Raw genomic sequence first — 114,014 nt, forward strand, 5'->3', positions numbered from 1 at the left:
GGAACTTCAATGCCGGCATCCGGCACGACCGTGCCAGAAGCGACAGCCTCAGCAGCGGGACGATCGCCGGATACGACGCCAGCCACAACAGCGTGAACGTCGGCGCCATGTACATCAGCGACTACGGCGTCTCGCCTTACGTCAGCTATTCTGAATCCTTCAAACCCATCGCAGGCGCGGACGGCCACGGCAATGGCTATCAACCCTACGAGGGGAGACAGAAGGAAGTCGGTATCAAGTTCGAACCCGACTGGCTGGACGGCACCCTGACCCTGGCCTATTTCGACATTGAAGAAAAGAACGCCCTCGTCACTGACGCATCCAACATCCAGTCACAGAGCGGCAAACGCACCAACAAGGGCCTGGAACTGCAGGGGGATTTCAGGATCACGCCACGCACCGGACTGAAAGCCACCTATACCTACAACCATTCCCGCCAGGACATCGATGGTGGACGCACTATCCGCACACCGATGATCCCTCGTCATCAGGCCAGCCTATGGGTCGACCACCGTTTCGACATGCCTCGCGGCGGCACGCTGACGGTCGCGGCCGGCGCGCGCCACAACGGCGCGACGGACGATCAGAAAACCTATCCCGGCGAAACCGTCCCCGGCTACACGCTGTTCGACCTGATGGCGCGCTACCGGATCGACCGCAACTGGGCCGTGCAGCTGAACGCGCGCAATCTGACGGACAAAACCTACATCAGCGGCTGCGACTTCTACTGCTACTACGGCGGCGAACGCACCATCGATCTGCAGTTGCAGTATCAATGGCACTGAGCGTGGCCCCCGCGTGGGGCCATCCCAAGCCCGCGGAGTCCGTTGCATGGACTCCGCGCAGCTTGTTCACGGTCGCCTTCCTGGGCATCGCCGCCGGCCTGCAAATGGCCGACATGGGGGTTCAGGCGGTCTCTCTGTCCGCCATCCAGAACAGCTTCGGCGTCAGCGATGCCGCACTGGGTGCGCTGCAAGGGCTGGCCGGCATCCTGATCGCCAGCGCGCTGGCGATCCCGCTGTCGCGCTTCGCGGACCGCTACTCGCGCAAGCGGGTGCTGCTGTGGCTGATCGCCGCCTCGTCCGCCCTGATGGCGCTCAGTGGGATTGCGCACGAATTTCCGCTCTTTTTCATCGGCCGGTCGGCGGCGGGCATCACCGAATTCGCCATGGTGCCGCTGGTCTACTCCATGATTCCCGACTTGGCGCCGGAACGGCACCGTGTCGCCGCCAACCTGAGCTTCGCAGCCCTGATGGCAGCCGGGGCGAGCAGCGGCTTCTATTTCAGCGGCGCCATCCTGTCCACCGCACAGGGCCTGTTTCCCTTGGGCGCAGAACCCTGGCGCAAGGCCTTCCTGCTGCTCGGCATGGCCGGCCTGCCCCTGCTGGCGCTTGGCGCTCTGACGGCGGATCCTATCCGGCGCATCACAGCCGTCGACGCCGCAGCGCCGCCCTCGCTACGCGCCTTCTTGTGGCGCCGCTGGCGAGCCATCGGCCTGTTCGTCGGCGTGGCCGGCTGCCTGATCGTCGCCGTGCAAGCCCTGAACCAACTGATCGCCCTGGCGCTGGAACGCAGATTCAACGCCACGCCTGGCGAGATCGGTCACGCCACGGGGCTGATCATCCTGCTGTCCAGCATCGGATGCCTGCCCGTCGCGGGGGTGCTGGATCGCGTCATCGCCCAGCGAATCGGCCAGGCGGCCCGGCCCTTGATCATGGGCCTATCGGTGCTCATGACGATTCCGGCGCTCCTGCTGCTGAGCACCGCGCAGACACTTGACCACGCCTTCATCACTGTCGGCATCTTTCTGTTCATGACCTGCACGGCCAACGCCCTGGTGCCCACCATGCTGCAGGATCTGGCGCCCGCCCCCTTGAGGGCGCGCTGCTTCGCCATCTGGAGCTTCGTCGTCTCGATGTTCGGCGCATCCGGCCCGCTGCTGGCGGGCACGCTGTCGGACTGGCTGCTTCAGAGGCACATGCTGCACGCCATCGCCGCCGTCGCCGCCCCGGCGCTGACGATCTCGGCCATTTGCGCCCTACGGTCCTTTCTGCAGACACTGAAGGAACACAGGCTGGCGACGGCGCGCCCCGCCTAGGAACCGTCGCTGCCGTCCCGAGGCACCGGCAGCCCCACGCAATGGCAGGCAAAGGCCCAGAACAGCGCCGCCTGCGCGAACGCACTGTCGCGGTCGTCGCTTTGCTGGTGGCCGCTGTCCGGATCCAGCAGCAGCACCGCCGGCTTGCCGCCGATGCCGCGATACCGGATGTTCGCCAGCAACTTGGCCGGCTCCCAATAAGGCACGCGATCATCCTTCAGCCCCGCTGTACACAGGACAGGCGGATAAGCAGCCTGGGCGACGTTTTCGTACGGCGAGATCCCGGCGATATAGTCGTAGGCCTGGGGGTCCGACAGCGGATCACCCCAATCGGGGCGCAACAAGGGCACCAGCGGGTGATCCGCATCGCTCATGGTATTGAGCATGTCGACAAACGGCACCTGGGCGATCACGCCCGCCCAGAGCGACGGCTCGATGTTCATGGCGCCGCACACCAGCAGCCCGCCGGCGGACACGCCCTGGGCGACGATTTTGCCCGGCGCGGCATAGCCGATGTCCAGCAGATGGCGGGCGCACGCGATGAAATCGATCATGGAATTGCGCTTCTTGTCGCGACAGCCGTCCCGATACCAGCGCCCGCCCTTCTCCGACCCGCCGCGCACGTGCGCAATCGCGTAGCGGAACCCGGCATCGACCAGCACGGTCGCGGGCAGGGAAAAGCTCGGTTCGCTGGCAATGCCGTAGGCACCATAGCCCGTCAACAGCAAAGGCGTCGGCCCGACCGCACGTTTGTCCCGACGGGACAGCACGGTGATGGGGACGGTTTCCCCGTCGGGCGCCCGCGCCTGAAGGCGCTCGACGCCGTACACGGTCGGGTCGAAGCCACCCAGCTCAAGCGGCCCTATGGCATTGCGCCGCCCGCTTGCAAAATCGATGTCCATCCAGCGCGGCGGCTGCGCAGGCGTCTGATGCACAAAGCGCACTTGAGGGGCGTCATATGGCTGAGATGGCGCCAGATCGATGGTGTATGCGGGATCATCGAAACCAAGCGTCGTCTCCCGCCCGTCCGGATACGTCAGCACGAGGCGGCGCAGTCCCTGTTCACGTTCCATCCGCACCAGCGCTTCGGCAAAGGGCCGCACGGCAAGGATGGGAATCCCGGCGCGATGCGGCACCAGTTCACCCCGGACTGCGAACGTCTCCGGGTCCAGGTGCTGCAGCTTGCGGTCGACGGCGCCATCCGCATCGCTCAGCATCAGCAGTTCGCCATTCCATTCGTCCACCTCGTAGCGAACGCCGCGCTGACGCGGACGCACCACCTTGGGCGGATCGGTGTCGGCTCCGGCAGCAATCAGCCGGACCTCGCCGATATCCGGGCCGGCCAACGTCAGCGCGACAAAGCCGCCTGCCGCTGTGCGCGCGACCTGCATGAAGATCGAGGGATCGTGCTCTTCATGAACCAGCACCGCCTCGCCACCCTCGACCGCCGAGCGGTACAAGCGCGTCGGTCGGCTGTGCGCATCGCGCCAGATCCAGAACAGGTGACGGGACGACGGCGAGAACACCAGGCCGCCATACCCGAAGGCATCCGATTGGACTAGGACGCGGACGACGCCGGTGTCCATGTCCAACAGGCAAATCCGGTGGCGATCATCCCCGATCACGTCTTCCGCCCAGGCAAAGTAGCGGTCATCGGGACTGTGTTGATGAGCCGTGGCGCGGTAGTAGGCTTGCCCCACGGCGCGCTCGGACTCGTCCAGCAGCACCTGTGCCTGCCCATCCGCCCCCGTGCGAGAAAAGATGCGCCACGCACCGCCCGCCGGCACCCTGGATTCGTAACGCCATCCCGTGGACGCCGCCGGTCCCGGTTCGTACCGTTCGGGCGTGCGCGCCGACATCCGGGCGCGAAACCAGGCTGCATCATCAGTCAGAGGCTGCAGGATGGCATCTGCATATCGCCTTTCGGCTTCCAGATGCTCTCGCAACGGCGATGGCAGTCCATCCAGCGCTCGCACACCCTGTGACGGTATGAACTTCATCCAGGCATAGGGATCATTACGCTGACGTCCAAGCTGCTGAACGACATGCTCTTCTCGCGGCGCCACAGGGGGAGGCACGTCAGGCCAGGATCCCAGGGGGATGGACGCCCGTATCGGGGTCAATGCTGCCGCCGGAACCAGTTCAACACCGCATCCAGGGGGCTGACGTTCAGGGCAAAACGCGCCTGGGCGCGCACCACGGGTTTGGCGCGATACGCGACGGAATAATGCGCCAGCGCCATCATCGGCAGGTCGTTGGAGCCGTCGCCCATCACGATGATTTGTTCGGGCGTCGCGCCCAGCGACTGCGCCAGGGCTTGCAAGTGGCGGGCCTTGGCCGCGCCATCCACGATGTCGCCCAGCACGCGCCCGGTCAGCACGCCATCGACGACCTCCAGGGTGTTGGCGTGGGTCTGATCCAGCAGCAAGCCCTTGCGCAGGCGTTCCGTGAAAAACGTGAACCCGCCCGAGACCAGCAGGGTTTTCAGCCCATGCGAACGGGCGGCGTCGATCAGCGCCTCGGCGCCTGGATTCAAACGCAGACGCTGGGTAAAGACGTCTTCCAGCGCCGATTCCGGCACGCCTTTCAGCAAGGCGACCCGGCGCTGCAGGCTTTCGGAGAAATCCTTGATTTCGCCCCGCATGCTGGCTTCGGTGATGGCGGCGACCTCGGCCTTACGGCCTACGGCATCGGCGATCTCGTCGATACATTCGATGTTGATCAGCGTGGAATCCATGTCCATCGCCAGGATCTTGCAGTCGGCCAGCCGGTGAATCGCATCCAGCCAAGCGGCATCCATACGAGCCGTCTGCGCCAGGGGCATGATCTCGTCGCGGGTGGACGGGTCCACGTTCAACAGACGGATTGCAGTGGGACTCAGTTCCTGCACGCCTTCGGCGCAGGCGACCGCCGCCAACCGTTCAACGTCCGCCGCCAGCAGATGAGGCGCCTGCAAGATAATGTGTGCCATGAATCCAGTCTCCGCAACAATGCGCGGCCATTTTACCCGGCCAGCACAGCAGCGCGTGAACGGCTGGATCCCGCCCGCCTGGGCAGCGCTGGAAAATGGCGCCTAGCGCCGCCGCTTCATCATGTAGCGCCAGACAAAGCCCGGGTACGCCAGCACCAGAAACAGCGCCAGCGTGACGGCATAGAATTCCCAGCGCTGGGCAAAGGCATTGCCCATGTCCAATTCCATCGTGAATCCCAGCGTGCCGATCAGCACGTAGCCGACCATGACTTCCAGGAAACGATCGATGAAGGGTTTGCCCGAGGCCGATCCGGATTTCCCGGCTGCTTTGGGACCGGTTGCCGCATCGGGCGCCGATGCGACCGGATGCGTCTTGTGCGCCATCTGCCCTGGCAAATACAAGAGCAGCGCCGCCAAGGCGATGCTGACGAACAGCTTCATCGCAAAAAACGCGCTGCCGACCCCGATGAAGGCGCCACCGGCCAGCCGGACCGTACCCCAGGACCACAAGGCCAGCAGCCCCACGAATCCCAGGCCGATCACCCAGCGCAGCAGACCGCCAAAAGACCGGGACGCCCGCCCCCAAGGCCAGGGGGCCAGAGGGCGTTCGATCAGAAACGGCAGATTCGCCAGCACCAGAGCGCCCAGAATCACCAACCAGACCGCAAGTGTCAGGGTCATGCCACCCAGGCCTTTAGAAGCTCAGGGACTGCTGAATGACGCTGATGCACAGCGTCATCAGACCGCCGGGCAGAATGCCAAGGCCGATCACCAACAGACCGTTCAGCGACATCACCCCGCGGGTGACCGCCGAGCCGGAACTGAGCGTGACACCGTCTTCCGGTTCGTCGAAATAGGCCATCTTGACGACACGCAGATAGTAAAAAGCACCGATCACCGACATCAGCACGGCAAACACCGCCAGCGGCACATGACCGGCGCCGATCAGGGCCTGCAACACCACGAGCTTGGCATAGAAGCCCGACAGCGGCGGAATCCCGGCCAGCGAGAACATGGACAGCAACAGCACGCCGGCCAGCAGCGGATTGCGGCGGTTCAGGCCCTTCAGGTCGGAGATTTCCTCGCACTCGAAGCCCTGGCGCGACATCAGCATGATCAGGCCAAAGGTGGACAGCGTCGTCAGCACATAGATGACGATGTAGAACAGGGACGAACCGTAGGCTGCCGCGCTGGCGCCCGCCTGGCCTTCGAACACGCCCGACAGCAGACCCAGAAAGACAAAACCCATGTGCGAGATGGTCGAATAGGCCAGCATGCGCTTGAAGTTCGTCTGCGCGATAGCGACGATATTACCGATAGCCAGCGACAGCGCCGCCATGATCAGCAGCATGGGCTGCCAGTCGATGGCGATCCCGTGCAAGGCCTCGATCAGCAGGCGCAGGGTGATGGCGAAAGCGGCGAATTTCGGCGCAGCCCCCACCAGCAGCGTGACCGTGGTCGGCGCGCCCTGGTAGACGTCGGGCGTCCACATATGGAAAGGCGCAGCGGTCAGTTTGAACGCCAGGCCGGACACGATGAACACCACGCCGAACACCAGCGGCAGACGCTGCGCGCCGCCGTCGCGGATCACCTGGGCGATTTCCGCCAGGCCCAGCTGACCGGTGGCGCCATAGATCATGGACATACCGTACAGCAAGATGCCGGAAGCCAGGCAACCCAGCACGTAGTACTTCATGGCGGCTTCGGTCGCCGGCAGGTGATCACGGCGCAGCGCCACCAGCGCGTACAGAGCGAAGGACATCAATTCCACACCCAGATACACGGTCAGCATGCTGCCAGCCGAGATCATGATGAATTCGCCCAACAGCATCAGCAGCGTCAGGGAATAGAGTTCCCCGCCCCTGGCCAGCATATCGCGTTTTTCGGCGTAGGCGCGACCGTAGATCAGCGTGACGGCCACCGCGATGGCCGACAGGATCTTCAGGAAGTGAGCCAGGGAATCGGTGACGTACAGACCGCTGAAGGTGCGGCCCTGTACGCCCTCGCCCCACTGCCCCCAGGACACCAGGACGGCCACCAGCAAGGTGCCCATCGTCAGCATGAAGGTCATGCGCCGCTGGGGTTCTTTGCCGAAAGCGTCGATCAGCAGCACCGCCCCGGTCAGCACCAGCAGAACAATCTCGGGGGTCGCCAGCGCGAAGTCGAAAAGATTTTGCATCGTGATTCCGGTCTACAGTTTCGTTTGAGCAACGTGATCCATCAGCGCCTGCACTGAGGGGTGCATCAGATCGGTGAAGAAGCTGGGGTAGATCCCCATGAACAGCGTGAAGATCGCCAGCAGGCCCAGGATCAGGAATTCCCGGCGGTTGATGTCCTGCATGCCGTCCACCTGCTTATTGGTCACCGGCCCGAAGGCCACGCGCTTGAGCATCCACAGGGAATAGCCTGCCCCCCAGATCAGGGCGGACGCCGCCAGCAAGCCGATCCAGAAGTTGTACTGCACGGCGCCCAGGATGACGGTGAATTCGCCCACGAACCCGCTGGTGCCCGGCAGGCCGGCATTGGCCATGGAAAACAGCACGAAGAAGGTCACGAAACGCGGCATGCGATTGACGATGCCGCCATAGGCGTCGATGCGGCGCGTGTGCAGCCGGTCGTACATGACGCCGATACACATGAACATGGCGCCCGACACGAAGCCGTGCGAGATCATCTGGATGATGGCGCCTTCCAGGCCGGTGACGTTGAAGACGAAAAAGCCCAGAGTGACGAAGCCCATGTGCGCCACGGACGAATACGCCACCAGCTTTTTCATGTCGTCCTGGACGATGGCGACCAGGCCGATATAGATCACGGCCACCAGCGACAGGGCGATCATCATCCCCGCCAGGCTATGAGAAGCATCCGGTGCGATCGGCAGCGAGAAGCGCAGGAAGGCATAAGCCCCCAGCTTCAGCATGATGGCGGCCAGTACGATGGACCCGCCCGTGGGGGCTTCCACGTGGGCGTCCGGCAGCCAGGTGTGGATCGGCCACATCGGGATCTTGACGGCGAACGCAGCGAACAGGGCCAGGAAGATCAGGATCTGTTGCGTGTAATCCAGCGGCAGTTTGTGCCAGGTGGCGATATCAAACGAGCCACCCGACGCATTCCACAGGTAGATGAAGGCGATCAGGGTCAGCAGCGAACCCAGCAGCGTATACAGGAAGAACTTGAACGCGGCATACACCCGGTTCGGACCGCCCCAAGCGCCGATGATGATGTACATCGGGATCAGGGTGGCTTCGAAGAACACATAGAACAGCATGCCGTCCAGCGCGCTGAAGACACCGATCATCAGCCCCGACAGGATCAGGAACGCAGCGTTGTATTGCGCGACGCGGGATTTGATGACTTCCCAGCCGGCCAGGATCACGATGATGGTGATGAAGGCCGTCAGCAGCACGAACCAGATCGCGATCCCGTCGATGCCCAGGTGGTAGTTCAGATTGAAGGCTTCGATCCAGGGGGTGTTCTCGACGAACTGCATGTCCGCCGTCTTGGAATTGAAGCCCGTGTACAAGGGAATCGTCACCAGCAGGCCGACGATGGACCCGATCAGGGAGAGCACCCGGGCCGGACCCGGATTATCGTCCCGACCGACCAGCAGCACCAGCAGCCCGAAGATGATCGGGACGAAGATCGACAGAGTCAGCCAGGGGAGTGTAGAAGACGCCATTTCGCTAGCCATCAATGAACCATCAGGACGAAGAATGTGAGAAACACCATGATGCCGATGATCATGGCGAAGGCGTAGTGGTAGATGTAGCCGGACTGCAGCAAGCGCGTGGTGGCTGCAGCCGCCCCCACCAGGCGCGCGCTGCCGTTGACGACCAGACCGTCGATGATGCCGCGGTCGCCACCCTGCCACAGGCCGTGGCCCAGGCCTCGGATGAAGCGAGCGAGAACCTGCTCATTGAACCAGTCGAAGTAGTACTTGTTGTCCAGCAGACGGTAGATCGGGGCGAACGCGCGGGCAAACGCCGCCGGCACCGCCGGATTGATCAGCCAGCAATACCACGCCACCACCAGGCCGGCCAGCAGCAGCAGGAACGGCAGCGCCGTCAGGCCATGCAGGCCGAAGCCCACCCAACCGTGCCATTCCTCGGCCAGGGCCGCCATCGCCGGGTGCTGTGCCAGCACGGTGATGGATTCGCCGAAATAGCCGTTGAACAGCAAGGGATCGACGAACCAGACGCCCGCCACGACCGACATGATGGCCAGGAGAGACAGCGGCAGCGTGACCACCCAGGGCGATTCCTTGGGCTTGTTGCCATGCAGGGAATGGATGGCCGGACCATCGCCGTGGTTTTCCCAGTGGCCTTCGCCGTGGGCGTGGTCATGGCCGTGATCGTCATGATCCGGGTAGCGTTCCTTGCCGTGGAAGACCAGGAAGTACAACCGGAAGGAATACAGCGAGGTGACGAACACGCCGGACAGCGTCAGCGCATAGGCGAAGCCGGCGCCGGGGATGTTCGCTGCGGCAACCGCCGAAATGATGCTTTCCTTGGAATAGAAGCCCGAAAAAAACGGCGTGCCCACCAGCGCCAGCGTGCCGATCAGCATGGTGATCCAGGTGATCGGCATGCGCTTCCACAGGCCGCCCATGTGGCGCATGTCCTGATCGTGCATCATGCCCATGATGACCGAGCCGGCCCCCAGGAACAGCAGGGCCTTGAAGAAAGCGTGCGTCATCAGGTGGAAGATCGCCACCGAATAGGCGGATGCGCCCAGCGCCACCACCATGTAGCCCAACTGCGACAGCGTGGAATAAGCCACGACGCGCTTGATGTCGTTCTGCACCACGCCCAGGACACCCAGGAACAGGGCGCCGAAAGCACCGATCACCAGAATCACCGACAGCGCGGTTTCGCTCAGTTCGTACACCGGCGAAAACCGGGCCACCATGAAAATCCCGGCCGTCACCATGGTGGCGGCGTGGATCAGGGCGGAAATCGGGGTCGGGCCTTCCATGGAATCCGGCAGCCAGACGTGCAGAGGGGCCTGGGCCGATTTACCCATGGCGCCCACGAACAAGCACAAGCAGGCGACCGTCAGCATCTGCCAGTCTGTACCTGGAAAGACGACGGAACCCAGCTGGTCGGCCTGGGCGAAGACCTCGCCGTAGTTCAGGCTGCCGGCGTAGGTGTACAGCAGGCCGATCCCCAGGATGAAACCGAAATCCCCCACCCGGTTGACCATGAAGGCCTTCAGGTTGGCGAACACGGCAGACGGCTTGGAGTAATAGAAACCGATCAGCAGGTAAGACACCAGGCCGACCGCTTCCCAGCCGAAGAACAACTGCAGCATGTTGTTCGCCATCACCAGCATCAGCATGGAAAACGTGAACAGGGAAATATAGGAGAAGAACCGGTTGTAGCCGGGGTCTTCCGCCATGTAGCCGATGGTGTAGATGTGCACCATCAGCGACACGCTGGTGACGACCACCATCATCAAGGCCGACAGGGGATCGATCAGGAAACCGATCTCGTATTTGATCGAGCCGATCATGGACCAGGTGTAGATCGTGCCGTCGAAGGTCTGGCCGTCCAGCACTTGCTGCAACACGACCAGCGAGCCGACGAAGGACACCGCCACCCCCAGGACAGCCAGGGTATGCGTCGCCCGGCGGCCCAACCACGAACCCATGAAGCCCGTGGCGAAAAATCCGATCAGCACAGCCGTCGCCAGAGGCGCCAGGGCGATCAACAGATAGAGACTTTGCGCAGTCATGACGCCCTTACCCCTTCAGCTGGTCCAGCTTGTCAACATTGAGAGTGCTGAGATTGCGGAACAGCAGCACCAGAATGGCCAGCCCGATGGCGGCCTCGGCGGCAGCCACCGTCAGCACGAAGAACACGAAGACCTGCCCGGCGGGATTGCCCGACCAGACGGAAAAGGCCACGAAGTTCATGTTGGCCGACAGCAGAATCAGTTCGATCGACATCAGCAGCACAATCAGGTTGCGCCGATTCAGAAAAAACCCGAACACGCCGATGGCGAACAGGATCGCCCCTACGATCAGGTAATGGCTCAGTCCGATTTGCATCATTTTTCGGCTCCTTCGGATTCGGCGGCAGGCGTATCGACCACGGCAGGCATTTTCACGACCCGGATGCGGTCGGCAGCCGTCACGCGCACCTGCTTGTTGGGATGGGTGCGTTTGAAGTCGCTACGCGTGCGCATGGTCAGCGCGATGGCGGCGATCATCCCCACCAGCAGGATCAGGCCGCCGATCTGCACGGCATAGGCGAAATCCGTGTACATGGCGGTACCCAACACCAGGGTGTTGTCGATATTGTCGGCAGGCTGGGGCAAGGCCGGGGCGTCGCCCCAGGAACGCAGCACCACAAAGGCCATTTCCAGCACCATGACGCCGCCGATGATCAGCCCCAGCGGCAGGTAGATCTTCAGGCCGCTTTTCAGGCCTTCCAGGCGCATGTCCAGCATCATGACCACGAACAGGAACAGCACCATGACCGCGCCGACATAGACGATGACCAGCGCCAAGGCCAGGAATTCGGCCTGGATCAGCATCCACATCATGGACGCCGTGAAAAAGGTCAGGATCAGGTGCAGCACCCCGGTGACGGGACTGGTGGCCGTGATCACGCGAAACGCGGCCACGACCAGCACGATGGCCAGCAGATAGAACAAGATTGCATCAAAACTCATGTCGGTCTTCCGGCATCAACGATAAGGCGCGTCGGCGGCGCGACGGGCAGCGATTTCCGATTCGTAGCGATCACCCACGGCCAGCAACATGTCCTTGGTGAAATACAGATCGCCGCGCTTCTCGCCGTGGTATTCGTGCAAGTGCGTTTCCACGATGGCATCGGTCGGACAGGCTTCTTCGCAGAAGCCGCAGAAAATGCATTTCGCCAGATCGATGTCGTAGCGCGTGGTGCGGCGACTGCCGTCCTCGCGCTGTTCGGATTCGATGGTGATGGCCAAGGCCGGACAAACGGCTTCGCACAGTTTGCACGCAATGCAGCGTTCTTCGCCGTTTTCATAACGACGTTGCGCGTGCAGTCCGCGGAACCGGGGCGACGTCGGCGTCTTTTCCACCGGGTAGCGCAGCGTGATCTTGCGCTTGAAGAAGTATTTGCCCGTCAGGCGCATGCCTTCGAGCATTTCCTTCAGCATCAGGCTGCCAAAGAAGTCCTTGATTGCTTCCATGATGTACCCCTTACTGCCAAATGTTCCACGGCGTCTGCATCCAGATCGCCACGACCACCAGCCAGATCCCCGTCAGAGGGATGAAGACCTTCCAGCCCAGACGCATGATCTGGTCATAGCGGTAGCGCGGGAAGGTGGCGCGGAACCAGATGAACATGGACACGACGACGAAGGTCTTGAGACCCAGCCAGAGCCAGCCCGGCACCCAGGTGAAGGGCGCGATGTCCAGCGGCGGCAACCAGCCGCCCAGGAACATGACCGCCGCCATCGCCGACAGCAGGATCATGTTGGCGTATTCACCCAGGAAAAACAGGGCAAAACCCATGCCGGAATATTCCACCATGTGACCGGCGACGATCTCGGATTCGCATTCCGCCATATCGAAAGGATGGCGGTTGGTTTCCGCGACCGAGGCGATCACGTAGATGATGAACAACGGCAACAGCGGCAGCCAGTTCCAAGACAGAATACCGACGCCACGGTCGGCGAACCAACCCATGCTCTGCCCCTGCACGATGCCGGACAAGTTCAGCGTGCCCGACACCAGCAGCACCGTGACCAGCACGAAACCGACGGCCAGTTCGTAGGACACCATCTGGGCGGATGCCCGCAGCGCCGACAGCAGCGCGTATTTGGAGTTCGACGCCCAGCCCGCCATGATCACGCCATAAACGCCCACGGACGTAATGGCCAGAACGAACAGCAGCCCGGCGTTGATGTTGGCCAGCACGACGTCGGGCTGGAACGGGATCACCGCCCAGGCCGCCAAGGCCGGCGTCAACGTGACCACCGGAGCCAGAATGTACAGCACCGGATTGGCCTTGGACGGCACGATCAGTTCTTTGGTCAGCAGCTTGAAGACGTCGGCAAAAGGCTGCAGCAGGCCGCGGTAGCCCACGCGATTGGGCCCCAGGCGCACGTGCATGAAGCCGATCATCTTGCGTTCCCAGTACGTCAGGTAGGCCACGCACAGAATGATGGGCACCGCGATGACGACGATCTTGACCAGGGTCCAGACGACCAGCCAGGGCGTTTCGCCGATCAGGCCGGCGCCATAGGCGTTCAGGATATTCAACCAGTCCATTAGCGTCGCTCCAGCTGGATGGCGCCCGAGCCCATGCCCAGGGCGGCGGTCTGTTCAAAGGCGCCGGCGATCCGCACGGCGCCGTCGGCCACGGTATCGTCCAGGGCGGCGGTCAGATCTGCTGCGCCGTGGGCGGTCGACGCCCGCACGGCATCGCCCGCCGACAGGCCCAGGGCCTGCAGCGTGGCGGCATTGGCAGCGGCCTGCGGCGGCGCGGAATTGACGTGTTCCTGCAGCGGTTGAGACCGGCGCACCAGTGCATCGGTGCGATAGATGGGCAGTTCTGCGACCCGTTCGATCTCGGCGCCCGGCGTCACCGTACCCGGCGTTTTGCGGATCACGTTGGACAGGCGGCCATCGACGCCGCCCACCATCACCGTGTCGCGCACGGATTCGGACGTTTCGTCGTCAAAACCCTGCAGGCTGAGCAGATTGCCCAGCACGCGCAGCACCTTCCAGGCCGGACGCGTATCGCCCACCGGAGCGGACACGCCCTTGAAGCTCTGGACGCGGCCTTCGGCATTGACGAAGGAACCGGAGGTTTCCGTGAACGGCGCGATGGGCAGCATCACATCGGCCCAGTCTTCGGCGGCGGATTTGAAGGCGGTGAAAGCCACGGCCATGGCCGACCCCTGCAGGGCGCGCACAGCGCGTTCGCCCAGGTCGCTGTCCAGGCGCGGTTCGGCATGCAGCACCAGATAGGCCTTCAGGGGATCGCCACTGAGCATGCCCCGGGCATCCAGGCCGCCGTCGGCAGGTACGGCGCCGGCCAGATAGCCGCCCACCGTATTGCCGCCCGAGGTGAGGAAGCCGAATCGCCCCCCGCACAGGCGGGCGATTTCTTGCGCATTGGCGGCCAGATGCCCCACCTGATCGTCACTGACGGCCAGGTTGCCCAGGAAGATCCCCACATTCTGGCCCGATGCGAGGCTCTCGGCGATCTGCTGGGCCGCAGCGCCAGCCTGCACGGCGGCCAGGCCTTCGGGCACCGGCTGCGATTTCAGACCTGCCAGAGCGACGACGACTTCGCCCAGCGCCTGGACCAGGCCGGACGGTTTGACCGTCATGCGGCCCGTGACCGGCACCAGCGGATCGGCGGCCACGCTGTCCACCAGGGACAGTTGCATGCCGTGTTTGGCGGCCTGGCGCAGACGCTGCGCCATCAGGGGATGATCTTTGCGCAGGAAGGAACCCACAACCAGCGTGCGGTCCAGGGTGTTCAAGTCGGCGATCGGCATGCCCAACCAGGGCGCGCCGCTGCGCACCGCATCCAGGGCCGCGCCGTCACCGCGCAGGCGGAAGTCGATATTGTCCGACCCCAGGGCGCGCGTCAGACGCGCCAGCAGGGCCAGTTCTTCCAGGGTGGCGGTCTCGGCGCCCAGCGCGCCGATCTGCGCGCCGTTGCCGTCTTCACGCACCTGATTCAGACCGGTCACGACGGATTGCAGGGCATCCGTCCAGGAAGCCTCGTGCCACTGACCGTCGCAACCGCGCACCATGGGGTGCTGCAGGCGGTCTTCAGAGTACAGGCCGGCGTAAGAGAAACGGTCTCGGTCGCTGATCCAGCATTCGTTGACGGCTTCGTTTTCGAACGGCACCACGCGCAACACGCGGTCCATCTTGGACTGCACCACCAGATTGGCGCCCACGCTGTCGTGCGGGCTGACCGAGCGGCGGCGGGCCAGTTCCCAGGTACGCGCGCTCATCATGAAGGGCTTGGACAGCAGCGCCCCCACCGGACAGACGTCGATCATGTTGCCGGACAGTTCGGATTCGACGGCCTCGCCCACGAAGGTGGTGATTTCCGAGAATTCACCCCGGTTGAGCATGCCGATTTCCATGATGCCGCCGATTTCCTGGCCGACCCGCACACAGCGGGTGCAGTGGATGCAGCGCTGCATCTGTTCGGCGGAAATCAAGGGGCCCATGGGCTTGTGGAAGACCACGCGCTTGGTTTCCTTATAGCGCGAGGCGGATTCGCCATAGCCCATGGCCAGATCCTGCAGCTGGCATTCGCCGCCCTGATCGCACACCGGGCAATCCAGGGGGTGGTTGATCAGCAGGAATTCCATCACGGCGCGCTGGGCTTCGACGGCCTTGGGTGAATGGGTGTGCACCACCATGCCCTCGGTCACGGGGGTAGCGCAGGCCGGCAGCTGTTTCGGGGCCTTTTCGACCTCGACCAGGCACATGCGGCAGTTGGCGGCAATGCTGAGTTTCTTGTGATAGCAGAAATGCGGGATGTACAGCCCCGCCGAGTGCGCAGCCTGGATGACCATGCTGCCTGCTTCGGCTTGAACCTTCAGCCCGTCGATGGTGAGTTCTACCATGGCGTGTCCTGACCCTACAGATACTTGGCGACCACACAATCCTTGTGGTCAACGTGGTGGACGAATTCGTCGCGGAAATGCTTGATGAAGCTGCGTACCGGCATGGCGGCGGCGTCGGCCAGGGCGCAAATCGTGCGGCCCATCATGTTGTGCGCCACCGAATCGAGTGTGTCGATGTCTTCCATCGTGCCCTGACCGTTTTCCATGCGCTGCATCATGCGGTACAACCAGCCCGTGCCTTCGCGGCAGGGCGTGCACTGGCCGCAGGATTCTTCCATGTAGAAGTAGGACAAGCGCATCAGCGATTTCACCATGCAGCGGGTTTCGTCCATGACGATGACCGCGCCCGACCCCAGCATGGAACCGGCCTTGGCGATCGAGTCGTAATCCATATTGGTGTTCATCATGATGTCGGCAGGCAGCACCGGAGCGGACGAACCGCCGGGAATGACGGCTTTCAGCTTGCGCCCGCCCTTCATGCCGCCGGCCAATTCCAATAATTTGGAGAACGGCGTGCCCAGCGGAATTTCGTAGTTGCCGGGCAATTCGACGTCGCCGGACACGGAAAAGATTTTCGTCCCGCCGGCCTTGTCGACGCCCTGTTCCAGGTAGGCCTGAGCCCCCATCTGGAAGACAAAGGGCACGGCGGCAAAGGTTTCCGTGTTGTTGACGGTGGTGGGCTTGCCGTACAGGCCGAAGCTGGCCGGGAACGGCGGTTTGAAGCGCGGCTGGCCCTTTTTGCCTTCCAGGGATTCCAGCAAGGCGGTTTCTTCGCCGCAAATGTAGGCGCCAAAACCATGATGCGCGTGCAACTGGAAGGAAAAACCCGAACCCAGGATGTCATCGCCCAGAAAACCGGCCTGGCGGGCCTGTTCCAGGGCCTCTTCGAAGCGGTTGTAGACCTGGAAGATTTCGCCGTGAATGTAGTTGTAGCCCACGGACGAACCCATGGCGAAACCGCCGATGATCATGCCTTCGATCACGGCATGCGGGTTGTAGCGCAGCAGGTCGCGGTCTTTGAACGTGCCTGGCTCGCCCTCGTCGGAATTGCAGACCACATATTTCTGGCCCGGCAGATTGCGCGGCATGAAGGACCATTTCAGGCCCGTCGGAAAGCCGGCGCCGCCCCGGCCACGCAGGCTGGACGCCTTCAGTTCGGCGATCACGTCGTCCGGCGTCATGCCGGTGGTCAGGATTTTCTTCAGGGATTCATAGCCGCCGCGGGCGATGTAGTCCTGGATGCCCCAGTTGTTGCCGTCCAGCCCCGCCAACAGGTGCGGCTGGATATGACGACCGTGAAAAATCATGCTGCGGGCGGTATCGTCGCCCAGCGCCGGATTCAGCGCATCCGAGCCGTACTTCTGCAAAACATCCAGGGCGCTCATGCCGACTCCTTCAAATCACGGATCAGGGCGTCGATCTTTTCTGGCTGCATGCGGCAGCACATGTGCTTGGCGTTGGCGATCATCACCGGCGCATCGCCGCAGGCACCCATGCATTCGCCTTCCAGCAGGGTAAACAGGCCATCCGGCGTGGTTTCGTGAAAGCCGATGCCCAGCTTTTCCTTGAGGTATTCAGCCGACTGCGTCCCGCCCTGCAGAGCACAGGGCAGATTGGTGCAGATGGTCAGGGTGAAGCGCCCCACCGGCTGGGTGTTGTACGAGGAATAAAAGGTCGCGATTTCCTGGACCGCAATCGGCGGCATGTCCAGATAGGCGGCCACGTCGCGGATGACTTCGGGCGACGTCCAGCCCTTTTCGGTCTGGGCGATGGTCAAGGCGGCCATCACGGCGGATCGTTTCTGGTCCGCCGGGTATTTGGAGATTTCCCGGTCAATGTCCCGGTAGGCTTGTTCGGAAAGCAGCATCGTCATAGTCCTGTGGTGTCCGGGCGGTTAGCGGTCGATCTCGCCAAACACGATGTCCTGGGTGCCGATGATGGTCACCACGTCGGAAATCATGTGGCCCTTGGACATTTCTTCCAGTGCATGCAGGTGGGCGAAACCCGGCGCGCGGATCTTCATGCGGTAGGGCTTGTTGGCCCCGTCCGACACCAGATAAATCCCGAATTCGCCCTTGGGGTGTTCCACGGCGGCGTAGGCCTCGCCTTCGGGCACGTGCATGCCTTCGGTGAAGAGCTTGAAGTGGTGGATCATGTCTTCCATGCCGGTCTTCATGTCTTCGCGTTTGGGCGGCGCGACCTTGTGGTTGCCGGTGATCACGGGGCCGGGATTATTGCGCAGCCATTCGACGCACTGTTTGATGATGCGGTTGGATTGGCGCATTTCCTCGATGCGGCACAGATAGCGGTCGTAGCAATCGCCGTTTTTGCCCACGGGGATGTCGAAATCCATCTTGTCGTAGACCTCGTAGGGCTGCTTTTTACGCAGATCCCATTCGATGCCGGAACCGCGCAGCATGGGGCCGGTGAAGCCCAGCGCCAGCGCGCGTTCGGGCGACACGACGCCGATGTCCACCAAACGCTGCTTCCAGATGCGGTTTTCCGTCAGCAGGACTTCGTATTCGTCCACACAGGCGGGGAAGCGGTTGGTGAAGTCCTCGATGAAGTCCAGCATCGACCCGGAACGCGATTCGTTCATGGCCCGCAGTTCTTTATCGGAACGGTATTTCGAGCCTTTATACAGCGGCATGGTATCGGGCAGATCGCGGTACACGCCGCCGGGCCGGTAGTAAGCCGCGTGCATGCGGGCACCGGAGACGGCTTCGTAGCAGTCCATCAGGTCTTCGCGTTCGCGGAAGGCATACAGGAACACCGCCATGGCGCCCACGTCCAGCGCATGCGAACCCAGCGACATCAAGTGGTTCAGGATGCGGGTGATCTCGTCGAACATCACGCGGATGTACTGCCCGCGTTCCGGCACCTGGATGCCCAGCAGCCGTTCGACCGCCAGGCAATAGGCGTGTTCGTTGCACATCATGGACACGTAGTCCAGACGGTCCATATAGGGCAAGGTCTGCAGGAAGGTGCGGTGTTCCGCCAGTTTTTCGGTGGCGCGGTGCAGCAGGCCAATGTGCGGGTCGGCGCGCTGGACGACTTCGCCGTCCAGTTCGAGCACCAGGCGCAACACCCCGTGCGCTGCCGGGTGCTGCGGGCCGAAGTTCAGGTTGTAGTTCTGGATTTCTGCCATGTCAGTACCGTTCTATGCCGTAGTGGTCTTCCCGCACCACGCGGGGGGTGATTTCGCGGGGTTCGATCGTGACGGGCTGATATACGACGCGTTTCTGTTCGGCGTCGTAACGCATTTCCACGTGCCCGGAAATCGGGAAGTCCTTGCGGAAGGGGTGGCCGATGAAGCCGTAATCCGTCAGGATGCGACGCAAGTCGGGGTGGCCTTCGAAGACGATGCCGTACAGATCGAAGGCTTCGCGCTCGAACCAGTTGACGGCGGGCCAGACGTCCACCAGCGACGCCACCACCGGGAATTCGTCATGTTCGGCGTACAACCGCACCCGCAGGCGCCAGTTGTGCGTGACCGACAGCAGATGGATGACCACCGCGAAACGGTGCGGATGGGCGTGGCTGTAGCCGGCTGAATAGGTGGGGGCCTTCCAGGCGGAATAGTCCACCCCGCACAAGTCCATACAGGATTCGAAGCGCAGGCTGGTATGGTCGCGCAACGTGCGGCAGGTATCCGCCCAGGCGGACTGGGGCAATTGCAGCGTCAGTTCGCCCAGGGATTCGGTCAGGTCGACGGAATCCCCCAGGACAGTGCGCAAATTGGTTTCTAAGGTCTGTAGCCGTGTCATATGCAGATCGTCAGAGTCGGATCGGGTTGGATGTGCGCCGGGCGGACGGGCGCCGGCTTGCCGGCGGGCCCTGTCCGGCGCCCCACGCTATCGCGCAATGGTGTTGGTCAGGCGGATCTTGTTTTGCATCTGCAGCAGACCGTAGACCAGGGCTTCCGCTGTGGGCGGACAGCCCGGCACGTAGACATCCACAGGCACGATGCGGTCGCAACCGCGCACGACGGAATAGGAATAGTGGTAGTAACCACCGCCATTGGCACAGGACCCCATCGACACGACCCAGCGCGGTTCCGGCATCTGATCGTAGACCTTGCGCAGGGCCGGTGCCATCTTGTTGCACAGCGTGCCGGCCACGATCATCAGATCGGACTGACGCGGGCTGGGGCGAAAGATGATACCGAACTGATCCAGGTCGTAGCGCGCTGCGCCCGCATGCATCATTTCGACCGCGCAACAGGCCAGACCGAAAGTCATCGGCCATAGCGAACCCGTCTTTGCCCAGTTGAGGAATTTATCCGCACTGGTGGTCATGAAGCCTTTTTCCATGACGCCTTCAACAGCCATTTTGCTCACCCCCAATTATTCCCAGTCCAGGGCGCCGCGGCGCCATTCGTAGATGAAGCCCACCGTCAGGATGCCCAGGAAGATCGCTACTGCCCAGAACCCCACCATGCCGACGGCGCCGTTGGCCATGGCCCAGGGGAATAAAAAGGCGATTTCCAGATCGAACATGATGAACAGGATCGCCACCAGGTAATAGCGCACGTCGAATTTCATGCGTGAATCACCAAAGGATTCGAAGCCGCATTCGTAGACGGACAGCTTTTCAGCGTCGGGCACGTTGCGGCCCAACAGGCGCCCCGCTGCCAGCAGAGCCGCGCCAATCAATGTGGCGACGATGATGAAAAGCAGCACAGGAAAGTACTGTTCCAGGTTCATGGATGGCCCTGCCTCAGAAGATCAAACTACGGGATTGTAGCATTTCGACAAGCGCCGGCGCCGGGAAAACCCGGAGCGGAAACACATTTGACCCGCATCAATTCAGCTAAGCACGGAAAGGCTGTCAGACGCCTGAAAAGGCGCAGGAAAATGCCCGGACGCTAGGAATGCCTGCGGTGTGCCACATCGGCTTCCAGCAGCATGCGCACGTAACGGGTGTAGGGGATGCCCCTGGCCTTGGCGCGCGCTTTGACCGCGTCCAGCAATGCCGCCGGCAGACGCATGTTCAGGGATGCGGATTTGGGTTCCAGTTCGAAGTGCATGGGCTTGAAGCCAGACAGGTCGTATTCCGACAAGTCGGCGTTGGCAACGAAGTCCTCTGCGTCTTCATCACTGCGCAGGACGGGTATCGGTTTGAGTCTGGTGCTCATAATACGCAACCTCTTTTGCATGCATGTAGCGGGCACTGATGGGACGGATCTTCAGCCGCCCACCCACGACCCGCAGCATGAACACCAAAAACACATACCGCCCGGCCCATGTTCTTCCGATGGCTCGCTGGCGCGGCTCGCCAGGATAGGGGTCCGGCTGGCATGCGGGCGCTCCCAGCATCACTTGCTCCATTTCCACTCGGGAAACGCCGTGCTTGCCGCATTTAGGCCAATTGCCAGCATCCCAATCGAAGCCTGTGATCTTCATTCAGCTTACGTCTTTGTGTAGACAAAAGCAAAACAAACCCGTTCACGGGACGAAAGGCCCCATGATGATCGAGCCACCTGTCGGGGACCAGACCGCAGAACTACGAAGGGATGGAAATGTCAGCCTGAAAGGATGAGCAAGAGCCGATCTTGCCTGACGCAGATGTAAAAAAGCCCGCCGCGCAAAATGCGGGGCGGGCTGAGCGGACGGGATTGTCCGGCTCGAGCTGCTGTTACAGCACGTTGGGATACTGATTATCTTCACCGGCTGACAACAGACCGGCGTGCTTGGCTTCCTTCAACTCGTTCAGGACCTGGGCGCGGGTCAGGGACGGGTCTTCGGACTGAAGCTGCGGATAATCGTTTTGCTCACCTGCGTAAACCAGACCCTGGGACTGCGCCACACGCAGTTCCTGGACGACTTCAGTACGCGTCTGGGTGCTGGGCGTCACGATTTCGGGGTAGGAGTTGTCTTCGGCTTGCGCGATGCCTGCGGAGGCAAGGCCCAGAGACAGGATGGCAACGGAGGCGGCGGTAGCGACTTTCATGATGGTTTCCTTCACGTTCAAGTGTGTGTCAGAGCTGGACTTCACGGGCTTTCCGCTGAGTGATTCGTGTCCCGCCCTGTTGGAAACAGTGTGCGCTTTTGCTGCGCCGCGATAAACCAGGCTACGGCGAATTCATCTTTCCATTTTTGGCGCTAATCGGAGACGCGCCACGGTAGGCGCACACGCCAGAAAGCCACCCGAGGGTGGCTTTCTGGTTGCCGGTGACCGAAGCCCCCGGCGAAGTTCGCAACAGCCCAGCAAGCTGGGCTGCATCGCGGCGTGGACAAGCCACGCGTGGCGATTAGAACTTGTGGTTCAGGCCGATACCGGCTTCCTTGCCTTTCTGACCGTCCAGATAGGCAATACCAGTGCCGTAGGCGCCGTAGGCGTAGACAGCCGTGCGCTTGGACAGCGGGTAGCTGTACTTGGCAGCGTAGATGTTCTGCGTCTTGTAGGTGTTGTCCTGATCGTTGTACACGTCATCCAGGTTGGACGACGAACGGGTCCAGGTCACCGCAGCCGTACCGCCACCCAGAGGAGCGGACAGACCAACGTAGTAGTTGTGCGACTTGAAGCCGTCAACGTTGAAGCCACGAGCGGCCGGATTGTTGGTAACGCTACCCAGCATGCCGTTCAGCTTGCCGTTGCGGTCCTGACCATAGCCCAGACCCAGCTTCACGACTTCGAAGTCATAGCCGCCGCTGATCATCCAGTTGGTGACGTTGTATTGAGCGTCCTGAGGAGCGTTGGTCGTGGTATTCCAGCCATTTTGAACCTGGCCGCTGGAACCCACGCGGTCATAGGTCGCACCGGCGAAGATCGGGCCGTTGGCGTACTTCAAACCGACGGTCAGGTAGTTGGAACGATCATCCGTAGCAGCTGCGGTAGCCGCCACACCGTTCACGCTTTCACGATCCACCGACTGACCAGCGGCATAGCCGATACCAGCCTTGAAGCCCGCGAAATCAGGGGTTTCGTATTTGAACATCTTGTCGACGCGGACAGACTTGGCGCCGAAGGCCTTGTCCGTATCGCCGAAGCTGCTACCAAAGCTGGCATCGTGATAGCCGTCGCCGAAGTTGTACTGGCGACCCATCGTGAAGGTACCCCAGTTGTCGCTGGCCAGACCCACGTAGGCTTGGCGGTGGAACTGGCGGGTGCCGGCGGCAAACGTACCATCACCGATGTTGAAGCCTTGTTCCAGTTGGAAGATGGCGCGCAGGCCGTCGCCCAGGTCTTCGGAGCCCTTCAGGCCGAAGCGGTTACCGTTCAGGAAACCATCTTTCAGACCCGACGAGGTCGTCTTGGCGTCATAAGCAACACCAGCCGCATTGGTGTGGCTGTATTTCATTTGGCTGTAGCCGTAGCCGGTGTCCAGGATACCGTACAACGTCACGGACGTTTCTGCTTGAGCAACGCCAGCGGTAGCGAAACCGGCCAGCAGAGCAGCAGCGAGCAGAGTCTTTTTCATGTAAGAAATCTCCGTAGATTTGTGTGAATCAGAGCAGGCCAACAACATCCTTTGCTGCTGCTCTTTCTAACTCCGCGAAGGGAAGTTGTTGGTATTGCATCAAAATTTCCGGATGAATGCCATGCCCAGCAGGGGAAAGGCCCCAGTTTCCCGGGAAAGGCGTTGCAGATCCACAACAAGCACCCAGAAGAGCTGCACCCTACAATGCACCCCACACCCGCTGCGGCATCCTGCCGGCAGCCTGCGCCGTACCCCCGACTTCAGGTATCCCCAGCCATGTCCGTGATTCTGCTGATCCTGCCCGACTTCCTGCTGATCGCGCTGGGATGGCTGCTGCTGCATCGCTTCAAGTTCGACCGCACGTTTTTCGCCCAAGCGGAAAAGCTGGTGTATTTCGTGCTGTTTCCGGCGCTGCTGTTCCATTCGATCACGCAGGCGCCGATGGCTCTGGGCAGCACGACCGTGCTGCTGGCGGCCACCCTGGGGGTGATGCTGGGCGGCATCGCGCTGGCCTGGCTGGGGCGGCTGGCGGTGCGCCCAGACCCGGCGGCGCACGCAGCGACCGCTCAGTGCGCGTTTCGCTTCAATAGCTATCTGGCGCTGTCGCTGGCTGCCGGCCTGGGCTGGGACCAGGCCCAGGCGACGATGGCGGTGATCCTGGGATTTGCCGTGCCGATCAGCAATGTGGGGGCGGTGCATGCCCTGGCGAGCCGCCACGGCGGACGGGCGCTGAGCGAAATGGCGCGCAATCCCTTCATTCTGGCGACGCTGGCGGCCCTGGCCTGCAATTTCCTGCAGGTGCCGATTCCGCACATCGCCGACGTCGCCTTGAGCAGGCTGGGATCCTGCGCGATCGCCCTGGGGCTGCTGTGCGTGGGAGCGACGTTGTCGCTAGAGGGCGGACGCCAACACGCGCCGCTGATGGCATGGATGATCGCAGCCAAGCTGCTTCTGCTGCCGCTCTGGACCTTGGCGGTCGCCTGGATGCTGGGCCTGCCGGATCAAGAGCGCCAGGTACTGCTGCTGTTTTCCGCCGTCCCGACCTCGTCGGCTGCACACGTGCTGGCCGCCCGCATGGGCGGCGACGGGCGGCTGGTGGCGGTCACGATGTCGCTGGGGACGCTGCTGTCGGCGATGACGCTGCCAATATGGCTGGGACTGGCGGGGTAAACAGAGATTCACGCCCAGCAGACACGTCGCCCCATGATGGCAGCGCTGCCGACATACAATGCCCCACGGATCGAAACGCCTGAACATCATGACATTTCCTCTGCCCCCCATCGAATGGCCCCTGCCGGACGAAAACGCGACCGTGGCCCTGGCGCAACGCCTGGCGGCCCTGGTCTGCGGACATGCCCCTGAATCGCTGCCCGCCGGCGGGCGCATCCACCTGCGCGGGGAACTGGGCGCGGGCAAAACCAGCCTGGCACGGGCGTTTCTGCGAGCGGGCGGCGTGACGGGGCGCATCAAAAGCCCCAGCTACGCCTTGCTTGAAAGCTATAACGTTTCTAACTTATACTTCTATCACTTTGATTTCTATAGATTTAGCGATGCGCACGAATGGCGGGACGCGGGGTTCGGCGAATTGCTGGGCGAACAGGCTGTGGTCCTGATCGAATGGCCTGAACAGGCCGGCACCCGTCTCCCCCCCCCGGATCTGGATATTTTGCTGGAATATGCTGGGACCGGTCGGCGCGCATGGTTAAGCGCCTGCAGCGACAAAGGACAGCAATGGCTGACGCACCTGACCCCATCGCACCCATGAATACCGCCCCGGTTCCCCTGCGGCGCAAGCTGATCGCGGGCGGCTGCACCTTGTTGCTGCTGCCCGTCATTCCCCGGCTGGCCCGAGCCGCCACCATCCTGGCCGTGCGGACCTGGCCTGCCGACGAGTACACCCGCGTCACGCTGGAAATGGACACGGAACTGAAGGCCGAACAGTTCATGCTGGATAATCCGCACCGGCTGGTGGTGGATATCGAGGGCCTGCAGATGGATGCCGCCATCAGCAATCTGGTGTCCAAGATCAAGCCCAACGACCCCTACATCAGCACCGTGCGCGTCGGCCAGAACCGGCCCAATGTGGTGCGGTTGGTCTTCGACCTGAAGCAGGATGTGGCCCCGCAGGTCTTTACCCTGAAGCCCATCGGGGAATACAAATATCGCCTGGTGCTGGACTTGTACCCGAAAGTCGCCCAGGACCCGCTGATGGCCCTGCTGAAAGACGCCCAGAACGACCCGCTGGCCGGCATTCTGGAAAGTCTGGCCCAGAACAGCCCATCGGAAGCGCCGATTCCCTCGGTCGAAGGGCAAAAACTCCCCCCGCTGGCGCAACAGAAACCGCCGCCCGCGGAGGTGGTCCCGCCCAAGCCCGCGCCCGGCGGGCGCCGTGATCGTCCCATCCTGATCGCTCTGGACCCCGGACATGGCGGCGAGGATCCCGGCGCCATCGGCAAACGCGGTACCCGCGAAAAAGACATTGTCCTGCAGATCGCGCAGCGCCTGAAAAAACTGATCGACGCCCAGCCCAATATGCGGGCCTACCTGACCCGCGACCGGGATTATTTTGTGCCGCTGAACGTGCGGGTGCAAAAGGCCCGCCGGGTGCAGGCCGATCTGTTCATCTCGATTCACGCCGACGCCTGGATCAAGCCGTCCGCCAGGGGGTCTTCGGTCTGGGCGCTATCGGAAAACGGGGCCACCAGTTCTGCGGCCCGCTGGCTGGCTAAAAAAGAAAACGACGCCGATCTGATCGGCGGCGTGAATCTGGGGTCCCACAATGCCCAGGTGGCAAAAGTGCTGCTGGACTTGTCCACGGGCGCGCAGATCAATGACTCGATCAAGGTCGGATCCCAGGTGCTGCAGGAAATCGGCAAGATCAACCGCCTGCACAAGAACCGCATCGAACGCGCCGGCTTCGCCGTGCTGAAGGCCCCCGACATCCCATCCATCCTGATCGAAACTGCCTTCATCAGCAATCCCGAAGAAGAATCCTTGCTGCGCACCCCCGCGCACCAGCAAAAGATCGCCGCCGCCGTCCTGGGCGGCGTGCGCGATTATTTCGCCGCCAACCCGGCACTGGCGCGACGGGCGTAATTCAAGCGTCGCGGAGAATCAGGCGTCGCCGGATGCCTTGCGGCGCAGCAGCTTCCACAAAACGCCGGCCAGCGCCGGCACGGCGGCGGCGGCGATGCCGATCAGGACGATGGTGTTCAGGTGTTCCCGCACGATAGGGACGTTGCCGAAAAAATAACCCAGCGTGATCAGGCCGGCGATCCAGACGACGGCGCCGATGATGTTGTATAGCTGAAACATGAACAGGCGCATGCCGGCCACCCCGGCCACGAACGGCGCAAAGGTGCGAAACAACGGTAGAAAGCGCGACAGGATGATGGTTTTGCCGCCATGCTTTTCATAAAAGGCATGGGTTTTCAGCAAGGCCTTGCGATCCAGAAAGCGATAGTCGCGTGAAAAGACCTTGGGGCCGATGTAACGGCCTACAGAATAATTGACCGTATTGCCCAAGATAGCTGCCGCGATCAGAATGCCCCCCATCAGCACCGGGTCTAACTGGCCGGTGGCGCCAAAGGCCCCGGCGATGAACAGCAGCGAATCCCCCGGCAGAAAGGGCAACACGATCAGCCCGGTCTCGCCGAAAATGATCAGGGCCAGGATCAGATAGATCCAGGCGCCATACTGTGCGACCCAGATACCCAGAGACTGGTCAATGTTCAGCACCAGATGAAAAAACTCAGCCATGACTGCTTTAAACCTCGTTGAAATGGATGCAACAGCGCGCATCGTGCGTGCGTAACGCTCGAGGCCCTGCAAAGCACCCGCCAGCCCCTGGGCCGCGCAGTCCGCTTTGCCCGATGACGAGCAGACGCTCACTATAATCGTTTTTATGACGCGACCCATCTCTGCCCTGCCCGATATTCTGATCAACCAAATCGCCGCCGGCGAGGTCATCGAGCGCCCCGCCTCGGTGCTGAAAGAACTGCTGGAAAACGCGCTGGACGCAGGCAGCCGGGCTATAGAGGTCCGCCTGGATGGCGGCGGGATCCGGCGCATTCTGGTGGCCGACGACGGACACGGCATTCCGCGCGAACAATTACAGCTGGCGCTGCAGCAACACGCCACCAGCAAGATCACATCCCTGGACGAACTCGAATCCGTCGCCACGATGGGGTTTCGCGGCGAAGCGCTGGCTTCGATCGCCTCGGTGGCCCAGTTGACGCTCAGTTCGCGCACAGCGGATGCGGATCAGGCCTGGCAGATCGGCCCCGGACAGCCGGAACCCTCGCCCGCCGCCGGGCAGACCGGCACCCGCGTGGACGTGCGCCAACTGTTCGACCACATCCCCGCCCGACGCAAATTCCTGCGTTCCGAAGCCACGGAATACGGCCACTGCCTGGATGCCATCGAACGCATCGCGCTGGCCAACCCCGACGTCGCCTTGCGCGTGTTCCACAATGACAAACCACAGCGAAACTGGCCTGCCTCCGACATCCACAGCCGCATCCGCGACGTGCTGGGGGCCGAATTCCAGGCCCAGAGCCTGCCGGTCTCGGCGGAACAGGGCCTGATCACCCTGGAAGGCTGCATCACCCGCCCGACGTTCGCCCGCAACCGGGCCGACCGGCAGTATCTGTACGTCAATGGCCGCTTTGTGCGCGACCGGACGGTGTCGCATGCCATCCGCCAGGCTTATGCCGACGTGCTGCATGGCGACCGCCAGCCCGCCTATGTGCTGTTTCTGGGGCTGGACCCGAGCGGGGTGGACGTGAACGTGCACCCCGCCAAAAGCGAGGTGCGTTTCCGCGACAGCGGGGCCATTCATCGCTATGTGGCGCAATCGCTGGGGCAAGCCCTGGCGCAGCGAGGCGGAGCGGCGGGCGAATCCGCCGACACGCCGCCGGCCCCCAGCAGCGGCGATGGCGCCCTGCCGGATGGCGGCGCGCCTTCCCAGGGACGCAGCCCCGGTCGCTATCCGGGGCAGATCCCTGTGCAGCAGCGCTTTGCGCTGCAGGATTCCAGGCCGGCCCAGGATTGGCGCACTCTGTACCAGCCGCTGGATGGCGCAAACACCCGACCGGCGCCGTCGCCCGGCAGCGCATCAGCGGAAGCATTCCCTCGCGCAGGGACCGCACCCGCCGGCACCGGGGCGCGGCCCCAAGACGCACACCCCGGTGCCGGCGATCTGCCGCTGGGTCTGGCCCTGGGCCAACTGCACGGCATCTATATCCTGGCGCAGAATGCGCGCGGCCTGATTCTGGTGGACATGCACGCCGCCCACGAACGCGTGGTGTACGAAAGACTGAAAGGCGCGCTGGACGAGGCCCCTCTGCCCGCGCAGGATCTTCTGGTGCCGGTGGTGTTCACCGCCACCGAAACCCAGGTCGCCATCGCCCAGGACCATCAGGACACGCTGGACGCCCTGGGGCTGCGCATCCGCGCCACCGGCCCCGCCTCGCTGGCCGTGCGGGCCGTACCCGCCCTGCTGGCCCAGGGCGACATCGAAGCCCTGGCGCGCGGCGTGCTGGCCGATGTAGAACGATTCGGCCAGTCGGCCCGTCTGACCGAACAGCGCAACGAGCTGCTGTCCACCATGGCCTGCCACGGCGCGATCCGCGCCAATCGCCGCCTGACGCTGGACGAAATGAACGCCCTGCTGCGCCAGATGGAACGCACCGAGCGCGCCGACCAATGCAATCATGGCCGCCCGACCTGGTTTCAATGGAGTCTGAACGACCTAGACAAGCTGTTCATGCGGGGCCAGTGAACAGAAAAACCCCACCTCTCTCGCCCCATCGGTGTTACTCTGGTAGCACCGATGCATTCAAGCGCACCGCTGCCATGACCACGACTTCGCTCAAATTATCCGATACGCTCAAAGCTCGCGCCATCCATGCCGCTCAAGGACTGGGCATGACGCCGCATGCCTTTATGGTGTCCGCCATCGAACAGGCCGCCATCTCGACCGAACAGCGGGCGGATTTCCTAGCGCAGGCCCAAGCGGCCCGCCGGCAGGCGCTGGATACGGGCTTAGGCTATACGGCTGACGAAGTCCATGCCTACCTGCGCGCACGTGCTGCAGGCACGCCCGCTACGCCCCCTCAGGCTCGCCCGTGGCGGCCCTGATCTATACCGATCAGGCCATTCTGGATCTGGAACGCTTGACGGATTTTTTACTGGAAAACGATCCTCAGGCTGCCAGCGATACGACTGAATTGATCATCGAAGCGGTTTCGATCCTGCAGCGCCATCCGCTGATAGGCCGCACCGTCGAAGATCCCTGCCGGGAACTCGTCATTTCCAGAGGAAAAACCGGCTATGTCGCGCTATACAGCTACGAATACCCCGCCGATGTCATCCTGGTCCTGAGCATCCGCCATCAGCGCGAAGCGGGCTATCCCGCCTCATGACATCCTGAACGCGGACCGATTTCATCCTCGTTTTGCGCACCCTGTACCCTGTGAATCCAAACGACTCCCCTCTGCTGATCTGCCTGGCCGGGCCGACGGCATCCGGTAAATCGGCGGCATCGCTGGCGCTGGCGCAGCGCTGGCCGATCGAGCTGATCATCATGGATTCGGCCACCATCTACCGGGGCATGGATATCGGCACCGCCAAACCCAGTCTCCAGGAACAGGCGCTGGCGCCCCACCATCTGCTGGACATCCGTGACCCGGCGCAAGCGTATTCGGCTGCGGAATTCGCCCGCGATGCGGCAGTGCTGGCGCAGGACATCCGCCAGCGGGGGCGCATCCCCGTCCTGTGCGGCGGCACCATGCTGTACTACAAGGCGCTGCGCGAAGGGTTGAACGCGCTGCCGGGAGCGGACCCGGAGATCCGCCAGGCCCTGGATGCAGAAGCCAGTGAACGCGGCTGGCCGGCGCTGCATGCGGAATTGGCTCGCGTCGATCCGGCCACCGCCGCCCGCTTGGCCCCCAATGACAGCCAGCGCCTGCAGCGCGCTCTGGAAATCTGGCGCAGCAGCGGACGCGCCATGAGCGACTGGCTGGCCCAGCCCCCGCAGCCCGTGCTGCCGGGATGGCGCTTCCTGACGATCAGCCTGGAGCCGTCCGACCGGTCCGTGCTGCACACCCGCATCGCGCAACGCTATCAGGCCATGATTCACGCCGGCCTGCTGGACGAGGTTCGCGCCCTGTACGCCCGCCCCGATCTGCATCCGGGCCTGCCCTCGATTCGCTGCGTGGGCTACCGGCAGCTCTGGGATTACCTGGACGAGCGGGTTTCCCTGGAACAGGCCATCGAGCAGGCCATCGCCGCCACGCGCCAGCTGGCGAAACGCCAGATCACCTGGCTGCGGTCACTGCCGCAACGCGTCCCTGTGGATTGCCTGTCGGATCAGGCCGTCGCGGAAGTAGCGCAGCATTGCGCCCAGGCGCTGGACGCCTGATCCGGCTGGAGACGCGGCGGTGCAGCTGACGGCTGCCCGCCGCCCCTGACTAATCGACGATGGTCTGGGCGCCGCCGACGGCCTGGGCTTCGATCTGCCCCAACGTATAAACGGTTTCGCCTTGGGCCTGCAGGGTTGCGGTGATGGCGGCTGCCTGATCCGTATCGACCACCAGCACCATGCCGATGCCGCAGTTGAAGACGCGGGCCATTTCCTGGTCCACCACGCCGCCCTGAGCCTGCAGCCACTGGAACAACGCCGGCCACTGCCAGGCGTCACGGTGCAAATGGGCGCACAGGCCGTCGCGCAAGATGCGCGGCACGTTTTCCAGCAAGCCGCCGCCGGTAATGTGGGCCAGGCCTTTGATCCCCGCGCGATGCGCCGCCAAAGCGGCCAGCACGGATTTGACGTAGATGCGGGTGGGTTCCATGACCACGTCACCCAGAGGACGACCGCCCAGATCCTGATCGGGCCGAGCGCCGGCATGCTGCAGAATTTTACGCACCAGGGAATAACCGTTGGAATGCGCCCCGCTGGACGCCAGCCCCAGCAGGGTGTCGCCAACCTGAATATTGGCGCCATCGATGATGGCGGATTTTTCCACCGCCCCCACGGCAAAGCCGGCCAGATCGTATTCGCCATCGGGGTACATGCCCGGCATTTCGGCGGTCTCGCCGCCGATCAGGGCGCAGCCCGCCAGCTCGCAACCTTTAGCAATGCCGCCGACAACCTGGGCGGCGGTATCGACGGACAATTTGCCACAAGCGAAATAGTCCAGGAAATACAAGGGTTCGGCACCCTGCACCAGGATGTCGTTGACGCTCATGGCGACCAGATCGATGCCCACGGTGTCGTGCCGCTGCCATTCGAAGGCCAGGCGCAATTTGGTGCCCACCCCGTCGGTGCCCGACACCAGCACGGGTTCGCGCAGGTGTTTCGGGATTTCGAACAGCGCCCCGAAACCGCCGATGCCGGCCATGACGCCAGGCCGCATGGTGCGCGCCGCCAACGGTTTGATGCGGTCGACCAAGGCATCGCCCGCGTCGATGTCGACGCCTGCGTCACGGTAGGTCATGGAGGGAGTAGTGCCTGATGTCATGAGAAAAGCCGTCGAATGTGCAAGAATTGCAGGTTTGGACAATATAGTGGCCTGATTTTACGATGAACTCCGGCCCGGTGAGCATGACACAGCAACTGTTACTGGACATCCTGCCCGGAACCCTGCCCACTTTGGACGGTTTTATCGCGGGCGCCAACCAGGCGGCGATCGATGCGGTGCGCGATCTGAAGCCCGGTCGCGCGCTGTATCTCTGGGGCGGCCCAGGGTCCGGACGCAGCCATCTGCTGCGCGCCCAGGCGCATGCGCAGTCGGGCCATTATCTGGACGCCCGCACCCCCGCTCACTGGCTGCAGGCCCTGGCGACCGATGAAGACCGCCCGCTGACGTTGGTGGCCGTGGACGATGTCGGCGATCTGAACGCCGCCGCCCAGGCTGCTCTGTTCGCCTTGTTCAACCGCTGGCGGGCTGCCGCCAGCACGAAGGACGCCTTTGCCTTATTGACGGCAGGCGACCGGGCGCCCCTGACCATGCCGCTGCGCGAAGACTTGCGCACCCGCCTGGGCTGGGATCTGGTGTACCGTATTGAACAGCTGTCCGACGAAGACCGTACCCAGGCGTTGCGCGACCGCGCCGGGCAGCGCGGCCTGAAGCTGCCCGACGACGTGTTGCACTGGATTCTGATCCACCACGACCGCGACATGGGGCGCCTGACGGCGCTGATCGACAGTCTGGACCAGTATTCCCTGGCCCGCCACCGCCCCGTCACCCTGCCGCTGCTCAAAGAACTGCTGATGGCCGGGCCGTCCGGCGCCACGCCGCCAGACCGGCCCGCCGCCGAATGAATCGACACCGGCGTGTACGCTTACTCTTATTCCGCGCCTCGCGCACTCCGCCCATAGTCTGTTGGACGATATGCTCATGACCCCCCCCTCTCACCTTGCCCTGTTCGATCTGGATCACACTCTGCTGCCCTTTGACAGCGACTATCAATGGGCGGAATTCCTGGCCCGGACAGGCCGCGCCGGCGACCCGGCACTGGCCCGCCAGCGCAACGACGATCTGATGCGCCGCTACAACGAAGGCACGCTGTCGGCAGAGGAAGCCGCCGATTTCATGCTGGGCCTGCTGCGCCTGGGCGAACCCGCCGAGCTGGCGCAATGGCACCAGGACTATATGCGTGAAGTCGTCGCCCCCGGCCTGCTGCCGGCGGCCCAGGCCCTGGTGGCCGATCATCAGGCACGCGGCGGCCTGTGCGCCATCGTCACCGCCACCAATGCCTTCGTCACCGCGCCCATCGCCCAGGCGCTGGGCATCGACCATCTGATCGCCACCATCCCCCAGCGCGACGCCGATGGCCGCTATACCGGGCGCATCGAAGGCACACCCAGCTTCAAGGCCGGCAAGGTGCTGCGCGTGCGCGACTGGCTGCAAGCACAAGGACTGCAGCTGGAATCATTCGCCGAGTCCTGGTTTTACAGCGATTCGATGAACGATCTGCCGCTGATGGAGGCCGTCACCCACCCGGTCGCCACCAACCCCAGCGATGCTCTGCGGGAACTGGCCCAGAGCCGGAATTGGCGCATTTTGGACCTATTTGCGGACATGCAGGATACAAAGTCTTAAAATACGCGCCATGCTCAAGCAGACCATCAAACATTTCGTTTCCCGCCTGTTGGCGACGCCGCCCAGCGGCCCGGTGCGCCTGTCCCGCGACAAGCACGGTATCGACCGGCGGCTGGTTTCGCGTCATGCGATCAAGGTCTGCGAGGTCCTGAACCAGCAAGGCTTTGACGCCTACATCGTCGGCGGCGCCGTGCGCGACTTGATCGTCGGCCTGCAGCCCAAAGACTTCGACGTCGCCACCAACGCCACGCCGAACCAGATCCGACCGCTGTTTCGCCGCGCCCGCATCATCGGGCGGCGCTTTCAGCTGGTGCACGTGGTGTTCGGCCAGGAAATCATCGAAACGTCCACGTTCCGGGCGCCGGCATCGGGCACCCAGGAAACCGACGAACACGGTCGCATCCTGCGCGACAATGAATTCGGCACCCACGAAGAAGACGCTGCGCGGCGCGACTTCACCATCAATGCGCTGTACTACGATCCGCTGAAAGAAGAAGTCATCGACTTCCACCAAGGCGTCGCCGATCTGAAGAACCGCGTAGTGCGCATGATCGGCGACCCGGAAACCCGTTTTCGCGAAGACCCGGTGCGCATGCTGCGGGCACTGCGCTTCCAGGCCAAACTGGGCGCCCGTCTGGATCCGGCGACCGAAGCGCCGATCACGCAGCTGTCCGCGCTGATCGAGCACGTGCCTGCCTCGCGGCTGTTCGACGAAACCCTGAAACTGCTGACCTGCGGCCACGCCATGGACTGCCTGCGCGAACTGCGCCGCTCGGGTCTGACCAAAAGCCTGATTCCTCTGATCGACCGCATCTTCGAAGAAGAAGGCGGCGAAGCCTTCGTGGAAATCGCCCTGTCGCGCACGGACGCGCGGGTGCGCGCCGGCAAACCCATCAGCCCCAGCTTTCTGTTTGCGGCGCTGCTGTGGCGGCTGGTGCAAAAACGCTGGGTCGCGCTGCTGGCCCAGGACGTGCAGCGCAACGAAGCCCTGATCCGCGCCGCCGATTCGGTGATCGACGAACAAATGCACAAACTGGCCATCCAGCGTCGGCACCAGGCCGATATGCGCGAGATCTGGCTGATGCAGGCGCGCTTCGAGCGTGCCACCGTGCGATCCATCTGGCGCATGATGGAACAACCCCGTTTCCGGGCATCCGTGGATTTCCTGCAGTTACGCGCAGAAGCCCGCGAGGTCGACAGCGTGCTGGCCCAATGGTGGATGGATCTGGCCGACAGCGGCGACGAGCGGCGCAGCCAGATGATCGACACCTGGCAAGCCGGCCATGCCGGCGCCCGACGCCTGGGTTCGGGGACTACGCGCAAGCGCCGCCGCCGGCGCAAGCCGGACGCGGCCCGGTCCGATGCCGCTGAATCCCACGACTCGGCGCAAGATTGAACCGCCCGATCGATACCATCACAGCCTACATCGGCCTGGGAGCGAATCTGGGTGATGCTGCTGACACCGTGCGCCGGGCAGCAGCCGAACTGTCTGACACACCCGGCATCACCGCCATGAGGCTGTCACCCCTGTACAGCACGGCGCCGGTGGACTCATCCGGCCCCGACTATGTCAATGCGGTCGCCGAAATCCAGGCTTCGCTGCAGGCACCCGCGCTACTGACTGCCCTGCAAGCGATCGAGCAGCAGCACGGGCGCGAGCGCCCTTATCGCAATGCGCCACGCACGCTGGACCTGGACCTGCTGTGGTACGGCGGCCAGACCATCGCGCTGCCCCACCTGATCGTGCCACACCCCCGCATGCACGAACGCGCCTTCGTGCTGCGCCCACTGCTGGATCTGGCGCCGGACCTGACGCTGGCGCAAGGCCCGCTGCCGGTCTTGCTGGCGCGCTGCGCAGACCAAAACATCCGGCCTCTGGACCCTGCTGCCTAGGCCTGGCTGGCGAACATGGCGGCAGCAGCCTGTCGGATGGCATCGGGGTCCAGATCGCGCACATGGGTCGCCACGGCCCACTGATGACCGTAGGGATCGCGCAACACCCCGTAGCGATCCCCCCAGAACATGTCCTGGGGTTCCATCAGGCTGGTGGCGCCAGCCTCGACCGCTTGTCGGAACGCAGCATCCACATCGCGAACGTATAGGTGGATCGTCACCGGTGTGCCCTTCAGGGTCATGGGGCTGACTGACTGGCATTCCGCCGATTCCTCCATCAGCATGACAGCCGAATCCCCAATGCGCAGGCAGGCATGCAGCAGGCCGCCCTGCGGCGCATCCAGGCGCGCCATCACAGTGGCGCCAAAGGCCTTGCCATAGAAATCAACGGCAGAGGCTGCATCCGCGCACACCAGATGCGGCGTGACGGTGTTCATATCCGACGGGATGGGCTGCACCTGCGCGGTCCCGTCAGGGGACAGAGCCATCAGGGCCTTGCCCGTTCCCATATCGCAGGGAAACGAGAAATGCTCGTGCGCGATCAGCCAGTGCTCGCCAACCTGCCGGAAACCCGTGGTCATTCGGCTCCAGCATCCGGGGGCTTCATCGCCCTGCCCGCAACTGACCAGCGCATGCGCATAGGCCAGATGCCCGTCCGCCTGAATGTCCAGATCACGAAAGCCGAACTGGACGTCGAACGGGCAGGATTCCAGGCAGGCGCGCCAGTGCGCGCCGTAGGCCTCGCGCCCCTGAAAGCGCAGGGACTGGATCGCGTCATAAGCGACGACGTCAGGCGCATAGCAGGCCATCAAGGCGTCCATATCGCGCTGGCTGGCTGCCTGGCGCCAGGTATCCAGCAGCTGTCGCACCTGCGCCTCGGCGGAAGCTGCGCGGGAAATAGTTGAAGTCATGAATGTCTCCTCTTGGGCGGCCCGCATGACGGGCAACGTTTTAATCCGGACGGGTATCGCCCAGTTTTCACACTATAAGACTTTTTAGTCCTAAAAAATAACTATTGAATTATTTTTTATAACTTGTCGTAAAATGTTCCGTATGACGACCACCAGAAGCTATGGAGACGGCTGCGCCGCAGCCCATGCGCTCGACCTCATCGGGGAACGCTGGGCTTTGTTGATCGTGCGCGAACTGATGCTGGGCCCGAAACGCTTCACGGATTTGCGCGCAGGCCTGCCGGGCATCAGCGCCAATGTCTTGTCACAGCGCCTGAATCAGCTTGAAACCGCAGGCGTGCTGCTGCGCCGCCGCTTGCCGCCGCCAGCCGCCACCGCCGTCTACGACCTCAGCGCCTGGGGACGTGAGCTGGAACCCATCCTGCTGCAACTGGTGCGCTGGGGCGTGCAGTCCCCTGCCTTCGTACGCGGCAGCCCTCTGAACGCCGATGCGCTGATCCTGTCGTTCCGCACTCTGTTCGATCCCATCGCCGCCCAAAACAGGGACACCTGCATCACGCTGGTGCTGGACGGACAGACATTCGGCGCCAGGGTTCGAAAAGGCCGCCTGGAAGTCGCCCGCTGCCCCAGCAGCGCGCCATCGCTGGCCACCCTGACAACCGACCCGACCACGTTACTGCACATGGCCTATGGTCATATCGCCCTGCAAGCCATGCAGTCGCAAGGCCGCGCCGACTGCAGCGGTGAACACGATGCCATCGAGCGTTTCCTGGGCTGTTTTTCGGTCCCGGACGTTGCCGTTCCCGGCTGAGGACGCGCAGCCGCGGACATCACCGCCGCCTGGTTTACACTGAGCGGCTCATGTCTGTTCTGCCGTCACCCTGGAAAGCCTCATGCCCGCTCTGCCCCCTATCCGCCTGGTTGTCGCCTACACAGACAACCGCGTCATCGGTCGCGATGGCGGCATGCCCTGGCATCTGCCTGAGGACCTGGCGCATTTCAAGCGCAGCACCCTGGGCAATCCCATTCTGATGGGCCGCAAGACCTGGCTGTCCCTGGGACGTCCGCTGCCGGGACGGCGCAATCTGGTGCTGAGCCAAGACGCCGCGTTCTCCGCCGCCGGGGCCGAATGCTTCACGTCGCTGGTTGCCGCCCTGGCCGCCTGCGCGGACGCCGAACGCATCTGCGTGATCGGTGGGGAACAGATCTTTCGTCTGGCCCTGCCGCTGGCCGACGAACTGATCGCCACGGAAATTCACGCCCACATCGACGGCGACACCTGGTTTCCGGCACTGCCTGCCGGCCAGTGGCGGGAAACAGAACGCCTGCCCCAGCCGGCCAGCAATGGCCTAAGATACGATTTCGTCACGTACCGGCGTATTCCAGCGGCAGGCACGGCGGCCTGAAGCCGCTAGCTGCTACTGCGCCGCTTTGGCCCGCGCCCGGATGGCGGTGACCGGTTCCCCCGCGATGCCCCAGTTATCGGTGTCGATTTCCTCGATCACGACGAAAGTGGTCTTGGGGTTCTTTCCCAACACATCCACCAGCAGCTGAGTCGCCCCTTGCATCAGGCGGGCCTTCTGTTCCGCCGTGACGCCTTCGCGGGTGATCTTGATGTTCACATAAGGCATGGCTCTGTCTCCGTTCAGATGTAAAAAGGCCCCACCCGATGGGTGGGGCCGGTACCGGCTATTCTAGAAGATCTAGGCGATGGCCTGTTCCGTCGAGGCATAGGCCTCGATCGGCGGGCAGGCGCAACTGAGATTGCGATCCCCCCAGGCATTGTCCACGCGAGACACCGGCGGCCAGTATTTACGAGCTGCCATGCCGGGCAGCGGATAGGCCGCCTGCTCGCGCGTGTAGGGATGGGTCCAGTCCTGCGCCAGCAGCACGGCTGCCGGGTGCGGTGCGTTGACCAGTACGTTGTCTTCCAGCGGTTGTTCACCACGCTCGACTGCCGCGATTTCCTGGCGGATGGCAATCATGGCATCGATGAAGCGGTCCAGTTCTTCCACCCCCTCGGATTCGGTCGGTTCGACCATCAAGGTGCCGGCCACCGGGAAGCTCATGGTGGGCGCGTGGAAGCCATAGTCCATCAGGCGCTTGGCGATGTCTTCAGCGCCGATGCCGCTGGCGTCCTTGATCGGACGGATGTCCAGGATGCATTCATGCGCCACCCGGCCATTCGGACCCGCGTACAGGATGGGATAGTGGGGGGCCAGGCGAGACGCCAGATAGTTGGCGTTCAGAATGGCCACCTGGGTGGCGCGACGCAGACCGTCCGCCCCCATCATCATGATGTACATGGTGGAAATCGGCAGGATGCTGGCGGACCCGAAAGGCGCAGCCGACACCGGGCCGGACTGCCCGGCAGGCAAGCGACCGTCTTCGCCGACGACACCCGGCAAATACGGCGCCAGATGGGCACGTACTGCCACGGGACCTACGCCCGGTCCGCCGCCGCCGTGCGGAATGCAGAAGGTCTTGTGCAGATTCAGGTGGGACACGTCCGACCCGAAACGCCCCGGACGGGCCACACCGACCATGGCGTTCATATTGGCGCCGTCCAGATAGACCTGGCCGCCCGCCTCGTGGATCAGATCGCAGATTTCCGCGACGGTGGTCTCGAACACGCCGTGCGTCGACGGATACGTGATCATCAGCGCAGCCAGATGATCGCCCGTCTGGGCGATCTTGGCGCGCAGGTCGCCCATGTCGATATTGCCGTTATCATCGGACGCCACCACCACGACATCCATGCCGGCCAGGTGGGCCGACGCGGGATTGGTGCCGTGCGCCGAGGCCGGGATCAGACAGACGTTACGCTGATGTTCGCCATTGGCCTGATGGTAGCCGCGAATCGCCAGCAGGCCGGCGTACTCGCCCTGTGCGCCGGAATTGGGCTGCAGGCTGACGCGGTCGTAGCCGGTGATCTCGCACAGGGCAGAGGACAGACGCTCGATCATGTCCTGGTAGCCCTGCGCCTGACCCGCCGGGGCAAAGGGATGCATGTGCGCGAATTCGGGCCAGGTGACGGGGATCATTTCCGCCGTGGCATTCAGTTTCATGGTGCATGAACCCAGCGGGATCATGGTGCGGTCCAGGGCCAGGTCCTTATCGGCCAGGGAACGCAGATAGCGCAGCATGTCGGTCTCGGATTTGACCTTGGAAAAGGCCGGATGCGCCAGGATCGGACCCTGGCGGCGCAGTGCCGCCGGGATGTTGTCGCCGGACGCCGTGAAGTCGGGCGCCACACGGGCTGCCCCGGTGCCAGCCGCCAGCACGCCCAGCAGGATCTCGATGTCGTTCTGGCCGACGGTCTCGTCCAGGGACAGCGCGACGCACTGCGCATCGACGCGGCGCAGATTGATGCCGCCATCGACCGCCGCATCCAGCACCGCCTGGGTGCGCGCGCCGGTGTTCAGGCACAGGGTGTCGAACCCGCTGTCGTTGCAGACGGTGATGCCCATGCTGCGCAGCGCCGCCGCCAACTGGGCGGTATGCGTGGCGACCCGCTGGGCGATGCGGCGGATGCCGTCCGGGCCATGCCAGACGGCGTACATGGAAGCCATCACCGCCAGCAACACCTGCGCGGTACAGATGTTGGACGTGGCCTTTTCACGGCGAATATGCTGTTCACGGGTCTGCAAAGCCAGACGCAGGGCGGGTTCCCCCTGGGCATCCTGCGACACGCCGACCAGACGGCCTGGCAGATTGCGTTTGTAGGCGTCCTTGCAGGCCATGAAACCGGCGTGCGGCCCACCGTACCCCATGGGTACGCCGAAGCGCTGGGCCGAGCCCACAGCGATGTCCGCGCCCCATTCGCCCGGCGGTGCCAGCAGAGCCAGCGCCAGCAGGTCGGTCGCCACCGCGACGATGGCGCCCGCATCATGCGCCTGTTTGGCCAGCGCACGGTAATCCGCCACACCGCCCAGGCTGTGCGGGTACTGCAGCAGCACGCCGAAGCATTCCGGCAGGCCGTCGGCTTCGTCGCCTACGACGACATCGATGCCGATGCCGGCAGCGCGGGTGCGCACGACTTCCAGCGTCTGAGGGTGCACGTGTTTGGACACGAAAAACTGGCTGGATTTGGCGCGTGAGACGCGGCGCGCCAGCGTCATGGCCTCGGCGGCGGCGGTGGCCTCGTCCAGCAAAGAAGAATTGGCGATATCCAGACCGGTCAGGTCCGTGATCATGGTCTGGAAAATCAGCAGGGCTTCCAGGCGCCCCTGGGAGATTTCCGGCTGGTACGGGGTATAGGCCGTGTACCAGGCGGGATTCTCCAGGATGTTGCGCAGAATGACATGCGGCACGTAGGTGCCGTAATAGCCCTGGCCGATGTAGCTGCGCATCACCTGATTGCGTGAAGCAATCGCCTTCAGATCGGCCAACGCCTCGACCTCGCCCAGCGGACCGGGCAGATCCAGGTAGGGCGCGGCGGACAGGATGTTTTCCGGCACGACTTCACGGATCAGGGCATCCAGGCTGGACACCCCGATGGCTGCCAGCATGGCCTGCTGATCGGTCTCGGACGGCCCGATGTGGCGGGCGATAAATTCAGAATGCGTGGCAGGGTCGCGCAGCATGAGGGGGTTCTCCTTAGACCTGAGCCTGATAGGCGGCGGCATCCAGCAAGGCATCGACATCGGCGGCGTTATCGGGGCGGATCTTGAAGATCCACTGGTCGTAGGCCGCCTCGTTGATCAGGGCCGGCTGGTCGTTCAGGGCTTCGTTGAACGCGACGATCTCGCCTGCCACCGGCGCATAGATGTCGGACGCCGCCTTGACGGATTCCACGACGGCAGCCGTGTCGCCGGCAGCCAGTTGGGCGCCGACTTGCACGTCGCCGACAAAAACCAGATCGCCCAGCTGATCCTGAGCATCGTCGGTGATGCCGACCAGAAAGCAATCGCCGTCAGCCTTGACCCACTCGTGGGAAGCCGTATATTTGCGGTCGTTGGGAATGGACATGGTGTACCCCGTGAATCGTGATGGTTAGTAATGCACAAAAAGGGTGCCAGCTAGCACCCGGCAGCCAGCGCCTGCGAGCTGCCGTCGGATGAATTCAGACCAGCGCCTGACCGTTGCGCACGAAAGGCGGACGCACGATTTCGGCAGGCAGCCATTTGCCGCGGATCTCGACCTCGACGCGGTCGCCGGGGGCGGCGCCCACAGGCACACGCGCCAAGCCGATGGAAAAGCCCAAGGTCGGTGCCATCGTGCCGCTGGTCAGTTCGCCTTCGCCCTGCGCCGTGCGGATTTTCATGTGGCTGCGCATGATGCCGCGTTCCAGCAGCTTCAGACCGACCAGTTCACGGGCTTTAGAGGCGGATTCCAGAGCGGCGCGGCCAATGAAGTCGCGCGTGTCGTCCTTGAAGGACACGGTCCAGGCCAGGCCGGATTCCAGGGGATGAACGGTTTCGTCCATATCCTGGCCGTACAGGTTCATACCGGCTTCCAGGCGCAGGGTGTCACGCGCGCCCAGGCCGCAGGGGTGGACGCCGGCGGCAGCCAGCGCATCCCAGAAGGTCTTCACCGCGGCGGCGGGCAGGACGATTTCAAAGCCGTCCTCGCCGGTGTAGCCGGTACGGGCGACCAAGGTGTTCTCGTCCACCAGCGTGCCGTTGAAGGGCTTGAGTTCCTGGGTAGCGGCCTTCCATTCGGGATGGATGGCCCAGACGGTATCGCGCGCCTTGGGCCCCTGAACGGCCACCATCGCCAGATCCCGCCGGGGAGCGATCGTGACACCGAAGGGCTCGGCTTGTTGCTGCATCCAGGCCAGGTCCTTGTCCGCCGTGCCGGCATTGACGACGATGCGCCAGTTGTCCGAGGCGAAGAAATAGACGATCAGATCGTCGATCACGCCGCCGTCCGGGCGCAGCATGCAGGAATACAGGGCCTTGCCCGGCACGCCGGCGATCTTGGCGACGTCGTTGGCCAGCAGATGGCGCAAAAAATCGGGGGCGCAAGCGCCCGTCACATCGACGTTCAGCATGTGCGACACGTCGAACATGCCCACGGACTGGCGCACCGCGTGGTGCTCTTCCAGTTGGGAACCATAGGCCAGGGGCATATCCCAGCCGCCGAAATCGACGATTTTCGCGCCCAGGGCGACGTGGGTATCAAAAAGAGGTGTCTGCGCAGACATGTGAGGGCTCCAAAACACAAGGGCGGCACGGATGCCGGCAGCGCCCTTCTGTCCTTTTGCCTGAGAGTTGCCCCACCATGCGGGGGTTCACCTTCGGCGCCCGCCAACGCTGCAAGCGGGGCGGATCTCTCCAGAATGCTGCGATGCACGGCGGCATCATGCGAATGGTACGGGGTGCCTGAGCGATTCTGGGCGAATTGCGCCTTCGGCGGCCACCCGAAAGGCGGGTAGCGCTCTCCCACCCGCATCGGGTGACAGCAAGGGCAAAATATACCCTGAAATGCCCTGGTTCAACAATCGGTCAGATATAACCCTGCTCACGCCAGCGGGCGCGGGTATCCCCATCCACACCCAGCCGATCCAGGATGGCATCCGTATGCTGGCCCAGCGTCGGGGCCGGCGCCTGGATGCCGCCGGGGGTCGCCGACAGTTTCGGCATGATGCCCGGTACTTGGCAGGGCGTGCCGTCCGGCAGAGGCTGGTCCAGAATCATGCCGCGCGCCCGGTAATGCGGGTCTGCCGCGATGTCGGCGATGTCGTAGATACGACCGGCGGGGATGCGGGCCGCATTCAGAATATCCAGGACTTCATCCTGCGTGCGCTGCGCCGCCCAGTCGCCGATGGCGGCGTCGATCCGGGCGATCTGCGCCACCCGGCCAGGATTATGCGCCAGGTCGGGATCATCGCCCAGGTCGCTGCGGCCGATGGCCTGCATCAGGCGGCGGAAAATACTGTCGCCGTTGCCCGCGATCAGCACATAGCCGTCCTGGCAGGCATAGGCATTGCTGGGCGCGATGCCGGGCAGGCTGCTGCCGGCAGGCTGGCGGACTTCGCCGAATACCGCGTATTCGGGCAGCAGGCTTTCCATCATGTTGAAGACGGATTCGTACAGCGCCACGTCGATCATCTGTCCCACGCCGTCGCGATCGCGCGCGCGCAAGGCCAACAGCACACCAATGACCCCATGCAGGGCCGACAGGGAATCGCCGATGGACACGCCCACGCGCACCGGCGTGCGACCGGGTTCACCGCTTAAATGACGCAAACCGCCCATCGCCTCGGCCACCACGCCGAAACCTGGGCGATCCCGGTAAGGACCGGTCTGGCCATAGCCGGACACCCGCAACATGACCAGGCGCGGATTCAAGGCACGCAGGTCTTCCCAGCCCAGGCCCCAGGATTCCAGGGTGCCAGGTTTGAAATTTTCCACGACCACGTCACATTCGGCCACCAGGCGGCGGACCAGATCCTGGATCTCTGCCTGACGCAGGTCCAGCGTGACGGACTGCTTGTTGCGCGACTGCACCTGCCACCAGACGGATGTGCCCTGATGCAGCAAACGCCAGTTGCGCAAGGGATCTCCCTGGCCCGGCGGTTCGATCTTGATGATCTCGGCGCCGAATTCACCCAGGATCTTGGTGGCGAAGGGTCCGGCGATCAGTTGGCCCATTTCCAGCACCCGGATGCCGTCAAGCGGCTTCTTCCCTGGAGAAGGAGTGGTCTGGGCGTCGGGCTGGGTCGTCATGGCTGTCCTTGGGAGATGATCGTCATGATTCTATCGCCCCCCGGCGGCCTGTGGCGCTCAGGTCGCCGTCAGCGCCCGTCCGCAGGCCACGCCGGACGCCCAGGCCCATTGGAAGTTGTACCCCCCCAGCCAACCGGTGACGTCCACGGCTTCGCCCACGATGTACAAACCCGGACAACGATGCGCCTGCAGGCTGCGTTGATCCAGTTCATCGGTGTCCACGCCGCCCCGCATGACTTCGGCTTTCTTGTAGCCCGCCGTGCCGGTGGGCCATAAGGTCCACCCGTGGATACCGTCTCCCAGGGCGCGCAAGCGGCGATCCGGCACATCCGCCAGGCGCAGGCCGCCCAGGCCGGCGGCGTCCGGCCGAGGGGCGCCGCGACCGGGGAGGCTTGCCACCGGGGCATCTGCCTCCCCTGCCAGCCAGGCCTCGGCCAGGCGGCGGGGCCAGATGCTGGACAAGGCGGTCAACACCGTCTGACGGCTGCCGGATTTGGCGGCGACCAGGGCGTCGCTCATGGCCTGCCCCGGCGCCAGATCGACCTGAATCGGATCGCCCGGCTGCCAATAACTGGAAATCTGCAGGATGCCGGGGCCGGACAGGCCGCGATGGGTGAACAGCAGGTCTTCGAGAAATTCAGCGTGATCGGCTTCCCGCCTGCCTTTGCGACCGGCGCGCGGCGAACGGCCTGCGGCATTGCCAGCCCCAGGCGCAGACACGGACTGCGCGGTAGCCTCGGGCGGACGCGGTGTATGCGACAGGCGCACTTCCAGCGCCACGCCAGACAGCGCGGCATACGGCTGCCACTGCGCGGCATCGAAAGTCAGCGGCACCAGGGCCGGGCGCGGCTCGACGATGCGCAAGCCGAACTGGCGGGCGATGCGCAGGCTGAAATCCGTCGCGCCCAATTGGGGAATGGCCATGCCGCCAGTCGCCAGCACCAATTGCGCGGCCCGGATCGGCCCGGCATCGGTGGTCAGCAGAAAACCCTCGGTCTCGTGCGATACGGACTGCACACTGCACGGCATGCGCCAGGCCACGCCGCCGGCTTCGCACTCGCGCCGCAGCATATCGATGATGGATTCACTGGAATCATCGCAGAACAACTGCCCGCGGTGCTTCTCATGCCAGGACACGCCGTGCGCACGCAGCAGATCCAAGAAATCCTGCGGCCCATAGGCCCGCAAGGCCGAGCGGCAGAAGTCCGGATTCCGCGACAGAAATTGGGCGGGGCCGGCGCCCAGGTTGGTGAAATTGCAGCGCCCGCCCCCGGAAATGCGGATTTTTTCGGCCAGCTTTGTGGCGTGATCGACCAGCACCACCCGCAGGCCGCGCTGACCAGCCACGGCGGCGGCCATCATACCGGCCGCCCCCGCCCCGACGACGGCGACGTCGAACGCAGGCTTCACTCGCGAATGCAGTCCACGTAGTAATGGCGCCGGTCATGCTCGTCCAGCTCGTAGGCCAGACCATGCACGTCGGTCTCGAAGCCCGGAAACTGTTGATTGAATTCCCGGGTGAACTTCAGATAATCGACGATGTCGCGGTTGAAGCGCTCGCCCGGAATCAGCAGGGGGATGCCCGGCGGATAGGGGGTCAGCAGCACGCCCGTGACGCGGCCTTCCAGTTGTTCCACCGGCACGCGCTCGACTTCGCGGTGCGCCATGCGCGCATAGGCATCCGCCGGACGCATGGCAGGCACCATGTCGCTCAGGTAGACCTTGGTGGTCAGGCGGGCGAAATCGTAGTGGCGATAGGCCTCGTGGATTTCCTGGCACAGATCGCGCAGCCCCATCTTTTCGTAACGCTTGTGCGCCCGGTGGAATTCGGGCAGGACCCGCCACAAGGGCTGGTTGCGGTCGTAATCGTCCTTGAACTGCTGCAAGGCGGTCAGCAGCGTATTCCAGCGGCCCTTGGTGATGCCGATGGTGAACAGAATGAAGAACGAGTACAGGCCGGTCTTTTCGACCACCACGCCGTGTTCCACCAGGTAGCGCGACACCAGAGCCGCCGGGATGCCGGTGTCGGCAAAGGTGCCGGAAATATCCAGGCCCGGCGTGACCACCGTGGCCTTGATCGGGTCCAGCATGTTGAAGCCATCGGCCAGATCGCCGAAACCGTGCCATTCATCGCCCGACGCCAGAAGCCAGTCATCACGATTGCCGATGCCTTCGGGGACCAGCCGGTTGGGGCCCCAGACCTTGAACCACCAATCGTTCTTGCCGAACTCGGATTCGACCTTGCGCATGGCGCGGCGGAAATCCAGGGCCTCGCGGATGGATTCCTCGACCAGGGCGGTGCCGCCAGGAGGTTCCATCATGGCCGCGGCCACATCGCAAGACGCGATGATGGCGTACTGCGGCGACGTGGACGTGTGCATCAGGAACGCTTCGTTGAAGATATTGCGGTCCAGCTTGCGGGTTTCCGAGTCCTGCACCACGATCTGCGAGGCCTGCGACAAGCCGGCCAGCAGCTTGTGCGTGGAGTGCGTGGCGTAGACCATGGTGTCATGGCTGCGCGGGCGATTGGGCCCGATGGCGTGCATGTCTTCGTAGAACTCGTGGAAGGCGGCATGCGGTAGCCAGGCTTCGTCGAAATGCAGGGTGTCGATTTCCGATCCCAACTTTTCCTTGATCATTTCGACGTTGTAGATCACGCCGTCGTAGGTGCTTTGCGTCAGCGACAGGATGCGCGGGCGCTTGTTGACGGCTTCGCGGGCAAAGGGGTTGGCCTCGATCTTTTTGCGGATGTTTTCCGGATCAAATTCCTCTAGCGGAATCGGCCCGATGATGCCCAGATGGTTGCGTGTCGGACGCAGAAACACCGGGATGGCGCCCGTCATGGTGATGGCGTGCAGAATGGATTTGTGGCAGTTGCGATCCACCACCACCACGTCGCCCGCCGCGACGTTGGCGTGCCAGACGATCTTGTTGGACGTGGACGTGCCGTTGGTGACGAAAAAGCAGTGGTCCGCATGAAAGATGCGGGCGGCGTTGCGTTCGGACTCGGCCACCGGGCCGGTATGGTCCAGCAACTGGCCCAGTTCGTCGACGGCATTGCAGACGTCGGCGCGCAACATGTTTTCGCCGAAGAACTGATGGAACATCTGCCCCACGGGACTTTTCAGAAACGCCACCCCGCCGGAATGCCCAGGGCAGTGCCAGGAATAGGACCCATCGGACGCATATTCCAGCAATTCGCGGAAAAACGGCGGCGCCAGGCTGTCCAGGTAAGCACGCGCCTCGCGGATGATATGACGCGCCACGAATTCGGGCGTGTCCTCGAACATATGGATGAAACCGTGCAGCTCGCGCAGGATATCGTTGGGGATATGCTGCGACGTGCGCGTCTCGCCATACAGATAAATCGGGATGTCTTCGTTGCGAAAACGCAGTTCGCCGATGAAGGAGCGCAGATTTTTAATGGCGTTGGCGACGTCTTCGGGGGAATCCTCGTCGAATTCCTCGTCGTCGATCGACAAAATGAAGGCGCTGGCGCGGCTTTGCTGCTGCGCAAAGGAACTGAGATCACCATAGCTGGTGACGCCCAGGACTTCGACGCCCTCGGCCTCGATGGCCGACGCCAGGGCGCGGATACCGAAGCCCGATGCGTTCTCGGAACGATAGTCTTCGTCGATGATGACGATGGGAAAGCGGAATTTCATGGCAATCACCGTAAGAGCCGCCTGCGCGACCCGACATGCCCCCCGTCCTGCCTCGGACCGGGAGCCTTCAGCGTTTGGGAATCAGGTGCGCGGCAGCGTCACCCCTTGTTGCCCTTGGTATTTACCGCCCCGGTCGGCGTACGAAGTCTCGCAGACCTCGTCACTTTCAAAGAACAGCATCTGGGCGCAGCCCTCGCCGGCATAGATCTTGGCCGGCAACGGCGTGGTGTTGGAAAATTCCAGCGTCACGTGGCCTTCCCATTCGGGTTCCAGCGGCGTGACGTTGACGATGATGCCGCAGCGGGCATACGTGCTTTTACCCAGGCAGACGGTCAGCACGGTGCGCGGAATGCGAAAATATTCGACCGTGCGCGCCAGCGCAAAGGAATTCGGCGGGATGATGCAGACATCGCCTTCGAAATCCACGAAAGAGCGTTCATCGAAGGCCTTGGGGTCGACGATGGACGAATTGATATTCGTGAAAATCTTGAATTCACGGGCACAGCGCACATCGTAACCATAGCTGCTGGTGCCGTAGCTGACAATTTTCTGCCCGTTGACCATACGCACCTGGCCGGGCTCGAAAGGCTCGATCATCCCGGCCTGCGCCGCGCTGCGAATCCAGCGGTCGTTCTTGATGCTCATGGACACCCTCAATTCAATGTTGCCGTATTTTAAGAGAAAACCCCCGTCCGTCGACCCTGTCTTATCGCCGTCGGGATTCAGTCACGGGAAAACCAGCGATAAACCAGCGCCAGGCCGCTGGTCGTGCCTGCCGCCACTTCGGCGCGCCAGCCCCGCATCAAGCGGTAACTGAGCCGGGCGACCGTACCGGTTTGCGCCAGGGCCTGTTCCAGGCTGACGCTCAAATCCTTGCTGAGCGTCTTGCTGGCCATCACGAAACGTTGCTCGATGGCGCTGGCCCCGGCATCCAGGCCGCTGACCACGCTTTCAACCGGCAGAATACTGCCGGTGCTGCCCAATTCGCCGGACCGCATACTGAGTTCATCCAAGCCGAAACGCTTGTAAAAGGGCTCGCCGCCCGACAAAAAGGAACTGCCGACCGAAAACAGCAGCGACATGTCGCCACCGGCATCGTCAGGTCCGTGGCCCAGCAACAGCCAGGTCAGTTTTTCGGTCTCGCTGACATCCGGAATCGACACCAGATCGATGCGGGGTCGCCGCGCCGTCCCGGCCACCTGCACGCCGGCCTGCACGGCCACGTCCGTGCGCAGGGCCTGGATGTCCAGCACGGGGTTGCCGATGTCGCCCTGGAAGGTCACGGTCCCCCGGCGCAACTGCAGATGCTGGCCGTAGGCGTCGATGGCGCCCCCGCGTGTGCGCAACGCCCCCAGGGCAGTCAGTCTGCCCTGGTTCAGGCGCAGATTCAGGCTGCCGATCAAGCCGGAATCCAGGCCATAGCCGGTCAGATAAAAGCGCGGCCCCAGATCGATCGTCAGATCGGCGCGCATATCCAGTGGCGGCCCCTGGGTCGGGGCCGGCGCCTTTTCACCGTGCTTGAGCACCACCACGTCGCTGTCCAGGGACGGAATGTTGTTCAGCATGTCCAGATCGAACCAGCCGGCATCGGCGGTGATCTTGCCGGTCAAATCAATGCGCGGCAGACTGGCGCGGATCTGCAGATCGCCGCTGATCATGGCGTAGCGATCCGAACGCTGCAAAATGGGGTAGCGGGAAAAGGCGATCTGCGCCTGCCCGGCCTCCCCGCTCAAATCCCACTGCCCGCTGACATCCAGCTGCCCGTTCTGGGCATCCGGATTGTCGGCGACCCAGGTTGCCGTACGCCATTCTTTGGGCGCCACCCGGCGCACTGCCGGGAAGCGCAGATGGTCCAGCACCAGCCGCGTGCCATCGAAGCGCGCCTGCAAAGTGCCATCCATCAGGCGCACCCCCTGATCGGCGATCAGCACGCGGATGCCCTCGCCCTGCAGAGGACCGCTCAAGGTCCAGCCGCCCCGCGCCAGGCTGCGGCCCGTGATGTCGGCATGGACGGTGCCGCCGACTTCCGCTGCGCCGTCCAGCAGCAGATTCACCCAGGCCAGGTCTTCGGATTCGGCCTGCAGGCGGACATGCTTTTCATCCTGAGGCCGAATGCTCAAGCCCCCGCCCGCATCGGCATGCAGCGGCGTATCGGCCTGCAGGCGCAATTTGCCCATGTCTCGTGTATCGACTTGCAGATCCAGGGCGACCTGGCTGGTGGTCGCCGCCGTCGGGCGGATAGCCACATCCAGCGTGGCGGTCTCCAGGCCCAGTTCAATGGGCACATCGCCCGGCACGATCAGATCGCCGTCGATACGGGCCAGGCGGATGTTCCCCTGCAAGGCACCGGCAAATTTCAGCTGCCAATTCAGGGCCAGCTGCAGACGACTGCGCTGCGCCTGCTCGGATAAGGCCGTCTGGACGCCGCCTTCTTCCCGGGGGCTGGCCTTGTCCAGCCAGGCCTGCAGCCGGGTGATGCGTTCGGGGGTGACGATCAGCGGATCAATCCGGCCCTGGGTTTCCCACTGGCCCGCCTGACCGGACGAACCCTGATGCTGCAGTTGCAACAGGGACTGCCCATCCAGCAGCACGTCCAGCAGCGCCTGGCCTACTTGCCAGCGGCCCTCGGGATTCATGGCCAGGCTGATGCCGCCCTGGTTGCGCAATTGAACACCCGCGTACTGTAGCTGCAGGGTGGACAAGCGGCCTTGCCAGCCCGCCGCGGGCGAACCGCCGCCCTCTAGAGCCAGCTGCAGATCCAGCGGCGCCTGCCCCGGAATGCCTTCCTGGGCATCCGGCGGCGTGTAACGCCCCTGCAAAGACATGCGTAGCTGGTCCGGCGATCCGTTGGCATCCAGCTTCAGGGTCGCCCCGCCCGGCGTCCCTGGCCAGGCGGCAGCCAAATCCGGCAGCAGCGCCTGCAAGGCCAGCCGGGTCTGGGCGGCAGCAATCGCGCCCCCCAGTTGCAGATTCCCCGCCCCCAGCTTCAGCGCCACATCCAGGCCATCCGCCCGGACGGCCTGCAAGGCCGGCAGCGCCGCGTTGTCGGCATCCAATAAAGGACCCTGCGCATTCGCCAGACGGGCAATGCGAACATGCCCCGCCAGAGGCTGACCATTCCAGCGGCTGGCAGGATCGATCTTCAGCGCCAGCCCCAGGTCCTGTACCTGCTGTCCTGGCGTCAGCCGCAGTTGCAGCTCGCCATCCAGGTCCAGTCGCGTCGGCCCCAGACCGTCAGGCAGCCAGGGCGTCAGGGCCAGACCCCGCGCTTTCAGGGCCGCCTGCACGGGCCGCAGCCCATCCGCCCCGAGCTGTCCGGGTTGAACGCGGAAATCCAGTTCCGCCTGTCCTGGCAGGTTCAGCGTTACCTGGGTCTGCCCCAAGGGAAAGGCTTGCAAAGGAAAGATCTCGGCATCCGCCTGCAGCGTCGCGCCCTCGCCCCGCCCCCGCGCCTGCAGGTGGACGGCATCCAGCGTGCCCGCCAGCCGCAGGTCCAGATCGATCCGGCAGGGCAGGCCGGACGCCGCATCCTGGGGCGTCCCCGGCAACAGGCGTTGAAAGCAGACCGGCGACCCTGGGCCGCGGTCCTGAGCCGACCCATGCAGGTTCAATTCAAACGGCCAGGGGGCGGCCAGGCCGCGCACGGCCAGATTGCCATTGGCCGACAGCAGGGTGGTGCCATGCGCCAACTGCAACTGGTCCAGGGCCACGGTGGCGGTATGGGCATCCAGGGTCAGCGCCGTCGACACCGACAGCAGTTCGACCGGCATCCCGGCATCGCCCGGATGCAGGCCCAGCCCTCCCAGGGACAAGCGATCGACCCGCAGACCCAGCGGCAGCGCCGGCATGCGAAAGGGCTCCGTCGATGCGGGCGTCGGCGCGGCGGATGGCCGCATCGTGAGGTCCACCCGCACCGCCGACAGATCGTTGATGTGCAGACGGCGATCCAGCAATTCGGGCCACAAGGCCTTCAGGTGCAAACCCACCACCCGGATGTCCATATCGGGCAGGGAGAGATTCAGGCCCTCGATATACAGCCCCTGGCGGATGGATCCGCGCACCCCCTGGACCTGCCCGTCGAACTGGGCCACCGCCGTGCGCAACAGCCAGCGGGTGCCGACGGGGCTGGCCACACACCACCAGGCAAAGCCCAGGATCAACACCAGGGCCATCACCACCGCAGGCAAGCCCCACAACCAGAACACCCGCAGGCTGCGCCGGAGCCGATTGCGCCATTGCGTCAGCCGGTTCAAAACGCGATCCCCAATGAAAACTGCAGGCGCAGGCGGCGATCTTTCTGCGCCCAGGCCAGATCGATGTTGAACGGGCCGGCAGGCGTGCGCACCGCCACGCCGGCCCCGTAGCCGAGATGCCAGTCGAACTGGCCAAAGGAAGGCGCGGCGTCGCCCGCATCCACGAACACGTTGGCGCCCAAGAGTTCGGTGAAATAATGCGTGTATTCGATGCTGACGACCCCCAACGCGGGAGCGCCGATGACGGCATCACCGCGCTGCAGGCCGATGCTCTGGTAGCGATAGCCGCGAATGCTGCGCGACCCCCCGGTGCGCCAGGAAAAATCCTGCGGCAGCCGCTGGGTGTCCGACCAGACCTTGCCGATTTCACCCCGCACGGTCAACACGTCCCGGTCGCTCAGGGGCCACCATTGCTGGGCTCGCAGACTGCTGCGGTAAAAGGGCTGGCCGTCGTCCAGCGTCGTCCCCACCCCCAGGCCGAATTCGATCAGATTGCCTTCGCGCGGATCGTATTTGGCATTGACGTCTCGCCGCAGCCATTGCCAGGTTGCCGCCCAACTGGGCACTTCATAGCGATAGGCGCCCGCGATCCGGGTCTTGTCGTAAGCAACCAACGCAGCCCAGGCGGTTTCGTATTCCACGCGGCTATCGCCCGCAGCCTTGCGCTGCTGGGTGCGCTTCCAGCCCACGCCGGCGCGGCTCGTCTCCAGCCCTTCGATATCCGAATGGTCGTACAACACCCCGAAACTGTCCTTGTAGCCCGACAAAGTAGGCGGCAGGTGTACGTCGAAGAATGCCCGCTGGCGTTTCTGGTCCACCCCCGCCCCGGTCTCGATCCAGACCGGCAGTCCATAGACGACATTCTGCCGGTACAGGCCTTCGACCCGCACCCCATGATCGCTGTCGGCCCCCAGGGACCCGCTGACGTAGCGGGCAGGCGCTTCCGTGACCTGGACGCGCACAGGCAAAGACACGGGTTGATTGCCCTCTGGCCGGACAGCGGGCGCCGCCACGCCTGCCTCGGCATCTGGCCGGCCATCTGCCGGGGCGCCCGCGTCGGTCGGGACAGCGCCGTCCGACAGTGTCACAAAGGCGCCCCGGAAAAACGTCGTGGACTGCAAGGCCTGCTGCCAGTCTTCCAGTTGAGTCTGGTCGTATGGATCGCCGGGCGTATAGCGCACATACCGGTTGATCAGGGAGACAGGCACCCGCTTCAGACCGATCACCTGCAATTCGCCCAAGCGCACTGGCGGGCCGCTATCGACCGTGACGTCCAGATCGGCCTGCGCCGCCTGGGGATCCACCACGGCCCGCGTCGGATGCAGGCGGGCGAAATAGAAATCCCGTTCCACTACGGCATCCAGCAGATCGGATTTGGCCGTGTGCCAATCGTCGTTGATAAAAGGCATGCCGGGCTTCAGCAGCCAACCGGCTTTCAGGGCATTCTGACGACCGGCATAGCCTGGCTCCGCCAACGCCCCCTGAAAGGACAGCCCCAACTGACGCACCCGGGTGCGGACGCCGGGATCGATCGTGATTTCCCAGAATTCGCCGCCATTGGGCGCGCCATCGGACACATCCAGCGTGACTTGGGCGGCAAAGTAGCCTTGGGTCTGCAAGGCCGCCTGGGCCGCATCCCAGGCCCGCCGTCGCAGGCGCGAGACTTCGCGAACGTCCTGGTCCTCGGCCAGGCGCGTGATGGCGCCGACAGCTTCGGTGATGGCTTGCAGCACTTTGGGCGGCGAGCCGCCGGGGTCGATGATGACTTCAGGGCGCACCGCCCAGGCGGGCCGACTGAACAGCAGCGCCAGCATCAGACAGCAGACCCTGCATCCCACAAGGCGCCGGGCCATTCTTGTGCGCCGCTGCAATGCGCAAGAATGGCCCGTCACGGAAATCGGGTTCTGCCCCTGGCGCATCAGGTCTGGCGTGCCACGACCTTGGGTCGCGTCCCGGAATCATCCAGAGGCTGGCCTGCCACATGAATCGCCAGCTGACGGGCGATCTGGTGATACAGCGCCGCTGCTTTACCATCGGGCGAGGCCACCACGCTGGGCCGACCGGAATCGGTTTCCTGGCGGATGTCGAGCTGCAGCGGCAAGGCGCCCAGCCACGGCAAGTGATAGGTGGTGGCCAGCTGGCGACCGCCATTCTGCCCGAAAATGGGTTCGGCATGCCCGCAGTTCGAGCACACATGCACGGACATGTTTTCTACGATTCCCAACACCGGGACATCCACCTTTTGGAACATGATCAGGCCCTTGCGGGCGTCGGCCAAGGCCAGGTCCTGCGGGGTGGTGACGATGATCGCCCCTGTCAGCGGGACCTTTTGCGACATGGTAAGCGCAATATCGCCGGTTCCGGGCGGCATGTCCACAATCAGGTAGTCCAGGTCGCTCCAATTTGTAAGAGACAGCAACTGCGTCAGCGCCTGCGTCACCATCGGGCCACGCCAGATCGCCGGCCCATCGTCGTCCATCAGAAAACCGATGGAATTGGCCTGCAGACCGTGACCGATCAGCGGTTCCATGCTTTTGCCATCGGTGCTTTTGGGCTTGCCCGACAGCCCCAGCATGATCGGCACGCTGGGGCCGTAGATATCGGCATCCAGCAAGCCGACCCGCGCGCCTTGGGCCTGCAGGGCCAGCGCCAGGTTCACCGAGGTCGTGCTTTTGCCCACCCCGCCCTTGCCGGAGGCCACGGCAATGATGTTGCGCACGGAATCCAGCGGTCGCAAACCGCGCTGCACCGCGTGGGTGGCGACCTTTGAACGGAAGGTCAGTGTGCCCAGGGGAATGCCTGCGGCGTCCAAGGCGGCCTGAATCACCTCGCGCAGCGCCGGTTCGCCATTGAATACGGGATAGCCCAGGGTTACAGTGAGATCAAATGCATTGTTCGCCGCCGTAATCTGTAGTTCGGGTTCCGTCACTGCCAGTGTTTTTCGGGTATCGGGGTTGATCACCCGCGACAAGGCGGAACGGATATCCTGGGGAGTTGTGCTCATGGGGGATCCGGATGAAAACAATCGAAACTACAAGCATAGCGGATTCCCCTGGAAATCCGCAGATTGACCCCAATATGAACATGAGCGCGCATCCGGCCTCTTCATGACAGGCCACGCCGTATCACAGCATGCAACCTTTTCCGGCCCTACAGGTCTCAGACTTATGAACATCATCCAACGAATCCTGCGCGCCGCCCTATTTCTGATCCTGGCCTTTTTCGGCCTGATCATGGCTTTCGTCTTCATGGCCTCGACGATTCTGGCCATCGGCATCCTGTACATCGTGGCCCGCCTGCAAGGCCGTCCCTTCGGCGTCAAGGCCTACTGGGCCGAACGTCGCCGCCCGACCATGCCGACGCGCCCAGGCCCCTGGACTCGCGGAGCCGACCCGGCCCGCCGCCAGGACGTCACCGACATCGAGATGCGCGAAATCCCCTGATCGGGCTGGCATCCCCGGACTGCGCCATCCAACAGGCAGGGCCGGGGCCGTCCCAGGCGTCGCCCCTGGCTGGACTGCTAGAATCAATACTTTTCGACCTTCCGCCCGCCCCTCATGCCGCGCACGATTTTTGTCACCACCGCCCTGCCCTACGCCAACGGGTCCTTTCACATCGGCCACATCATGGAATACATCCAGGCCGACACCTGGGTACGGGCGATGCGCATGGCGGGCCATACCGTGCATTTCGTGGGCGCGGACGACGCCCACGGCGCGCCCATCATGCTCAAGGCAGAGGCCGAAGGCATCACGCCCCAGGCGCTGGTCGCCCGCTACGCCAGCGAACGGCCGAAATACCTGAACGGCTTCCACATCCGCTTTGACCACTGGCACAGCACGGACACGCCGGAGAACGTCGAACTGTCCCAGGACATCTATCGCGCCCTGAAGGCCGCCGGTTTCATCGACAGCCGCGAAATCGAACAGTTCTACGACCCGGTCAAGGGCATGTTCCTGCCCGACCGCTACATCAAGGGCGAATGCCCGCGCTGCCACGCCAAGGACCAGTACGGCGATTCTTGCGAGGTCTGCGGCGCCGTGTACAACCCGACCGAGCTGATCGACCCCTATTCGACCCTGACCAAGGCGCGGCCCGTGCTGCGCAGTTCCGAACATTTTTTCTTCCGTTTGTCCGATCCGCGCTGCGTGGCTTTTTTGCAGGAATGGACCAATGGCCGACGCACCGACGGCACGCCCCGACTGCAGCCGGAAGTCCTGGGCAAGACCCGTGAATGGCTGGGCACGAACGAAGGGGCCGAGGCCAATCTGGCCGACTGGGACATTTCTCGCGATGAACCCTATTTCGGCATTCCCATTCCGGATGCGCCGGGCAAATATTTCTACGTCTGGCTGGATGCACCGGTGGGCTACCTGGCGTCCCTGAAGGCCTACTGCCAGGCGCAAGGGTTGGATTACGACACCTTGCTGGCGCCGGACGGCGATACCGAACAGGTGCACTTCATCGGCAAGGACATCGTCTATTTCCATGCGCTGTTCTGGCCCGCCATGCTGAAATTTTCCGGGCGCAAAGTCCCCGACCTGCTGCACGTGCACGGCTTCATCACCGTCAGCGGCGAAAAAATGTCGAAAAGCCGGGGCACGGGCATTTCCCCGCTGCGCTACCTGGATATCGGCATGGATGCCGAATGGCTGCGCTACTACATCGCCGCCAAGCTGAACGCGCACGTCGAAGACCTGGATTTCAACCCGGATGACTTCATCGCCCGGGTCAACAGCGACCTGATCGGCAAATACGTCAACATCGCCAGCCGGGCAGCCACCTTCATCACTCGTCATTTCGATGGCGCCCTGGCTTACACCGGCGACACGGACGCCCTGCGCACCGAACTGCGCGCCTGCGCCACCGAGGTGCAAGCCGATTTCGAGGCCCGCGAATACGGTCGCGCCATCCGCCGCATCATGGCTCTGGCCGACAAGATCAATCAGGCCTTTGACGCCGCCCAGCCCTGGGTGCTGGCCAAGGGCATCGCCCAGGCCGATCCCGCACAAAAAGCAGCCCTGCAGGACATCTGTTCCCGTGCCTTGGCGGGCTTCCAGTCTCTGTCGGTCATGCTGTCCCCGGTTCTGCCGGCGCTGACGCAGCGCGTCGCCCAGGAACTGTTTGGACGCCCGCAGTCCTACGTCTGGGCGGATGCGGATGATCTGCCCGCCAATATCAACACCTTCAAACACCTGATGCAGCGCGTCGACCCGGCCTTGCTGGACGCGCTGTTCGAGCCGCCCCAAGAAGCCGCCGTCATCCCCGGCGGCGAACCCATCGCCGACATCATCGACATCAAGGATTTCGCCCGTATCGATCTGCGCATCGCCCGCATCGTGGAATGCGCCGAGGTCGAGGGCTCGGACAAGCTGCTGCGCTTATCCCTGGACGCGGGCGAAGGTCGGCTGCGCCAGGTATTTTCCGGTATCAAGTCCATGTACAAGCCCGAAGACCTGACCGGCAAACTGACCGTGCTGGCGGCCAATCTGGCGCCGCGCAAGATGCGTTTCGGCGTCTCGGAAGGCATGGTGCTGGCCGCCAGTCACGCGGATGAAAAGGCCCAGCCCGGCATCTATGTGCTGGAACCCTGGGACGGCGCTCAGCCCGGCATGCGGATCCACTAAGACGGGGGGCGCGGCGCGCCCGCAATGCCGCATAACTGACAGGGGTATCGGTGTACTAGGCCTTTGAACCCCATCCCCTCGTATACTGCTGGGCATGTCTCCCCTGTCCGATACTCACCTTCCCGATACGCCCGAGCGCCAGACCGCCGCTCGCCGCAGCACCTGGGTCAGCGTCTGGGTCAACCTGCTGCTGACCGCCGCCCAACTGGTGATCGGCGTGTTCGCGCATTCCCAAGCCCTGGTGGCCGACGCCATCCATTCCCTGTCGGACCTGGTCTCCGACGGCATCGTGCTGTTTGCCAACAAGCACAGTTCAAAAGGCCCGGATGCCGATCACCCCTACGGACACCTGCGCTTCGAAACCGCCGCAACGCTAGGCATCGGCCTGCTGCTGGCCATTGTCGGCCTGGGCATGCTCTGGCGCAGTTTCGAACGCCTGCAGACCCCGGACCTGATTCCCATGGTCCACCCCGCCGCCTTCTACGTGGCCCTGCTGGCCCTGCTATCGAAGGAACTGCTGTTTCGCTACCTGCTGCGCGTGGCGCACCGGGTGAGGTCCACGATGCTGGTCGCCAACGCCTGGCATGCGCGCTCGGACGCCGCCTCATCCCTGGTGGTGGCGCTGGGGATTGGCGCCAACCTGGCGGGCCTGCCGCTGGCCGATCCGCTGGCCGCGCTGATCGTGGGCCTGATGATCATCCGCATGGGTTGGAAATTTGCCTGGCAGGCATTCAACGATCTGGTGGACCGAGCCGTCGATGACGACACCGAACAGGCCATTCGCGACCGCATTCTGTCCACGCCGGGCGTGCGCGGCATCCACGATCTGCGCACCCGAAAAATGGGTGATATGGTCTGGGTGGAAGTCGACATCGAAATGGATGGCCGACTGACCATCATCGAAGGCCATGCGATTGCCGTCGCCGCCCGCGAACGGGTGATGGCGGATCTGCCGGTCCTGGACGTGATGACGCATTTCGATCCAGTCTGATCAGATCGCTGCGCCGCCCTTACCCGATGTGGGTTTCCCGCAAAGGGCCGCTTGCCGTGTCCATGTGAGCCAGCCCCTGGACAATCCCGCAGGTATCGACCGCCTGAGCCGTCTGGCACTGTTCCCGCAAATCCAGCAACTGACCGCGCAGGTCCTGGAGTTCGCGCAGACGGATGTCCACATGATGGATATGCTCGTCCAGCAAGTGATTGATGGAACCGCAGTCCTGGTCCGGATGATCCACCATGCCCAACAAGGCCCGGATTTCGTCATGGGCCATGTCCAGGCCACGACAGTTACGGATAAAACGCAAACGTTCCAGGTGCGATGCGCCGTATTGCCGGTAATTGCTGCTGGCGTTGCGCACCGGCTCGGGCAGCAGTCCGGCTTTTTCGTAAAAACGAATGGTCTCTGTGGAACAACGCGCGGCGCGGGCCAGTTCACCGATTTTCATAGGGGTACCTCCGGGGGCTTGACCTTGTAGTGACTTCAAGGTGTCCAATGCCATCATAAAACACAGTTTCGGAAACTGCCATGCCCCACGACAAGCACTCCGCGTCCCATTCCCACGTCCCCCCGCCTGCCGGCGCCGCCACAGAACACGCCGGCTGCTGCCACGGTCATGATCATGGCACGGCCCCCCGCTCGGCACCGGGATCGGCTGCGATGGACGATCCTGGTGCCTGGCCGACGACCATCGTCGCCGACGGCTCGGGCCGACGCACCCTGGTTCGCATTCGGCAGATGGACTGCCCGACGGAAGAAGCCCTGATCCGCAAGGCCCTGGGCGCCCTGCCGGTCGTCCAGGATCTGGAATTCGATCTGATGCGGCGCGTGCTGACCGTCACCCATGCGCACGATGCCCTGGACGCCATCCTGACCGCCATCCGCAACCTGGGGTTTGTCCCCGAACCGGTCGATGAAACCGCCCCGCCCACCGCCGAACCGCTGCCCGCTGCCGCCCCCTGGTGGCCGCTGGCCGCCGCCGGCGCCGCCGCCCTGGCCGCCGAACTCGCGCACTGGTTCGATGCGCCCTGGGCGGTCTCCGCCATGCTGGCGGTCGCTGCCATCCTGAGCTGCGGCCTGGGCACCTATCGCAAGGGCTGGACCGCGCTGCGTCACGGTCAATTGAACATCAACGCCTTGATGAGCATCGCCGTCACCGGCGCCCTGGTCCTGGGACAATGGGCCGAAGCCGCCATGGTGATGGTGCTGTTCACCCTGGCCGAACGCATCGAAGCCCGATCTCTGGATCGCGCCCGCCAGGCCGTCCAGAACCTGATGAAACTGGCACCGGAACGCGCCACGGTGCAGCAAGCGGACGGCAGCTGGCAGGATATTCCTGCGCGTGACGTGCCGGCGGGCGCACTGGTGCGCACCCGTCCCGGCGAGCGCATCGCCCTGGACGGCCAGGTCGAGTCCGGGCGCTCCGCGGTGGATCAATCCCCCATTACAGGCGAGAGCCTGCCCGTGGACAAGGCTCCCGGCGACCCGGTGTACGCGGGGACCATCACGGGGGCCGGCGCGCTGGAATACCGGGTGCTGGCCGCCGCAGGCGACACCACCCTGGCGCGCATCATCCGCGCCATTGAATCGGCCCAGGCCTCGCGCGCGCCGTCTCAGCGCTTCGTCGACCGCTTCGCCCGGTACTACACGCCGCTAGTGGTTCTGCTGGCCCTGGCCATCGCCATCGTGCCGCCCCTGCTGGGCATGGGCGGCTGGTATGAATGGACCTACAAGGCGCTAGTCCTGCTGGTGATCGCCTGCCCCTGCGCCCTGGTCATTTCCACCCCCGTCACCATCGTCAGCGGCCTGGCCGCAGCGGCCCGCCACGGGGTGCTGGTCAAGGGCGGCATCTACCTGGAACAAGGCCGGAAACTGGCCTGGATCGCACTGGACAAGACCGGCACCCTGACCCAGGGCCGCCCGGTGCTGACCGAATCACGGGCACTAGGCTCCGTCCCGGCGGAAACCTGCCACGCGCTGGCCAGCGCCCTGGCCGGTCAGTCCGACCACCCGGTGTCCCGCGCGGTGGCCCAGGGCCTGAACACCCCCCCCGCCGACGCGATCCAGAATTTCGAAGCGCTGGCCGGACGCGGCACGCACGGTCGGATCGACGGTGTGGACTACGTGCTGGGCAATCACCGCCTGATCCACGAACAGGGTTTGTGTTCCGCCGCGCTGGAAGCGCAACTGGAAGCCCTGGAACAAACGGGCAAGACGGTCGTCCTGCTGGCCGACGAACAGCGGGTCCTGTCCCTGTATGCGGTGGCCGACACCGTCAAGCCCGAGAGCGCGGCGGCCATCAGCGCCCTGCATGCGCAAGGCGTGCGCACCCTCATGCTGTCGGGCGACAATCCACACACGGCGACCGCGATTGCCGCACAGGTCGGCATCGACCGCGCCGCAGGCAATTTGCTGCCTGAGGACAAGCTACGCGCAGTGGATCAACTGCTCGCGCAAGGCAGCGGCGTCGGCATGGTGGGCGACGGCATCAATGACGCTCCCGCGCTGGCCCGCGCAGACATTGGTTTCGCCATGGGCGCCATGGGCACCGACACGGCGATTGAAACCGCCGACGTCGCCCTGATGGACGACGATCTGCGCAAGATCCCCTGGTTCATCGGCCTGTCGCGAGCCACCCACAGGATTCTGGTCCAGAACATCGCCCTGGCGCTGGGCATCAAGGCTATCTTCCTGGTGCTGACGATCGCCGGCGCAGGCACCATGTGGATGGCCGTGTTCGCCGACGTGGGCGCCAGCCTGCTCGTGGTGGGCAATGGGTTGCGCTTGCTGCGCCACTGAATGCCGTGCGCTAGCCGCCTCGATGCACCAGCAGATCCAGCCGGTAGATGTGCGCGGAGGCGTCTGCCGGCGGATGCTTGTCGGTATAGCGTTTTACCCGCACGATCGCGCGCTCGCCTTCCTGGTGCGCATACCCTTCGATCTGCTGATAGAGCGGGCGCCAATCACTCTGCGGCGGCAACAGGATGCCCGACGCGTCGTAGCGACGCTCGCGTACCTGCAGGCAGCGGTGGTCCGGCATCAGGGGATGACTGCAGGCGACCGAATCGGGCGCGACTTCCAGAAACATTACCTGGCCGGCGCCATAGCGTGCTTCGGGGGTCATCTGCCCCGCAAAGGTCAGCCTGTCGCCCGAGGCATTCAGCAAACTGAGCTGCCTGGCGTCGGTCGTGCCTTCCAGGCGGACCTGCAGGCTGCCCTTCAGGTGCGTCGCAACGGCGGCATCCAATTGCATCAGGTCCGGCGAACATGCCTTCATGGTGCCCGCCAGACCCGTGACGTTCAAGACGCCCGATGCCAGCGCATAGCCCCCGAACTGCTGGTTGCAACCGCCGGCGATATGCAGACTGGATGCCGAGAAGCTCAGTTCCAATGGGCGCCCCACCCCCAGACGCAGGGCCTCGATGGGCTGCCCCGCACGGTCGGTGGCGGCGACCAGGCGCCAAGTGTGGGCGATCAGGATATCCTGATCCTGCGCGTGGTCCTGAGGGGTGATCATGGTTGCCGACGTTCCTGACGATGCGGTTTCGGGAGCGGGCGTCTGGGCACAGGCCCCCAGCAGCAGGGCCAGCGCGGATATTGCAAACGTGCTTTTCATATCAAAGTCACATTCGGATATGGAAGGGTCATGGTAACAGCGTCAGGGTTTATCATGACGCCCTATGAATCCAGCATCCTCGCAACACCATCGCTATCCCCTCTGGGGATTCTGTCTATTCGCCCTGATCGCACTCGTCGGCTTGTACTACGTGAAGTGGTCGCCCTACTACGACCGTGTCTTCATCGCTGAACAGACCGGCTCCATCGGCAATTCCATTCTGAACGGCAGCGATGGAATGGTGCCTGCGCCCTCGCTGCAGGCCGCGCTGGACTACGCCGTCGCCTACGGAAAGGCGATCTGGAAGGCCATGATGCTGGGCTTGCTGCTGGGTTCGGGCCTGCAAGCCCTGCTGCCATCCCCCTGGATTCAGCGCTGGTTAGGCGGCTTTGGCGCCGGCAGCGTTCTGACGGGCAGTCTGCTATCCATCCCCAGCATGATGTGCACCTGCTGCTCCGCCCCCGTTGTGAACGGGCTGAGGGACTGCCGCGCCGCGCCCGGCAGCACGATCGCTTACTGGCTGGGCAACACCATGCTCAACCCGGCTACCCTGGTGTTCATGGGTTTCGTGCTGGGCTGGCACTGGGCGGGGCTGCGGCTGGTCGCGGGACTGGCGATGGTGCTGGGACTAGGCTGGCTGGTGAACCGTCTGAACCGCGGCGACGCCCTGGCCGACGTCTCTGACCTGCCTACTGCCGCGATGCCCGACCAGGCGTCCCTGGGAGCAGGGTCCATCCTGCGGCGCTGGGTGCAGTCTTTCACCGGCATGGCGCTGCGCTTGCTGCCGGAATATCTGATTCTGGTGCTGCTGCTGGGCGCCGTCCGCGCCTGGCTGTTTCCCGTGCTGGACATGAGCATCGACAACAGTCTGCTGTGGATCGCCGGCGCCGCCATCGTCGGCCTGCTGTTCGTCATCCCGACCGCCGGCGAAGTCCCTATCGTCCAGACCATGCTGGCGCTGGGCGTGGCGACCGGGCCGGCCGCCGCATTGCTCGTCACGCTGCCGCCCGTCAGCCTGCCTTCGCTGGCCATGGTCGCCAAGTCATTCCGACGTCGGGATTTGACCGTGATCATCCTGGGCATTGCGATCCTGGGCATGCTGACGGGCGGCGCTGCCATCACGCTGGGTTTCTGAAGATCACGCCAGCGATCCGCCGCGCGGGACCGGGCCGGCTCAGTCCTCGACCGTCGCCTGGGCGAGCCTCTGGATAGAGATCGGCGCGCAACCCTCGGCATCGTTGCTGACGGTCACATAGACGGGCTGACCCGCGCCCGCGATGCCGCGCATGGCGCGCGCCAGCACGGCGCGGGTGTGAAGGTCTTCGTTGACGATGGCATTGAACGGGGCGTGCTGCTTCTGCGCATCGGCGTAGCCATAAGCGCCAAAGATGCGATTCAGGCTCCACCGACACACCAGCGGGCCAGGCCATAGGGCGCGCAGCAGGGGCAGTTGCTCTTGAATCGGCGGCATTTTGGCATGCAAGCCCAGACAGAAGGTAGCGTCATGCGCCCGGAGCACATCGACCAGCGCCTGGCCCAAGAGCTCAGGGTCCCGGACCTCCACGGCGACAATCACAGCGGCCTGTGCGGACAAGGCCTGCCGGACGGCGGCCAGCATCTGGTCCAGTCTTTCCCACAGCGCCAGGGGGCGACCGAGCCAGTTCCAAGGCAGCGGACTCAACTGGAAAACGAGTACGCCCAGTTTGGCGCCCAGGCCATCCAGCGCCGGCTGCACGAAACGCTCGACGGCCAGTTGCGCATCGAGAAAATCCGGATTGGCCTTCAGCGCCTTGCCTTCCTCGCCGCGCACCTGAGCGTCGGTGACGAGAGCCGGACACTTCACGACGAAACGAAAGTCCTCGTCGACCTGGCCCGCATACGCGGCATACTGGCTGGCCGTCAGCGGGCGCCAGAAGCTGCGGTCGACGCAGATCGTGCGCAGCAGCGGATGCTGGTGGTAGGCCTCAAGCCCATGCTTGGACAAAGTGCTTGGGTCGTAGTCGCCATCCCAGACCAGGCCATCCCAGCCTGGGTAGGACCAGGTGGAGGCCCCGACACGCACCTGCGCCGAAAGCTGCTGCGCCAGTTCGCGCCAGGACTCGGCAGCCGGCGCAGGGCGCACCTTGGCCTTGCGGCGACGGACCGAGGACGCCGGCTGCTCATGAGAGGTGGTGCTGACCGACTGATCGGCCAGCACCGGCGGAAGGGTTTCCCCGAAAAGATCGCCTTGCATGGGTTCAACGGACGCTGAGACAGGCTCAAGCGTACCGCATCCCCTGTCCCGCCCGCCGGGGCGGCGGGCGGGACGGTCAGCGGGCCGTCGCGGCCTCGACTACCGGAATGCGCCCGAAGTTGCCGCTGCGGAAGTCGTCCAGCGCCTGCCGGATTTCCGCTTCGCTGTTCATGACGAACGGCCCATAGCCCACGACAGGCTCATCGATCGGCTCGCCCGACAGCCACAACAGCGTGGCCTCGTTGTTGGCCTCCAGGTGCACCGCGTCGGCCTCGCGGTCCATGTGCACCAGCTGGCCGGCGCGCACGACTTCCTGCCCGTTGATCAGCACCGTGCCGTGCAAGACCACCAGCGCCAGGGTATGGCCTGGACGGGCCGGCAGCTCGGTCGCGGCGCCGGTCCGCAGCCGCACGTCCCAGACATCGATCGGCGTGAACGTCCGGGCAGGACCGCGGCTGCCGCCATAGTTCCCGGCAATGACGCGCAAATGACCGGCGCCGTCGGGCAGGTCGATCTGCGGGATATCGGCATTCAGCAGGGTCTGGTAACCGGGAGCGGACATCTTGTCCCGGGCCGGCAGATTGACCCACAGCTGCACCATCTCCAGCGGGCCGCCGCGCTTGGCGAAGGCTTCGGAGTGATATTCCTCGTGCAGAATGCCCGAGGCCGCCGTCATCCACTGGACATCGCCGGGGCCGATGGTGCCGCCCGCGCCCGTGGAATCACGGTGCGCCACTTCGCCCTCGTAGATGATGGTCACGGTCTCGAACCCCCGGTGCGGGTGCTCGCCCACGCCACGTCGCGCCCCTGTAGGCGTGAAGTTTTGGGGACCCGCATGATCCAGCAGCAAAAAGGGGCTCAGCGCCTGGCCGTGGTTGTCGTAGCTGAATAGCGAACGCACGGGGAAGCCGTCGCCCACCCAATGCGGGCGCGGCGCTTCGTATACACCGAGGATTTTCTTGAGCATGGTCTTTCTCCTTGCGATGGGGCTGGGTCTTGGAGTCCGCAGCCGGTTTTGAACATAGTGTGATTATGATTTTGGAACGATAATCTGTGTAGACCCTAAAATTCACTCTTAGTGTTCTATATTTGAAACTATGAAACTGCCTGATCTGAATGAGCTGTACTACTACGCCAAGGTCGTGGAACACGGCGGATTCGCACCGGCAGGCCGCGCTCTGGGTATTCCCAAATCCAAGCTCAGCCGCCGCGTAGCCTTGCTGGAAGAACGCCTGGGAACACGGCTATTGCTGCGTTCCACGCGCAGCTTTTCCGTGACCGAGGTCGGCAAACGCTATTACGAGCACTGCCGCGCCATGCTGATCGAGGCCGAGGCCGCAGAGGAATCCGCCGCGCTCGCGCATGCCGAACCCTGCGGCGTGGTCCGCCTGAGCTGCCCGGTCGCCCTGCTGGCTGCGCGTGTCGGCGGTTTCCTGGGCGAATTCATGCAGCAATACCCTCAGGTTGAATTGCAGGTGGACGAAACCAACCGCCGCGTGGACGTGGTGGGGGAAGGCCTGGACATGGCGATCCGCGTACGCCCGCCGCCATTGCAGGACAGCGATCTGGTCCTGCGCATCCTGGCCGAACGCAAACAGTGCCTGGTGGCCAGCCCCGCCTTGCTGCAGCGCATGGGCGCCCCTGCCGGGCCAATGGACCTGGCCGGCTGGCCCAGCCTGGACATGGGGGTGCCGCAGGAAACCCACCGCTGGGTGCTGCACGGCCCCGACGCCACCCGCACCGAAGTCCGCCATCAGCCCAAGCTGGTCACGCAATCCATGCAGGCGCTGTGCGACGCCGCGCTGCTGGATGCGGGTGTCGTGCAATTGCCGACTATGTTCGTGCAGGAATTTCTACGCAGCGGCGCACTGGTGCGGGTGCTGCCAAGCTGGGCGCCCCGGTCAGAAATCATTCATGCCGTCTATGCATCCCGGCGCGGCCAGCTGCCCGCCGTGCGCGCTTTACTGGACCATCTGGCTGCGCGGTTCGAGGCCTTGCTGGAAGAATGAGGCGCCGGCGGCTTCCGCCACGGTGTGTTGGGTCGACCCAGGTGCGATGTGCGTTCGCAGGCCTAAAAACAAAAGACCCGAACGGAAGGCCGGGTCTTTGCGAGTCCTGGAGCGGGTGATGGGAATCGAACCCACGACGGAAGCTTGGGAAGCTTCAGTTTTACCATTAAACTACACCCGCAATCGATGCAATCGATTGATGCACAAGGATTTATGGGTAAAATTGAAGACCACGAAAATCCCTGAAGCCCTGCATTTTACAGCATTTTGAATCTCCCAAAGCCCCCCCCTCCCATCGTCACGGCCCAGACGCCTTCGGGCAGCACGCATATCCGCAGCTTCGTCCACCGCCGCGCCCACATCACGCCCAGCCAGGAACAAGCGATCGCGGAATGGCTGCCGCGCTGGTCGATCCGCTACCAGAACACGCCGCTGGACCTGGCTGCCGCCTTTGGCCGTTCGGCGCCCACGATTCTGGAAATCGGCTTCGGCATGGGCGAAACCACCCAGCAGATCGCCCAGGCGCGGCCCGGCGACAATTTCCTGGGGGTGGAAGTCTTCAACGCGGGCGTGGGCGCGTTGCTGAAACGCATCCACGAACACGAACTGGACAACATCCGCATCATTCAGCATGACGCGGTTGAAGTACTGCGCGACATGATCGCGCCGGGGTCGCTGGCTGGCGCGCATATCTATTTCCCCGATCCCTGGCCGAAAAAACGCCACCACAAGCGCCGCCTGATCCAGCCGGCGTTCATCGAGCTGCTGGTCAGCCGCCTGGCGCCGGGCGCCTACATCCACTGCGCCACCGATTGGGAACACTATGCCCAGCAAATGCTGGACGTGCTGTCGGCAGACCCCAAGCTAAGCAATACCTGCGCAAACTACGCGCCCCGCCCCGATTATCGGCCCCTGACGAAATTCGAGAACCGGGGGCTGCGCCTGGGTCACGGGGTGTGGGATCTGATCTTCACGCGGCGCCCGCAGGCCGACGCCGCAAGCAACACAAAGGCAGACTGATGTATCCGGAAATCGAACCCTACGATCAAGGCATGCTGGAAGCGGGCCACGGCCATCGCGTGTACTGGGAACTGTGCGGCAATCCACAAGGCACGCCGGTGGTCTTCCTGCATGGCGGGCCGGGCGCGGGGTGTTCCGTGACGCATCGCCGCGTCTTTGACCCCAGCCGCTACAACATCCTGTTGTTCGATCAGCGCGGCTGCGGTCGATCCACGCCCTCGGCCTGCCTGGAACACAACACGACCTGGGATCTGGTCGCCGACATCGAACGGCTGCGCACCGAGGTCCTGAAGACCGAGGCAATGGTAGTGTTTGGCGGGTCCTGGGGATCCACGCTGGCCCTGGCCTATGCCGAAACCCATCCCGACCGGGTGCGCGCCCTGATCGTGCGCGGGATCTTCCTGCTGCGCCAGGCGGAACTGCGCTGGTTCTACCAGGAAGGCGCATCCTGGCTGTTTCCCGATATCTGGGAAGGTTATCTGGCCCCCATCCCGGAAGCCGAACGCGGCGATCTGATCGCAGCCTACCACCGCCGCCTGACGGGCGACGACCCGCAGGCGCAACTGCAGGCGGCGCATGCCTGGACGCAATGGGAAAGCCACACCATCACCCTGCTGCCCAATCCCCAGCATCAGCAAGCCCACTCCAGCGACCAGTCGGCGCTGGCCTTCGCCCGCATCGAAAATCACTATTTCGTGAACAAGGGCTTCATGGAAGAAGGCCAGTTGCTGCGCGACGCACATAAGCTGGCGGACATTCCCGGCGTGATCGTGCAGGGCCGCTATGACGCCTGCACCCCGGCCAGATCCGCCTGGGATCTGCACAAGGCCTGGCCCAAGGCAGAATTCCACATGATCCCGGATGCGGGCCACGCCTTTGACGAACCCGGCATCCTGAAGCAGCTGCTGGCCGCCACGGATCAATTCGCCTGAAGGAGACCATGCCATGAGCCTGACCATCCATCTGAACGGCCACGAAACCCACCTGGACCAGGTGCAGACCGTGCAAGACCTGATCGTTCACCTGGGCTACCAGGACAAACGCATCGCCATAGAACGCAACGGCGACATCGTGCCACGCAGCCAGCACGGCCAGACCAGCCTGGCCAACGGCGACCGCCTGGAAATCGTGGTGGCGGTGGGGGGCGGGTAACACCGCCCTCATGGCATACTGTGGGCATCCCCTATTCCGAGACGCACCATGAAAGGCCACCCCGAAGTCCTCGCCTACCTGACACGGCAACTGCGCGATGAGCTCGCTGCGCGGGATCAATATTTCATCCATTCCCGGCGCTACCAGGATCTGGGCCTGAGCAAGCTGTTCGAGCGCAACGACCACGAAATGCAGGAAGAAACCCAGCACGCCGACAGCCTGCTGCAACGCATCCTGATGCTGGAAGGCGAACCCGACATGCGGCCCAGCGCGTTTACGCCCGGCACGGACGTGCCAGGCATGCTGCGCGCCGATCTGGATCTGGAATACGAAGTGCGCGCATCCTTGCGCGAGGGCATCGCGCTGTGCGAAAAGCACGCGGATTTCGTCAGCCGCGACCTGCTGCTGCAACAGCTGATCGACACCGAATCCGATCACGCCTACTGGCTGGAAAAGCAGATCGGCCTGATCGAACAAATCGGTCTGGAAAACTATCTGCAGTCCCAGACCTGATCAGGGGCGGGCCTGATCAGCGGAAACCGCCCCGCCCCATTCCGCCCAGGCCCTTCAGCCCGCCCATGGCGCGCATCATTTTTGCCATGCCGCCCTTTTTCATCTGCTTCATCATGCCCTGCATCTGTTCGAATTGCTTGAGCAGACGGTTGACTTCCTGAACCGGCACGCCGGAACCTGCCGCGATGCGGCGTTTGCGCGATGCCTTGATCAATTCGGGCTTGGCGCGTTCCAGCGCCGTCATGGAATTCAAGATGCCTTCGGTGCGGGCCAGCTGCTTTTCCGCCTGGCCGCCCTGCACCTGGGATGCCGCCTGGGCGAACTGCGCCGGCAGCTTTTCCAAGAGCGACCCCATGTCCCCCAGTTTTTTCACCTGCTGCAACTGGTCGCGGAAATCGTTCAGATCGAAACGGTCGCCGGATTTCAGCCGCGCCGCCAGCTTCTGGGCCTCGGCGACGTCGATGTTTTTCTGCGCCTGTTCGACCAGCGACACGATGTCGCCCATGCCCAGAATGCGCTGGGCCATGCGTTCCGGATGGAATGGCTCCAGACCATCCAGCTTTTCGGACATGCCGACGAATTTCAGCGGCTTGCCGGTGATCTGACGCACCGACAAGGCCGCGCCGCCCCGCGCGTCGCCGTCCAGCTTGGTCATCACCACGCCGGTCAAGGGCAAAGCGTCAGAAAACGCGCGCGCCACGTTGACCGCATCCTGCCCCTGCATGGCATCGACCACAAACAGGGTTTCGATGGGGTCCAGCAGTTCGTGCAGCGCCCGGATCTCGTCCATCATGGCCTGATCGATGCCCAGACGGCCTGCCGTATCGACGATCAGCACATCGTAGTGATGGCGGCGGGCGTGATCCAGGGCGTCGCGGGCGATGTCCTGCGGTTTCTGCGTGGTTTCTGTGGGCAGAAAATCGACGCCCACCTGGGCCGCCACGGTCTTCAGCTGATCGATGGCGGCAGGGCGATAGACGTCGGCGCTGACGACCAGCACCTTTTTGCGGCCCGTCTTGCGCCCATGCTGGACGTGGTTGCCCTCGGACAGCCATTTGGCCAGTTTGCCGGTGGTGGTGGTCTTGCCCGCGCCCTGCAGGCCGGCCATCAGGATCACGGCGGGCGGCTGGGCCGCCAGCGACAGTTCGCCGGCCTCGCCCCCCAGATCGCCGCCCATCAGGGCGGTCAGTTCCTTATGGACGATCCCGACCAGAGCCTGGCCAGGGTTCAGGCTGTCGACCACATCCTGCCCCAGGGCGGCGGTCTTGACCCGCCCGACAAAGTCGCGCACCACCGGCAGCGACACGTCAGCTTCCAGCAGGGCCAAGCGGACCTCGCGCAGCATTTCCTGCGTGTTCGCCTCGGTCAGGCGGGCCTCGCCGCGCATCGTCTTGACGATGCGCGACAGACGGGAGGTCAGGTTATCGAGCATGGCGGTTCCACAAAACTGGTTGATCTGTCGGCCAGCGCATAAAATGAAAGCTTTTGGAGGCGCACGCCGTGCGCCGGACACCGACAGGACTATGTCAGTCAGCATTGTATTTCACTTGCTTGCCGCGCTGGCCTACGCCGTGCTGGGCATGGCCTTGTGGCGGCCCATCGCCCGCGCACAGGATGTTCGCCCCAGCAGCACCATTGGCCGCAGCTGCCTGCTGGGCGCCATCGCCCTGCACGGCATCGGCCTGATCGGCGCCGTCATCGTGCCCAACGGCCTGCACCTGAGCTGGGCGCTGGCCTTGTCCACCGCCATGTGGCTGGGCATGATCGTTTTCTGGATCGAAAATTTCCTGTTGCGCCTGGACAGCTTGTTGTTGCTGTTGCTGCCCGCCGCCACCCTGATCAGCCTGCTGGCGGCGCTCTTTCCCCACGGCTATCTGGTCCCGCACGCCAACAGCGACTGGCTGCGCGTCCACCTGCTGATCGCTATGACGGCGTATGGACTGATCACCGTCGCTGCCCTGCACGCCATGCTGATGACCGTGCTGGACCGCCACCTGCACCGCCCCATCGCGTCCGAAGGCGAACAGGGCCTGATTGCCCGCGCCATGAGCGCCATGCCGCCGCTGCTGACCCTGGAACAACTGCTGTTCCGCCTGATCGGCATCGGCTTCATCATTCTGACCCTGACCGTCGCCACCGGCATCGTCGTGTCGCTCCAACTGAGCGACCAGGCCTTGCCCATGGACCACAAGACCGTCTTCACCCTGCTGTCCTGGCTGACGTTCGGGGTGCTGCTGGCCGGACGCCGGATTCAGGGCTGGCGCGGGCGCACGGCGCTGCGCTGGACGCTGACGGGTTTCGCCTTCCTGTTGCTGTCCTATACCGGCAGCCGTTTCGTTCTGGAAGTCATTCTGCAAAGAGGCACACTTGGGTAAGTTTCTACTGTGGGCGGTCATCATCTTGGCCATCCTGTTCGTTTCACGCATCCTCAGTCATCAAAAGGCCAACGCCAGACAGGCGGCGTCCCGCCGCCAGGATATTGAGTCCCGCGATGCCGCCGAATCCATGACCCGCTGCGCCCACTGCCATATCTTTCTGCCGCGTTCCGAGGCCTACATGAGCCAGGGCAAGACCTGGTGCAGCGCCGAACACGCGCGCCTGGGGCTGCGGAAGTGACGGGGGCGGGTCCGTCTGCTGGTTCTTCAGCGGGCGCTCCCGCTTTGACGATCCAGCCGGACGGCTGGCTGCCCCTGATGGGCCCTGGCGTGCTGCGCCGCCCTTCCCCCAACCACGACCTGCGTCCCGGTGGCGAAGACCCGTACCTGCTGGTGATCCACAACATCAGCCTGCCCCCCGGCATCTTCCAGGGCGACGCCATCATCGATTTCTTTCAGAACCGGCTGGACATCAGCGCCAACCCCTGGTTCGAGAACATCCGCGACATGCGGGTATCCGCCCATTTCCTGATCCGCCGCGACGGCACTATCGTGCAATTCGTGCCAACCGTGCTGCGCGCCTGGCATGCGGGGGTATCGTCGTTTGAAAGCCGGGAGCGCTGCAACGATTTTTCCATCGGGATCGAGCTGGAAGGCACAGACACCCTGGCGTATACGGACGCGCAATATGCGCGGCTGTCGGTGCTGGCGGCGGCAATCCGGGCGCGGCATCCGATCCGGGCCGTGCAGGGGCACGAGCATATCGCGCCGGGCCGGAAAACCGATCCGGGGCCGGCGTTTGATTGGAATCGATTTGAACAACAGCCCACGAAGCAGCCATGAAACCACGCATCAGCGTCATCACACTCGCAGTCGATGATCTTCAACGATCCCTGACGTTCTACCGGGACGGATTGGGACTGGCGACCGAAGGCATCATCGGCGAACAGTTCGAGGACGGTGCGGTGGCGTTTTTTGATTTACAGCCGGGATTGAAGCTGGCGGTATGGCCGCGCAAAAGCCTGACCAAGGATTCGGGCCTGCCGCTGGGAGCGGCCAGCGCCACGGAAATCAGCCTTGGGCATAACGTGTCGTCCCGAGGGGAAGTGGACGAGGTGATGGCTGAAGCGGCTTCGGCTGGCGCGGTGATTGTGAAGCCGGCGCAGGAGACATTCTGGGGTGGGTATGCGGGGTATTTTCAGGACCCGGATGGGCATCTTTGGGAAGTGGTCTGGAATCCGGGGATGTTGCCGGTGGGGTGAGGGGGTGTTGAGATTTCCAATGGCTGGTTTCGGCTAAGAGTGGTCATAGCACGATTCCAACTCCGTACCCAAAGCAGACGCTGTAGTAAAGTTGACGTCAAACTAGGCAGACGGAGCATTGGCCCACAATGAATAACAGATCAGGGAGCGTCATCAGTCAGGCATCAGGAATGCCTAATCGTGCCCGTTGGGGGGTAGTAGTGTGCTACTTAGCAAGCTGAATATCCGAGGGAACACAGCGGAAACTACCCGTTGTGGACAGCTCATCTATCCAGTTCGAGATACACATGCGCTGATCCAGGCCGCGGGTTACCTGAAGCACATCTGCGGGTGCAAAAACTCGGAGCTCGTGTACTTTCGCGGTGCTCCTATGCTATATGAAACCCTCTCACCCACGGCGTTTCGAGGTATTTCCACACACAAGGGCGCATCAAACGCAATCAATCGCATAAATTCTGCTGTTGCAAGTTTCTCTCGCCCGCTTAAGTCAACGGGAGCATATGCACGTGAGGCGCTCCTACAGCACTACGGGCTAAAGACGACCTGGATTGATCTGATTGACAATATTTGGGTTGCGCTCTGGTTCGCGTGTCACAGCGCGAGGTCCATGGGTCCGTGTGGTGAGTACTTGCACTTTGAGTGCAGAGTCCCCAGAACCGACAAAAGCGGGAAAGCATACATCATGCTGATAGCAGCGGACGCGGTAGCTCCTGACCCGAGGCGCCCAGGTTTGTTCGTTGGGAGACACACCGAGCTCATAGATCTCAGGATTGCGGCTCCATCGATATTTGTTCGCCCACACGCCCAGCACGGTCTGCTGATGAGAGTGAAAGGTGATACGGTCCAGCGGCCGCTAGAGTACAGCAGCCAAATCAGGGGAGTCCTCGAGATTCAATTGGCAGACGCAATTGAGTGGCTAGGTAACAGTACTGCACTTAGTGCACATAGCCTATTTCCGCCACCGTACTACGACAATGGTTATGCAACCTTACTTGGAGTCGGGTTCCATGGCGCAAGAAACGTTGGTTGTATATCCCATATTGGTGCTTGATGCGTAGCATCAGTTTTGAAGTACACAGCTGACCATTCTTTCCAGAAGCGGTCGCTCGCAAATGACTGCAGTGGGTCGAAAGCAGCCACTAGCACCAGCACAAGCCCCCCACATCCAAAGATCACCATGCAAGACTTTGCTCGCGCAAGCTTTGTAGATATTGAAAAAGCTATCCCTGCGCGCCCTGGCATATATGGCATTTACACCTTGGACAATGTCCCACTGAAGGTGGGTATCAGCGTAAATCTTAGACGACGCCTTCGGCAACACAAGGAGTCGAAACAAAAATACCTGTCGCTTCGTCCCAATGGAAGCTGGGAAAATCCGGCGGATGTCAAAAGCACACGTTCGATCTTAGCCAAACATCTTTATTTCTGGACTGCAGACGGCTTTAACCTAAAATGCGAGACAGGCCGTCAACGATATCTGCTCGATAATTGCTATATTCTGTTCAAAACAACGGAAAGCAGGGAAGAAGCTCGAGAAATAGAGAAGCGGCTGGAGGCTACCGGAGGATTTCAATTCGTCGGGCGAACCACACCGTGCAGGAACCCTTTGCCATGACCCGCGAATTCAAGCTCGATCCTGCTGGCTGCGATATCTCTCTTTAACAAACCGCTTTATCCTAAACATCAGGTAATTCCATTTCCACATCACCAACATCTACCAGAAAGACGGCCCAGCTTCATCCACGCAACCGCCATCAAGGCCGTTACGACTTTGACGCGCTCATCAAAGACACGCCCGAACTGGCCGCTTTCGTCTTCTTGAATCCGCATGGTGATGAAAGCATCAATTTCGCCGACCCTACTGCGGTCAAGACCCTGAATCGCGCCTTATTAAAGTCCTTTTACGGCATCGAGCATTGGGATATTCCTGCAAATTATCTATGTCCGCCGATCCCGGGTCGTGCCGATTACGTGCACTATCTGGCCGATTTGCTGGCCAGCAACAATATGGGAATCATTCCTCGGGGCGCTACAGTACGCGCCCTGGACATTGGTGTGGGTGCAAACACCATCTATCCCTTAATTGGCCATGCTGAATATGGATGGCGGTTTTTAGGGTCGGACATCGATGCTCATGCACTGGCATCTGCGCGAGCCATTATTGACGCCAATCATGGCTTGTCTACGGCCATCAAATTACGCCAACAAACATCGCACAAGCATATTTTTCAGGGCTTGCTGAGCGCAAACGACTATTTTGACCTGACGCTGTGCAACCCCCCCTTCCATCAATCCCAGGAAGACGCCTTAAGCGGCACCCAACGTAAATGGCGTGGCCTAGGCAAGACCATGCCAAAGCAAAAAACCGCCGTGTTGAATTTTGGCGGACAAAATACTGAACTGTGGTGCGAGGGTGGCGAAGCGCTCTTTATTCGCAACATGATAGAAGAGAGCGCAACCATCAGCAGTCAAGTGCTTTGGTTCAGCACCTTGGTATCCAAAGCGTCTAATGTGCCCAGTGTGCTGTATGCCCTAAGGAAGGTTAACGCGCTGGAGGTACGTACCGTGGACATGACGCAGGGGCAAAAGAAAAGTCGCTTCGTTGCCTGGACGTTTCTAAACGCCGCGGCACAAGCGACTTGGCGCAATGAGCGCTGGGGCCACAAGGGCGGGTAGAAGCAATAATGGCTCGCCCGGGCTGCGTGATATCGCCAAAGGCTATCCTCCGGGCTGGATGGCCTTACATGGCTGACGTCGCCTTCTTGAACAGGTCCTGGAAAATTAACGGCCCCCAGGTATTGTTCCGTGCGTGCACAAGCGCACCGCCCTCTTCGAGCTTCCCAAGATTGACGGGTGAAAAACCGAGCTGCTCGGCGAGGACCGCCACCGACGCTGCTGCGCCCTCATCGTCGCTCGTCAGGAACACGACTCTTCTGCCGCCCTGTACGACCGGATCTTGCTCAAGGACGGCAGCAGCCAAATGGTTGAAGCCCTTAACCAATCTTCCTCCCGTGAAAGCCTGTGCGACGAGCTTGGAAGATGGCCGTCCCTCCAGTTCCTCAGGGGACACGCCATAGGTATTGGTCACGTCAATGATGATCTTTCCCTCCCAGGTCGGCAGCACTTTCGCGACATCCCGGTGTGACTCGTAGCGGACAGCCAAAAAGACGATGTCCGCCTTGACCGCTTCCGTCAGTGTTTTGGGAATGATGCCGGGTCCGATCGCAGCCGCAGCGGATGCAAAGCTTTCCGGGTCGCGAGTAGTTGCAATGGATACCTCGATGCCGTTTCGGGCAAACGCCTTGGCCAGAGCCTGGCCGATCTGGCCGAAGCCAATAATTGCATAGCTCATATGCTCTCCTTAGGTTTGTGCCAGGCCAATGCCGGTTGCGCCGCCGGTGATCACGGCGCTCTTTCCATTCAATCTGTTCATGATGTGTCGCCGGGTTGGCGTCCTTTGTTGAAACTGGAAATCAGTCTAGTTTCCTTGACTCATCAATACAATTGACGAAAAATTGATTAATTCAATCTATTGTTTAGATATAGATGCTCGATAACGTCACCATCAACCAACTGCGTGCATTCGTTGCGGTATGCGATCAGGGAAGTTTTTCCGGTGCGGCGCGGAAACTCCGGCGCGCACAGTCAGCCGTCAGCCATGCGATCAAGGCGCTGGAAAGCGCATTTGATGTCGAGTTGTTCGAGCGAAACACACGGAAAGCGCAGCTCACTGCGGCGGGGCACAGTCTCTTGCCGGACGCGCGGGCGGTGATCTCACGCACGGAAGAGATGAAGAACCGTGCCAGTTCGATCGCCAGGACCGGGGCGCCACAGGTTTCAGTTGCGATCGATGCCTACTTCCCGCGTGCCCACCTGATCGACTGCCTGCGGACACTGCAATTGGAGTTCAGCACTGCAGTGATCGACCTGCGGATCACGACCATGCAAGGCGGCGAGAACCTGGTGCTGGAAAGGGAATGTGCCCTGGCTGTCACGATCGGGAACGTGCCAGAGGTGAACCCGGATGCCATCGAACGCCACTGGCTGTGTGAGGCCGAGATGGTGACGGTATCCGCGCCATCCCATCCACTCGCCGCAATGCGGGAACCCATCCCGATGGACGAATTTGGCAGACATGTTCAGATCGTCGTGACGGACAACCAACCAGGAGCGGAAAAGACCCAGCAGGGTGTCGCCGGCAAACGCCAGTGGTTGGTCAATGACCTCGGCGCCAAGCGTGATCTTCTCAGGGCCGGTCTCGGCTGGGGACACCTGCCTCGGCACCTCGTCAGCGAGGACCTGACGAGCGGACAGCTTGTCGAACTTGAGCGCCGCGCCTGGCACATCGGCCCGCTGACATTCATGATCTCGCAACGACGGGGGTATGGCCTCTCCCCATGCGAGTCGCGGATGGTCGAACTCCTTGGCACATCGCATGCCACTCATGGACGCACGCCTACTCAGTAGATCAACGACAGTCTGTTTTCAGAGATGATCCATGACTGTTCAGGATCGATAGCTGACACCCTTCACACATTGAACAATAATAAGATCATCACCCCCCAGCCCAGATACCCCCATGCCCACCCTCTCCCAAAAAGCCCAAGCCTTCGGCGCCCTGCATCACACAGACCGCGCCTTCATCATCCCCAATCCCTGGGACGTCGGCACGGCGCGGCTGTTGGCGGGCATGGGCTTCCAGGCCCTGGCTACCACCAGCGCGGGCTATGCCTATACCTTGGGCGTGTCTGACTATCATGTCACTCGGGACCAGATGCTGACGCACGTGGCGGAACTGGTGGCGGCCACCGATCTGCCTGTCAGCGCGGACATGGAAGCGGGCTACGCCGACACCTTGGATGGCGTCGCGGAAACCTACCGGCTGACGGCGCAGACGGGGGCGGTGGGGGCCTCGATCGAGGACGCCACCGGCAGGGATGACGCTCCGATCTACGATCTGGCGGAAGCCGTGGATCGGGTCAAGGCTGCCGTCGAGGCGGTGCGGTCCCTGCCCTACGCCTTCACGTTGACCGCCCGGGCGGAAAACCATCTGCATGGGCGCACGGACCTGAAGGACACGATCCGTCGTCTGCAGGCGTATCAGGAAGCGGGCGCCGACGTGCTCTATGCGCCGGGACTGCGGACTCGGGAAGACATCACCGCAGTGGTCAGCTCGGTGGATCTGCCAATCAATGTGCTGATGGGATCGCCGGGGATGAATTTTTCGGTCGACGATCTGTCCGGCATGGGGGTCAAACGGATCAGTGTGGGCAGTGCCCTCAGCCGGGCAGCATGGGGCGCGTTCCTGCGTGCCGGCCACGAAATGCTGGAACTTGGGACATTCAACTTCGGTGAAGAGGCTGTCAGCTACGAGGACATGGCGCGGCTGCTGCAGAGATAGCGGCCAGCAATGAGGCCTCGATGTCTCGGTAGCCGCGCGCACGCGCATGCTGCAGCGGTGTCACGCCCTGACCATCGGCCAGATTGGGGTCGGCACCCGCCTGCAGCAGCAAGTCCACGATCCGCTGATGCGGCTCGCCGCCGTTGCTCAGGATGATGGCTTCCAGCAAGGCGGTCCAGCCCAGGTTATTGACGTGATCGACCGCCACACCGGCCTGGATCAGGACCCGCACCGTCTCGACATGGCCCCGTTCAGCTGCAGGGATCAGGGCGGTGCCCCCATAGCGGTTGAGGCTCTTCAGATCCGCGCCGTGCGTCAGGGTCATTTTCAGGATCTCCAGATGCCCTCGCGCCCCGGCATAGAGATAGGCGCTGTCCTGGATGTGGTCCTTGGCGTTCACGTCGGCGCCGGCGTCAAGCAGGGCCTGGGCAGCAAGCACCCGGTTTGCCTTGGCAGCCACCAGCAAAGGGGTCGCCCCCGAGGCGTCGCGGGCCTCCAGCGCCGCCCCTTGGGCCAACAGCGTCTTGATCGCCGCCGCATCGTCCTGCATGGCCGCGGCATGCAGGTCGGCGGCTGGCGCCGCGCCCCCGGCGAAAACACCTGGGGCGCAAAAAGCCACCAAGGCCATACAGGCCGTGACCGCGATCCGCCGGATCAGTGGCTTATCCACGCAAAGCCGCCGCATGAAACGCCACATGATCGCCAATCAGGCTGGCGATGAAGTAATAGCTGTGGTCATGCCCGGCCTGCCTGCGCAAGGTCAGCGGATACCCGGCATCACGGCAGGCCGCTTCCAGCAATTCAGGGCGTAGTTGCTCTTCCAGGAATTCATCGTCCAGGCCCTGATCCACCAGCAAAGGCAGGCGCTCGGCATCTGCGGGCAGCGCACGGATCAATTCGACCGCATCCCACTGCGCCCAGGTGGCGGCATCGTCCCCCAGATAGGCGGCAAAGGCCTTTTGCCCCCAAGGCGCCTGCGTCGGCGCGACGATGGGCGCAAAGGCGGACACGCTGCGATAACGCCCCGGATGACGCAAGGCCGTGACCAGCGCCCCATGACCGCCCATGGAATGACCAGCGATACTGCGCGCATCAGACGCCGGGAAATGCCGTTCGATCAGACCAGGCAGTTCTGTCGCCACATAATCCTGCATGCGGTAATGCGCGGCCCACGGGGCCTGGGTGGCGTTCAGGTAGAAGCCCGCACCCTGTCCCAGATCATAGGCGGCGTCGTTGGCCACGTCATCGCCGCGCGGGCTGGTGTCCGGGACGACCAGGATCACATTGTGCAAGGAGGCGTAAGCCTGGGCGCCGGCCTTGGTGATGAAATTCTGTTCCGTGCAGGTCAGGCCCGATAGCCAGTACAGCACGGGGCAGGGTTCGCCGCGCAGGGCGGCAGCGGGCAGGTAGATGCCAAAGCGCATGTCGCAATTCAGCACGTCGGATGTGTGTTGCCAGACTTCCTGGCTGCCGCCAAAGCTGGTGTGGCGCTCTACGCGCGTCAAAGCAGTATCTTGGGAAACATCATTCACTAGGGTTTTTTCCTCTCTTGAAAAGTGATCAGTAATGCACGACCGATCGGATCGACTTGCCTTCGTGCATCAGCTCAAAGGCCGTATTGATGTCATCCAGCCCCATGGTGTGGGTGACGAAAGGTTCCAGGTCGATGTCGCCGCGCATGGCTTCCTGCACCATGCCGGGCAGTTGAGACCGGCCCTTGACGCCGCCGAAGGCGGTGCCGCGCCAGGACCGGCCTGTGACCAGTTGGAAAGGCCGGGTGGAAATTTCCTGGCCCGCGCCCGCCACGCCGATGATGATGGACTGGCCCCAGCCCCGATGGGCGGATTCCAGCGCGGCGCGCATGACGTTGACGTTGCCGATGCACTCGAAGCTGTGGTCCACGCCCCAGCCGGTCATGCCGACGATGACCTGCTGAATGGGGTCGGCGTGGTCCTTGGGGTTGACGCAGTCGGTCGCGCCAAAGACTTTCGCCAGGGCGAATTTGTCGGGATTGGTATCCACGGCGATGATGCGGCCAGCGCCTGCCTGGCGGGCGCCCTGGACCACGGCCAGGCCGATGCCGCCCAGGCCGAACACCGCGACGGTGTCGCCTGGCTGGACTTTGGCCGTGTTGCGCACGGCGCCGATGCCGGTGGTGACGCCGCAACCCAGCAGGCAGACCTGTTCAGGATTGGCCTGGGGATCGATTTTGGCGAGCGAGACTTCCGCCACCACAGTGTATTCGCTGAAGGTCGAGCAGCCCATATAGTGATAGATGGGCTGGCCCTGGTAGGAAAACCGGGTGGTGCCATCGGGCATGACGCCCTTGCCCTGGGTGGCGCGCACGGCCACGCACAGATTGGTCTTGCCGGACTTGCAGAACAGGCATTCGCCGCATTCGGCGGTGTACAGGGGGATGACGTGATCGCCGGGGACGACGCTGGTGACGCCCTCGCCGACCTCCACCACGATGCCGGCGCCTTCATGGCCCAGGACAGCGGGGAAGACACCTTCGGGGTCGTCGCCGCTTAAGGTGAAAGCATCCGTGTGGCAGACACCCGTGTGGGTGATTTTGACCAGGACCTCGCCCTTGCGGGGCGGTTCGACGTCGATTTCGACGACTTGCAGGGGTTTGCCGGCCTCGAAGGCGACGGCGGCGCGGGATTTCATCAGCAAGACTCCAATTCAGGCTGCTTGGGCCATAAGACAAACCGGCCAGCGGCGGGGATCGATATCCCTGCAACTGGCCGGCGGCTGTAATCAGGCGGAAACATCCTGCGCCAGGTCATGGCCTGGCGCAGACATCATCAGAATTCCCGCTGAGCCACCCCCCACGGATTTCCGTCCTGCAGGGCCTGGGGCAATATTTCCTGGGGCACGTCCTGATAACAGACGGGGCGCAAGAAACGATCAATCGCCATTGTACCCACCGACGTGGTGCGCGAATCGGACGTCGCCGGAAAGGGGCCGCCATGCACCATGCTGTGGCAGACCTCGACACCGGTCGGAAAGCCATTGACCAGGATACGACCGGCCTTCAATTCCAGGTCGGGCAGCAGCGCCTGCATCCAGGCGCCGTCGTCCGGCATCTGCGCTTGCAGGGTGGCCGTCAGTTGGCCTTCCAGGGCGCGGGCGATGGCGACCATGTCGTCCAGGCTTGCGCACTCGATCAGCACGGTGCTGGCGCCGAATACTTCGGCCCCCAGGCCTTCCGGGTCGGCCAGGAAAGCGGCGGCGGACGTCAGGGCGACCGATGCCTGGCATTGGTTCGGTCCCTGTGCATCCTGCCCTTGGGCCAGGATACGGACCTGAGGATGATTGCGCAGCGTCTGGACACCGGCCTCGTAGGCGCGATGGATGCCTGCCGTCAGCATGGTGCTGGCCGGCGCGGCGGACGTCTGGGCGACGACTGCATTCGTAAAGCGGTCGAAATCCGGCCCCTTGATCCCCAGGACCAGGCCCGGATTGGTGCACAGCTGACCGGCGCTGCCCGTCAACGATGTCACGAAACCCTGCGCCATCTGCTCGGCGCGGGCCTGCAGGGCGCCCGGCAGCAGGAAGACCGGGTTGACGCTGCTCATTTCCGCAAAGACAGGGATGGGCTCGGGTCGTGCGGCGGCGGCTTGCATCAGCGCCAGACCGCCCTGCCGGGAACCGGTAAAAGCCACGGCCTTGATCTGGGGATGACGCACCAATTGCATGCCAATCTCGTTGCCCGGCCCGGTCAGCAGGGAAAACACGCCGGGCGGCAGGCCGCATTCCTGCACGGCGGCGGCCAGGGCGCGCCCGACCAGTTCCGAAGTGCCCAGATGGGCGGAATGAGCCTTGACCACGACAGGGCAGCCTGCCGCCAAAGCGGCGGCGGTATCGCCCCCGGCCACGGAAAAGGCCAGCGGGAAATTGCTGGCGCCGAACACCGTCACCGGGCCGATGGGGATACGGCGCAGACGAATGTCGCTGCGCGGCATGGGCTTGCGATCCGGCTGCGCGCGTTCGATGCGCACACCCAGCCAGTCGCCGCGCCGCACCACGTCGGCGAACAAACGCAACTGATTGACGGTACGGCCCAGCTCGCCGCGCAGGCGTGCCTGCGGCAGACCGGTTTCCTGCATGGCGCGATCGATCAGCGTATCGCCCAGGCCTTCGACCTTGGCGGCGGCGGTTTCCAGAAACGCGGCGCGGGCCGTCAGGGGCAGGTCACGGTAGACCAGAAAGGCTTCCTGGGCCAGGCGCACGGCCTGATCCACCTGGGCCGCATCGGCGCCCAGCCATTCCGGGGTCAGCGCCTGGCCGGTCGCCGGGTTCACGGAATGTGCCGCAACCCCGGTACCCTGAACGGCCTGGCCGCCAATCAAAAGATGACCCGTCAACTGCATCAGTGAATCTCCTTAATCGTGATCAGCGCATCCGCCGGCTGCTGGCCGATGGGGTTGCGCAAGGCGCGGCCAAAGCCGCCCAGGGAAATCTCGAAACGATCTCCCGCCTGGGTGCGGATGCCGTCCGCGAAGCTGAGCGTGGACGTGCCAAAGAAATGCACGTGCACGTCGCCCGGCCGGCGAAATCCCGCGTATTTGAAATGATGGTGTTCCAGATTCGCCAGGGTATGGGCCATATTGGCTTCGCCCGTCACGAAAGGTTTGGACCACAGGACTTGGTCATCACGCATGATACGGGATTCGCCCCGCAGATCGGCGGGCAGGTCGCCCATCAGGATTTCCGGGCCGAAACTGCAGGCGCGCAGCTTGGAGTGCGCCAGCCACAGGTAGTTGTGGCGTTCGGTGATGTGATCGGAAAACTCATTGCCCACGGCAAAGCCCAGGCGCACCGGGGTGCCATCGGGCGCAATGACGTACAGGCCGACCAGTTCGGGTTCTTCGCCCGCGTCCTGGGCGCAGCCCGGCACCGGCAAGGCGCATTCCGGCGCCACGACGCAATCGCCGTCGCCCTTGTAGAACCATTCCGGCTGTACGCCGATCTGACCCGGCGCAGGCCGCCCGCCTTCCAGCCCCATCTTGAACATGCGCATGGAATCGCTAAGGTTCGCGTCGTCCGCATCCAGCTTGGCATGCATGGCGGCGCGGGTGTCGGCGCTGCCCAGATGGGTCAGCCCCGTGCCGGTCACCAGGCAATGCGCCGCATCCGGATGGGTCAACGGCGGCAGCAGCCGCTGCGCATCGATCAATTCCTGATAGGACAGCACCTGGTTGCCCAAGTGTTGCTGGATCAGGTTTTTCAGCGGCACCTGGTGCTGCAGCGCCATCATGGCCAGCGCGTACGTGCCGCCGACCAGATCGATCACGCTGACCTGGTCCGTCTCGTCGACCAGCGCGGCCTTGACCCCCTGGGGGTCCTTGAATTGAATCAATCGCATGATGAATCCTTGTCTTGCCTGCCTGGCTATTCGATGATGTTGAATTGATCCAGATAGCGGTCCGACAGGGTCAGACCCAGGCCGGGCTTGTGCTCGTCCAGGTCGATGAAACCGTTCACCGGCGCCGGATCGCCCTCGAAGATGTAATAGAACAGCTCGTTGCCAACTTCCACGTCATGCACGGGGAAATATTCCGACATGGGGGACGCCAGCGTGGACATGGTCAGGTGGTAGTTATGCATCTGGCCGGCATGCGGGATGACCGGCACGCTGTAGGCCTCGGCCAGGGCGTTGATCTTGTGCGCCGCCGTGATGCCGCCCACGCGGTTGGTGTCGTACTGGATGACCGACACCGCGCGCTTGTCCAGCAACTGCCGGAAACCATAGGTGGTGAATTCGTGTTCGCCGCCGGAAATCGGGATGGGGCCGTACTGGTTCAGTTCCGCATAGCCGTCGATGTCGTCGGCGATCACGGGTTCTTCCAGCCAGCGCGGCTCGAAGATCTCCAGCTTGGGCAGGATGCGCTTGGTGTATTCCAGGTTCCAGCCCATATAGCATTCCAGCATCAGGTCGGTGTCGTAGCCGATGACGTCACGCACGGCCTGGACGCTGTCCAGGTTCTTGCGCACGCCGGCGGGGCCGTCCTTCGGGCCGTAGCCGAAACGCATCTTGAAGGCGGTGAAACCCTGGTCCACATAGGATTGGGCTTCGGCCTGCATGGCGTCCAGATCGGTGCGGTACAGCTTGGACGCGTAGCAGGGGATCTTTTCCTTGGTGCGACCGCCCAACAGCTTGAACACCGGGCGGCCGACGGCCTTGCCCATGATGTCCCACAAGGCGATATCGATGGCGGAAATCGCCGCCATCGCCACGCCCTTGCGGCCCCAGGCCAGGGTGGAACGATACATGCGCTGCCACAGGTATTCGTAGTCAAAGGGATCATGGCCGATCACCAGCGGCGCCAGGTACTGGTCGATGATCTGTTTGGCGATCCTGGGGGCCAGGGCGACGTTGCCCAGGCCGATGATGCCATCATCGGTTTCGACTTCGACGACCGTCCAGCCGTGAAAACGGAACGTGCCCATCGAATCGCCACGGTCCCACAGGGCGTCCATGGCATTGGTGCAGAAATTCGCCTGCGGCGGCACGGTCTTGCCCTGCCATTCGAAGACGCGGGCGCGGATGTGTTTGATCTTCAATTCAAGCTCCGTCTGGAAAATGCGGATAGTCTGTCGGTGAGGGTTCAGGCGTCGGCCTGAACCCGATAAGAAGCGCCCATGCGGCTGGCGATCAGGAACGCGTTGCGCATGGCCTGGACATTGGCGCGGCCCTTGCCCGCGATGTCGTAGGCGGTGCCGTGGGCCGGGGTCGTGATCGGCACGGGCAGGCCGCCCTGCACGGTGACGCCCTTTTCAAAGCCCATCAGCTTGATGGCGATCTGACCCTGGTCGTGATACATGGTCACGATGGCGTCCAACTGGCCGTCGCGCGCCTTCAGGAAAATGGTGTCCGCCGGATACGGCCCTTGCACGGGGATGCCTTCGGCATTCAGTTCGGCCACCGCCGGGGCGATGATGTCGACTTCCTCACGCCCGCAGGTGCCGCCTTCACCCCCATGCGGGTTGACGGCGGCCACCGCCACGCGCGGCTGTGCATTGCCCGCTGCCTGCAGCGAGCGGTAGATCAGGCGACCGGCATCCAGCACACGGTCACGGGTGATGTACTGCGTGGCGTCCTTCAGCGGGATATGCGAGGACACCCGCGCCGTCCACAGGCCGTCCAGGGTATTGAACTCGCAGAAATAGCCGCTGACCTTCAGGTATTCGGCGAAGTGATGCAGTTCGTCTTCGTGGCGCAGGCCGCCCAGTTTCATGGCGTGCTTGTTCAGGGGAGCGAAGCAGATGGCATCGATCTGGCGCGCCAAGGCGGCGTCCATGCACATATCCAGCACCTGCAGCACGGACGCGCCACCTGCGCGGTCCACCTGCCCCATCACGACCTGTTCCGGTCTGACCGTGTCCACGGCCACGAACAGCGGCAAATCCGACGGGGCTTGGCGCGCCTGCGCCAGCGATGCCAACGGTCGGGTCGGCACCTGCACGCCGGCGATGGCCTGCCCTTGTTCCCACAGCCAAGGATCGCCCACCAGCACGATCTTGTCCGCGCCCAGTTCCGCCGGCTGGGACAGCAATCTGGCGATCAGTTCAGGGCCGATGCCGGCCGGGTCGCCCAGCGTCAGGGCCACAATGGTTTGGTCTTGATTCATGCGTCTCGTCATCCAAAAAAATTGATTCATCCACAGGCAGGCTAGGCAGCCGCCTTCAAGCGGCCCGTCACGGCCCGTACGCCCTTGGAAATCACCGGCAGGAATGCCATCGCGATCCCGGCGGTCGTCATGGTGCCAACCAGACCGTTGGACCAGAAAATATCCAGGCTGCCGTTCGAGAACAGCATCGACTGGCGGAAGGCGTCTTCCGCCTTGTCGCCCAGCACCGCAGCCAGAACCAGCGGCGCGATCGGGTAGTTCAGCTTTTTGAACAGATAGCCGAAGACACCGAATACCAGCATCAGCCCCACATCGAACAGCGACTGGTTCACGGCGTAGGCGCCGATGGCGCAGATGATGACGATGATGGGCGCGATGATGGAAAACGGAATCCGCAAAATGGCGGTGAACAGCGGGATGGTGGACAGCACCACGATCAGACCGACGACGTTGCCCAGATACATGCTGGCGATCAGCCCCCAGACGAAGTCCTTCTGTTCGACGAACAGCGTCGGCCCAGGCTGCAAGCCCCAGACCATCAGACCGCCCAGCATCACGGCAGCCGTGGCCGAACCCGGAATCCCCAGCGTCAGCATGGGCAACAGGGCGCTGGTCCCGGCGGCATGGTCCGCCGTTTCCGGTGCGATCACGCCGTCCAGCGCGCCCTTGCCGAATTGTTCGGGATGCTTGGACATGTTCTTGGCCACGCTGTAGCTCAGGAACGAGGCAGCCGTCGGCCCGCCCGGGGTGATCCCCATCCAGCAGCCGATCAGACAGCTGCGCACCCAGGTCGCCCAATAGCGCGGCAGTTTCTTCCAGGTTTCCCAGAGCACGCGCAGATTGACCTTGGCGTTCTCGCCCCGGAACACCAGGCCTTCCTCGACCGTGCACAGGATCTCGCCGATCCCGAACAGACCGATCACGGCGACTTCGAAGCTGATGCCGCGCAGCAGATCCGTGATCCCGAAGGTCAGGCGCAGATTGCCGGATACCGTGTCCATGCCGACGCTGGCCAGAATGAAGCCCAGCATCATGGCCGCCACGGTTTTCAGGGCCGGTGTCTTGCCCAGGCCGATGAAGCTGCCAAAGGCCAGCACGTACACCGCAAAGAATTCGGGCGAACTGAATTCCATCGCGAAGTTCGCGATATAGGTGGACAGGAAGGTCAGCAGCAACACGCCGACCAGCGCGCCGAACAGGGCGGAGGTATACGCCGCCGCCAGGGCTTCGCCCGCCCGCCCCTGCTTGGCCAGCGGGTGGCCGTCAAAGGTAGTGGCGATCGACGAGGGCTCGCCCGGAATGTTGAAGATGACCGATGTGACCGAGCCGCCGAACAAGGCGCCCCAGTACATGCAGGACAGCAGGATGATGGCCGAGACGGGTTCCATGCTGAAGGTCAGCGGCAGCAACAAGGTCACGCCATTGGGGGCGCCCAGGCCGGGCAACACGCCGACCAGAATGCCCAGCAGGACGCCGGCCACCATCAGCATCAGGTGTTGCCAGGTCAGCACCACCCCCATGCCGTGCATGAGCAGATCAAACTGTTCCATGACAAATTACTCAGAAATCGGCGAAAGGGCCGGCGTACAGATTGACTTCAAACCACACGGTGAAAATGAAGTAGGTCGCCAGCGGGACGCTGATGGAAATCAGCAGGATTTTCCAGATCGGATGGGGCTTTCCGGATTCCGCCAGGCGCCACATGAACCAGGCCAGAAACAACGCCGCCGACACATACATGCCGACGAAAAACATCAGCACGACGTAAGCCACGATCGGCAGAAACACATTCAGGACCTGCCGCAATTCCGTTTTGGTCGTCAGGCGGCCCCGCCCTTCGGGCCAGTGGAGGATGGTGCGGACTGCGGTCCCCAGACAGGCCAGGAACATCAGCAGACCGATGTAAAACGGGAAATACCCGGCTTGCGGACCGGCCACATCCCAGCCTATGCCCTGGTCCAGGCTGTCGATCATCACCACGGCTGCGATCAGCATCAACATGCTGGAGGTAAACAGCCCCCCGACGCGCAGGCTGATGCCGCCACGTTCCTCGGCGCCATTGCCCGGCCCCTGTCTTGTGTCCTGATTCATAGGAATATTCCCTGACGGGCGCCCCGCCCAGACGGACGGGGCCTGTATTGCAACCGCACGGGGCGGCGCGAAGCGCGCCCCGTCATCCACGACTTACCAATTGGCGGACCGGAAGATGTCACGCGCGCGGGCGCTGTCTTCTTCGATCAGCTTCTTGAAGTCATCCCCTGCCACGAAGGACGGCACGAGCGCGCCGCGGGCCAGGTAGTCCTTGAATTCCGGGGTATCGGTGACCTTGCGCAGCAGTTCCACGTAGAAAGCCTGCTGGGCTTCGGTCACGCCGCCGGGCATGAAGACCGTGCGCGGGAAGCGGTATTCGTCGATCTTGATGCCTTCGGACACGCAGGTGGGGATGTCCGACCAGGCTTGGGTGTCCGTCACTTTTTCGGTGTAGACCATGCGTTCTTTACTAAAGACGCACAGGGGACGCACCTGCCCGGCCTTCCACTGAGACAGGCTTTCGGACGGGTTGTTGGTGTTGGAGCCGATATGGCCGCCCGCCAGTTGGGTGACGGCTTCGCCGCCGCTCTTGAACGGGATGTAGGTGAATTTCGTGCCTTCGACCTTGTTCAGCAGCATGGTCAGCGTCTGGTCCACGTCCTTGGACTGGCTGCCGCCCATGGGGTATTTGGACGGATCGGCCTTGACGGCGGCGATGTAGTCCTTGGCGCTGGTGAAAGGCAGCTTGGTCGAGGTCCAGAGGATGAAGTCATCCTGGGCGACCGTGGCGACCGGCGTCAGATCCGTCCACTGATAGCCCAGCTTGGCGACCATGGGCAGCAGATAGGCGTTGTTGGTGCCCACGATGATCTTGTAGGGGTTGCCCTGGGACAGCTTCAGGTCCAGGAAGCCTTCGCCGCCATTGCCGCCGCCCTTGTTCTGCACCACCGTCGAGACCTTCATGAGATCGTGTTTGGTGATGATGGATTGAATCAGACGAGCCAACTGGTCGGTGCCCCCTCCAGGACCCGCTGCCACGATGATCTCGACGTTCTTGGTCGGCTGCCAGGCTTCGGCGGCCACCACGGTGCCGGTTGCGCCGAACGCCACGGCGACGCTGGCGGCAAGCAAAGCCTTGCTCAGATATTTGGAAGAGGCTCTTACCATTGGATGTCTCCTGTCATTGGTGTATGAGGTGCTAGGCAGCTTAGCAGAATAGTGATAACTTAATATTGAAATTAACTGATCATTGCATAACCAGTGCTTATACCTAATCAGACCGTTTTGTTCAATCGGCTTCGCACCCGGCAGTTGATGCTGCTGCTGGCCATCCAGGAACATCATTCCCTGCGCAAGGCCGCTGAACACCTGGGCATGAGCCAGCCCGCCGCCACCAAGATGCTGCAGGACATGGAAGACCTGATCGGTCTGAAACTCTTTGAACGAGGCCGGCGCGGCCTGCAGGCGACCGCCTACGGCGAGGCCATGACCCGCTATGCCCAGGGTGTGTCCGCCGACCTGGCCGGAGTACGCGAAGAGCTGCTGGCCATTCATTCGGGCAATATCGGCAAGATCCGTGTCGGCGCCATCATGGCCCCGGTGCCGCAGCTGCTGACCAACACCCTGCTGGGCGTCAAGCAGCAGCACCCGCGACTGGCGATCAGCATTCAGGTGGATACCAGCGACGTGCTGATCACCGCCTTGAAGGAAGAACGGCTGGACGTGGTCATCGGTCGCATCCCCGACACCTGGGACGGCGCCAGCCTGGTTTTCGAGCCGATCCAGGAAGAAGCGCTGTCCATCGTCTGCAGCCCGCAGAACCAGGCGGCCCGCAAATACCACGTCACCTTGCGCGACCTGGCCGGCCTGCCCTGGGTGCTGCAGGCGCACCCCAGCCCGATGCGCAAAGTCATCGAGCTATCGTTCGTCGAGGCCCGCCTGGCGCTACCGCTGAACATCATGGAAACCTCGTCCATGCTGCTGACTTCGTCGCTGGTGCGCCATTCGGACATGCTGGCCGTGATGCCGACCCTGGTCGCCAATCACTACGCAGAGCGCGGCACGCTGGCCATCGTGCCGCTACCCATCCGCAAGCATTTGCCGCCCTTCGGCATCCTGATGCGCAAGACCCGCTCGCCCAGCCCGGCAGTGCAGATCTTCATCGAGGAAATGAAGACGCGGGCGACGCAAACTACGGCCCAACGGAGATATTCGGCTTAGCTGTTCAGCAGCAACGCATTCATGCGTTTGACGAACGAGGCCGGGTCCTTCAGGGCTGCGCCTTCGGCCAGCATGGCCTGATCCAGCAGCAGTTCGGCCCAGTCGCCAAACGCATCGTCGGCCTGCGCTTCCAGGCGCTTGACCAGCGCATGCTGCGGGTTGACCTCCAGGATCGGCTTGACGTCCGGCGCATCCTGACCGGCGGCCTTCAGCATGCGCAGCAGGTGCGGGCTGAGTTCGTTTTCATCGACCACCACGCAGGCGGGCGAATCCACCAGGCGAGCCGTGGCGCGGACGTCCTTGACCCGATCGCCCAGCGCCGTCTTCAGGCGCTCGATGGTCGGCTTGAAGGCTTCGGCGGCCTCGGCTTGCTGTTTCTTTTCCGCCTCGTCGGCCAGCGCGTCCAGATCCAGCCCGCCCTTGGCGACCGAAGCCAGGGACTTGCCCTCGAATTCGCGCAAATAGGACAGCATCCATTCATCGACGCGGTCGGACAGCAGCAGGACTTCCAGGCCTTTACGGCGGAAGACCTCCAGGTGCGGGCTGTGCGCCGCCGCCGCGTAGGAATCGGCGCTGAGATAGTAGATCTTGTCCTGGCCTTCTTTCATGCGCGCGATATAGTCGGCCAGGGACACGGTCTGCGCCGGGCTGTCCGAATGGGTTGACGCAAAGCGCAACAGGCTGGCGATTCGGTCCTTGTTGGCGGGGTCTTCGCCGATGCCTTCCTTTAGAACCTGACCGAACTGCGACCAGAATTCCGTGTATTCCTCGGGCTTGTCCTTCACCAGATCGTCCAGCAGGCCCAGGATGCGCTTGGCGCAGCCTTCGCGGATCGAACGCACGTCGCGGCTTTCTTGCAGAATTTCGCGCGAGACGTTCAGCGGCAAATCGGCGGAATCGACCACCCCGCGCACGAAACGCAGATAGGCCGGCAGCAGCTGCTCGGCATCGTCCATGATGAAGACGCGCTTGACGTACAGCTTCACGCCCCGGCGAGCATCCCGGTCGTACAGATCAAAGGGCGCGCGCTTCGGGACATACAGCAGCTGGGTGTATTCGCTGCGCCCCTCGACGCGATTGTGCGTCCAGGCCAGCGGGTTTTCGAAATCATGGGCGACGTGCTTGTAGAATTCTTGGTACTGCTCGTCGGTGATGTCGGATTTGGACCGCGTCCACAAGGCATTGGCCTGGTTGACGGTCTCCCATTCATCCTGGGTCACCTGCTCTGATTTTTCAGCGTCCCATGCTTCTTTCAGCATCTGGACGGGCAAGGAAATATGGTCGGAATAACGGCGCAGGACTTCGCGCAGTTTCCAACCGGACAGGAATTCGTCTTCATCGGCGCGCAGGTGCAAGGTCACGGAAGTACCGCGCTGTTCCTGGTCGATGACCGATACGGAAAATTCACCCTGGCCGTCGGATTCCCACAGCACGCCCTCGGCGGCCGGCAAGCCCGCGCGGCGGCTGCGCACGGTGACCTTGTCCGCCACGATGAAGGACGAATAAAAGCCCACGCCGAACTGACCGATCAGTTGCGCGTCTTTTTGCTTGTCGCCCGTCAGTTGGGAAAAGAATTCCCGCGTGCCGGACCGGGCGATGGTGCCCAGATTGGCGATGGCTTCGTCGCGCGACAGACCGATGCCGTTGTCGCTGATGGTGATGGTGCGGGCGTCTTTGTCGAATTCGACACGAATGCGCAGTTCGCCGTCGCCTTCGAGCAGATCCGGCTGATCGATGGCTTCGAAACGCAGCTTGTCGCAGGCATCCGAGGCATTGGACACCAGTTCGCGCAGAAAGATTTCCTTGTTGCTGTACAAGGAATGGATCATCAGATGCAGCAGCTGTTTGACTTCGGCCTGAAAACCCAGGGTTTCAGCCGTTTGCGTATCGATTTGACTCATGGTGCGAAAGAGGGAAAGTAGTTCGAGACGGTTCCGCAGATGGGGGCAAGCCGCTGCGTTTTCAAGCCCCAGGCACAGGCGGCAGGCTGGGGGGCATGGGCGACAAGGCGGCCTGGCCCGACCCCGCAGCGGGATCGAACGGCACGGGTGACTGCCCCTGCAACTGCGGCATGTCCACCGTGGATACCGGTCCGGTCATGCGCGCGCCATGTCGGCGGATGATGTCGGCGATTTTCAACAACACATCTTCCTGCACATCCATGTAGTCGTTGTAATCGGTGCTGACCGTAAAGGCATACAAGGACAGTTTCAGCGAATACGTACCGCAGCTGCTGAAATTGAAGGCGAAGAAATCATGCTTGATGCCAGGGTGTTCGCGCAGCAGGGCTCTGCCATCGGCCACGATGCCGGGGACGGCGTCGATGTCGGCGTAGCGGATATGGATGTCTTCCATGATGCGCCGGTTGGTCATGCGCGTGTGGTTGATCACCGGCTGGGTATTGAACATGGCGTTGGGCACATAGAAAGGCTTGCAATCAAAACCGATCAGGCGGGTGGCGCGCCAGCCGATGTGCTCGACGCCGCCCATCAGGTCCGTGCCGGGGATGATGATGTATTCGCCGACCTTGAAGGGCCGGCTGGCGAAGATCGTCAAACCGCCCAGCAGATTGGCGACCAGGCTTTGGGCGGCGAAACCTACGGCGATGCCGCCCATGCCGCCGAAAGCCAGCAGGCCGGCGATGGAAAAGCCCAGCGCCTGCATCATCATCAAAATGGCCGTGATGACGACGGATGCCTTGGTCAGCTTGCCGATCGCATCCGCCGCCGTGGGGTCCAGCTCGCGTTCCCGATCCCGGGCTCTGGCCAGCAGATTGGACTGGATCTGATTGACGGCGCGTAGCAAAAACCACATCACCACGGCAATGACCAGCACGTCACGCACCGGCCCCAGCCCATGCGCCAGCAGGGAATCAGGCGGCGGATCCCCGCCGTGCTGCAGCAGCAACTGTCCGGCCAGCGCAATGCCCAGCACCCAGATCAACATCTGCAAGGGCAGCGATGCACCGGACAACAGACCGTGCGTCCAGACATGGCGCACCGGGTGCAGGCGGCGCGCCAGGCGCGCCAGCGCCATCCGCAACACGGCGCCCGCCGCCAAAGAGATCAGCACCACGGCAAACACCAGAATGGTCGTCTGCCATTCCTGATACATCGCCGCCATCTGTTTAAAAATCGTCTGCCCGTCCAAATCCGTCGGCCCCACATCCAGGTTACGAGCCTTCCAGTGTACGGGGCCTGTCCGCCCTTTCAAACCCCGGCCTTTATGTCTGAACGTAAATAAGGTGTATTTCGACCGGGTCATTTCCCAATCACACGCGAACCCGTACCGTTATGCTGATCAACATAGGCAGGTCCTGGCGCCGGCATGCGCGCCATACAAGCACTGCCCTCGGGAGACACACCATGTTCAAACGACACAGAGGCGCCAGCCGTATGTCCCGCGCCACTCTGGGCACCCAATTGTTTGCCGCTGCCACCTTGACGACGGTTCTGGTCATGGCGATCCTGGCCTCCATCGTCACCTGGCAAAGCCGCCAGACGGCCATCGACAATGTCAGCTCGGCCAATCGGATGGGTCTGCAGGATTACGACCGCATCCTGCAGTTGATCTTCGACATCGGGCGCAACCGCAGCCAGTCCCTGTATCCGGTCTTGATCCGCTATATGGGCGGCACGCCCGAACCCACCGGGCAGACCACCCAAGGCCTGCCCGTGCTGGCCGCCGGCGGCAAACCCCTGAACGGCGACCAGGCCCTGATGCGCAGCGTGACCGGCATGACCGCCGAACTCTATGCCCGCACGACCCAGGGCTGGACACGCATCGCCAGCGCCTACCAAGACCAGCCCGACCACGCCCTGGGCCAGACCCTGGACCCAGCCGACCCGATCGCCCAGGCCCTGGATCGCGGTCAAGTCATCAATGTGCCCGAACTGGTCGAGCAGAAATGGCATCTGGTCACCACCAACCCCCTGAAAGGCGCGGACGGCAAGGTCTATGGCGGCATCGTCAACCGTCTGGACATCAGCGCCCAGATCGATCCCGTCCTGAAGGACCTGACCGCCACCAAACTGGCGGACCACGGCCAGCTGTTCGTCATCCGCCCCACGCTGGACCGCAAAGACTGGATCCGGGTCGCCGGCCTGTTCGGGCAACCCGGCGATCTGCTGAGCGCCGGCAATCCGCCCGCCGACTTTGCGACGATGGACCGGACCTTCAACAGCGCCCCTCTCGGCGCCCAGGAAGTCTTCGTCATGCAGCAATCCGTCTTTCTGTCGTGGAAAGTCATTCCCAACTGGAACTGGGTGATCTACGGCTTCGGTCCGGTCGACGACTACCTGGCCGACAGCAACCGGCAAATGTGGATTCAGCTGGCTCTGATGCTGGCAGGCACGCTGCTGATCGCGCTGGCGATCTTCTGGCTGGCGCGGCGCACACTGGCGCCCGTGCACGACATCGTCGCCGGCATGCAAAGACTGGGCGCGGGCGATCTCAGCCAGGAAATCGCCGACAGCCCGGCCAATAGTCATAGCGAAGTCCATCAGCTGCAAAGCAGCTTGCGCAATACGCAAGACGCCTTGCGCCGCATGATCCGGCAAGTCCGTCGCAGCGTGGGTGAAATCCATACCGGCTCGCGAGAAATCGCCGTCGGCAACACGGATCTGTCCAGTCGCACCGAAGAGCAAGCCGCATCCCTGCAGGAAACCGCCGCCAGCATGGAAGAACTGGCCGCCACCGTGCGCCAGAATGCCGACAACGCCCGCCAGGCCAATCAGCTGGCCGCAGGCGCATCGGATACCGCTCACCAGGGCGAACAGGCGGTGGAGTCCATGGTCGCCACCATGCAGCGCATCGCCGATAGTTCGGCCCGCATCACCGACATCATCGGCGTCATCGATTCCATCGCCTTCCAGACCAACATCCTGGCCCTGAACGCCGCCGTCGAGGCCGCGCGCGCCGGCGAACAGGGCAAAGGCTTTGCCGTGGTCGCCAGCGAGGTCCGCGCCCTGGCGCAGCGGTCCGCCGACGCAGCACGGGAAATCAAGCAGTTGATCGATACCGCATCCCAGGAAGTGCGATCCGGCTCGCGGCAGGCCGAGCAGACGGGCACGATCATGCAAGGCCTGATGACGGCGGTCGACCGCGTCACCCGCATCATGGGGGAAATCGCCTCGGCTTCCAACGAGCAAGCCACCGGCATCGATCAGGTGAATCTGGCCATCACGCAGATGGATCAGGTGACGCAGCAAAATGCCGCGCTGGTGGAACAGGCCGCCGCCGCTGCCGATTCGCTGAGCGAACAGGCGGATCATCTGGCCGACAGCGTGGCGATTTTTCAGATGGGCGCCGAACAGGCAAGGATCACACATACATGAATCAATGACAGGCACCGGCTCAATATCGAACAAATAGTTTCAAAATGGCAATACACTTTTCAGGAGGTCCTTTCCGGACCACCTGAAACAACTCGGTCGTTGCATGCGCGCTCCTGATTCCCCTTCAGCCACTGCTCGGCCCTTATAGGACAGCACTATGGCGCGCTCACACATCCGCTGGACCCGAACCACCTCTTTCAAATTCACGCTATTCACCGGCCTGGCCATCGTCGGCATCGCCATCCTGACCAGCGCCCTGCTGTGGATGGAACGCAGCGCTCTGCTGCACGAGCGGGAAGTCGGCGCCCGCCAGGCCGTGGAATCCGCCTACGGCGTCATCACCTACTTCCACGACCAGGCGCAAAAGGGACATATCCCCGAAGACCAGGCCAAACAGCAGGCGATGGACACCCTCCGCGGCATGCGCTACAGCGGCCAGGAATATTTCTGGATCAACGACATGCAGCCGCGCATGCTGATGCATCCCTTCGTACCCAAGCTGGTCGGCCAGGATCTGTCCGACATGAAAGATCCAAACGGCCTGCGGCTGTTCGTGGCCTTCGTCGACACCGTCAAGGCCAGCCCCACTCACGACGGCTTCGTGTTCTACCTGTGGCCCAAGCAAGGGGCCGCCCAGCCGGTGGAAAAGGTTTCCTACGTCAAGGGCTTCGCGCCCTGGGGCTGGATCCTGGGGTCGGGTGTCTATCTGGATACGGTGAATGCCATCGTCTGGCGCCAGGCGGGTCAATTCGCTCTGGCGGCGGGCGTTCTGGCCGTCATCCTGTTGGCGGTCGGCATACTGCTGTCGCGCCGCCTGGTACGGCAGCTGGGGGGTGAGCCCGACACCGTCATCGCGATCGCCCACCGCATGTCGCAGGGCGATTTGCGGGTGGATATCCCGGTGCGCGATGACGATACGCACAGCCTGCTGCACGCGATGCTGGTCATGCGCGACGGCATCGCCCAGGCAGTCACCCAGGTGCGCCAGGGGACCGAATGGATCGCCGAATCCGTGGGCCAGATCGTGACCGGCAACCTGGATCTGTCCGCCCGCACGGAACAGCAGGCGGCATCGCTGCAGGAAACCGCCGCCAGCATGGAAGAAATCACCAGCACGGTCGGCCACAACGCCAGCAACGCCCAACAGGCCAATACGCTGGCGGCGACGGCGTCCAACGTCGCCATGCAGGGCGGCCAGACGGTTTCCCAGGTGGTCAGCACGATGGACGACATCAACGCCTCGACTCAGAAAATGGCCGACATCATCGGCGTCATCGATTCGATCGCCTTCCAGACCAACATCCTGGCCCTGAACGCCGCCGTCGAAGCCGCGCGCGCCGGCGAACAGGGCAAAGGCTTTGCCGTGGTCGCCAGCGAAGTCCGCGCCCTGGCGCAGCGATCCGCCAATGCGGCGCATGAAATCCGGGGGCTGATCGACGACACGGTGCAGAAAATCCGCTCGGGCGCCCAGTTGGCCGATGGCGCCGGCCAGACCATGTCCGACGTCGTCACCAGCGTCAAACGCGTGGCCGACATCATGGGGGAAATCACCCTGGCCAGCCGCGAACAGGCATCCGGCATCGAGCAGATCAATCAGGCCATCGCCCAGATGGACCAGGTCACGCAGCAAAATGCCGGCTTGGTGGTCGAAGCGGGCGCATCCGCCCAGGCACTGAATCAGCAGATGAACGGCCTGAATCGGGCGGTGGGGGTATTCCAGTTACAGCATCAGGCACCTGCCCTGCCGCAGGAATAAGGCAGCTTCCCGCCTGATGCGCCAGGATCAGGCGGGGCAGCCGCTATGAAAGCGGAATTCGGGATCGGGGGATTCGATCAGGGTCTGCTCGAGCTGCCGGATCCGCGCCACGGACCGCTGGATGTCATCGCTTGCCCCATACTGCTCTGCGAAGCGCAGGTAGTGCTGGTAATGGCGGGCTTCCGACTGCAACAAACCGGCATAGAACGCCGCCAGCTCTTCATCCAGATGCGGCACCAGCGCGGCAAAGCGCTCGCAGGACCGAGCCTCGATAAACGCCCCCACGATCAGCGTATCCACCAATTTCGCCGGTTCATGGGTGCGCACCGCCGCCCGCAAACCCGACGCATAACGGCTGGCGGTCAAGGGGCGCAAGGCGATGCCGCGCCGCTTGATCAGCCGCAGCACCTGCTCGTGGTGCACCAGTTCTTCTCTAGCCAGTTTGGACAGCGTCATCGCCAGAGCGGCATCCTGACCATAACGCGCAATCAGGCTCATGGCTGTGGCGGCGGCCTTCAGTTCGCAATTGCGGTGATCCAACAGCAGGATGTCCTGCTGCGCCAGCGCGGTCTGCACCCAGGCCTCGGGGGTCGGGCAAGGCAGAAATTCGATCAAATCAGACGGCAGATTCATGGTCATGCATTTTAGTGTGCCGGGATCAGGCGCCGGCGGCAGCAGGCTGCGCCAAGGTCCGGGCTGCCTGCAGCACCGCCGTGGTCAGCTGTTCCATCGTATGCGTACCCGTGCGCCAATACTGCCAATACAGCGGGACATCGTGCCAGCGATCCGGCCACACAGGCACCAGATGCCCCGCGTCCAGCGATGCCTGCACCATCGGCAGCGGATTCAGCGTCCAGCCCAGACCGGCCAGCGTGGCCGCCACGAAGGCATGAGACGAGGGTACCCACCACGTGGGCGGCTGCCAGGCTTGTCCGCCCATGATCGGGCGCACGGACTGCGCCTGCATGTCGTCCTTGCGATTGAACACCAGCACGGGCGCCTGGGCCAGAGCATCCGCCGTCACGCCTTGCGGGAAATGGCGGGCACGGAAACCGGGCGTGCAGGTCGCCACGTAACGCATGCTGCCCAGGGCATGCACCCGGCAACCTTGCACCGGCGCGCCCAGCGTGGTGACGGCGGCCAGCACGCTGCCGTTGCGCAACAGGGCCGCCGAGTGATCCTGATCTTCGGGAATCATGTCCAACGTCGCGCGGGTCTGCGCCGCATACCGGGCGGCAGCCTCGATAAACCAGGTTTCCAGGCTGTCATGGTTGACGGCGATGCGCAGGCTGGGGACGGGTTTGTCGGCGCTCATGCCCAAACGGTCCAGCGCCTCGTGTTCCAGCACAGCCGCCTGGTTCGCCAGCTGCACCAGCACGCGGCCATCCGCCGTCGCCTGAACGGGCGCCGTGCGCAGCACCAGCAACCTGCCCATGCGGGATTCCAAAGTCTTGATGCGTTGGGACACCGCAGACGGGGTCACGTGCAGGGCGGCGGCAGCCCGCTCGAAACTGCCTTCCCGCACGACGGCGGCCAGGGCGCGCAGATTGTCGTGATCCAACTGCATGCAGGTTCCTTCGCCTAATTCCAATTAATTAAGGATATCTTAATCATATTTAATAAAATTAGTTTTTATTTATTTGAGGGGCACGTGACAATAACGGCATCCCGCGAAGGACAAGGCCTGCACCGTCCTTCGCCGCATCATGCATTTTCCGGAGGATTCCATGTTTGCCGCCCCCGCGCTTGCCCCCCTGCTGTCGGCCTGGACCAGCGGCGCCCTGACCGGGCTGGGCATGTTCGCCGTCGTCGGTGCGCAAAGCGCCTTCATCCTGCGCCAAGGCATCGCCAGGGCGCACCTGCCTGCCATCCTGCTGGTCTGCGCCCTGATCGACGCCTGCTTCATATTCGCCAGCGTCTCGGGACTGCAGGCCCTGATGCAACATCTGCCGGGATTGCAGGACTTCGTGCTGTGGGCCGGCGTCATCTTCCTGTCCTGGTACGGTACGCAGTCGGCCTACCGGGCCTGGCGGCCCGCCGTGGATCGCCAAGGCGATCAGGCCGCCCTCTCGTCGCGGCGGGCCGCCTTGCTGGGCGCGCTGGGTTTTACCCTGCTGAATCCGCATTTCTGGCTGGATATGATGGTGCTGGGCTCGATCGCCCACCGCTTTGCCGATGCGCGTTTCGGCTTTGCCGCCGGGGCGCTCAGCGCCAGCATCCTGTGGCTGACCGTGCTGGGGCTGGGGTCGCGGCTATGCGCCCCCCTGTTCCAGGCCCCGCAGGCCTGGCGCTGGCTGGATGGCGCCATCGCCGCCGTCATGTTCCTGCTGGCCTGGCGCCTGCTGCCTGTCTAGGTCCCCTACCCGCGCGCGATCAATGCAGGTCGCGGGTATAGACGAATTTGGGCATGCTCCAGCGAAACCGCAGCGCCAGCAGCCGCAGACCCAGGCCGATCAGCAGCGCTCCGCCCACCACCAGATCGTGATCCCAGAACAAGGCCAACCCAGTCAGATACAGGGCTGCGCTGACGATGGACACCGTGGCGTAGAGTTCCGCCCGGAACAAGAGCGGGATTTCGTTGCACAGCACATCGCGCAGCACCCCGCCCACGCAGCCGGTGATCATGCCCGACAGAATCGCCACGCCCCAGGACAGGCCCAGACCCAAGGCCACATCCACGCCGATGATGGTGAACACGACCAGGCCGACCGCATCCAGAAACAGGAACAGATGACGCAAAGAATGCGCGAAGCGGGCCAGCACGATGGTCGCCAAAGCGGCGCCGCCGGTGATCAACAGATAGTGGGGATTCGCCACCCAGGTCAGGGGATGGTGATTGAGCAGCACGTCGCGCACCGAACCGCCGCCCAGCGCGGTGATGCAGCCCAACATGCACACGCCCAGCCAATCCATTTCGCGACGCCCCGCCGCCAACGCGGCAGTCATGGCCTCGGCGGCAATGGCGATCAGAAACAGGATATGCAGGAAATCGCTGGTGATATCGGGAGCGGGCATACGGTGGACTTTACAGGAAAGCGAGTGTGTGACGGATCGAATAGCGCAGGGCGATTGGCTGTCTTCTACGGACGGCAGGCAATATTGTGCGGCGCAGTACCGCCAGAATAATATAAATGCCCATCCCCGAGAGACATCACCATGACAGCGCCGGTTGCCGTGCCAGCAAGCTGTTGTCGCCGGTGTAACACTGCCCCCCAGAGCAGGTTTTCACTGGGTCATTACAGTCAGGCGCATAGCACTTCCCTACACCTGCGCTATCACTGCGCCCAGCAGTTCGGCTTGCTTGATGGTGGCGGCATCAATCTGTTGAGCCAGCAAATCGCATAAATTCATCAACTGATCAGTGCGGGCAACGATGTGGCGTTGTTCTGCTAGGGGAGGAAGGGGAATTAAAAATTGCCCAAGACTCTCAAGGTTTAGCTTCGGCATCTTTATGCGATTCTCAGCCAGCCGAACTTGAGCCAAAAACGTTTCGGACAGGATAACTTTAAGCATGAAATCTGTGCATACATGACATACGATTGGATACATGTCTGCACTGCAAAGACCATCATATGGTGCGACAACAGCCTTGTTCAATGAGGGACGAATTTTCGAGTAAAGAATTTGCCCTTCGTAAAAACGATTGTTGGGGCCAGTGGCCCCTGACTCTGCAACCGTTCTATGTAACAACAAACTGCCCGTATCTTTTTCGATCGAGTCAGGCGCAATCTGATTCTCGTCTGGGAAATCCCCAGCGGAGACCAGTTCAGACTTTACTGTGTTGGTGGCGAAAAATCGCACCCACTCCCACCCCTGTGGCAATGCATAAGGCTTTTCTCCCTCTGTCACTGGTGGCAAGGGCTTGGGCTTTTTGATCTTGCCTTGCTTCACCAGCCGCCGTTTCTTCTCTTCGATTTCTTTCAGCAGCTCGCTAGCCGGCTTGTCTTTCGGATCTTGCGGGACGAGTTTTCCCATCATCGCCAATTGCAGGATGACCTTGCGCAACTCGGCAACGTCTTCCTTGACGGTGTAGAGTTCGCCGAAGTGTTCGGCGAGGAAGATCTGGGCGCGCTGGTGTTGGTCGGGTTCGGCAATGTTCAGCAGTTGCTTGATGGCTGCGGCATGAACGGTCAGGCGCGTTTTCTTCTGCGCAGTGCGCAGTTTTTCCAGTCCATCGCAACGAATCATCAGTTCGTTGATTTTGGCAACGATACGGTACTGCTCATTTACTGGTGGAATCGGATGAACACTATGAATGGCATCCTCCGTTCCCAAGCGAGGCATTTTCACACCATACATCAGCGTATTTACGTGGGAAAGGAAATCTGGGCGCTTTAACAACCACCGTAGAAACTCAGGGATGACTGCTTTGGATGGAACAATCGGAACTATCTCAGTAGTGCAGGCACCAGCCGAGTCTGCAACCAACACTTTGTCCAAATATGGACGGAGCTTTCCATAAAGAACATCTCCCTCCTTAAAGGTTGATTTTGTCGATTTCGATTCACGCTGGAAATACCTTGCTCGACAGATAAGCCGGGAGGTTTCTTTTTCAATATCCTCCAGGTCAAGTAGCCAAGTATCCTCGGCGATTTCGCTCGGATCAATATTGGGCCTACCGTTGTAATCAGAGAAGGATTGCAGGCGTGCCCACTCCCATCCCCGCGGCAGCGAATAAAGCTTTTCTTCTTCCCTTATCGGCGGCAAGGACTTGGGTTTCTTGATCTTGCCTTCCTTCATCAACCGCTGCTTCTCAACCTCGATTTCTTGCAGCAGTTCGCTTGCAGGCTGCTCGTCCGGATCTTGCGGCACCAGCTTGCCCAGCATGGCCAACGTCAGAATCAGCTCGCGCAGTTTCTTGATGCCATCGGGTGCAGCAAAGGCGGTGTCAAAGTGCTTTTCCAACAGTTCAGCGGTGTGCCTACTCATCCTCGCCTCCCAGCTCGCGCTCAATCTGTTCGATGCTGGGCAGGCTGGTTTGCAATTCTTCAGGCAGGGATTCAATCAATTGGTATTCCGCCACGCCGATGGGCTGGGCCTTGTCGCGCAATGCGTATTCAGCCACCACGGTGTTCTTGCTCTTGCACAGCAACAGGCCGATGGTGGGGTTGTCCTGTTCGGCCTTGACCTGCATATCCACAGCAGTGAGGTAGAAGCCCAGTTGCCCCAGATGCTCCGGTTTGAAGGCGCCGCCTTTGAGTTCAATGACGACGTAACAGCGCAGCTTCAGGTGATAGAACAGCAGGTCCACGAAAAATTCGTCACCCCCCACGTTCAGCAATACTTGCCGCCCGACAAAGGCGAAGCCTGCGCCCAGTTCCAGCAGGAACTCGATGACGTGTTTGACCAGGGCGTTTTCGATTTCCCGCTCCTGCGCTTCTTCGGTCAGGCCGAGAAAGTCAAAGCGGTAAGGGTCTTTCAACGACTCGCGGGCAAGGTCGGATTGTGGTGCGGGCAGGCGTGCATCGAAATTGGTGACGGCCTGCCCCTTGCGCTCCAGCAGTCTGGTTTCTATCTGCATCACCAACACATTGCGTGACCAGCCATGCTCGATGGCTTGGGCGGCATACCAGCGGCGTGCTTCCTGGCTGGGCAGTTTGTCCAGCAGGGCCAGTTGGTGATACCAGGGCAATTGTGCAAGCACCTCTTGCACAAATGGGGCATCCGGCCAGGCCTGGGCAAAGGCGCGCATGTACTTGAGGTTGCGTGGGGAAAACCCTTTCATCTCTGGGAAAGCAGTGCGCAGGTCATGGGCCAGCCGCTCGATGACCTTGGCTCCCCAGCCTTGTGCGGTTTGTCGTTGCAGGATGTCCTGACCGATCTGCCAGTAGAGCAGCACCAGCTCACGATTGACCGCACGCGCCGCCTGTTGTTGGGCGTTGTGGATGCGGGCTTTCAGCTCGCCCAGCCAGTGGTCGTAGCCTTCGGGCACGGGCATCAGGGAGACGGGCTTCTCGCTCATGCGGCGCCTCCGCTGGTGGCCCTAAGGGCTGTCAGCAGTTCGGTTTTCAGCGCCTGTTGTGCGTCGGCGAGTTGTTGGGTGATTTGCTGGTATTCGGCCATCAGTTCGTCCGGATCACCCAGTTCGACAGCCACCTCGTACGGGTTCTTGCAGTCCAGGTTGTAGTTGCGAGCTGCCAGATCCTTGGCTGAGATCTTCCAGGCATGCTCGGTGGTCTTACGTCCCTTGCGTTGCGGACCGCCCCACCAGGCTTTCTCGAGATCGAATTCCTCATTAGTCAGCGGCTTGGAACGGGAATAGCTCTTGTAGCCTGCCGGGTAGGGATGCTCGAAGAACCATACGTCCCTTGTGGGGCTGCCCTTTTCGAAGAACAGGAGGTTGGTGGCGATGCTGGTATAGGGGGCGAACACGCCTTTGGGCAGGCGCACGATGGTGTGCAGGTTGAACTCATCCAGCAGTTCGCGCTTGAGCGTGGTTTTCACCCCCTCGCCGAACAAGAAACCATCCGGCAGCACCACAGCGGCGCGCCCGGTATCATGCCTGAGCAGGTGCATGATCAGCGCCATGAACAGGTCGGCGGTCTCGCGAGTCTGGTGCTTGGCGAGGAAATTCTTCTCGATGCCATCCTCTTCCATGCCACCGAAGGGTGGGTTGGTAATGATGAGGTCCACCCGGTCGCGTGGGCCGTAGTCCTTGTAGGGGCGAGAGAGCGTGTTGTCGTGGCGGATACGGGTAGGCACATCGATGCCGTGCAGCATCATGTTGGTCATGGCGAGCATGTGCGGCAGGGGCTTCTTCTCAAAGCCATGGATGTTCTCTTGCAACAGCCGGTTGTCTTCTGGCGTCTTGACCTGTTTCTTGATGTGCTCGATAGCGCAGGTCAGGAAGCCGCCCGTGCCGCAGGCCGGGTCGAGGATGCTTTCGCCGAGTTTCGGATCGAGGACATCGACCATGAACTGCGTAACCGCACGCGGGGTGTAGTACTCGCCGGCGTTACCGGCCGACTGCAGGTCGGCAAGGATTTTTTCGTAGATTTCGTTGAACAGGTGCCGGTCGCTGGACGAGTTGAAATCCACATCCTCTTCAATGGTGTTGATCACCTGGCGCAGCAGCGTGCCGGACTTCATGTAGTTGTAGGCATCCTCGAACACTGAGCCGATCACCCGGCCTTGCGCGGACACGCCCGCCTTGGTGGCAAGCTGTTTCAAGAAAGGAAAGAGGTCGTTGTTGACAAAGTCGACCAGCTCTTCGCCGGTCATGCCTTCCGGATCCTTGGCCCAGTTACTCCAGCGAAAGCGGCTTTGCAGCGGCGAGCGGTAGCTGGACTGGGTCAGTTCCCACTCCTGTTCCTTGTCGTCAAAGATTTTCAGAAACAATAGCCAGCAGATCTGGCTGATGCGCTGGGCGTCGCCATCGACGCCGACATCCTTGCGCATGATGTCTTGAATGGTTTTGATGAGAGTTGCGAGTGACATGACTACATCCTGGGTCTAGTTCAGGTCAGGCGCGGTAGAGCTCTCGCTCGAGCTCGCCCACGGCCTGTTGGTATTGGGTCTTGCCGCCAAAGGCTCGCACCAGTTCGATCGGCGTGCCCAGGCGGTTGAAGGGGGCGATAGCGAGAATTTGCGTTTCCTCGATGGCGGCCACACCTTCGTCGGCATATTTATCGAGCAGGGCTTCGAGCACCTTCTGCGCTTGAGCGCCGTACTTGGCGAAGTAATGGCGCTTCTTGACCTGCTCGGCCCGCTCCTTGCGCGTGAGTGGGGGTTGATCCCAGGCCACGTGGCACAGCAGATCGAAGGCGTCGAAATCCTTGCCGGATTGCTTGTCCACCTCGTCAGCCAAAGCCTCGAAGAAGATGCCTTGATGAGCCAACTCGTCGATGACAGCCTGCTTCTTCTCAGCCTTGCTCCAATGGCGCAGGAAATCGTCGAGAGACGCGAACTCCTTGGCCAGGGTGTTGCGGGTGTAGTCCTTCAGAGACTCGGTGATCAGTTTGCCGTTGGCGTCGAAGTACTGCACCCGTTCAGCCACCACCTTGACCTCGACGTCGGAGACAACGTAACGGCGCACGTTGCTGCCTTCCTCACCTGGCAACGGTTCGGCTACGCCGCCGGGGGACGTGGGGTTGTCGTCCGGCGTGAGATAGGTGAATCCATCGTCAGGCGACGCCTCCCCATCTTCTTCATCTGGAGGAAGCGGTGGCTCGCCTGGGCCTGGCTCATAGATCTGCACGGGATCGCCGTCGAAAGCCGGATCAGCAAAAAGCTCGGTCGCTTTCTTGAAATCGAGGATAGTGAACCAGTACTTGTCGAAGTCTTCGTTGATGCGCGTTCCGCGACCGATGATCTGCTTGAATTCGGTCATGGACTGGATGCGCTGATCCAGCACGATGAGCTTGCAGGTCTGGGCATCGACTCCCGTAGTCATCAACTTGGAGGTGGTCGCGATGACGGGATACTTGCTTTCCGGGAAGATGAAGTTGTCCAGCTCCATCTTGCCTTCTTCATTGTCGCCGGTGATGCGCACGACATAGCGATGGTTCTGCACCACCAAGTCGGCGTTTTCGTTGACCAGCGCCTGGCGCATGCGTTCGGCATGGTCGATGTTGTCGCAGAAGACGATGGTCTTGTCGAAGCGGTTGCCAGCTTTCAGGTATTCGCTGATCTTGCGCGCCACCACGTGCGTGCGCTGTTCCAGCACCAGTGTCTTGTCAAAATCACGCTGGTTATAAATACGGTCTTCGATTTCGTTGCCGTGCTTGTCGAGCATGCCCTTGTCGGGGCGCCAGCCGGTCAAGTCTTTGTCCAGGTCGATGCGTACTACCTTGTAGGGTGCGAGAAAGCCATCGTCGATGCCCTGGCGTAACGAGTAAGTGTAGATGGGCTCGCCGAAGTAGTCTATGTTGGAAACGTCCTTGGTTTCCTTGGGCGTAGCGGTCAAGCCGATCTGGGTGGCGGAATGGAAATACGTCAGGATCTCGCGCCAAGCTGAATCTTCGGCAGCGCTGCCTCGGTGGCATTCGTCGATCACGATCAGATCGAAGAATTCCGGGCTGAACTGCTTGTAGATGTTCCGTTCTTCTTCGTTACCAGTGACGGCCTGGTAAAGCGACAGGTAGATCTCATACGACTTGTTGGCCTGCCGCTTCTGGATCTTGGTCATCGCCGCACCGAACGGCTTGAAGTCGTTGGTCATGGTCTGATCGACCAGGATGTTGCGGTCCGCCAGAAACAGGATGCGTTTCTTGGCACGCGACTTCCACAACCGCCAGATGATCTGGAAGGCGGTATAGGTCTTGCCTGTACCCGTGGCCATCACCAGCAAGATACGCTTCTGCCCCTTGGCGATCGCCTCGATGGTCTTGTTGATGGCGAGCAATTGGTAGTAGCGAGGCGTCTTGTTACTGCCGTCGCTGTAGTAGTCCTGGGCCACCAATGCCTGTTGCTGCGTGCTCAGGCCCTGATGCTCTGCCCACCATTGCCACAGCGTATCGGCACTGGGGAATTCGTCCAGACTCAGTTCGCGCTCGATAACACCGTCCTTGGCGATCTTATTATGGAACAGGAAGCCATCTCCATTGCTGCTGAATACGAAAGGCACTTGCAACATTTCGGCATAGCCAAGGGCCTGTTGCATGCCAGATCCGATGGCATGCTTGTTGTCTTTGGCTTCGATGACGGCAATGGGTAGGTTGGGCTTGTGGAACAGCACATAGTCAGCGCGTTTGTGCTGACCACGTGTGTGCAGTTTGCCGCGCACGATGATGCGCCCCTTGGTCAACAGGAATTCTTCGCGTACTTGGGTCAGAACATCCCATCCGGATTCTTCCAAAGCCGGCGTAATGAACTTGGTGCAGATGTCGCGCTCGCTGAGCGCCTCCTTATTCATAGGATGTAACCCCTTCCATGCCGGCTGCTCCTTGGGTCTGCTTGTCGTTAGATGCCTGACCTCGCGACTCTCTCAGCAATCTCACGCACCTTTCAGCTGGCCGCGCGCCTCCGCGAGGCTCACTTGAGAAAAACCCCAACTGGCAAAGAGGTTCTCCTTGCCTTGCAAGCGGTGCTTCCACCACCAGAGCTTGCCGCCGGTGGGCTTGACCAGCAGGAACAGGCCCCCAACACCACCGAACGCTTCTGAGTTCCGAAAAAATCGTCAGACGTTGAACAAAAAGTTCATCACATCCCCGTCCTTCACCACGTATTCCTTGCCTTCGGCGCGCATCTTGCCGGCTTCCTTGGCGCCCTGTTCGCCCTTGCAGGCGATGAAGTCGTCAAAGGCGATGGTCTGGGCACGGATGAAGCCGCGCTCGAAGTCGCCGTGGATCACGCCCGCAGCCTGCGGCGCCGTGTCTCCCTTGTGGATCGTCCAGGCGCGGACTTCCTTCACGCCGGCGGTGAAGTAAGTCTGCAGGCCCAGCAAATCGTAGCCTGCGCGGATGACGCGATCCAGACCGGGTTCGCTCATGCCCATGTCTTCCAGGAAGACGGCCTTGTCGGCCTCGTCCAGGTCAGCGATTTCAGCCTCGATGGCGGCGCACACGGCGACCACCGGGGCGTTTTCGGCGGCAGCGTAGTCCTGCACGGCCTTCAGGTGGGGGTTATTCTGAAAACCGTCATCCTTGACGTTGGCGACATACATGGCGCGCTTGGCGGTGATGAAGCAATAGCTCTTGATCAAAGCCTGCTCGTCTTCGTCCAGGCCCAGGCTGCGCACGGATTTGCCCTGGTCCAGGGCCGCCACGATGCGCTCCAGCAGGGCCGCCAGGCGGATGGCGTCTTTGTCACCGGAATTGGCCAGCTTGCGATTTTTCTGCAAAGCCTTGTCCGCGGCAGTCAGATCGGCCAGCGCCAGTTCGGTATTGATGACCTCGATGTCGGAAATCGGATCGATCCGACCGGCGACGTGAATGACATTTTCATCCTCGAAGCAGCGCACCACGTGGACGATGGCGTCCGTTTCACGGATATTGGCCAGAAACTGGTTGCCCAGGCCTTCGCCTTTCGACGCGCCCGCCACCAGGCCGGCGATATCCACGAATTCGACCACGGCGGGCAGGACGCGTTCCGGGCCGACGATGGCGGCCAACTGCGCCAGACGGGGGTCCGGGACCTCGACCACGCCAACGTTGGGTTCGATGGTGCAGAAGGGATAGTTTTCTGCGGCGATACCGGCCTTGGTCAGGGCGTTGAACAGAGTGGATTTACCGACGTTGGGCAGGCCAACGATGCCGCATTGCAGTGCCATGGGGAACCTGAGAAAAAAGGAGGATGGAAATCAAGGCGCTATTGTACCCGCAGGGCCTGGCGGCCACTGTTCCGGCGGACCGGGCATCACCCCGCCGCCAACTGCGGCGCGAATGTCAGGATCAGCCCGATCAGCAACAGCGGCCCGCCGTTGAAGATGGCGTGCAGCGCCATCGCGGCCCCGATGCCGCGCTTGACCCGCACCCAGCCCAGCACCAGACCGGTCATCCACTGCGGCAGCACCAGCAAGGGCAGCAACAGCAGATTGATCGAGGTCAGGCGGAAGTTGTACAGATGCACAGCCGCAAACGCCAGTGCGGTGGCATGAAAGAGCACAGGATAGGCCCAGCGCATCCAGCGGCGCCAGCGCCACGATGCCGCCCAGCCGGCATGCCAACGATGGGTGGCGGGATACCACAGCGGGGCCAAGGCCAGCAACACCGCGAGCGCTGCCAGCAAGGCGGACGTAGGACCCGCCCCCTGGACCAGGATCGCCGCCATCAGAGGCACGAACCACCACAGCATGGCGGGACGGCGCAAGGCATAGCGAAAGGTCAGTTCCTCGACGATGGGCGCCCAGATCAAGGCAGTCAACCAAGGAATGTTATGAATGTCCAGACGATGCTGAGCGCCGCTGGCGTCTGCCGCCGATAGCGCCAGGGGGGCAAAGACAAAGAGATTGACCGTCCACAGCAGAACCGCCCAATGCAGCAGACGCCACCAGGGCGCATGCAGAGAAAAATCCGCCCACAGCCCTCGGCCCGAACGGTGGGGCGGCAGGCGCGGCCCTGGTCGGGGCCGCACGATGAACTTCAGGAAATCGACGATTTCCTCGCCCATGGTGGGCAGACCGGGCGGACGGGAAAATCCTGGCAGACTCATACGGTCACCCCGCTGTGCACACAGCATGCCCGGACGCGGCACGCCCGATCTGGCGATCGCCTATGGGCCCCATCAGTCGTGATTCCCCTGATGCAGGCGTTCCGTCACCCGGTCGAATTCCCCGCCCAGCAACGCCGGCAGTTCCAGCCGGCAGCGGCGGATGACCTCGTCGATGCCAGGCATGTCGTCCTGGCGCGGCGGATGCAGCACGAAATTCACCACCGCCTGCGCCAGCCCCAGGCTGCGCGGATGGCCGATCCCGATGCGCAGGCGCCAGAATTTGGGGGTGGCCAGCGCCGCCTGGATGTCGCGTAGACCATTGTGCCCGGCGTGGCCGCCGCCGAACTTCAATTTGACGGCCCCCGGCAGCAGATCCAGTTCGTCGTGCAGGACCAGGATTTCTTCGGGTTGCAGCTTGTAGAAGCGGGCCAAGGCGCCGACGGCCTGCCCCGATTTGTTCATGAAGGTGATGGGCTTGGCCAGCACCACGGGCTGCCCGGCATGGCGCGCACGCGCAACCCAGGCGAAAAAGGATTTTTCCAGCGTGTAGTTCGCGTGCAGGTCATCGGCAAAATGATCCGCCAGCCAGAAACCCGCATTGTGGCGGGTGGCTTCGTATTCGGGGCCGGGATTTCCCAGGCCCACAATGAGACGGATGGGCGCGGTCATTGTGATGAGTCAGAACGGCAAGGCATCGAAAAGGCCCTCATGATACGTCAAAACCCCCGCCCATCTGACGAAGGGCGGGGGTTTTGAGGGCCTATTCCGGCGCTGCCGGATTATTCAGCGGCAGGCGTGTCGGCAGCCGGGGCGGCGTCGGCCACATCATCGGCGACCGAACCCCTGGGCGCACCAGCCTGAGCCAGCAGCGGATTCACGTCTTCGCCATGCGGCACGTATTTCACGCCGATCGGCAGGGTGATGTCGGCCAGATGCAGACGGGAACCGCCGATCATGTTGCTCAGATCGACTTCGATGAACTGCGGCAGGTTGGCCGGCAGGCAAGTGATGCTCAGTTCGGCCGGGCCGTGGGTCACAATCTGACCAGCCAGCTTGACTGCGGGGCTCTTGTCGGCGTTCAGGTAATGCACCGGAACCTTGGTGTGCACGGCCTGGGACGCATCCACGCGCTGGAAGTCCACGTGCAGGACCTGGGGCTTGTAGGGGTGCCATTGAGCGGCACGCACCAGCACCGGTTCGATCTTGCCGTCCAATTCCATGTCCAGGATGGAGGCGTGGAATTCTTCCTTGTTCAGGGCGTGATAGATCTCGTTGTGGTCGAGTTCGATGTTGGCCGGGCCGGACTTGCCACCGTAAACGATGGCGGGCACCCGACCTGCGCGGCGCAGGCGGCGGCTCGCACTCGAACCCTGGACGCTACGCGAAGTGGCGGTAAATTTCATGGGAAACTCCAAAATTCGGGGTCTGTCAGCAGACCCCAGTCAGTAGCAGCCTAAGCTGCGGGTCACCCCCCGCCGCGACCAGCGGGGGATCAAAAAATCAGTCGGCGAACAGCGAACTGACCGATTCGGCCGTCGCGATGCGCAAAATCGTTTCGCCCAGCAGCGACGCACAGGACAACTGGCGAATCTTGCTGCATTGGCGGCCTTGTTCGGACAGCGGAATGGTGTCGGTGACGATGACCTCGTCGAGCGCGGATTCATGGATGCGCTTGACCGCTTCGCCCGACAGCACCGGGTGCGTGCAATAGGCATACACCAAGCCGGCGCCGCGATCCTTCAGGGCCTGTGCGGCCTTGCAGAGCGTGCCGGCGGTATCGACCATATCGTCCATGATCAGGCAGGTGCGCCCGTTGACGTCGCCGATGATGTTCATGACTTCGGACACATTGGCGCGCGGGCGGCGCTTGTCGATGATCGCCAGATCGGATTCCAGCTGCTTGGCCAGGGCGCGTGCGCGCACCACCCCGCCGATGTCGGGCGATACCACCACCAGGTTCTGGAAATTGCGGCTCCAGATGTCACCCAGCAGGATCGGCCCGGCGTAGATGTTGTCCACCGGAATATCGAAAAAGCCCTGAATCTGGTCGGCGTGAAGATCCATCATCATGACGCGATCCACGCCGACGGACTGCAGCATATTGGCGACGACCTTGGCCGAAATCGACACGCGGGCCGAACGGGGCCGGCGATCCTGGCGGGCATAACCGAAATAGGGAATGGCTGCGGTGATGTTGCGGGCAGACGCGCGGCGCAGGGCATCGACCATCACCATGATTTCCATGAGATTGTCGTTGGTGGGCGCGCAGGTGGGCTGCAACACGAACACGTCCTTGCCGCGGACGTTTTCATTGATTTCGACCATGACCTCGCCGTCTGAAAACCGACCAACGGTCATTTTCCCTAACGACATATCCAGATGATTCACTACATCGACCGCCAGCCTGGGATTGGCCGTGCCGGTAAAAATCATGAATCTGTCTTGTGCCATGGTGTCGAACCAATGATGTCAAATGACAAGGCTGTTGACCAGTGCCCCGCTGGGACCGACTCAACAGCCTGATATATCCTATCCGCAATGGAAGGTTGGCTGGGGAAGAAGGATTCGAACCTTCGCATGCCGGAATCAAAATCCGGTGCCTTAACCAGCTTGGCGATTCCCCAACGATCAATCCATTACCCAGTCCTTCAATGGATGTTCATCCAGACCCTGGCAGACCCAGGAATCCTCGATGACCACATCAGGCAGGTCATGTATTTTACTGATTATCCGGTCTCGCTGCACCCGAGCCTGTCGTGTATCAGCAAAGCCGGCAAACAGACATGAACCCGATCCGGTCATGCGCGCATCCAGCCCCGCCCCGTGCATCGTTCCCAGTATCCGGGCGATCATCGGGTGGTGCCGACATACGGCGGGTTCCAGATCGTTGCGGCCAAATGGGCCGCTGTGTCCTGACTGCCAATCAGCAAAGACCGAGATTTTTACCGATTCCGTATCTCTTGTCAAATCAGGGTCCTGAAACACCGCCGCCGTCTGAATATGAACAGCGGGCCGCAACACCCAATACGCCTGGGGCGGCAGAGCCAAGGCCGTCAGGTCTTCGCCCACACCCTGGGCAAATGCGGCCTGTCCGAAAATGAACACCGGCACATCCGCCCCCAACGGCAAGGCCAGGCGCAGCAGTTGCGCCCGCGTCAGGCCAAGGCCCCACAAACGATTCAGCGCGATCAGGGTGGTCGCCGCATCGCTGGACCCGCCCCCCAGGCCGCCGCCTGCCGGGATCCGCTTGCGATAGCGAATCCGCGCCCCATACCGCGTGCCGGTCGCCTCTTGCAGCAGGCGCGCTGCCCGCAGGACCAGATCCTGATCCGCCGGCAGGCCAGGCAGCCCGTCGCCGTCGCGCGCGATCCAGCCGTCGCTCGTACGCTCGAAGTCCAGGTGATCGCACAGATCGATGAAACGGAACACGGTCTGCAGCAGGTGGTAGCCGTCCGGGCGCCGCCCCACCACATGCAGAAAGAGATTGAGCTTGGCCGGCGCGGGCACATCGTATAGCGTCGCGGCAGGCAGGCGACCGTGGCCTCCGGACAGTGTCGTCCGGACGTCTGCGCCCGACGTCATGACCGGTCCATGACCAGCTGCAGCCGCCATTGACCCTGATCGTCCTGGCGGAACAAACGCACCCGCAGCGGCCCTTGATCATCCTCGTACGCCGACAGGCGCACATCCCAGCCATTCTGTCGCACAGCCGTCAGACGGCCCTGGGCGTCGTACTGCGCATCGCTGACCGCCTGGCCGGGTTCCGTCAGCCCCCGGATCCAATACCGCAAGCCGGACACCGGCATAGGGTGGCCCCACACCTGAGCCAGCAGCGCATCCGGCGAGGACGCGGATTCCTGGCTGCCATCGGCGCGTTCCAGCAGGGACACGCCCGCATCCACCCGGATCCGCGCCAGCACGCTGCCCAGGGGATTGCTGAGATCCAGCAGCAGGACGCGCCCATCGTCGCGCCAGGAAAACCCGCCCTGCGCCGCATAGGGCGGCTGAGCGACCGGCTGCAGATTGACGGCGAAACGGCCTATGCGCTCGAAGGCCGGCCCCTGGCCGCCGATCCGGACGGGGGCGGCACACGCCGTGAGCAACACCAGCAGGCCCAGGGCGGACAGGACACGCCCTATGCGCACCTTGATCACGGCAGCTGAACCCCCAGACGGCGCAAGGTGGCATTCAGGGCATCGTTATCGGGGTCCGCCTTGCGGCCTTCTTCCCAGATACGCTGGGCCTCTTCCCGACGCTTGAGCATCCACAGGGTTTCGCCCAGATGGGCGGCGACATCGGCTGCCGGCAACTGATCGTAGGATCGCCGCAGGTATTCCAGCGCCCCCTGATAATCGCTGGTGCGAAACAGGTACCAACCCACGCTATCCAAGATGTAGGGATTGTCGGGATCCAGTTCCAGCGCCCGCTCCAGCAGATCGCGGGCGGCGGGCAAATTGCGGTTTTCTTCGGCGTAGGTATAGCCCAGAGAATTGTAGGCATTGGCATCATCGGGATTGAGCACGATGACCTGGCGCATCAGCGCCTCGAATTCGGCGGTTTTCCCCTGCTGATGCAACATCATGCCCAGCTCGTATTTGATCTCGGGCGTATCGGGCATTTCCAGATCAGCCGCCTTCAGCGTCTCGACGGCCTGATCCGTGCGGCCGGCATCCCGATAGATGGTGGCCAGGGTCAGGCGCACCACCGTGCGTTCACGGCGGTCTGCGGGCTTGATGGCATCCAGTGTGGCGCGCGCCGTGGCCAGATCGCCCAGCCGGCCATACAGGACGGCTTCGTGGGTCTGCGCCTGAAACCGCAAGGTGGGTTCATCGATGCGGCGCAATTGGCGGATGGCTTCTTTCAGGTCGCCTTGGCGTTCGGCAATCTGCACCAACAGCAAACGCGCGTCGGACACATCCGCCTGGGCGCTGGTCGCCCCATCAGCCGTGGCGCGACGGCGCTGTTGCTGAATCGTGATGTATTCACCCAGCAGCGCCTTGGCGACATCGTAGCGACCCGCCCGCGCATTGACCTCCGCCCCGGTATACAGCAGGTCGAAGTCTTCGGGCGCCTGCTTACGCATGGAATCCAATAATTTCAGGGCCTCGTCGAACTGCCCCTGACCGGTCAAGCGGCTGACCAGCAGCAATTGC

Annotated in this window: 107 protein-coding genes, 2 tRNA genes, 1 pseudogene and 2 riboswitches (1 of these 112 running past the window's edge); of the genes and pseudogenes, 38 read left to right on the top strand and 72 right to left on the bottom strand. The window is 62.8% G+C overall.

All coding sequences use genetic code 11. The features are described from left to right. Positions 1–785, top strand: a 785-nt coding sequence (locus WBF69_RS09685) for a TonB-dependent siderophore receptor (protein WP_424263604.1), incomplete at its 5' end; no start/stop codon positions are given. Positions 786–847: 62 nt separating this feature from the next. Further along, positions 848–2,098, top strand: a complete 1,251-nt coding sequence (locus tag WBF69_RS09690) for an MFS transporter (protein ID WP_424263606.1) — start codon at positions 848–850, stop codon at positions 2,096–2,098. On the opposite strand, the gene WBF69_RS09695 is transcribed toward WBF69_RS09690, so the two are convergent. From WBF69_RS09695 to WBF69_RS09795, 21 genes are all read right to left on the bottom strand, one after another. Further along, positions 2,095–4,176 (bottom strand): S9 family peptidase, encoded by a 2,082-nt coding sequence (locus tag WBF69_RS09695; protein WP_424263608.1) that lies wholly within the window; start codon positions 4,174–4,176, stop codon positions 2,095–2,097. The genes WBF69_RS09690 and WBF69_RS09695 overlap by 4 nt on opposite strands. A 41-nt stretch (positions 4,177–4,217) precedes the next feature. After that, positions 4,218–5,069, bottom strand: coding sequence for a phosphoserine phosphatase SerB (serB, locus tag WBF69_RS09700; protein ID WP_424263610.1), 852 nt, complete (start codon positions 5,067–5,069; stop codon positions 4,218–4,220). 102 nt (positions 5,070–5,171) lie between these two features. Beyond that, the gene (locus WBF69_RS09705) at positions 5,172–5,750 is read right to left on the bottom strand and encodes a DUF2818 family protein (RefSeq protein ID WP_424263612.1); all 579 of its coding nucleotides are present in this window, start codon (positions 5,748–5,750) and stop codon (positions 5,172–5,174) included. A gap of 13 nt (positions 5,751–5,763) precedes the next feature. Then, on the bottom strand, positions 5,764–7,248 hold the full coding sequence (nuoN, locus tag WBF69_RS09710; protein WP_424263613.1) for an NADH-quinone oxidoreductase subunit NuoN: 1,485 nt from the start codon (positions 7,246–7,248) through the stop codon (positions 5,764–5,766). Between the two features lie 12 nt (positions 7,249–7,260). Further along, positions 7,261–8,748, bottom strand: coding sequence for an NADH-quinone oxidoreductase subunit M (locus WBF69_RS09715; RefSeq protein ID WP_424263615.1), 1,488 nt, complete (start codon positions 8,746–8,748; stop codon positions 7,261–7,263). Positions 8,749–8,759: 11 nt separating this feature from the next. Further along, positions 8,760–10,802, bottom strand: a complete 2,043-nt coding sequence (gene nuoL / locus WBF69_RS09720; RefSeq protein WP_424263617.1) for an NADH-quinone oxidoreductase subunit L — start codon at positions 10,800–10,802, stop codon at positions 8,760–8,762. Between the two features lie 7 nt (positions 10,803–10,809). After that, a complete protein-coding gene (nuoK, locus tag WBF69_RS09725) occupies positions 10,810–11,118 on the bottom strand; it encodes an NADH-quinone oxidoreductase subunit NuoK (protein ID WP_323017007.1) in 309 nt (102 codons plus the stop codon). Next, a complete protein-coding gene (locus WBF69_RS09730; protein ID WP_424263619.1) occupies positions 11,118–11,744 on the bottom strand; it encodes an NADH-quinone oxidoreductase subunit J in 627 nt (208 codons plus the stop codon). The genes nuoK and WBF69_RS09730 overlap by 1 nt, the downstream gene beginning before the upstream one ends. A 15-nt stretch (positions 11,745–11,759) precedes the next feature. Continuing rightward, positions 11,760–12,248, bottom strand: a complete 489-nt coding sequence (nuoI, locus tag WBF69_RS09735; RefSeq protein ID WP_424263621.1) for an NADH-quinone oxidoreductase subunit NuoI — start codon at positions 12,246–12,248, stop codon at positions 11,760–11,762. 10 nt (positions 12,249–12,258) lie between these two features. Beyond that, positions 12,259–13,332, bottom strand: coding sequence for an NADH-quinone oxidoreductase subunit NuoH (gene nuoH / locus WBF69_RS09740; RefSeq protein WP_424263623.1), 1,074 nt, complete (start codon positions 13,330–13,332; stop codon positions 12,259–12,261). Then, positions 13,332–15,662 (bottom strand): NADH-quinone oxidoreductase subunit NuoG, encoded by a 2,331-nt coding sequence (nuoG, locus tag WBF69_RS09745; RefSeq protein WP_424263625.1) that lies wholly within the window; start codon positions 15,660–15,662, stop codon positions 13,332–13,334. The genes nuoH and nuoG overlap by 1 nt, the downstream gene beginning before the upstream one ends. A gap of 14 nt (positions 15,663–15,676) precedes the next feature. Further along, positions 15,677–16,969, bottom strand: coding sequence for an NADH-quinone oxidoreductase subunit NuoF (gene nuoF / locus WBF69_RS09750; protein WP_424263927.1), 1,293 nt, complete (start codon positions 16,967–16,969; stop codon positions 15,677–15,679). A 74-nt stretch (positions 16,970–17,043) separates the two neighbouring features. Continuing rightward, positions 17,044–17,526, bottom strand: a complete 483-nt coding sequence (gene nuoE / locus WBF69_RS09755) for an NADH-quinone oxidoreductase subunit NuoE (protein ID WP_424263929.1) — start codon at positions 17,524–17,526, stop codon at positions 17,044–17,046. A gap of 30 nt (positions 17,527–17,556) precedes the next feature. Beyond that, positions 17,557–18,810, bottom strand: coding sequence for an NADH-quinone oxidoreductase subunit D (locus WBF69_RS09760; protein WP_424263627.1), 1,254 nt, complete (start codon positions 18,808–18,810; stop codon positions 17,557–17,559). A 1-nt stretch (position 18,811) separates the two neighbouring features. After that, on the bottom strand, positions 18,812–19,429 hold the full coding sequence (locus WBF69_RS09765) for an NADH-quinone oxidoreductase subunit C (protein ID WP_424263629.1): 618 nt from the start codon (positions 19,427–19,429) through the stop codon (positions 18,812–18,814). An 87-nt stretch (positions 19,430–19,516) separates the two neighbouring features. After that, a complete protein-coding gene (locus WBF69_RS09770) occupies positions 19,517–19,993 on the bottom strand; it encodes a NuoB/complex I 20 kDa subunit family protein (protein WP_066457841.1) in 477 nt (158 codons plus the stop codon). Positions 19,994–20,008: 15 nt separating this feature from the next. Continuing rightward, a complete protein-coding gene (ndhC, locus tag WBF69_RS09775; protein WP_298013747.1) occupies positions 20,009–20,368 on the bottom strand; it encodes an NADH-quinone oxidoreductase subunit A in 360 nt (119 codons plus the stop codon). Positions 20,369–20,529: 161 nt separating this feature from the next. Then, a complete protein-coding gene (locus WBF69_RS09780; RefSeq protein WP_424263632.1) occupies positions 20,530–20,799 on the bottom strand; it encodes a BrnA antitoxin family protein in 270 nt (89 codons plus the stop codon). After that, positions 20,759–21,067: a BrnT family toxin gene (locus tag WBF69_RS09785; protein ID WP_424263634.1), complete on the bottom strand. Its 309-nt coding sequence runs from the start codon at positions 21,065–21,067 to the stop codon at positions 20,759–20,761. The genes WBF69_RS09780 and WBF69_RS09785 overlap by 41 nt, the downstream gene beginning before the upstream one ends. 232 nt (positions 21,068–21,299) lie before the next feature. Further along, positions 21,300–21,614: a DUF4148 domain-containing protein gene (locus WBF69_RS09790; protein WP_424263636.1), complete on the bottom strand. Its 315-nt coding sequence runs from the start codon at positions 21,612–21,614 to the stop codon at positions 21,300–21,302. A 301-nt stretch (positions 21,615–21,915) separates the two neighbouring features. Beyond that, entirely contained in the window at positions 21,916–23,085 is a 1,170-nt protein-coding gene (locus tag WBF69_RS09795) for a porin (RefSeq protein WP_424263638.1), read from the bottom strand. Between the two features lie 276 nt (positions 23,086–23,361). Between WBF69_RS09795 and WBF69_RS09800 the strand changes: the two genes are divergently transcribed. From WBF69_RS09800 to WBF69_RS09810, 3 genes are all read left to right on the top strand, one after another. Continuing rightward, positions 23,362–24,255 (top strand): AEC family transporter, encoded by an 894-nt coding sequence (locus WBF69_RS09800; protein WP_424263640.1) that lies wholly within the window; start codon positions 23,362–23,364, stop codon positions 24,253–24,255. A gap of 88 nt (positions 24,256–24,343) precedes the next feature. Further along, the gene (gene tsaE / locus WBF69_RS09805; RefSeq protein ID WP_424263642.1) at positions 24,344–24,850 is read left to right on the top strand and encodes a tRNA (adenosine(37)-N6)-threonylcarbamoyltransferase complex ATPase subunit type 1 TsaE; all 507 of its coding nucleotides are present in this window, start codon (positions 24,344–24,346) and stop codon (positions 24,848–24,850) included. Continuing rightward, positions 24,817–26,181 (top strand): N-acetylmuramoyl-L-alanine amidase, encoded by a 1,365-nt coding sequence (locus WBF69_RS09810; protein WP_424263643.1) that lies wholly within the window; start codon positions 24,817–24,819, stop codon positions 26,179–26,181. The genes tsaE and WBF69_RS09810 overlap by 34 nt, the downstream gene beginning before the upstream one ends. Positions 26,182–26,199: 18 nt before the next feature. Here WBF69_RS09810 and WBF69_RS09815 read toward each other — a convergent pair whose 3' ends face one another. Continuing rightward, positions 26,200–26,844, bottom strand: coding sequence for a VTT domain-containing protein (locus tag WBF69_RS09815; protein ID WP_424263645.1), 645 nt, complete (start codon positions 26,842–26,844; stop codon positions 26,200–26,202). A 145-nt stretch (positions 26,845–26,989) separates the two neighbouring features. On the opposite strand from WBF69_RS09815, the gene mutL reads away from it, so the two are divergent. The 4 genes from mutL (at position 26,990) to miaA (ending at position 30,508) form a co-directional block, all read left to right on the top strand. Beyond that, positions 26,990–28,867 carry a DNA mismatch repair endonuclease MutL gene (gene mutL, locus WBF69_RS09820; protein ID WP_424263647.1) on the top strand — a complete coding sequence of 626 codons (1,878 nt, stop codon included), beginning with the start codon at positions 26,990–26,992 and terminating at the stop codon, positions 28,865–28,867. Between the two features lie 74 nt (positions 28,868–28,941). Then, the gene (locus WBF69_RS09825; protein ID WP_323016844.1) at positions 28,942–29,226 is read left to right on the top strand and encodes a hypothetical protein; all 285 of its coding nucleotides are present in this window, start codon (positions 28,942–28,944) and stop codon (positions 29,224–29,226) included. After that, positions 29,214–29,510: a type II toxin-antitoxin system RelE/ParE family toxin gene (locus tag WBF69_RS09830; protein ID WP_323016845.1), complete on the top strand. Its 297-nt coding sequence runs from the start codon at positions 29,214–29,216 to the stop codon at positions 29,508–29,510. Before WBF69_RS09825 ends, WBF69_RS09830 begins: the two co-directional genes overlap by 13 nt. 50 nt (positions 29,511–29,560) lie before the next feature. Continuing rightward, on the top strand, positions 29,561–30,508 hold the full coding sequence (miaA, locus tag WBF69_RS09835) for a tRNA (adenosine(37)-N6)-dimethylallyltransferase MiaA (RefSeq protein WP_323016846.1): 948 nt from the start codon (positions 29,561–29,563) through the stop codon (positions 30,506–30,508). A 49-nt stretch (positions 30,509–30,557) separates the two neighbouring features. On the opposite strand, the gene purM is transcribed toward miaA, so the two are convergent. Continuing rightward, positions 30,558–31,607, bottom strand: coding sequence for a phosphoribosylformylglycinamidine cyclo-ligase (purM, locus tag WBF69_RS09840; protein WP_424263650.1), 1,050 nt, complete (start codon positions 31,605–31,607; stop codon positions 30,558–30,560). An 83-nt stretch (positions 31,608–31,690) separates the two neighbouring features. On the opposite strand from purM, the gene hda reads away from it, so the two are divergent. From hda to folK, 4 genes are all read left to right on the top strand, one after another. Beyond that, positions 31,691–32,410: a DnaA regulatory inactivator Hda gene (hda, locus tag WBF69_RS09845; RefSeq protein WP_424263652.1), complete on the top strand. Its 720-nt coding sequence runs from the start codon at positions 31,691–31,693 to the stop codon at positions 32,408–32,410. A gap of 76 nt (positions 32,411–32,486) precedes the next feature. Next, positions 32,487–33,191: an HAD family hydrolase gene (locus tag WBF69_RS09850; RefSeq protein WP_424263654.1), complete on the top strand. Its 705-nt coding sequence runs from the start codon at positions 32,487–32,489 to the stop codon at positions 33,189–33,191. 10 nt (positions 33,192–33,201) lie between these two features. Then, positions 33,202–34,587, top strand: a complete 1,386-nt coding sequence (gene pcnB, locus WBF69_RS09855) for a polynucleotide adenylyltransferase PcnB (protein WP_424263656.1) — start codon at positions 33,202–33,204, stop codon at positions 34,585–34,587. Continuing rightward, complete coding sequence (gene folK, locus WBF69_RS09860; RefSeq protein ID WP_424263658.1) at positions 34,584–35,084, top strand: 2-amino-4-hydroxy-6-hydroxymethyldihydropteridine diphosphokinase; 501 nt, start codon at positions 34,584–34,586, stop codon at positions 35,082–35,084. Before pcnB ends, folK begins: the two co-directional genes overlap by 4 nt. Here folK and WBF69_RS09865 read toward each other — a convergent pair. Then, a complete protein-coding gene (locus WBF69_RS09865; protein ID WP_424263931.1) occupies positions 35,081–35,572 on the bottom strand; it encodes a VOC family protein in 492 nt (163 codons plus the stop codon). The genes folK and WBF69_RS09865 overlap by 4 nt on opposite strands. Before the next feature lie 36 nt (positions 35,573–35,608). Continuing rightward, positions 35,609–36,022: pseudogene (locus tag WBF69_RS09870) on the bottom strand (YybH family protein); the annotation flags it as partial. Positions 36,023–36,137: 115 nt separating this feature from the next. On the opposite strand from WBF69_RS09870, the gene WBF69_RS09875 reads away from it, so the two are divergent. After that, the gene (locus WBF69_RS09875) at positions 36,138–36,806 is read left to right on the top strand and encodes a winged helix-turn-helix transcriptional regulator (protein WP_424263660.1); all 669 of its coding nucleotides are present in this window, start codon (positions 36,138–36,140) and stop codon (positions 36,804–36,806) included. A gap of 82 nt (positions 36,807–36,888) precedes the next feature. After that, positions 36,889–37,401, top strand: a complete 513-nt coding sequence (locus tag WBF69_RS09880; RefSeq protein WP_424263662.1) for a dihydrofolate reductase — start codon at positions 36,889–36,891, stop codon at positions 37,399–37,401. Positions 37,402–37,413: 12 nt separating this feature from the next. Here the strand turns inward: WBF69_RS09880 and WBF69_RS09885 are convergent, their stop codons facing one another. The 11 genes from WBF69_RS09885 to apbC form a co-directional block, all read right to left on the bottom strand. Next, positions 37,414–37,626: a tautomerase family protein gene (locus WBF69_RS09885; RefSeq protein ID WP_424263664.1), complete on the bottom strand. Its 213-nt coding sequence runs from the start codon at positions 37,624–37,626 to the stop codon at positions 37,414–37,416. A 72-nt stretch (positions 37,627–37,698) separates the two neighbouring features. After that, on the bottom strand, positions 37,699–40,581 hold the full coding sequence (gene gcvP / locus WBF69_RS09890) for an aminomethyl-transferring glycine dehydrogenase (RefSeq protein ID WP_424263666.1): 2,883 nt from the start codon (positions 40,579–40,581) through the stop codon (positions 37,699–37,701). Positions 40,582–40,594: 13 nt separating this feature from the next. Next, positions 40,595–40,966, bottom strand: coding sequence for a glycine cleavage system protein GcvH (gcvH, locus tag WBF69_RS09895; protein WP_424263668.1), 372 nt, complete (start codon positions 40,964–40,966; stop codon positions 40,595–40,597). A gap of 94 nt (positions 40,967–41,060) precedes the next feature. Beyond that, complete coding sequence (gene gcvT / locus WBF69_RS09900) at positions 41,061–42,143, bottom strand: glycine cleavage system aminomethyltransferase GcvT (protein ID WP_424263670.1); 1,083 nt, start codon at positions 42,141–42,143, stop codon at positions 41,061–41,063. A 38-nt stretch (positions 42,144–42,181) separates the two neighbouring features. Continuing rightward, positions 42,182–42,287: riboswitch (glycine riboswitch) on the bottom strand. Between the two features lie 11 nt (positions 42,288–42,298). Further along, positions 42,299–42,394, bottom strand: a riboswitch (glycine riboswitch). Between the two features lie 50 nt (positions 42,395–42,444). Next, positions 42,445–43,668 carry a CaiB/BaiF CoA transferase family protein gene (locus WBF69_RS09905; RefSeq protein WP_424263672.1) on the bottom strand — a complete coding sequence of 408 codons (1,224 nt, stop codon included), beginning with the start codon at positions 43,666–43,668 and terminating at the stop codon, positions 42,445–42,447. 57 nt (positions 43,669–43,725) lie between these two features. After that, positions 43,726–45,078: an NAD(P)/FAD-dependent oxidoreductase gene (locus tag WBF69_RS09910; RefSeq protein WP_424263674.1), complete on the bottom strand. Its 1,353-nt coding sequence runs from the start codon at positions 45,076–45,078 to the stop codon at positions 43,726–43,728. After that, positions 45,075–47,333: an Orn/Lys/Arg decarboxylase N-terminal domain-containing protein gene (locus WBF69_RS09915; protein WP_424263676.1), complete on the bottom strand. Its 2,259-nt coding sequence runs from the start codon at positions 47,331–47,333 to the stop codon at positions 45,075–45,077. Before WBF69_RS09915 ends, WBF69_RS09910 begins: the two co-directional genes overlap by 4 nt. Positions 47,334–47,414: 81 nt before the next feature. Then, the gene (dcd, locus tag WBF69_RS09920; protein WP_424263678.1) at positions 47,415–47,978 is read right to left on the bottom strand and encodes a dCTP deaminase; all 564 of its coding nucleotides are present in this window, start codon (positions 47,976–47,978) and stop codon (positions 47,415–47,417) included. A 77-nt stretch (positions 47,979–48,055) separates the two neighbouring features. Next, a complete protein-coding gene (locus WBF69_RS09925) occupies positions 48,056–51,586 on the bottom strand; it encodes a translocation/assembly module TamB domain-containing protein (protein ID WP_424263680.1) in 3,531 nt (1,176 codons plus the stop codon). Continuing rightward, positions 51,583–53,400, bottom strand: a complete 1,818-nt coding sequence (locus tag WBF69_RS09930) for an autotransporter assembly complex protein TamA (RefSeq protein WP_424263682.1) — start codon at positions 53,398–53,400, stop codon at positions 51,583–51,585. The genes WBF69_RS09925 and WBF69_RS09930 overlap by 4 nt, the downstream gene beginning before the upstream one ends. 104 nt (positions 53,401–53,504) lie before the next feature. Beyond that, positions 53,505–54,590, bottom strand: coding sequence for an iron-sulfur cluster carrier protein ApbC (apbC, locus tag WBF69_RS09935; RefSeq protein WP_424263683.1), 1,086 nt, complete (start codon positions 54,588–54,590; stop codon positions 53,505–53,507). A gap of 163 nt (positions 54,591–54,753) precedes the next feature. On the opposite strand from apbC, the gene WBF69_RS09940 reads away from it, so the two are divergent. The 3 genes from WBF69_RS09940 to WBF69_RS09950 all read left to right on the top strand — a co-directional run bounded on the left by WBF69_RS09940 (position 54,754) and on the right by WBF69_RS09950 (position 58,204). Then, positions 54,754–55,029: a hypothetical protein gene (locus WBF69_RS09940; RefSeq protein ID WP_424263685.1), complete on the top strand. Its 276-nt coding sequence runs from the start codon at positions 54,754–54,756 to the stop codon at positions 55,027–55,029. Between the two features lie 114 nt (positions 55,030–55,143). Further along, positions 55,144–57,213: a methionine--tRNA ligase gene (metG, locus tag WBF69_RS09945; RefSeq protein WP_424263687.1), complete on the top strand. Its 2,070-nt coding sequence runs from the start codon at positions 55,144–55,146 to the stop codon at positions 57,211–57,213. Positions 57,214–57,307: 94 nt separating this feature from the next. Continuing rightward, positions 57,308–58,204 (top strand): cation diffusion facilitator family transporter, encoded by an 897-nt coding sequence (locus WBF69_RS09950; RefSeq protein WP_424263689.1) that lies wholly within the window; start codon positions 57,308–57,310, stop codon positions 58,202–58,204. 19 nt (positions 58,205–58,223) lie between these two features. On the opposite strand, the gene cadR is transcribed toward WBF69_RS09950, so the two are convergent. Beyond that, positions 58,224–58,658, bottom strand: coding sequence for a Cd(II)/Pb(II)-responsive transcriptional regulator (gene cadR, locus WBF69_RS09955; RefSeq protein WP_424263691.1), 435 nt, complete (start codon positions 58,656–58,658; stop codon positions 58,224–58,226). An 80-nt stretch (positions 58,659–58,738) separates the two neighbouring features. On the opposite strand from cadR, the gene WBF69_RS09960 reads away from it, so the two are divergent. After that, entirely contained in the window at positions 58,739–61,009 is a 2,271-nt protein-coding gene (locus WBF69_RS09960) for a heavy metal translocating P-type ATPase (RefSeq protein WP_424263693.1), read from the top strand. Positions 61,010–61,019: 10 nt separating this feature from the next. Here WBF69_RS09960 and WBF69_RS09965 read toward each other — a convergent pair whose 3' ends face one another. After that, a complete protein-coding gene (locus WBF69_RS09965) occupies positions 61,020–61,826 on the bottom strand; it encodes a DUF4377 domain-containing protein (protein ID WP_424263695.1) in 807 nt (268 codons plus the stop codon). A 64-nt stretch (positions 61,827–61,890) separates the two neighbouring features. Between WBF69_RS09965 and WBF69_RS09970 the strand changes: the two genes are divergently transcribed. After that, positions 61,891–62,961: a permease gene (locus WBF69_RS09970; protein ID WP_424263697.1), complete on the top strand. Its 1,071-nt coding sequence runs from the start codon at positions 61,891–61,893 to the stop codon at positions 62,959–62,961. Positions 62,962–63,000: 39 nt separating this feature from the next. Here WBF69_RS09970 and WBF69_RS09975 read toward each other — a convergent pair whose 3' ends face one another. Next, positions 63,001–64,059: a DUF72 domain-containing protein gene (locus WBF69_RS09975; RefSeq protein ID WP_424263698.1), complete on the bottom strand. Its 1,059-nt coding sequence runs from the start codon at positions 64,057–64,059 to the stop codon at positions 63,001–63,003. 76 nt (positions 64,060–64,135) lie between these two features. Further along, entirely contained in the window at positions 64,136–65,026 is an 891-nt protein-coding gene (locus WBF69_RS09980) for a pirin family protein (protein ID WP_424263700.1), read from the bottom strand. Between the two features lie 130 nt (positions 65,027–65,156). On the opposite strand from WBF69_RS09980, the gene WBF69_RS09985 reads away from it, so the two are divergent. Beyond that, the gene (locus WBF69_RS09985; RefSeq protein ID WP_424263702.1) at positions 65,157–66,068 is read left to right on the top strand and encodes a LysR family transcriptional regulator; all 912 of its coding nucleotides are present in this window, start codon (positions 65,157–65,159) and stop codon (positions 66,066–66,068) included. Between the two features lie 107 nt (positions 66,069–66,175). Here WBF69_RS09985 and WBF69_RS09990 read toward each other — a convergent pair. Then, a tRNA-Gly gene (locus WBF69_RS09990) sits at positions 66,176–66,249 on the bottom strand. Between the two features lie 83 nt (positions 66,250–66,332). Here WBF69_RS09990 and trmB point away from each other — a divergent pair. Genes trmB through bfr form a run of 4 tightly spaced genes read left to right on the top strand, consistent with a single transcriptional unit; the run spans position 66,333 to position 68,753 of the window. Next, positions 66,333–67,088: a tRNA (guanosine(46)-N7)-methyltransferase TrmB gene (trmB, locus tag WBF69_RS09995; RefSeq protein WP_424263933.1), complete on the top strand. Its 756-nt coding sequence runs from the start codon at positions 66,333–66,335 to the stop codon at positions 67,086–67,088. After that, the gene (pip, locus tag WBF69_RS10000; protein WP_424263935.1) at positions 67,085–68,020 is read left to right on the top strand and encodes a prolyl aminopeptidase; all 936 of its coding nucleotides are present in this window, start codon (positions 67,085–67,087) and stop codon (positions 68,018–68,020) included. Before trmB ends, pip begins: the two co-directional genes overlap by 4 nt. A 19-nt stretch (positions 68,021–68,039) precedes the next feature. After that, positions 68,040–68,240 (top strand): sulfur carrier protein ThiS, encoded by a 201-nt coding sequence (thiS, locus tag WBF69_RS10005; protein WP_424263937.1) that lies wholly within the window; start codon positions 68,040–68,042, stop codon positions 68,238–68,240. A gap of 48 nt (positions 68,241–68,288) precedes the next feature. Beyond that, positions 68,289–68,753, top strand: a complete 465-nt coding sequence (gene bfr / locus WBF69_RS10010) for a bacterioferritin (protein ID WP_424263704.1) — start codon at positions 68,289–68,291, stop codon at positions 68,751–68,753. A gap of 16 nt (positions 68,754–68,769) precedes the next feature. Here the strand turns inward: bfr and ffh are convergent, their stop codons facing one another. Continuing rightward, complete coding sequence (gene ffh, locus WBF69_RS10015) at positions 68,770–70,185, bottom strand: signal recognition particle protein (RefSeq protein WP_424263706.1); 1,416 nt, start codon at positions 70,183–70,185, stop codon at positions 68,770–68,772. Between the two features lie 91 nt (positions 70,186–70,276). Between ffh and WBF69_RS10020 the strand changes: the two genes are divergently transcribed. The 7 genes from WBF69_RS10020 (at position 70,277) to rlmF (ending at position 75,066) form a co-directional block, all read left to right on the top strand. Beyond that, positions 70,277–71,128 (top strand): cytochrome C assembly family protein, encoded by an 852-nt coding sequence (locus tag WBF69_RS10020; protein WP_424263708.1) that lies wholly within the window; start codon positions 70,277–70,279, stop codon positions 71,126–71,128. Beyond that, positions 71,121–71,369 (top strand): PP0621 family protein, encoded by a 249-nt coding sequence (locus WBF69_RS10025; RefSeq protein WP_424263710.1) that lies wholly within the window; start codon positions 71,121–71,123, stop codon positions 71,367–71,369. The genes WBF69_RS10020 and WBF69_RS10025 overlap by 8 nt, the downstream gene beginning before the upstream one ends. Before the next feature lie 77 nt (positions 71,370–71,446). Continuing rightward, positions 71,447–71,971: a 1,6-anhydro-N-acetylmuramyl-L-alanine amidase AmpD gene (gene ampD / locus WBF69_RS10030; protein WP_424263939.1), complete on the top strand. Its 525-nt coding sequence runs from the start codon at positions 71,447–71,449 to the stop codon at positions 71,969–71,971. After that, complete coding sequence (locus tag WBF69_RS10035; RefSeq protein ID WP_424263712.1) at positions 71,968–72,390, top strand: VOC family protein; 423 nt, start codon at positions 71,968–71,970, stop codon at positions 72,388–72,390. Before ampD ends, WBF69_RS10035 begins: the two co-directional genes overlap by 4 nt. A 349-nt stretch (positions 72,391–72,739) precedes the next feature. Beyond that, positions 72,740–73,441, top strand: coding sequence for an FRG domain-containing protein (locus WBF69_RS10040; protein ID WP_424263714.1), 702 nt, complete (start codon positions 72,740–72,742; stop codon positions 73,439–73,441). 126 nt (positions 73,442–73,567) lie between these two features. Next, positions 73,568–74,005 (top strand): hypothetical protein, encoded by a 438-nt coding sequence (locus WBF69_RS10045; RefSeq protein ID WP_424263716.1) that lies wholly within the window; start codon positions 73,568–73,570, stop codon positions 74,003–74,005. Positions 74,006–74,085: 80 nt separating this feature from the next. After that, a complete protein-coding gene (gene rlmF / locus WBF69_RS10050; RefSeq protein WP_424263941.1) occupies positions 74,086–75,066 on the top strand; it encodes a 23S rRNA (adenine(1618)-N(6))-methyltransferase RlmF in 981 nt (326 codons plus the stop codon). 64 nt (positions 75,067–75,130) lie between these two features. On the opposite strand, the gene WBF69_RS10055 is transcribed toward rlmF, so the two are convergent. After that, entirely contained in the window at positions 75,131–75,742 is a 612-nt protein-coding gene (locus tag WBF69_RS10055) for an NADPH-dependent F420 reductase (protein WP_424263718.1), read from the bottom strand. Between the two features lie 194 nt (positions 75,743–75,936). Here WBF69_RS10055 and WBF69_RS10060 point away from each other — a divergent pair, with 194 nt between their 5' ends. After that, a complete protein-coding gene (locus WBF69_RS10060) occupies positions 75,937–76,857 on the top strand; it encodes a LysR family transcriptional regulator (RefSeq protein ID WP_424263720.1) in 921 nt (306 codons plus the stop codon). Positions 76,858–76,969: 112 nt separating this feature from the next. Beyond that, positions 76,970–77,791 (top strand): isocitrate lyase/PEP mutase family protein, encoded by an 822-nt coding sequence (locus WBF69_RS10065; protein ID WP_424263722.1) that lies wholly within the window; start codon positions 76,970–76,972, stop codon positions 77,789–77,791. On the opposite strand, the gene WBF69_RS10070 is transcribed toward WBF69_RS10065, so the two are convergent. The 10 genes from WBF69_RS10070 to WBF69_RS10115 all read right to left on the bottom strand — a co-directional run bounded on the left by WBF69_RS10070 (position 77,754) and on the right by WBF69_RS10115 (position 88,626). After that, positions 77,754–78,419 (bottom strand): ankyrin repeat domain-containing protein, encoded by a 666-nt coding sequence (locus WBF69_RS10070; RefSeq protein WP_424263943.1) that lies wholly within the window; start codon positions 78,417–78,419, stop codon positions 77,754–77,756. The genes WBF69_RS10065 and WBF69_RS10070 overlap by 38 nt on opposite strands. A gap of 34 nt (positions 78,420–78,453) precedes the next feature. Continuing rightward, on the bottom strand, positions 78,454–79,296 hold the full coding sequence (gene fghA, locus WBF69_RS10075) for an S-formylglutathione hydrolase (RefSeq protein ID WP_424263724.1): 843 nt from the start codon (positions 79,294–79,296) through the stop codon (positions 78,454–78,456). A 55-nt stretch (positions 79,297–79,351) separates the two neighbouring features. Further along, positions 79,352–80,461 carry an S-(hydroxymethyl)glutathione dehydrogenase/class III alcohol dehydrogenase gene (locus WBF69_RS10080; RefSeq protein ID WP_424263726.1) on the bottom strand — a complete coding sequence of 370 codons (1,110 nt, stop codon included), beginning with the start codon at positions 80,459–80,461 and terminating at the stop codon, positions 79,352–79,354. A 137-nt stretch (positions 80,462–80,598) separates the two neighbouring features. Then, positions 80,599–82,167, bottom strand: coding sequence for an aldehyde dehydrogenase (NADP(+)) (locus tag WBF69_RS10085; protein ID WP_424263728.1), 1,569 nt, complete (start codon positions 82,165–82,167; stop codon positions 80,599–80,601). Then, on the bottom strand, positions 82,167–83,162 hold the full coding sequence (gene araD1 / locus WBF69_RS10090) for an AraD1 family protein (protein ID WP_424263729.1): 996 nt from the start codon (positions 83,160–83,162) through the stop codon (positions 82,167–82,169). Before araD1 ends, WBF69_RS10085 begins: the two co-directional genes overlap by 1 nt. A gap of 26 nt (positions 83,163–83,188) precedes the next feature. Further along, complete coding sequence (locus WBF69_RS10095; protein WP_424263731.1) at positions 83,189–84,361, bottom strand: L-rhamnonate dehydratase; 1,173 nt, start codon at positions 84,359–84,361, stop codon at positions 83,189–83,191. Positions 84,362–84,405: 44 nt separating this feature from the next. Beyond that, positions 84,406–85,428, bottom strand: coding sequence for a 4-hydroxythreonine-4-phosphate dehydrogenase PdxA (locus WBF69_RS10100; RefSeq protein ID WP_424263733.1), 1,023 nt, complete (start codon positions 85,426–85,428; stop codon positions 84,406–84,408). A gap of 41 nt (positions 85,429–85,469) precedes the next feature. Continuing rightward, the gene (locus WBF69_RS10105; RefSeq protein ID WP_424263735.1) at positions 85,470–86,978 is read right to left on the bottom strand and encodes a tripartite tricarboxylate transporter permease; all 1,509 of its coding nucleotides are present in this window, start codon (positions 86,976–86,978) and stop codon (positions 85,470–85,472) included. Between the two features lie 10 nt (positions 86,979–86,988). Then, entirely contained in the window at positions 86,989–87,519 is a 531-nt protein-coding gene (locus WBF69_RS10110) for a tripartite tricarboxylate transporter TctB family protein (protein WP_424263737.1), read from the bottom strand. A 93-nt stretch (positions 87,520–87,612) separates the two neighbouring features. Next, entirely contained in the window at positions 87,613–88,626 is a 1,014-nt protein-coding gene (locus WBF69_RS10115) for a Bug family tripartite tricarboxylate transporter substrate binding protein (protein WP_424263739.1), read from the bottom strand. Between the two features lie 117 nt (positions 88,627–88,743). On the opposite strand from WBF69_RS10115, the gene WBF69_RS10120 reads away from it, so the two are divergent. After that, the gene (locus tag WBF69_RS10120) at positions 88,744–89,679 is read left to right on the top strand and encodes a LysR family transcriptional regulator (protein ID WP_424263741.1); all 936 of its coding nucleotides are present in this window, start codon (positions 88,744–88,746) and stop codon (positions 89,677–89,679) included. On the opposite strand, the gene htpG is transcribed toward WBF69_RS10120, so the two are convergent. Continuing rightward, the gene (gene htpG / locus WBF69_RS10125) at positions 89,676–91,580 is read right to left on the bottom strand and encodes a molecular chaperone HtpG (RefSeq protein WP_424263743.1); all 1,905 of its coding nucleotides are present in this window, start codon (positions 91,578–91,580) and stop codon (positions 89,676–89,678) included. The two genes, WBF69_RS10120 and htpG, sit on opposite strands and share 4 nt — an antisense overlap. Before the next feature lie 61 nt (positions 91,581–91,641). Then, positions 91,642–92,802: a mechanosensitive ion channel family protein gene (locus WBF69_RS10130; protein WP_424263745.1), complete on the bottom strand. Its 1,161-nt coding sequence runs from the start codon at positions 92,800–92,802 to the stop codon at positions 91,642–91,644. A 242-nt stretch (positions 92,803–93,044) separates the two neighbouring features. Here WBF69_RS10130 and WBF69_RS10135 point away from each other — a divergent pair, with 242 nt between their 5' ends. Beyond that, positions 93,045–95,015, top strand: coding sequence for a methyl-accepting chemotaxis protein (locus WBF69_RS10135; protein WP_424263747.1), 1,971 nt, complete (start codon positions 93,045–93,047; stop codon positions 95,013–95,015). A gap of 157 nt (positions 95,016–95,172) precedes the next feature. Next, the gene (locus WBF69_RS10140; RefSeq protein WP_424263749.1) at positions 95,173–96,771 is read left to right on the top strand and encodes a methyl-accepting chemotaxis protein; all 1,599 of its coding nucleotides are present in this window, start codon (positions 95,173–95,175) and stop codon (positions 96,769–96,771) included. Positions 96,772–96,798: 27 nt separating this feature from the next. Here WBF69_RS10140 and WBF69_RS10145 read toward each other — a convergent pair whose 3' ends face one another. Beyond that, positions 96,799–97,404, bottom strand: a complete 606-nt coding sequence (locus WBF69_RS10145) for a tRNA-(ms[2]io[6]A)-hydroxylase (RefSeq protein ID WP_424263751.1) — start codon at positions 97,402–97,404, stop codon at positions 96,799–96,801. Positions 97,405–97,429: 25 nt separating this feature from the next. Beyond that, positions 97,430–98,338, bottom strand: coding sequence for a LysR family transcriptional regulator ArgP (locus WBF69_RS10150; RefSeq protein WP_424263753.1), 909 nt, complete (start codon positions 98,336–98,338; stop codon positions 97,430–97,432). Between the two features lie 160 nt (positions 98,339–98,498). On the opposite strand from WBF69_RS10150, the gene WBF69_RS10155 reads away from it, so the two are divergent. Then, on the top strand, positions 98,499–99,125 hold the full coding sequence (locus WBF69_RS10155) for a LysE/ArgO family amino acid transporter (RefSeq protein ID WP_424263755.1): 627 nt from the start codon (positions 98,499–98,501) through the stop codon (positions 99,123–99,125). Positions 99,126–99,144: 19 nt separating this feature from the next. Here the strand turns inward: WBF69_RS10155 and WBF69_RS10160 are convergent, their stop codons facing one another. The 15 genes from WBF69_RS10160 to WBF69_RS10230 all read right to left on the bottom strand — a co-directional run. Further along, complete coding sequence (locus WBF69_RS10160; RefSeq protein WP_424263757.1) at positions 99,145–99,786, bottom strand: trimeric intracellular cation channel family protein; 642 nt, start codon at positions 99,784–99,786, stop codon at positions 99,145–99,147. A 246-nt stretch (positions 99,787–100,032) separates the two neighbouring features. Beyond that, positions 100,033–101,700: a restriction endonuclease subunit S gene (locus tag WBF69_RS10165; protein WP_424263759.1), complete on the bottom strand. Its 1,668-nt coding sequence runs from the start codon at positions 101,698–101,700 to the stop codon at positions 100,033–100,035. Continuing rightward, a complete protein-coding gene (locus WBF69_RS10170; RefSeq protein ID WP_424263761.1) occupies positions 101,693–102,733 on the bottom strand; it encodes a PDDEXK nuclease domain-containing protein in 1,041 nt (346 codons plus the stop codon). The genes WBF69_RS10165 and WBF69_RS10170 overlap by 8 nt, the downstream gene beginning before the upstream one ends. Continuing rightward, positions 102,730–104,208 carry a type I restriction-modification system subunit M gene (locus WBF69_RS10175; RefSeq protein ID WP_424263762.1) on the bottom strand — a complete coding sequence of 493 codons (1,479 nt, stop codon included), beginning with the start codon at positions 104,206–104,208 and terminating at the stop codon, positions 102,730–102,732. Before WBF69_RS10175 ends, WBF69_RS10170 begins: the two co-directional genes overlap by 4 nt. 25 nt (positions 104,209–104,233) lie before the next feature. Further along, on the bottom strand, positions 104,234–106,624 hold the full coding sequence (gene hsdR / locus WBF69_RS10180; RefSeq protein WP_424263764.1) for an EcoAI/FtnUII family type I restriction enzme subunit R: 2,391 nt from the start codon (positions 106,622–106,624) through the stop codon (positions 104,234–104,236). Positions 106,625–106,705: 81 nt separating this feature from the next. Continuing rightward, a complete protein-coding gene (locus WBF69_RS10185; protein ID WP_424263945.1) occupies positions 106,706–106,846 on the bottom strand; it encodes an Arm DNA-binding domain-containing protein in 141 nt (46 codons plus the stop codon). A gap of 42 nt (positions 106,847–106,888) precedes the next feature. After that, positions 106,889–107,980 carry a redox-regulated ATPase YchF gene (gene ychF / locus WBF69_RS10190; protein ID WP_424263766.1) on the bottom strand — a complete coding sequence of 364 codons (1,092 nt, stop codon included), beginning with the start codon at positions 107,978–107,980 and terminating at the stop codon, positions 106,889–106,891. 86 nt (positions 107,981–108,066) lie between these two features. Next, positions 108,067–108,861, bottom strand: a complete 795-nt coding sequence (locus WBF69_RS10195; RefSeq protein WP_424263768.1) for a type II CAAX prenyl endopeptidase Rce1 family protein — start codon at positions 108,859–108,861, stop codon at positions 108,067–108,069. A 72-nt stretch (positions 108,862–108,933) separates the two neighbouring features. Further along, positions 108,934–109,530 (bottom strand): aminoacyl-tRNA hydrolase, encoded by a 597-nt coding sequence (gene pth, locus WBF69_RS10200; protein ID WP_424263770.1) that lies wholly within the window; start codon positions 109,528–109,530, stop codon positions 108,934–108,936. Positions 109,531–109,640: 110 nt separating this feature from the next. Continuing rightward, positions 109,641–110,264 (bottom strand): 50S ribosomal protein L25/general stress protein Ctc, encoded by a 624-nt coding sequence (locus tag WBF69_RS10205; protein WP_424263772.1) that lies wholly within the window; start codon positions 110,262–110,264, stop codon positions 109,641–109,643. Between the two features lie 97 nt (positions 110,265–110,361). Continuing rightward, positions 110,362–111,312, bottom strand: coding sequence for a ribose-phosphate pyrophosphokinase (locus tag WBF69_RS10210; RefSeq protein WP_424263774.1), 951 nt, complete (start codon positions 111,310–111,312; stop codon positions 110,362–110,364). A 96-nt stretch (positions 111,313–111,408) separates the two neighbouring features. Further along, a tRNA-Gln gene (locus tag WBF69_RS10215) sits at positions 111,409–111,485 on the bottom strand. A gap of 4 nt (positions 111,486–111,489) precedes the next feature. Further along, positions 111,490–112,443 carry a 4-(cytidine 5'-diphospho)-2-C-methyl-D-erythritol kinase gene (ispE, locus tag WBF69_RS10220; protein WP_424263776.1) on the bottom strand — a complete coding sequence of 318 codons (954 nt, stop codon included), beginning with the start codon at positions 112,441–112,443 and terminating at the stop codon, positions 111,490–111,492. Continuing rightward, complete coding sequence (locus WBF69_RS10225; protein ID WP_424263778.1) at positions 112,440–113,015, bottom strand: outer membrane lipoprotein LolB; 576 nt, start codon at positions 113,013–113,015, stop codon at positions 112,440–112,442. Before WBF69_RS10225 ends, ispE begins: the two co-directional genes overlap by 4 nt. Continuing rightward, positions 113,012–114,014, bottom strand: the 3' portion of a protein-coding gene (locus tag WBF69_RS10230; protein WP_424263780.1) for a tetratricopeptide repeat protein. 773 nt of this gene lie beyond the right edge of the window; 1,003 of the gene's 1,776 nt are visible here — the last part of the coding sequence; the start codon falls outside the window, past its right edge; its stop codon occupies positions 113,012–113,014. The genes WBF69_RS10225 and WBF69_RS10230 overlap by 4 nt, the downstream gene beginning before the upstream one ends.

The organism is Castellaniella sp., from assembly GCF_049673105.1.
Classification (GTDB): Bacteria; Pseudomonadota; Gammaproteobacteria; order Burkholderiales; family Burkholderiaceae_B; genus Castellaniella.

What these genes read in the sequence shown, in the direction of transcription:
- serB (WP_424263610.1), bottom strand. Translation starts at nt 5,069, where the DNA reads ATGGCACACATTATCTTGCAGGCGCCTCATCTGCTGGCGGCGGACGTT.
- WBF69_RS09705 (WP_424263612.1), bottom strand. Translation starts at nt 5,750, where the DNA reads ATGACCCTGACACTTGCGGTCTGGTTGGTGATTCTGGGCGCTCTGGTG.
- nuoN (WP_424263613.1), bottom strand. Translation starts at nt 7,248, where the DNA reads ATGCAAAATCTTTTCGACTTCGCGCTGGCGACCCCCGAGATTGTTCTG.
- WBF69_RS09715 (WP_424263615.1), bottom strand. Translation starts at nt 8,748, where the DNA reads ATGGCGTCTTCTACACTCCCCTGGCTGACTCTGTCGATCTTCGTCCCG.
- nuoL (WP_424263617.1), bottom strand. Translation starts at nt 10,802, where the DNA reads ATGACTGCGCAAAGTCTCTATCTGTTGATCGCCCTGGCGCCTCTGGCG.
- nuoK (WP_323017007.1), bottom strand. Translation starts at nt 11,118, where the DNA reads ATGCAAATCGGACTGAGCCATTACCTGATCGTAGGGGCGATCCTGTTC.
- WBF69_RS09730 (WP_424263619.1), bottom strand. Translation starts at nt 11,744, where the DNA reads ATGAGTTTTGATGCAATCTTGTTCTATCTGCTGGCCATCGTGCTGGTC.
- nuoI (WP_424263621.1), bottom strand. Translation starts at nt 12,248, where the DNA reads ATGGAAGCAATCAAGGACTTCTTTGGCAGCCTGATGCTGAAGGAAATG.
- nuoH (WP_424263623.1), bottom strand. Translation starts at nt 13,332, where the DNA reads ATGGACTGGTTGAATATCCTGAACGCCTATGGCGCCGGCCTGATCGGC.
- nuoG (WP_424263625.1), bottom strand. Translation starts at nt 15,662, where the DNA reads ATGGTAGAACTCACCATCGACGGGCTGAAGGTTCAAGCCGAAGCAGGC.
- nuoF (WP_424263927.1), bottom strand. Translation starts at nt 16,969, where the DNA reads ATGATTTTTCACGGTCGTCATATCCAGCCGCACCTGTTGGCGGGGCTG.
- WBF69_RS09760 (WP_424263627.1), bottom strand. Translation starts at nt 18,810, where the DNA reads ATGGCAGAAATCCAGAACTACAACCTGAACTTCGGCCCGCAGCACCCG.
- WBF69_RS09765 (WP_424263629.1), bottom strand. Translation starts at nt 19,429, where the DNA reads ATGACACGGCTACAGACCTTAGAAACCAATTTGCGCACTGTCCTGGGG.
- WBF69_RS09770 (WP_066457841.1), bottom strand. Translation starts at nt 19,993, where the DNA reads ATGGCTGTTGAAGGCGTCATGGAAAAAGGCTTCATGACCACCAGTGCG.
- ndhC (WP_298013747.1), bottom strand. Translation starts at nt 20,368, where the DNA reads ATGAACCTGGAACAGTACTTTCCTGTGCTGCTTTTCATCATCGTCGCC.
- WBF69_RS09780 (WP_424263632.1), bottom strand. Translation starts at nt 20,799, where the DNA reads ATGAGCACCAGACTCAAACCGATACCCGTCCTGCGCAGTGATGAAGAC.
- WBF69_RS09785 (WP_424263634.1), bottom strand. Translation starts at nt 21,067, where the DNA reads ATGAAGATCACAGGCTTCGATTGGGATGCTGGCAATTGGCCTAAATGC.
- WBF69_RS09790 (WP_424263636.1), bottom strand. Translation starts at nt 21,614, where the DNA reads ATGAAAGTCGCTACCGCCGCCTCCGTTGCCATCCTGTCTCTGGGCCTT.
- WBF69_RS09795 (WP_424263638.1), bottom strand. Translation starts at nt 23,085, where the DNA reads ATGAAAAAGACTCTGCTCGCTGCTGCTCTGCTGGCCGGTTTCGCTACC.
- WBF69_RS09800 (WP_424263640.1), top strand. Translation starts at nt 23,362, where the DNA reads ATGTCCGTGATTCTGCTGATCCTGCCCGACTTCCTGCTGATCGCGCTG.
- tsaE (WP_424263642.1), top strand. Translation starts at nt 24,344, where the DNA reads ATGACATTTCCTCTGCCCCCCATCGAATGGCCCCTGCCGGACGAAAAC.
- WBF69_RS09810 (WP_424263643.1), top strand. Translation starts at nt 24,817, where the DNA reads ATGGCTGACGCACCTGACCCCATCGCACCCATGAATACCGCCCCGGTT.
- WBF69_RS09815 (WP_424263645.1), bottom strand. Translation starts at nt 26,844, where the DNA reads ATGGCTGAGTTTTTTCATCTGGTGCTGAACATTGACCAGTCTCTGGGT.
- mutL (WP_424263647.1), top strand. Translation starts at nt 26,990, where the DNA reads ATGACGCGACCCATCTCTGCCCTGCCCGATATTCTGATCAACCAAATC.
- WBF69_RS09825 (WP_323016844.1), top strand. Translation starts at nt 28,942, where the DNA reads ATGACCACGACTTCGCTCAAATTATCCGATACGCTCAAAGCTCGCGCC.
- purM (WP_424263650.1), bottom strand. Translation starts at nt 31,607, where the DNA reads ATGACATCAGGCACTACTCCCTCCATGACCTACCGTGACGCAGGCGTC.
- hda (WP_424263652.1), top strand. Translation starts at nt 31,691, where the DNA reads ATGACACAGCAACTGTTACTGGACATCCTGCCCGGAACCCTGCCCACT.
- WBF69_RS09850 (WP_424263654.1), top strand. Translation starts at nt 32,487, where the DNA reads ATGACCCCCCCCTCTCACCTTGCCCTGTTCGATCTGGATCACACTCTG.
- pcnB (WP_424263656.1), top strand. Translation starts at nt 33,202, where the DNA reads ATGCTCAAGCAGACCATCAAACATTTCGTTTCCCGCCTGTTGGCGACG.
- WBF69_RS09865 (WP_424263931.1), bottom strand. Translation starts at nt 35,572, where the DNA reads ATGGCTCTGTCCCCTGACGGGACCGCGCAGGTGCAGCCCATCCCGTCG.
- WBF69_RS09875 (WP_424263660.1), top strand. Translation starts at nt 36,138, where the DNA reads ATGACGACCACCAGAAGCTATGGAGACGGCTGCGCCGCAGCCCATGCG.
- WBF69_RS09880 (WP_424263662.1), top strand. Translation starts at nt 36,889, where the DNA reads ATGCCCGCTCTGCCCCCTATCCGCCTGGTTGTCGCCTACACAGACAAC.
- WBF69_RS09885 (WP_424263664.1), bottom strand. Translation starts at nt 37,626, where the DNA reads ATGCCTTATGTGAACATCAAGATCACCCGCGAAGGCGTCACGGCGGAA.
- gcvP (WP_424263666.1), bottom strand. Translation starts at nt 40,581, where the DNA reads ATGCTGCGCGACCCTGCCACGCATTCTGAATTTATCGCCCGCCACATC.
- gcvH (WP_424263668.1), bottom strand. Translation starts at nt 40,966, where the DNA reads ATGTCCATTCCCAACGACCGCAAATATACGGCTTCCCACGAGTGGGTC.
- gcvT (WP_424263670.1), bottom strand. Translation starts at nt 42,143, where the DNA reads ATGTCTGCGCAGACACCTCTTTTTGATACCCACGTCGCCCTGGGCGCG.
- WBF69_RS09905 (WP_424263672.1), bottom strand. Translation starts at nt 43,668, where the DNA reads ATGACGACCCAGCCCGACGCCCAGACCACTCCTTCTCCAGGGAAGAAG.
- WBF69_RS09915 (WP_424263676.1), bottom strand. Translation starts at nt 47,333, where the DNA reads ATGAAATTCCGCTTTCCCATCGTCATCATCGACGAAGACTATCGTTCC.
- dcd (WP_424263678.1), bottom strand. Translation starts at nt 47,978, where the DNA reads ATGAGCATCAAGAACGACCGCTGGATTCGCAGCGCGGCGCAGGCCGGG.
- WBF69_RS09930 (WP_424263682.1), bottom strand. Translation starts at nt 53,400, where the DNA reads ATGCTGGCGCTGCTGTTCAGTCGGCCCGCCTGGGCGGTGCGCCCTGAA.
- apbC (WP_424263683.1), bottom strand. Translation starts at nt 54,590, where the DNA reads ATGAGCACAACTCCCCAGGATATCCGTTCCGCCTTGTCGCGGGTGATC.
- WBF69_RS09940 (WP_424263685.1), top strand. Translation starts at nt 54,754, where the DNA reads ATGAACATCATCCAACGAATCCTGCGCGCCGCCCTATTTCTGATCCTG.
- metG (WP_424263687.1), top strand. Translation starts at nt 55,144, where the DNA reads ATGCCGCGCACGATTTTTGTCACCACCGCCCTGCCCTACGCCAACGGG.
- WBF69_RS09950 (WP_424263689.1), top strand. Translation starts at nt 57,308, where the DNA reads ATGTCTCCCCTGTCCGATACTCACCTTCCCGATACGCCCGAGCGCCAG.
- cadR (WP_424263691.1), bottom strand. Translation starts at nt 58,658, where the DNA reads ATGAAAATCGGTGAACTGGCCCGCGCCGCGCGTTGTTCCACAGAGACC.
- WBF69_RS09960 (WP_424263693.1), top strand. Translation starts at nt 58,739, where the DNA reads ATGCCCCACGACAAGCACTCCGCGTCCCATTCCCACGTCCCCCCGCCT.
- WBF69_RS09965 (WP_424263695.1), bottom strand. Translation starts at nt 61,826, where the DNA reads ATGAAAAGCACGTTTGCAATATCCGCGCTGGCCCTGCTGCTGGGGGCC.
- WBF69_RS09970 (WP_424263697.1), top strand. Translation starts at nt 61,891, where the DNA reads ATGAATCCAGCATCCTCGCAACACCATCGCTATCCCCTCTGGGGATTC.
- WBF69_RS09975 (WP_424263698.1), bottom strand. Translation starts at nt 64,059, where the DNA reads ATGCAAGGCGATCTTTTCGGGGAAACCCTTCCGCCGGTGCTGGCCGAT.
- WBF69_RS09980 (WP_424263700.1), bottom strand. Translation starts at nt 65,026, where the DNA reads ATGCTCAAGAAAATCCTCGGTGTATACGAAGCGCCGCGCCCGCATTGG.
- WBF69_RS09985 (WP_424263702.1), top strand. Translation starts at nt 65,157, where the DNA reads ATGAAACTGCCTGATCTGAATGAGCTGTACTACTACGCCAAGGTCGTG.
- bfr (WP_424263704.1), top strand. Translation starts at nt 68,289, where the DNA reads ATGAAAGGCCACCCCGAAGTCCTCGCCTACCTGACACGGCAACTGCGC.
- ffh (WP_424263706.1), bottom strand. Translation starts at nt 70,185, where the DNA reads ATGCTCGATAACCTGACCTCCCGTCTGTCGCGCATCGTCAAGACGATG.
- WBF69_RS10020 (WP_424263708.1), top strand. Translation starts at nt 70,277, where the DNA reads ATGTCAGTCAGCATTGTATTTCACTTGCTTGCCGCGCTGGCCTACGCC.
- ampD (WP_424263939.1), top strand. Translation starts at nt 71,447, where the DNA reads ATGGGCCCTGGCGTGCTGCGCCGCCCTTCCCCCAACCACGACCTGCGT.
- WBF69_RS10035 (WP_424263712.1), top strand. Translation starts at nt 71,968, where the DNA reads ATGAAACCACGCATCAGCGTCATCACACTCGCAGTCGATGATCTTCAA.
- WBF69_RS10045 (WP_424263716.1), top strand. Translation starts at nt 73,568, where the DNA reads ATGCAAGACTTTGCTCGCGCAAGCTTTGTAGATATTGAAAAAGCTATC.
- WBF69_RS10055 (WP_424263718.1), bottom strand. Translation starts at nt 75,742, where the DNA reads ATGAGCTATGCAATTATTGGCTTCGGCCAGATCGGCCAGGCTCTGGCC.
- WBF69_RS10060 (WP_424263720.1), top strand. Translation starts at nt 75,937, where the DNA reads ATGCTCGATAACGTCACCATCAACCAACTGCGTGCATTCGTTGCGGTA.
- WBF69_RS10065 (WP_424263722.1), top strand. Translation starts at nt 76,970, where the DNA reads ATGCCCACCCTCTCCCAAAAAGCCCAAGCCTTCGGCGCCCTGCATCAC.
- WBF69_RS10070 (WP_424263943.1), bottom strand. Translation starts at nt 78,419, where the DNA reads ATGGCCTTGGTGGCTTTTTGCGCCCCAGGTGTTTTCGCCGGGGGCGCG.
- WBF69_RS10080 (WP_424263726.1), bottom strand. Translation starts at nt 80,461, where the DNA reads ATGAAATCCCGCGCCGCCGTCGCCTTCGAGGCCGGCAAACCCCTGCAA.
- WBF69_RS10085 (WP_424263728.1), bottom strand. Translation starts at nt 82,167, where the DNA reads ATGCAGTTGACGGGTCATCTTTTGATTGGCGGCCAGGCCGTTCAGGGT.
- araD1 (WP_424263729.1), bottom strand. Translation starts at nt 83,162, where the DNA reads ATGCGATTGATTCAATTCAAGGACCCCCAGGGGGTCAAGGCCGCGCTG.
- WBF69_RS10100 (WP_424263733.1), bottom strand. Translation starts at nt 85,428, where the DNA reads ATGAATCAAGACCAAACCATTGTGGCCCTGACGCTGGGCGACCCGGCC.
- WBF69_RS10105 (WP_424263735.1), bottom strand. Translation starts at nt 86,978, where the DNA reads ATGGAACAGTTTGATCTGCTCATGCACGGCATGGGGGTGGTGCTGACC.
- WBF69_RS10110 (WP_424263737.1), bottom strand. Translation starts at nt 87,519, where the DNA reads ATGAATCAGGACACAAGACAGGGGCCGGGCAATGGCGCCGAGGAACGT.
- WBF69_RS10115 (WP_424263739.1), bottom strand. Translation starts at nt 88,626, where the DNA reads ATGGTAAGAGCCTCTTCCAAATATCTGAGCAAGGCTTTGCTTGCCGCC.
- htpG (WP_424263743.1), bottom strand. Translation starts at nt 91,580, where the DNA reads ATGAGTCAAATCGATACGCAAACGGCTGAAACCCTGGGTTTTCAGGCC.
- WBF69_RS10130 (WP_424263745.1), bottom strand. Translation starts at nt 92,802, where the DNA reads ATGGCGGCGATGTATCAGGAATGGCAGACGACCATTCTGGTGTTTGCC.
- WBF69_RS10135 (WP_424263747.1), top strand. Translation starts at nt 93,045, where the DNA reads ATGTTCAAACGACACAGAGGCGCCAGCCGTATGTCCCGCGCCACTCTG.
- WBF69_RS10140 (WP_424263749.1), top strand. Translation starts at nt 95,173, where the DNA reads ATGGCGCGCTCACACATCCGCTGGACCCGAACCACCTCTTTCAAATTC.
- WBF69_RS10145 (WP_424263751.1), bottom strand. Translation starts at nt 97,404, where the DNA reads ATGAATCTGCCGTCTGATTTGATCGAATTTCTGCCTTGCCCGACCCCC.
- WBF69_RS10150 (WP_424263753.1), bottom strand. Translation starts at nt 98,338, where the DNA reads ATGCAGTTGGATCACGACAATCTGCGCGCCCTGGCCGCCGTCGTGCGG.
- WBF69_RS10155 (WP_424263755.1), top strand. Translation starts at nt 98,499, where the DNA reads ATGTTTGCCGCCCCCGCGCTTGCCCCCCTGCTGTCGGCCTGGACCAGC.
- WBF69_RS10160 (WP_424263757.1), bottom strand. Translation starts at nt 99,786, where the DNA reads ATGCCCGCTCCCGATATCACCAGCGATTTCCTGCATATCCTGTTTCTG.
- WBF69_RS10165 (WP_424263759.1), bottom strand. Translation starts at nt 101,700, where the DNA reads ATGAGTAGGCACACCGCTGAACTGTTGGAAAAGCACTTTGACACCGCC.
- WBF69_RS10170 (WP_424263761.1), bottom strand. Translation starts at nt 102,733, where the DNA reads ATGAGCGAGAAGCCCGTCTCCCTGATGCCCGTGCCCGAAGGCTACGAC.
- WBF69_RS10175 (WP_424263762.1), bottom strand. Translation starts at nt 104,208, where the DNA reads ATGTCACTCGCAACTCTCATCAAAACCATTCAAGACATCATGCGCAAG.
- hsdR (WP_424263764.1), bottom strand. Translation starts at nt 106,624, where the DNA reads ATGAATAAGGAGGCGCTCAGCGAGCGCGACATCTGCACCAAGTTCATT.
- ychF (WP_424263766.1), bottom strand. Translation starts at nt 107,980, where the DNA reads ATGGCACTGCAATGCGGCATCGTTGGCCTGCCCAACGTCGGTAAATCC.
- WBF69_RS10195 (WP_424263768.1), bottom strand. Translation starts at nt 108,861, where the DNA reads ATGAGTCTGCCAGGATTTTCCCGTCCGCCCGGTCTGCCCACCATGGGC.
- pth (WP_424263770.1), bottom strand. Translation starts at nt 109,530, where the DNA reads ATGACCGCGCCCATCCGTCTCATTGTGGGCCTGGGAAATCCCGGCCCC.
- WBF69_RS10205 (WP_424263772.1), bottom strand. Translation starts at nt 110,264, where the DNA reads ATGAAATTTACCGCCACTTCGCGTAGCGTCCAGGGTTCGAGTGCGAGC.
- WBF69_RS10210 (WP_424263774.1), bottom strand. Translation starts at nt 111,312, where the DNA reads ATGGCACAAGACAGATTCATGATTTTTACCGGCACGGCCAATCCCAGG.
- ispE (WP_424263776.1), bottom strand. Translation starts at nt 112,443, where the DNA reads ATGACGTCGGGCGCAGACGTCCGGACGACACTGTCCGGAGGCCACGGT.